Origin of the sequence: Flavobacterium soyae (genome assembly GCF_045348165.1) — a bacterium.
GTDB classification, from domain to species: domain Bacteria; phylum Bacteroidota; class Bacteroidia; order Flavobacteriales; family Flavobacteriaceae; genus Flavobacterium; species Flavobacterium soyae.
The window spans coordinates 749,729-865,071 of the sequence record NZ_CP150845.1; the positions used below are offsets into that span (position 1 = coordinate 749,729).

The following is a 115,343-nucleotide window of genomic DNA, read 5'->3' on the forward strand; positions in this document are numbered from 1 at the left end:
TTACATACGTAAAAGACAATATTATTGGTCATCCGTCTAAAGAACTTTTAGAAGGCGAATGGGTTAAAAGTGAATACGGAAATCCGGGCGTTATCATTGAAACCCCAAAAGTTTTAAAACGAATGGATGCATTAAAAGTCCTTCCAAAAGAAACAATGGCGTTGATTAAGGAAATGCAGCTTTTTGCATACGGAAGTATGATTGACAATTTTTATGTAGCAGTTTCAACCACTAAATTTAAAACTCCTACCGATATTGATTTATCAAAAGCTTTAGAAGGTGCTTTAAAAGTAATCGAACTTCAAGGTGGTCAAAACATTATTGTTAAACAAGAAGATTTCCAGACCAATCAAGGTATTCAGGGTATAAAAGGTTACGGAACAATGACTGTTTTAAATCCAGCAAATAAAACGAGTATAAAAGGTTATTATGAAATCCTGCTTTTTAAACAAGACCAGGGATTACAGCAAATAATCATCTTTCATGAAGAAGGTGATACGTATGCAAACGACATTACAACCCGAATTTTAAATTCTGTTGAACTTAAAAAAGCAAGTAACTAATGAATAATCAGATCACTTTTTTAAATCCGGAATTCTTTTGGTTGTTTCTATTAATTCCAATTGCTATTGGCTGGTTTTTTTGGAAAAGAAATCAGCAGTCGGCTACATTAAAAATGAGTTCGACTGCAGGTTTTAAAAACAGCGAATCGTTATTGACCAAATTAAAGCCTTGTTTATATATTTTCAGGATTATTGCCCTAAGTTCACTGATTATTGCTTTAGCAAGACCAAGAACAGTAGACATCAGTAATCAGACTAAAACAACTAAAGGAATTGATATTGTAATAGCAATCGACGTTTCTGGAAGTATGCTCGCAAAAGATTTAAAGCCAAACCGTATGGAAGCTTTAAAAAGAGTTGCTGCCGATTTCGTTGAAGAAAGACCAAATGACAGGGTTGGTTTAGTTTTATACGCTTCTGAAGCTTATACAAAAACACCTGTTACAAGCGACAAACCAATTATTCTTGAAGCAATAAAAGGAATTAAATACGATACCGTTTTACAAGATGGTACCGGAATTGGAATGGGTTTAGCAACGGCAGTAAACCGTCTTAAAGACAGTAAAGCAAAAAGCAGGGTCGTTATTTTAATGACTGACGGTGTTAATAATGCCGGTTTTATTGAACCGGAAACTGCTGCAGATATTGCAAAACAATACGGAATAAAAGTATATACAATTGGTATTGGAACAAACGGAATGGCCGAATCTCCATACGCCTATGCACCAAATGGAGGTTTTTTATTCAAAATGCAGAAAGTTGAAATCGACGAAAGATTAATGAAAAGTATCGCCCGCAAAACAGACGGAACTTATTTTAGAGCAACGAGCAACGATAGATTAGCCGAAATATACAATTCGATTAACAAATTAGAAACAACCGAAATCCAGGAATTAAAATTCTACGATTACGATGAAAAATACAGAGTTTTTGTTTTGGTCGCAGCATTTCTATTACTGCTTGAAGTTGGTTTAAGAAATACAGTTTACAGAAGCTTCATTTAATTTTGGATTTAAAAAAATCTAAAATCTAAATTCAGAAATCTAAAATTTAAAATGGAATTAGACGAAAAAAAATATTTATATCTCTTACTATTACTCCCAATTGTGGTGTGTATTTTCCTTTTCAACATGTATTGGAAAAGAAAAAAACAACGGGAATTTGGTGATTTAGACATGGTACGAAAACTGAGTCCGGACCGATCTGTTTTTAAACCTGTTTTAAAATTATCGATTTTGCTTTTGGCGTTGGCGTGTTTAATTATCGGTTTGGTAAATCCGAAAATTGGAACAAAAATGGAAACCGTAAAACGTGAAGGTATTGATATCGTTTTTGCTGTCGACGTTTCTAAAAGTATGCTTGCCGAAGATGTGGCACCAAGTCGTTTAGATAAAAGTAAACAATTAGTTTCGCAGATTATAAACTCATTAGGAAGCGACCGAATTGGTATTGTGGCTTATGCGGGAAGTGCATTTCCGGTATTGCCAATTACATCTGATTACAGTGTTGCAAAAATGTTCCTGCAGAGCATGAGTCCTGACATGGTTTCGTCACAAGGAACTTCTCTTGATGAAGCGATTAGATTATCTGCTAAATATTTTGATGAAAAAAGCAAAACAAGCAAACTTATAATCTTAATTTCTGATGGAGAAGACCACTCTGAAGGCGCTGCAGCAGCTGCGGAAGAAGCCAATAAACTTGGAATGAAAATTATCACAATTGGTGTTGGAACAGAAAGAGGAGCAACAATTCCGTTAAGAGAAAATGGTATAGTAAAAAATTACCAAAAAGATCAAAACGGACAAACTGTTATTACAAAACTGAATCAGGAAGGATTAAAAGCTATTGCAAAAGCAACAAAAGGCGGTTATGTATATGGCGGAAATACCAAAGAGGTTTTAGAATACATTAAAAATGCTTTAAACAATATTCAGAAAACTGAATTTGAATCGACACAAATGGCCGATTTTCAATCGCAGTTTCAATGGTTTATTGGTTTTGGGTTCCTGCTTTTATTTGCAGATATTTTCCTTTTAGAAAGAAAAACAAACTGGATTAAAGAGTTGAATTTATTCAACGAAAAGAAATAAAGATTCCGCTCGAAATTCGGAACAAAAAATAAAAAAATTAGAATGAAAAATTTACTTCTTTATATTTTACTAACGCTTCCTTTTGCAGTTTCTGCTCAGAAAAAAGACAAGACATTGCCTGATGCCAATGAAGAATATAAGCAGAATAAATTTACTGATGCTGAAGCTAATTACAGAATTTCGGCATCAAAATTTTCAAAACGTGCAGCCGGCTCTTACAATTTAGGAAACTCGATTTACAGACAAAATCAGGCTTCTGAAGCAAAATACGCTTACGCGAATGCCATAAAAATTGCCAAAACAAGACCTGAAAAACATAAAGCTTACCATAATCTTGGTAACGTTTTTATGAAAGAGAAAGATTATACGCAGGCAGTTGAAGCTTACAAAGAAGCTTTACGTAACGATCCTACTGACGAAGAAACGCGTTACAACTACGCTTACGCGAAACAAAAACTAAAAGAAAATCCTCCTAAAAACAACGATAAGAACAAAGACAAGAATAAAGATAAGGACAAGGATAAAAATAAAGATAAAGACAAGAATAAGGACAAAAATCAAGATAAGGATAAGGATAAAAAAGACGACAAAGGCGATAAGGACAAAGATAAAAATGACGGTAAAAATGATCCGAAGAAAGACGACAAGTCTGACAACAAAGGAGAACCTAAACCGCAGCCTGGAGGAATTTCAAAAGAACGTGTTCAGAACTTGTTAGATGCTGTAAACAACGAGGAAAAGAAAATCCAAGATAAAGTAAACGCTCAAAAAATAAAATCAAATCCTAAAAAACCAGAGAAAGACTGGTAAAATAAGTTTAATCGTTTAACCGTTTATTTGTTTAATTGATTCCTTTTAAAACAAATAATAGTTAAACGATTAAACGGTTAAACAAATAAACGACTAAACGGTTAAATGAAAAGATATTTAATTCTATTACTGCTCACTTTTCAAGGGCTTATGGCTCAAGTTCAATTTGAAGCCAGAGTAAGCAAAAACACGCTTGGACTTAACGAAAGACTTCGCATTGACTTCATCATGAATGTCGATGGTGATAATTTTGACCAGCCTGCATTTGAAGGATTTAAACTTGTAGCCGGACCAAGCCAGCAGATAAGCCAGTCCTGGGTAAACGGCCGAAGCTCTTTTCAAAAAATATATTCTTATATTCTTCAGCCTGAGAAAAAAGGAACTGTAATTATTAAACAGGCTGCCATAGAATATAATGGACAGGTTTATAAAACGTCTCCAATAAAAGTTACGGTTACTAATGCCGTTGCACAGGAAAGAGATCCTAATGATCCCAGACAACAAGGCGGAGGTGGTTCCGGAAACGAATTATTACAATTAGTTGCAGAGGTTTCTAAAACAACTCCTTATGTAAATGAACCAATAACAGTTGTTTACAAACTGTATTTTAATGAGATTGGTGTTACCGGATTTAGAGAAATTGCTAAACCAAAATACAATGATTTCTGGAATCAGAATATTGACATCACGCGATTGGTAATGGAAGAAGGAAGTTATCAGGGTCAGAGATGTCATTATGTAATATTAAAGAAAGCCATTTTATACCCGCAAAAATCAGGTAGATTAACAATTGAACCATTTTCATTAGATATTGGAGTGCAATTGCCTACAAATCGCCGCGATATGTTTGGCCAGATGATTATTGCTGAAGACAATAAAGTTGTAACCACAGGAGCCAGAACAATAAGTGTAAGACCACTTCCTGAATCAGGTAAGCCAGAAGGCTTTACCGGAGCTGTTGGTAACTTTAGTTTTAAAGTTACACCATCCAGAACAACGTTAAAAAGCGGCGAAGGCCTGGATTTACTTGTAAGTGCTTCCGGAACAGGAAACATGAAATTGTTTACGCTGCCTAAACCTGTTGTACCAAATGCGTTAGAAATGTACGATCCCGTTCACGATGAAAAAGTAACCACTTCATTGTCTGGAATGTCTGGAAAAATTTCAGATAAATACACTATTATTCCGCAGTACAAAGGAAAATATGCGATTAAACCAATGACGTTTTCGTATTTTGATTTGAGTACAGGTTCCTATAAAACAATAACTTCTCCCGAAATTATGGTTGATGTTTTAGATGGGCCAACTTTAGCGGAAGCGAATCCTTCTACTGCTGCTAAAAACGTAATTACTAAAACAGAACAATTCAAATATATTAAGCCAAAAACAACTTTAACAGCAATTGTTAAAGATGATTTTTACGGTTCAGATTTGTATTATGCCTTATTGTTTTTCCCTTTTGCCATTATTCCAATTATAATTTTGGTTAAGAAGAAAAAAGAAGCAATTGACAGCGATGTAACCGGAAACAGAATTAGAATGAACAATAAGCTGGCGAAGAAATATTTATCGCAGGCTAAAAAACAGCTTAATAACAAAGAAGCATTTTATATTGCGCTTGAAAAAGCAATGCATAATTTCCTGAAAGCAAAACTGCATATTGAAACTTCAGAAATGAGTAAAGACAATATTCAGGAACTGCTTTTATCAAGAAATTCAAATCCTGAAACGGTTCAGAATTTTATTAATTTGACCGAAAACTGTGAAATTGCCCGCTATGCTCCTGCATCAAGTGCTTCAATCCAGCAGGATTATGACAAAGCTGTTTTGATTATTTCAGAATTAGAAAAACAGATCGTTTAATTTTAACACAATCCCGACAGCTATCGGGAGCTAAGAAAAATTGATTTAGATTATGCTGTGTTAAGTTCGCAAAGTTGAAAATCGTATTATATAAGAAAATGAAAAATATATTATATCTCTTTTTACTAATCTCGCAGGTTTTCTTTGCTCAAAGCAGCTTCGAAAAAGGAAATGCTTTGTACCAAAAGGGAGAATATCAGGAAGCTGTTCAGGTTTATGAAGATATTATTAAAGAAAACAAACAGCAGTCTGCAGAGTTGTATTTTAACCTGGCAAACAGTTATTATAAACTGAATAAAGTTGCGCCTTCTATTTACAATTATGAAAAAGCGTTGGTATTAAAACCAAACGATCCTGAGACTTTAAACAACTTAAAATTTGCAAAAAAACTAACGATTGACGAGATTAAAGATGTTCCAAAAGTGGGTTTTGCAAAACTGATCCAGAACTTTACCGGTATTTTTGATTATAATCAATGGGCTAAGATTTCTGTTGCGATTGCTTTTGTGTTTTTGTTAAGCTTTATTGGCTACTATTTTTCACAGCTCAGTATTACAAAAAGAATTTATTTCATTGGAATGTTTATTCTTTTAGTCGCTTTGATTTTAAGCGTTTTTGCCGGAATGTCTGAAAAAGATCATTTTGACAACGATCGCCCGGCAATTGTTTTTTCTGAATTAAGCGAAGTTAGAAGCGAACCGCAAAAAGCTGGTGCAGCCATTATTCTGCTTCATGAGGGCGCAAAAGTTTACGTTATGGAAACGGTTGGAAAATGGAAAAAAATCGAATTAACAGACGGTCAGGAAGGCTGGATTGATGCTGCGACAATTAAAGAAGTAAAATAAGGTTTTAAAAATCTCAAATAAAAAATCCCAAATTCCAATTGTTATCTGGAATTTGGGATTTTCGTTTTTTGGAATTTCATTTATCAAAATTCTTTGTCGATCAACGTTGTGTAAACGCACTGCTGTGCGCCTCTACGATTTTGATTGTCGAAATATCCATGTGTAACCCCAGCATATTGTAGAGACGCACAGCAGTGCGTCTACGTCCAGCATATCGACAAACATTGTGATACACTGTTACTTTTTGAAATTTGACTTAATATTAATATAAAGATCTTTGTCGACAAACGTTGCGGAGACGTACTGCTGTGTGTCTCTACGATTTGCCGGGTCGATTTTGATTGTGAAAATATTTATTGGAAATTATAAACCTTCTCAGGCGTAACACAATAATCCAATTTTATATCAGATTCAAAAACGTCATCGATTTGATTTACGGATTCGAAGAATGAAAGACCAATCTTAATGGTTTCAGATTTGCAATCTGCTAAAAATTTATCATAAAAACCTTTTCCGTAACCAATTCTATTTCCAAAAACATCAAAAGCCAAAAGCGGTACAAAAACAACCTCGATATTTTGAGTTGGAACAGGAAGTCCGTTTACGGGTTCAGGAATATTATATTCGTTTTTTTTGATTTTGGTATTATCCGTCAATAAAAAATGCGTCATTTCTCTGGTTTCAAAATCGCTTTTAGAAATCACGATTTCTTTATCTTTTCCGGAAAGCAAATGCAGAATAAACTCAGTATCAACTTCCTTTTGCTCTGTAATGGGCAAAAAAACATGATAATAGGTTTTATCCCAAATGGGCAATTGAATTAAATTATTGGCAATAGCCAGACTTTTTTTTTCGATATCACTTTCAGAAAGTTTTTTTCGAAGATTTTTATACTCAAGTCTTAATTCTTTTTTACTCGTCGACATTTACAGGAGAATTTTTAGATATATGATAAATCGCATCGCCTTCGTAAACAATTGGCGAATGATTGGCATTAATAACATACCCGTCGTGCGGCGCTTTAACTTTTTGTTCAAACTTTCCAAACGGATCTGTAATAATGGCTAAGATAGTTCCTTTGGTAACAAATCTTCCCACCATATTATAATCATGAAGCAAACCAGAACATTTCGCACGCAGCCAAACCGAATATTTAATATAAATTGAAAGTTCTTCGGCTTCTTCAACAATATGTTTTGGGTCGAGCATATTCAAATAATGCAATAAACGCTTTACACCCATAATTCCTTCATTGGCAATGGCATCATTTATATCGAGTGATTTTCCACCCTCGAAAAGCAGCATTTTTACATTGGCTTTTTCACATGTATTTCTAAAAGAACCGCCAATATTTTTAGAATATAAAGTAAACGGCGCATTAAAAACATCGGCAAGAATTTTTAATTCCGGATTATTTTCTGTGATTCTAATTTGCGGAGCATTAAAACGACTGGCACCGCCGGCGTGAAAATCAACAGCGTAATCAATAATTGGTAAAATCTGCTCTACGATATGATACGCAAATCGGCTTGCCAAAGAACCTTTTTTACTTCCCGGAAAAACCCGGTTTAAATCACGTCCGTCAGGAAACTCACGAGATTTATTCACAAAACCGTACATATTGATAATGGGAATACAAATAATGGTTCCTCTATCAGGACGGTTTATTTTTTTGCTGATGATTTGTCGAACCACTTCTACTCCGTTAATTTCATCGCCGTGAATTCCTGCCGAAAATAAAACAACCGGACCTTCATGCTTGGAACGACGGACAATTACAGGAATATTAAGTTTTGTTGTAGTATGTAATCGCGCTATTTCGACGTTTATGGTTTTATGTTCTCCCGGCAAAATCGATTCGCCAAAAATAACAAGGGGCTTACTATTTTTCATGTAGAATTATAAAATCTAAATATAGAAATTATTCTTTTGATTTCGTAAATTTGAAACTAAATCACTGTTAAGCTTTTTTCAGGAACTAGAATGGTTTTTGAAATCGCTTTCAACTATCTTCAGAAATAAAACAGAATGTCAAAACCGTCCTTAGATCTACAAATTCTCACCTTGCCGGATAATCCCGGTGTGTATCAATATTACGATAAAGATGGGAAAATTTTATATGTAGGTAAAGCCAAAAATTTAAAAAAAAGGGTTTCTTCCTATTTCAATAAAATTCACGATACGGCCAAAACAAATGTTTTAGTTCGAAAAATTGTAACGATAAAACACATTGTAGTTCCCACAGAAACCGATGCGCTTTTATTAGAAAACAATTTAATCAAAACATTACAGCCGAGATATAATGTTTTGCTGCGCGATGATAAAAGTTATCCCTGGATCTGTATTAAAAAAGAACCATTTTCGAGAATATTCCTAACCCGAAGAATGGTAAAAGACGGATCTGAATATTTTGGCCCGTATACCAATTTTAAAATGGTTTATACGATTCTGGATTTAATAAAAGAATTGTACCCGTTAAGAACCTGCAATTACGATTTAAGCAAATCAAATATCGATTCGGGCAAATTCAAGGTTTGTCTGGAATATCATATTGGCAATTGCAAAGGTCCCTGCGAAGGTTTAGAATCTCTGGAAGATTACCAAAGACAGATTGATGCGATCCGCGAAATCCTAAAAGGAAACTTTAAGGAAAGCATGAAAGATTTTAAGCGATTAATGGTTCAATATGCACAAGATCTTCATTTTGAAGAAGCGCAGAAAATCAAGGAAAAAATAGAAATACTGGAGAATTATCAGTCAAGATCAACGATTGTAAATCCGAAGATTACGAATATTGATGTTTTTTCAATTGTTTCAGATGAAAGCGCAGCTTATGTCAACTTTTTACAAATTTCTCACGGTTCGATTATTCGTTCGCACACTTTAGAAATCAAGAAAAAACTGGACGAAAGCGACGAAGAATTATTAGAACTGGCGATTATCGAACTTAGGGAGCGTTTTCAATTATTATCAAAGGAAATCATTGTTCCGTTTGAAATTGATTTGGGCGAAAAAATAAAAGTAACCGTTCCGCAGCTTGGAGATAAAAAACAGATTCTGGATTTATCGATTCGAAATGCAAAATTCTACCGAATCGAGCAGTTGAAACAATTGCAAATTGTAGATCCTGATCGTCACGTTAATAGAATTATGGCGCAGATGCAGAAAGATTTACGTCTTCCGGTTGAGCCTCGACATATTGAATGTTTTGACAACTCGAATATTCAGGGTACAAATCCTGTTGCAGCCTGTGTAGTTTTTAAAGACGGAAAAGCCAGCAAAAAAGATTACCGCCATTTTAATGTAAAAACGGTTGAAGGGCCTGACGATTTTGCTTCAATGACCGAAATTGTGTATCGCCGTTACAAAAGATTATTAGATGAAAATGAGCCTTTACCACAATTAATAATCATTGACGGTGGAAAAGGACAATTATCCGCAGCTTTAAAAAGTATTGACGAATTAGGTTTACGTGGTAAAATTGCGATTATAGGGATTGCGAAACGTCTCGAAGAACTTTTTTATCCGGGCGATTCGATTCCGTTATATCTCGACAAAAAATCAGAAACATTAAAAGTAATTCAACAATTACGAAATGAAGCGCATCGATTCGGGATCACATTTCATCGTGACAAACGAAGCAAAGCTGCACTTAATTCTTCGGTAGAAAGTATTCCGGGAATTGGCGAAAAAACAATGCTTACGTTAATACAACATTTCAAAAGTGTTAAAAGATTGAAATTAGCATCTGAAAAAGAAATATCAGAGGTTGTCGGCGTATCAAAAGCCAAAAAAATTGTCGAATTTTATCATCCAAAAGAAAATTAATTGATTTTGAAAAAACTCTTTTTACATATTGGTATACTATTCGTTTTTTCTATTTCATACAGCCAAAATGAAGTTTCTATATTACAAAAAGACAAAAGTGAATTTAAAGTACGTTTTGAAGATGATTTTGAGACATTGAGAATAAAAAATGCTGAAACCGGGCAAATTCAACTCATAAACAATCTTGAAGCTTCGATAACAGGAAAGCGGTCAAGTTTAGACATTAACGATTATAATTTTGACGGATTTACAGATTTTGCTTCTTTTCATACTGATGACGGAATGGGAGTTTATACGATTTATGAGATTTTTATTTTCAACCAAAAGACAAAACAATTTGATCGCTTAAATTTTCCATCAGGTTTTAACCCTAAATGTGATATGTTTTGTGATGTAAAAATTGATAAAATTAAAAAGACACTTACATCAAGCTGCAGGGGCGGTGCAAGAAATCATTCGGATGTTTGGAAATACGATAAAAACAAAAAATTAATACTTATAAAAACACAATCATATTAAGATAAATTTAGTATAAAGCCGAAAAAATTGCCGACTTTTACAAAACCAATTACTTATTTTTTATGCGCCTCAACAAGCTGTTAATTTCAAAAAATCAGTCAATAGGATTTTCTCCTGTTCCGAGAACTATCGGAACCATTTTGGGTACGGCATTGTTATTTTTTTTCTTTTTATTTTTTCCTGAAAATTCATTTTCGCAAGAAGTAAAACAAGACAGTGTAAAAAGGCCTAAAATTGGTTTGGTTTTAAGCGGAGGCGGCGCCAAAGGTTTTGCGCATATTGGTGTTTTAAAAGTTTTAGAAGAAGCCGGAATCAAAATCGATTATATTGGCGGAACCAGTATGGGATCTGTAATTGGCGGATTGTATGCTTCTGGCTACAATGCTTCGCAAATTGATTCGATTTTTAAAAGAACCAATTTCGACGAATTAATAAACGATTATATTCCACGTTCCTCAAAAAACTTTTATGGTAAAAAAAATGACGAATTATATGCAATCGTTTTACCGTTTAGTAATTTCAGAGTGGGCATTCCCGAAGCGCTTTCAAAAGGAATGTACAATTATAATTTGTTGAGCAGTTTAACGAGAAACGTTCGCCATGTTCGTGATTTCAATAAATTGCCTACTCCGTTTTTATGTATTGGAACCAATATTGAAACTGGTGAAGAAGTACTTTTAAATAAAGGAAATCTGGTTCAGGCCATGATGGCGAGTGCTGCTTTTCCTTCCCTATTTACTCCGGTTGAAATCGACGGAAATTTATTGGTCGACGGCGGTGTTGTAAACAATTACCCCATTAAAGAAGTTCGCAATCTTGGTGCAGATATTATTATTGGTGTTGACGTTCAGGACGATTTAATGAAGCGGAAAAACCTGAAAAATGCTACTCGAATTTTGGTTCAGATTACCAATCTGCAATCCATAGAGAAAATGAAAAGCAAAATAAAGGATACTGATGTTTATATAAAACCGGATATTCGGGATTATGGTGTAATTTCATTTGATAAAGGCGAGGAAATTATTAGAAAAGGTGAAGAAGCTGCTTTTGCCGTTTACGAAAAAATTAAATCATTGGTAGATGAAGAAAATTTTTATAAAAAACCGAAATTAAAAATCGCTTCTGATACTCTTGAAATCAAGAAAATAAATAGTGATCAATTAGACAATTATACCAAAGAATACATTCGTGGTAAGCTTCGTTTTAAACCGGGAAGTACTATTACATATGATGATTTGAAAACCGGAATAAACAATTTAAATGCGACTCAAAACTTTAGTACGATTTCGTATTGTTTACAACCAGACGGCGATCAGGATGATTTAGATTTGGTATTAAAAGAGAATCCAACGCAGACTTTTTTAAAGCTCGGACTTCATTATGATGGACTTTACAAAAGTGCTGTTTTATTAAATCTTACTCATAAAAAAACATTTTTAAAAAATGATGTTACTTCGATGGACATTATTTTGGGAGATAACTTTAGATATGATTTAAACTATTATGTCGAAAATGGTTTTAATATCAGCTTTGGTTTCCGTTCAAGATTGAATCAGTTCAACCGAAATGTAACAACAAGTTTGAGCGGACTGGTTTCAGAAAATCCAAATATAAATTTGATCAATGTTGATTTCTTAGATCTGAGCAACCAGGCGTATTTTCAAACCATTTTTGTACAAAAGTTTTTAATGGGCGGAGGTTTAGAATATAAATACCTGAAAATAAATTCGCCAACACTTTCTAATACAGAAAACATAATTGATAAAAGCAGTTACATTAGTGCGTTTGCATATTTAAAATACGATTCGTTTGACAGCAAAAGTTTCCCGCGCTCCGGTTTGTTTTTTTCTACAGATCTTCAAACGTATCTGGCCTCTTCAGATTATACTAATAAATTTACCCCATTCTCAATTGCAAAGGCAGAAATTGCTTTTGCCAAAACGGTATTCAGGAAAGCTACCGTTAAAATTGGGACCGATGCCGGATTTAATATTGGCAGCGACAGTGTTCCTTTTTTCGACTTTATACTAGGAGGTTTTGGGTATAACAAGATCAATAATTTCAATTATTTTTATGGTTATGATTTTTTAAGTATTGCCGGAAATAGTTTTATAAAAACAGATATTACTTTAGATTATGAAATCATAAAAAAGAACCACGTGAATTTTTCGGCAAATTTTGCCAATCTTGGCAACGATATTTTTACTACTGTCGATTGGATTTCAATGCCTAAATATTCTGGTTATGCCGTAGGTTATGGATTAGAAACTATTATTGGCCCAATCGAGGTTAAACAATCATGGTCTCCACAAATGGCAAAAAGCTTTACTTGGTTCAGTATCGGATTTATGTTTTAATCCTGATTTTTTAGAAATATTTTATGTTATAAATAATATAATATGTAATTTTGATCAATAAAAATTACGACATTTGTCATAATGAAAACAAATTGGACAGGTTTATTAGAGTATCTTCAATTTCTTATCAAGAGAAATCCTGAGTAACGCCTCTATCGAATTGAGAAAATTAGTCAATTGAAAAAATTGAACTGATTATTTACTATGCAATTCAAATTTTCGAATTATCTAATTTACAAATTATCTAATTGAAAAAGCCATGCCACTATACCATAAACTTGGGGATTTCCCTCAAAAAAGACACACCCAATTCGAAAAACCAAACGGCGGATTTTATTACGAACAGTTATTTGGAACAGAAGGTTTTCACGGACATTCGTCTCTATCTTATCATGTTCACAGACCAACGCAGGTTAAAGAAATTTTAAACTCTTATTCGGTTGAACCAAAAATTGCAATCGGAAAAAACATAAAGTCACTTCTTTTTAAAGGTTTTGAATTAAAACCGGAAAATGATTTTCTTGACAGCCGCAAAGCCATGTTAGTCAACAAAGACTGTATTATTGGTCTGGCCGCTCCAAAAGAATCGCTTCGAAATTATTTCTACAAAAATGCCGATGCCGATGAAATGCTTTTCATCCATAAAGGAAAAGGAAAATTAAGAACCATGTTAGGAAATATTCCCTTTGAATATGGCGATTATTTAATTATTCCGCGCGGCATTATTTACCAAATCGAATTCGAAACAGAAGAAAACAGACTATTTTATGTAGAATCGTATTCTCCGTTTTACACTCCAAAACGATATAAAAACCAATCAGGTCAGCATTTAGAACATTCTCCATTTTGTGAGCGTGATTTTATTTTGCCAGACGAATTGGAAACACACGACGAAAAAGGTGATTTTTTAATTAAAATTAAAAAAGAAGGCATGATTCACGAAGTGGTTTATGCAACTCATCCTTTTGATGTTGTGGGCTGGGATGGATATAATTTCCCATACGGATTTTCGATTCACAATTTTGAACCTATAACGGGACGTGTTCACCAGCCGCCTCCGGTACACCAAACTTTTGAAACGGCAGCCTTTGTCGTTTGTTCATTCTGCCCAAGACTTTACGATTATCATCCGAAAGCAATTCCGGCTCCATACAATCACAGCAATATAGATTCTGACGAAGTTCTCTATTATGTAGATGGCGATTTTATGAGCCGTAATAATATTGAGCAGGGTCATATCACTTTACATCCAAAAGGAATTCCGCACGGTCCCGCACCAGGCGCAATGGAACGCAGTATTGGTCATAAAGAAACTCAGGAATTAGCCGTTATGGTTGATACTTTCAGACCACTTATGGTTACGGAAGAAGCTATGGGACTTGATGATGGGCAATATTACAAATCCTGGACTGAATAATTAGTCAATGTGCCAATTTGATAATTAGAAAATATATTAATGCGTCAATTCGATAATTAAATATTGTGATTTTAAACTTACAAATAAATTATCTAATTAACACATTCTCTAATTATCAAATTAAACAAAATGACTTTCAACGAGAAGTATAAAGACAATGCTCTTTTAATAAAAACATTCAATTTTGCATTAAATATAATTGACTACACAACCGAACTTCAAGATCAAAAGAAATTCGTAATTGCAAATCAGTTACTAAAAAGCGGAACATCAATTGGAGCTAATTCAAAAGAGTCACAAAACGCAGAAAGCAAAGCAGATTTTATTCATAAATTAAAAATTGCAATTAAAGAGGCAGACGAAACGGAATATTGGTTGTTTATATGTGAGGCTCACAAAGCTTATCCAGATTGTAAAGACTTATTAAATGAATTATCAGAAATTTTAAAAATTTTAAATAAAATAATATCAACATCTAAGAGGAATTAGAAAATTAGAAAATGTATCAATTAGAAAATTATTTTTAATTATCTGCATTTCAAAAATTATCTCATTTTCTCATTATCAAATTATCTAATTATGAAACAAGTAAAATCAGTAGAATACGGATTAGAGAAAATCTTTGAAGGAGCACAAGATTTCCTTCCGTTATTAGGGACAGATTATGTAGAGTTTTATGTAGGGAATGCAAAACAATCTGCACATTATTATAAAACTGCTTTCGGATATCAGTCATTAGCTTACGCCGGATTAGAAACGGGAGTAAAAGACAGAGCATCGTATGTTTTGAAACAAGACAAAATCAGAATTGTTTTAACTACGCCTTTAACGGCTGATTCTCCAATTAATGAACATTTGAAAAAACATGGTGACGGTGTAAAAGTTGCGGCTCTTTGGGTTGAAGATGCGAGAAGCGCTTACGAAGAAACTATGAAACGCGGCGCACGTTCTTTTATGGAACCAACTGTTGAAGAAGATGAATTTGGTCAAGTTATCCGTTCGGGAATTTACACTTACGGAGAAACAGTTCACATTTTTGTAGAAAGAAAAAACTACAATGGTGTTTTTTTGCCAGGTTATAAAGAATGGAAATCAGATTATAACCCAGAACCAACAGGATTAAAATATATTGATCACATGGTTGGAAATGTGGGCTGGAATGAAATGAATATCTGGGTAAAATTTTACGAAGACGTAATGGGATTTGTAAATTTCCTTTCTTTTGATGACAAACAAATTACTACAGAGTATTCAGCATTGATGAGTAAAGTAATGTCTAACGGAAACGGAAGAATTAAATTCCCTATCAATGAACCGGCAGAAGGAAAGAAAAAATCGCAAATTGAAGAATATTTAGATTTCTACGGCGGACCTGGAATTCAGCATATTGCTATTGCTACAGATGATATTATTAAAACAGTATCACAATTAAGAGCACGCGGTGTTGAATTTTTATCAGCTCCTCCTCACACCTACTATCAGGCAATTCCAGAAAGATTAGGAGTTCATATGGACATGATGAAAGAAGATATTAATGAAATTGAAAAGCTTGCCATTATGGTCGATGCTGATGAAGATGGTTACCTTTTACAAATTTTTACTAAGCCAGTTCAAGACCGACCTACCCTTTTCTTCGAAATTATTCAAAGAATGGGTGCAAAAGGGTTTGGTGCAGGTAACTTTAAAGCCCTTTTTGAGTCAATTGAAAGAGAGCAGGAATTGAGAGGAACACTGTAAAAACACATTATTTTTGCATTATGCAGAAAAATTCTCTGTAAAACGTTGATTTTTATGCAAATGTTATGTTAAACTTGACTTTTGCTATTTATTTTTTGAACTTTCTATCTATCTTTGCACTCGCAAATCAAGAAGGGGTGGTTTCCTTCTGAATTGATATAAATTTCATAATTTATAGTTTTTTGGTTAGTTAATAGCATAAAAACTCAGTCATCCTTGACTGAGTTTTTTTGTTTTAGTACATTTGGAATGGAATTTGCATTTATTTATCTTTATCTGAAATGTAAAAATTATACTATGAAAAAATTCATCCTCGCTATATTAATCCTCTCTGCTTTAGCTTTCGATTCCCAAAAAGAAAATGCTTTTGATACCGGAGAGTATTTCAAATTTAGAATTCATTACGGAATTGTAAATGCCGGTTATGCAACTCTTGAAGTTAAGGATGCCACAATAAATAATAAAAAAGTTCATCATGCTGTAGGCAGAGGATATACGACCGGAATGTCAAAATTTTTCTTCAAGGTTGAAGATTTATATGAAAGTTATTTTGACAAAGAAAATGGAAATCCTTATCGCTTTGTGAGAAAAATTGATGAAGGCGGTTATACTAAAAATCAGGAAGGTTTTTTTAACCAAAGCGAGAATAGAATTTTAGTAAAAGATTATAAACGAAAGACTGAAAAAACGATTGTAATTACTGACAATGTGCAGGATATCGTATCGTCTTTTTACTTCCTAAGAAACCATCCGAATATTGACAAATTAAAATCGGGCGAATCGATTACAATTGACATGTTTTTTGATGATGAAATCACAAAATTTAAGTTAAAATATGTAGGCCGTCAAGATATTACAACTAAATTTGGGACGGTTTCTACGATGGTTTTTAAACCACTTGTACAAACAGGAAGAGTTTTTAAAGAAAAAGAAAGTTTAACGCTCTGGATTACAGATGATGACAACAAAGTTCCGATTAGAATTAAAGCGGATTTGGCTGTCGGGTCTCTAAAAGCAGATCTTGATGAATATAGAGGATTGAAAAATCCGTTTAAAGTTAAAAAATAATGAACCCTACTGATCATTCAGAATCAATTTTAAAAGAAATTGACCTTAAATTTCAAGCAATAAACCAAAAAACTGATGTTCAGTTAGAAGGATTACTTTGGTCAAAACCAATTACGTATTGGGACTACATTCAAACAGATGCTCTTTTAAATTTACAAATACAACGCACGACGCTTCCTGACGAAATGGTATTTATCATGTACCATCAGGTTAATGAACTTATATTTAAAATGATTTTGTGGGAAATCGATCAAATCGCAGACGCACAAAATATTCAGGTTGATTTTTTCAGCGAAAGACTTTCCAGAATTACACGCTATTTTGATATGCTGACAAATTCGTTCAGCATTATGGAAAACGGAATGGAAGTAGATCAATACATGAAATTCAGGAATACTTTAACTCCTGCCAGCGGATTTCAAAGCGCCCAATACAGATTAATTGAATTTGCTTCGACAGATGTTATCAATTTAACAGACCGCAGATACAAAGCTGGCTTTGACGAAAATACTGATTTAGAAACTACTTTTGAACACCTTTACTGGCAGGCAGCCGGAAAAGATTATCATACTGGCGAAAAATCATATCTGCTTCAGGAATTCGAAAACAAATATAAAGGTCAGTTTTTGAGACAAATGTCTACATTTAAGACTAAAAACATTTGGCAGAAATTCACACAATTACCTATCGAAGACCAGCAAAATCAAGAATTAATTCACGCGATGCGTCATTACGACAAAACAGTGAACATTACCTGGGTTATGCAGCACCTTAATACCGCAAGAAAATACATTTTAGAAAGCGGAAAAGGTAACGGCGAAGCAACCGGCGGAAGTGACTGGCAAAAATATATGCACCCAAAATACCAAAGACGCATCTTTTTTCCTAAATTGTGGACCGAAGAAGAATTGTCCAATTGGGGAAATGAAGATCTACTTTAATTTCCTGCAAAAAAAATTAAGAGTTTGAAAAAAGCATTCGTAATTATAATAGTATTATTTTCAACATTTTCGTGTACTAAAACAGAAGAAAAAGTTGAAATTAAAATTACAAAACCAAAAACCAAAAAAGTAGAGTTTGGTTTTAATTACGCTGATTTTAATGTTGTTAATGATACTATTTCTAAGGGAGATTCTTTTGGATCTATCATTCAGAGTCAAAACATTGGTGACAAAAAAGTATTTGATATTGTCGATCAGGTCAAAGATACTTTTGACGTAAGAACTATTCGATACAACAAACCTTTTACATTACTTCGTTCAAAAAATAAAACAAACAATCTTCAGGTTTTTATTTATCAGCCAGATGCTTTAACTTATTACGTAATCGATTTACGGGACAGTATTGCAAAAGCGTATAAAAAAATAAAACCAGTTACTTTAAAAAGAAAAATTATTGGCGGCGTTTTAAAAACTTCATTATCTGAAACTTTAGGAGATGAAGATGTAGAAACTGCACTTGCCAGCAGAATTACAAAAGTATTCTCCTGGTCTATTGATTTCTTCAAACTTAAAAAAGGCGATCGTTACGGTTTAATTTTTACAGAACGTTTCATTAACGGAAAAACCTACGATGGTGTTGAAGATCTTGAAGCTGCGTTTTTTGAATATAAAGGAAAAATCGTTTATGCTTTTCCTTTTGAAAAAGACACACTTTCGGGAAAAATTGAATATTATGATGATGAAGGAAAAACGTTGAAAAACTTCTTCTTAAAAACTCCAATTAAATTCAGCCGAATCACTTCACGATTTACTATGAACAGGTTTCATCCTGTGCAGCATACCTGGAAAGCACACAAAGGAACTGATTATGCAGCTCCAACCGGAACACCAATTTCAACAACGGCATCCGGAGTTGTTGAAGCGACGGGATATACTGCAGGAAACGGAAACTTTGTAAAAGTAAAACACAACGGAACTTATTCTACTCAATATTTGCATATGTCCAGAATTTTAGTACGCCGCGGACAACGCGTTACGCAAGGACAAACAATTGGTTTAGTTGGAAGCACTGGCTTAGCTTCTGGCCCTCACGTTTGTTATCGTTTCTGGAAAAATGGCGTTCAGGTAGATGCGCTTCGATTGAATTTACCAACCGGAGAATCTTTAACCGGAAATGATAAAACCCGTTTCTTTAAACAAATCGAACCTTTGAAAAGAGAGTTGGATAGTATTGGGAATTTGTAAATTTCTGAAATCAAAAGCCGAATGAAAAATTCACGTCTTAAAGCAATTTACAATGATACTTTTTCAGGCTTGAAATTATATTATAGAGATACTGATTTGCCCGACAATTTAGTTTCAAATTATAAAATTGGGCAAATAATTCAGGAAAAAGGATTTACAGATATGACTTCTATTGGCGGCGGACTTTCTGGCAATTTCAGATATTTAATTGCTAGTGCTCACGCCAAAGATTTATCGAAATTCAATCCAGACTCGGCAAAAATTGGTCATTTTCTATTAGACACAATTGCTTATTTTAAAGTATTGGATATTCAGAAAATCGGTAACAAAACACAAGTTTTTCTTTTAAACATTCCAGACAATTCCATTTTGCTTTTAAAAAATTCATCATCAAATCTGGAAGATGAGATTATAGAAAAAGCAAGGAGAAAATTTGAATCTAAAATTCATTTAGCTTTAATTCCGGAATTACAAACGGAAAGCTGGAAAGAAAGAACAAAATCTCCTCTGGGAATGAATGAAAACGGAGAATTATTTTTTGACGATTCGAAGATTAAAGTTGAATCACCAAAAAGAATCGAAATCAATATCGAGAAAAAAACTATTGAAATTAATAAAAAACCTTGGTGGAAGATTTGGTAAAATAGCATATTACTTTATTAAGACTTATCAAAATGGCAACTACAATCAAAATTACTCCAGTATTAAAAGGCAAAGAATCTGAAAGATTTAATGCCGCAATATCTACAAGTAAAACAAACAAGATTTCCGAAGAAAAAAAAGCTAAAATATTTTCTTTAGTCAGCAAAGTGATGGCAAAAACAGCTTTGACCTAAGCTTGAAATTTTAAAGATTATTACTTGCAAAACTTCTTTCTAAACTCAGACGGATTCATTCCCTTATGTTTTCTAAAAACTTTATTTAAGTGACTTTCGTCGGAAAAATTTAATTCGTCTGCAATTTCATTAATCCGCATATCACTGTTTAAAAGTCTGGCTTCAATCAATCTCAATTTATAGTTTGCAATATATTCCTGAAGTGTTTCACCAGTTTGTTTCTTAAAATATTTCCCTAAATAATTAAGGGAAATATTAAAATACTCACTTACCTTTTCTGCTTTTAATTGTTTTGGATTGTAGATGTTTTCCTGAATATAATGCAGAATTTCCAAAACCATTTCTCCCGTAGTTTCTTTAATATTCTTCGGAAGTTTTAAAGCAATATTTCTCGCTACAATTGTAATTATGGTATTTACAATCTGCTCAATAATTTTTTGATGATAAATCTGCTGATTGACTTGTTCCTGAATTATACTTTCTATCAGCGACGCAATTAAAGGTTTATCAATTTTATTTTTTAGAATACAGCCCGGACGGTGACTTGCATTTTGCAGAATATATTCCATTCGCAGAACCGTTTCTGATTGTCCGTTTTGAGAATTTGCTTTGATATAATATTCATTAAATCGAAGAAAAAAGAATTTTGTTGGCGTTGTAATTTCAAATGAATGAACATCTTGCGGCGTTACAAGAAATAGGTTTCCTTTTCGGTATTGAAATGTATTATCATTAATAACCTGAATTCCCGTTCCATCAACGACATAAATCAATTCAAAAAAATTGTTTTTCCGAATTGTTTTCGGAAACTGTTCCAATTCTTTAAAATCAACTTCAAACGGAAGATATAAATTCGTATTTGTCATTAGGCTAAAATACAATTTTAGTACCAATTAGTACAATTTTCGGCGAAAGCTAACCTCTTAATTTTGTTTCAGATAACAAACTAAAATCTACAAAAATGAGAATACTTTTAATTGGAGCAAACGGAACAATTGGCAAAATACTGAATCCGGCTCTGGCAAAGAATCATGAAATTATTTCGGCAGGAAGAAGAAGCGGTGATTTTAAAATCGATTTATCAGATTCAAAATCGATAGAAAAATTATTCGGCGAAGTCAAAAATATTGATTCCTGTATTTGTGTTGCAGGAGATTGTTATACGGGAGATTTGCATTCGCTTGACGAAGAAAAATTAAATATTGGTATTAAAAACAAATTGCTGGGACAGGTAAATCTGGTTTTAATTGGTCAAAAATATTTAAACGATAACGGGTCGTTTATACTGACTTCGGGAAAAATGGGCGATAAACCTGTGAAGAATAATATTAGCAAAGCAATTGTAAATGGCGGCATTAACAGTTTTGTGCTATCGGCTTCGCTGGAATTAGAAAGAGGAATTAGAATAAATGCCATTAGTCCGGCAAAGGTTTCAGACATTCCGGCGGAAGATTTAATAAATGCTTATACAAAAAGTATTGAAGAATCTATAAATGGAGAAATTATTAAAGTAAACTATTAAATTTTTAAAGATGAAAAATACAACTTTCCTATTATTACTATTCGTTTTAAATTCTGCAATTGCACAAAAAACGAAATCTGATTTTTTAGGCTCATGGACTTTAGTTTCAGTACAAAACAAAAATTCTGACGAAACAAAAAATCTTCCGTATGATGTAAATCCAAGAGGCACTTTATTTTTTGATGAAAAAGGAAATTACGCCATTCAGATATATAAAAACGAAAGACCAAAAATAGTTTCGGGCGATAAAAATAAATGTACTCCCGAAGAAAATACTGCAATTGTGCAAGGAAGTAATTCGCATTTTGGAGAATATGAAATTGACGAAGCAAATAAGATTATTACTTTTAAAATAAAAACCGCTTCGTTTCCAAACTGGGAAGGAACTATTCAAAAGCGATCTTATACTTTGATAAATAACGAACTTAAATATGTTGTAACCAATACAACGCAAGGAGGAAAATCGGTCACTGCCGAAGTTGTCTGGAAAAAACTGTAGTGCAGATTCATAAAACGTTTTCGCAACTAATTGTTATATAATCATGAAGCGTGAGCCTTTTAAAAGTTATTTCAGTATTTTTGTGTTTCTAAAAAAACAATCTCAATAATAAAATACAAATGGCTTTAAACACAACAAACCCAACCGGGACTGAAGCGTGGAAAAATCTGCAAAACCACTATAACGCAATTCACAGAACTACGATACAGGAATTATTTCAGCAGGATAATGCTCGTGCTGAAAAATTCAACTTACAATGGAATGATTTTTTAGTTGATTATTCTAAAAACAATATTACTCCTGAAACGCTTTCTCTTTTATTAGAATTAGCAAATTCTATTGGATTAAAAGATGCAATTGCTCAATATTTTGGAGGAGAATTAATCAATCAAACTGAAAACAGAGCCGTTTTACATACCGCTTTGCGTGCACCGGAATCGGCAGTAATTAATGTTGATGGCGAAAACGTAATTCCAGAAGTTTATGAAGTAAAAAACAAAATCAAAAACTTTACAAGCGAAGTTATTTCTGGAGAGAGAAAAGGTTTTACAGGAAAAGCTTTTACTGATATTGTAAATATTGGAATTGGAGGTTCTGACCTTGGTCCTGTTATGGCGGTTGAAGCTTTACAATTTTATAAAAATCATCTTAAAACACATTTCGTTTCTAATGTTGATGGCGACCATGTAAATGAGATTATTAAAAAGCTAAATCCTGAAACGACATTATTTTTAATTGTTTCTAAAACTTTTACAACTCAGGAAACTTTATCTAATTCTGAAACTATCAGAGAATGGTTTTTGAAATCGGCAAAACAGGAAGATGTTGCAAAACATTTTGTGGCGGTTTCTACTAATATTCAAAAAGTAACTGAATTTGGGATTAATCCAGACAACGTTTTTCCAATGTGGGACTGGGTTGGAGGAAGATTCTCTTTATGGAGCGCTGTTGGTTTAAGTATAGCTTTGGCTATTGGTTTTGATAATTACAACCAATTATTAGTTGGAGCAAATGAAACTGACGAACATTTTAAATCGGCAGAATTTGATCAAAACATTCCGGTAATTTTAGCTTTATTAAGCGTTTGGTATAACAATTTCTTTGGTGCCGAAAGTGAAGCTTTGATTCCATACACACAATATTTATCAAAATTAGCTCCGTATTTGCAGCAGGCAACTATGGAAAGTAACGGAAAAAGTGTAGGCCGCGACGGAAAACCGGTTAACTACCAAACTGGAACAATTATTTGGGGAGAGCCGGGAACAAATTCACAGCATGCATTTTTCCAATTAATTCATCAGGGAACAAAAATAATCCCAACAGATTTTATCGGATTCGTAAAACCTCTTTACGGAAACGTAGATCATCATAATAAATTAATGTCAAACTTTTTTGCTCAGACTGAAGCTTTAATGAATGGAAAAACCGCTGCACAAGTTCAGGCAGAATTTGACAAACAAGGGCTTTCTGCAGAAAAAGCTTCTTACTTATTGCCCTTTAAAGTTTTCACAGGAAACAAACCAACAAACACAATTTTAATTCAAAAATTAACGCCTAAGTCATTGGGTTCATTGATTGCATTATACGAACACAAGATTTTTGTTCAGGGAGTTATCTGGAATATTTTCAGTTTTGACCAATGGGGAGTTGAATTGGGTAAACAATTAGCAAATTCAATTTTAGATGAAATCAATTCTAAAACTGTTAAAAATCACGATAGTTCTACTTCATTTTTACTGAATCACTTTTTAAAGAATAAATAAAAACTTAACTGAAAATTTTCTTTTATAAAATATTGAAGCGCCTCAATTTAATAAAAATTAAGGCGTTTTTTCGTATATAAAAGACAATATGACGCTCTTTTTTAACAAAAAAAGCAAGTATATCGCTACGCCATCATTCATAAAATTATTATTTTAACAAAATTCCATTCCTCAAATTCAACAAATCGCGATTTTACTTAAAGAAAAAAGAAAAAATCATTTTAATACGCAGCACAATGTTCAAAACTGATTTTTCTTAACATTTTGATAACATTATCCGATTTAATTGTTATAATTTTGCCAAAAACAATAAACTCAAGAACAAATGAAGAAAATGAAAAATTGGTTACTTACCGGACTATTTTTTATGATAGTTTCAACCGTATTTTCTCAAGGAAAAGTTACTGGTACTGTTACAGATGGTACTGGTTCATTACCAGGCGCTAACGTTGAGATCAAAGGATCTAGCGCAGCGACTTCAACAGATTTTGATGGTAAATTTACCCTCAATGCAACAACAAGTGTAGGAGAAATTGTTATCTCTTACTTAGGTTATCAAAGCCAAACTGTAAAATTTTCAGTTTCAAATGGTTCAACAACAAATTTAGGAACTATCGTTTTAGAATCTAACTCAAACGAATTAAGTGAAATTGTTGTAAAAAGTACAGTTGTAGATATTGCAAAAGACAGAAAAACTCCGGTTGCTGTTTCTACAATTAAAGCTGCTGAAATTCAAGAAAAACTTGGTACTCAAGAATTTCCTGAAATCTTAAGAAATACTCCATCAGTTTACGTTACTAAATCAGGTGGTGGATTTGGAGATTCAAGAATTAACATTCGTGGTTTTAACCAAAACAATATTGCTGTTATGATTAACGGTATGCCGGTTAACGACATGGAAAATGGTTCTGTTTACTGGAGTAACTGGGCAGGTTTATCAGATGTTACATCTGCTATGCAGGTTCAAAGAGGTTTAGGTTCTTCTAAATTGGCTACACCATCTGTAGGGGGAACAATTAACATTGTAACCAGATCTTCAGATAAAAAAGAAGGCGGGTCCTTCTCTTCTGGATTTGGTAACGCAAGAAACTTCAAAATTCAAGGTTCATACAATACTGGAAAATTAGAAAATGGTCTTTCTGCTTCTGTATTATTATCTCAAACAATGGGAGATGGATATGTTAATGGAACTCCATTTGAAGGTTCTAACTATTTCGTTGCTTTAGGATATTCTACTAAAAATAACAAACACGATTTTCAATTAACAGTAACTGGTGCACCACAATGGCACAACCAAAGATCAACTGTTTCTACAATTGCTACTTATCAAAAATATGGTTCTCTTGATGAACCAAACATTCGATACAATGCTGATGCAGGGTATTTAAATGGAGAGATGTATAACATCAGAAAAAATTATTACCATAAGCCAATTGCTTCTGTTAACTGGGATTATAACATCAACGAAACTACTAAACTTTCGACCGTACTTTATGCATCAATGGGTCGTGGGGCCGGAGCTAGCGCTACAGGGGGTATTAGAGGAAAAACTTATAATGATTTGGTTGCTTTTAGAACAGCTGATGGTCTAATTGATTACGACAAAATTTATGCTTACAACTCAGGACAGCCTGTATTTATCAATGGTTTTACAGGACCACAAACAAGAGCTAAAGTTGGAGGTGTTTATCAAAATACTTTTTCAACAGGGTCGAACGCTCCTGGAGGTGCCAGCACAGGAACTTCAGGTATATCACAAACTTCTTCAATTAACTCACATGACTGGTTTGGAGGTGTAATTAATTTAAACAAAAAATTAACTAACACTTTAACTTTAGATTTTGGTCTTGATGCAAGAACGTATACAGGATACCACTTCACAGTAGTAAATGATTTGTTAGGAGCTGATGAATTTTATGATAATAGTGTTGCCAGCTTAAAACCAGCTGGAAGACATATTACAGCAACTTACCCAACAGATGTTCAATGGAATGTTTTCGATAAAAAAAGTTACGAAAAAATTTCTTTTAACAGTACTGGAAAAGTTAGATGGTACGGTGCATTTACACAATTAGAATACTCTAAAGACAATTTAACTGCATTTATTCAAGGGGCTGTTTCTCAACAAGGATTTAAAAGAGAAGACGATTTCGTTTACTTACCAACAGATCCTTTGTCTTCTACAGATTACGAAAACATCTTAGGTGGAAACGTAAAAGGTGGTGCAAACTACAACATTAACGAAAAAAACAATGTTTACGCTAATGCCGGATATTACTCAAGACAACCATTCTTTAATTCAGTTTATCCAAATAACAAGTCTACAGTAAACCCTAACTTAACAAATGAGAAAATTATAGGATTTGAGGCTGGATATGGTTTCCGTTCTAGATTCTTTAATGCTACTGTAAACCTTTACAACACTACTTGGAATGACAGATACTTAAAAGGTAACGCACTTCCAACATCTGCAACAATTCCTGCAAACTCAACATATACAGAATATGTTGGTCTTAATGAGGTTCACTCAGGAATCGAGTTCGAAGGATACTCTAACATTACTGAGAAGTTAAAACTTACTGGTATGTTCTCTTACGGAATTTGGGAATACAAAGGAAATGCTACTGTAAATGCTTACTGGCAAGCTGACAACACACCGGTTCCAGGATATAGTGCTACTACAGTATATATGGACAAAGTAAAAGTTGGTGACGCTGCACAATTGACAGCATCTTTAGGAGCTTCTTACGAAGTTTTAACAAGAGTAACTGTTGACGCTAACTATAACTTTAATGACAATTTATACGCTGGAATCAGCCCGATTAACTTCGCTTCTCCAGATAATAAAGGTTCATTAAAATTACCTTCTTACGGATTAATGGATGCTGGTTTCTCATACAAAATGTTAACTGGTAAAAACAAAGATAAATCAGTAAACTTTAGATTAAACGTAAACAACGTTTTAGACAGAATTTATATCGCTGAGTCAAGAACTAATACTTTTGCTGACGATTTTATCTCTGGTACTTCTGGACCAACTTACCAATCATCTGGACAAGTTTATAAAGGAATTGCAACAAGTAACCAAGTATACTTTGGTTTCGGTAGAACTTGGAACTTTAGCTTACGTTACGATTTCTAATATTTAGAATCTAAATAAATATCTAAAGCGGCATTGACTTTTAAAGTTTAATGCCGCTTTTTTTTGACCAATTTTGCTATATTTGTTTTTAACAAAAAAACACAGTTTATGTATCATTTTATTCAAAAGCTTCATTCTGGCTGGGCATATCTAGCTTTACTGCTTTTATTGTTTGCAGTAATCAATGCCATTATTGGCTTGACTTCTAAAAAAGAATTTACAGCAAAAGACCGTAAAATTTCTTTATTTGCATTAATCGGGACACATACACAATTACTAATCGGATTAATCCTTTATTTCGTTTCTCCATTAGGAAAAAATGCTTTTGGTCAAATGTCTAATGCAGCATTAAGATTAACATCACTAGAGCATCCGCTTACTAATCTAATTGCTATAGTTTTAATAACTATTGGATGGTCAAAGCATAAAAAATTAATTAATAGTGAAACAAAACATAAAACCTTTGTTATTTATTACGGATTAGGATTAATACTTATTTTAAGTAGAATCCCATGGAACCTTTGGTTCTAAAAAATACCAATTAAAGCCCTCATAAAAGGGCTTTTTTTATCTCGGCATATTATTTGTACAAACTCCCCAAGTCTGAAAAAAAATAAACCATGAGTAAAAAAAACTTTATACTTACCGCATTTGCAATAACTTTTTTGAGTTGTTTTACCTACGTAATAAGTCAAACAAAGCCTGTAATTGAGCCCAAAACACCTCAGGATACTGTAAAAAATGCCAGACCAAACATTATTGCAATTCCAACTGATTCTGTATTTACAGACAACGGTTTAAAACTAAAACTATACAAAAAAACGGCACATGCTTCCTACTATGCAGACCGTTTTAATGGTAGAAAAACTGCTGACGGCAGTAGATTTAACAACAACAAATATACCGCTGCACATAAAAAACTTCCCTTTGGAACAAGAGTTAAAGTAACAAATGAAGCAAACGGAAAATTTGTAATTGTAAAAATAACTGATCGCGGCCCATTTGTAAAAACTCGTGAAATAGACCTTTCAAAACGAGCTTTTATGGAAATCACAAAGTACAAAGGTGCCGGTGCTATGAAAGTAACTATCGAAAGGATAATAGAATAAAAAAATCCCGTTCTGCAATTACAGAACGGGATTTTTCATTTAAATAAATTTCTTAATACTCATAATGATTCCGGCATGAATTCCTTCATGATAACTAACAAAATCTAATGCATCCTGAATGTTTTTTAAATCAAAACCCATACTGGTCATATATTGATTATAATTTTTAAAAACATTGGCTGAATAATCCTTTTCTGTTTGAAGCAAAGTTTGGGTAAGCAAATCTCTAATCTCATTCACTTCTTCCTGCAAGACATCAGCTTCCGGTTTTGTTCCTTTTGAATATTTACCTATAAATTCATCCGAAACATGTAAAGGCAGACCTGATAATTTATAAACTAAAACCTGCTGTGAAGCGATACAATGTCCAATATTCCAAATCAAATTATTTTTAAATCCGTCCGGGATTTTATTTAATTGTTCTAACGAATGATTATCTAAAATTTTTACAAGGATTTCCCTAATAGTCTTTTGTGTTTCAAAAACTGAACTCATAATTTTATTTTTTTTTCTAAAATTAGGCAATTTTAAGTTTCAAATGAATTTTCTTTGTACTCTAACAAAATAAAATAATGAACAAAATATACTACTTAGCATCTTGCGACACTTGCCGCAAAATTATTAAAAGTCTTCCTGAAAATAATTTGGTTTTTCACGACATTAAGCAAGACCCAATCACCGAAGCAGAATTGGAAGAAATGTATAAACTATCAGGAAGTTACGAAGCTTTATTCAGCAAAAAAGCGCAATTATACAAATCAATGGATTTAAAAAACAAATCGCTGACTGAGGCTGATTTTAAAAAATACATCTTAGAACATTATACTTTTTTAAGCCGTCCGGTTTTTATTATTGATGGCAAAATTTACATTGGCAACAGCCAGAAAAATGTAGCAGAAGTTATTCAGGCTTTGAGCTAAATTTATCCTGCCACAAATTTCACGAATTTCCACGAATTTTATTTAAGCTTAATAACTTCACAAACTGTGAAATTAATTAGTGTAAATTCGTGAAATTCGCGGCAAAAAAACTTTAAATACCTCTATACCTTACTGAATAGTATTTTACATCATAACACTGCAAACTTTTATTTATCTTTGCGCCTTTATACTCAATTATATGATACAATCTATGACAGGGTTTGGCAAAGCTTCTTTGCAATTGCCTACAAAAAAAATCACAGTCGAAGTAAAATCCTTAAACAGTAAAGGTTTAGATTTAAACGTAAGAATGCCGTCGGTTTACCGTGAAATGGAATTAGGTTTAAGAACCCAAATCTCAACTAAACTCGAAAGGGGAAAAATTGATTTTGCGATTTATGTCGAAAGTACAGCAGAACAAACTTCGACAAAAGTAAATGTTCCTGTTGTGAAAAATTATATAGCACAATTGAGAGAGGTTTATGCTGATGCTGATGAAACTGAATTAATGAAAATGGCCGTTCGTATGCCCGATACATTAAAAACAGAACGTGAGGAGATCGATGAAAACGACTGGGAGCAAATTCAGGTTATTATTGACGAAGCTTTGCAAAATATTTTAAATTTTAGAAAAGACGAAGGAGAATCTCTTGAAAAAGAATTTAATCTTCGAATTGGAAACATCCGTCAATATATGAATGATGCTTTGGCACTTGATCCGGAACGTGTTCAGGCAATTAAAGATCGTTTGCAGACAGCAATTGCAGAATTACAGGTTAACGTTGATGAAAACCGTTTTGAGCAGGAATTGATCTATTATCTTGAAAAATTAGATATTACAGAAGAAAAAGTCCGTTTAACAAATCACTTAGATTATTTCATCGAAACCTTAGGCGGAAGCGAAGCAAATGGCCGAAAATTAGGTTTTATAACACAGGAAATGGGTCGTGAAATTAATACAATGGGTTCAAAATCAAATCATGCACAAATGCAGAAGCTGGTTGTGATGATGAAAGATGAATTGGAGAAGATTAAAGAACAGGTTTTGAATGTTTTATAAAAACGCAATAAGCTTTAAGCTATAGGCAATAAGCTAAAAACGAAATCAAATTATAGCCTAAGGCCTACTGCCTAAAACTTAGAGCATAAATAAAAGCTTAGAGCATATTGCTTAAAACCCAAAGCATACACAATGAACAAAGGAAAATTAATTGTTTTTTCGGCACCTTCGGGATCAGGAAAAACAACTATAGTAAAACATTTATTAGGACAAGAAGATTTAAATCTTGAATTTTCGATCTCAGCAGCATCACGTGATCCGCGCGGTGAGGAAGTCCACGGAAAAGATTATTATTTTATTTCGCTGGAAGAATTCAAAAAACATATTAAAGCTGAAGATTTTCTGGAATGGGAAGAAGTTTACCGCGATAACTTTTACGGTACGTTAAAATCTGAAATTGAAAGAATCTGGGCTTTAGGAAAAAATGTAATTTTCGACATTGATGTTGCTGGTGGTTTACGTATTAAACATAAATTTCCGGAACAAACTTTAGCTGTTTTTGTAAAACCTCCAAGCGTAGACGAACTTAAACGCCGCTTAAAAGAGCGTTCTACAGAAAGCGACGATAAAATCAATATGCGTATTGCAAAAGCGTCTGTAGAATTAGCTACTGCGCCACAATTTGACGTGATTATCAAAAACTATGATTTACCAGTTGCTTTAGAAGAAGCACATCAATTGGTTAAGGATTTTGTAAATAAGTAATTTTATTCCGCAGAGATTCACAAAGAAAAAATCACAGAGATTCGCTGAGTTCTAATTAAACTTTGCGAATCTTTGTGCTATCTTAGCGAATCTCTGTGAAACTCTAAAAAATGAAAATAGGTCTTTACTTCGGAACATATAATCCCATTCATGTTGGTCATTTAATAATTGCCAATCACATGGCCGAATTTGCAGATTTAGATCAGGTTTGGATGGTTGTTACGCCGCATAATCCGTTAAAAAAGAAAGCTACCTTGCTTGATGATCATCATCGTTTGCAAATGGTTTATCTGGCAACTGAGGATTATCCGAAAATCAAACCTTCGGATATTGAGTTTAAATTACCTCAGCCCAATTATACCGTAATTACTTTAGCACATTTAGAAGAGAAATATCCCAATCATCAATTCTCTTTAATTATGGGAGAAGATAACTTGAAAACGTTTCATAAATGGAGAAACTACGAGGTGATTCTTGAAAATCATGATATTTATGTTTATCCGAGACTCGAGGACAAAGGACGAACTGGCGAAGCAATTTCTGATGAACCTGAAAATATAGAATTAAAATCGCATCCAAAAATTCATGTAATTGATGCGCCAATTGTAGAGATTTCTTCGACTTTTATTCGAAACAGCATTAAAGAAGGCAAAAATATTCAGCCTTTGTTACCGCCGAAAGTTTGGGAATATATCGATCATAATAATTTTTATAAAAAATAAAGATTTGACTTTAAAAAATAATTAATAGCCTCCAGCTTTAGCTGGAGGTTTTTAGTTTAACCACCAAGGGCTATAGCCAAACACTTCATTTTGGCTAAAGCCCAATTACACTACTATTTTCTAACCTCCAGTTAAAACTGGAGGCAATTGATTTCTCTGGAAAAGAAAAAAACATAATCTTGTCATTTCGACAAAGGATAAATCCTACACAGGAATCGACAAAGATTGGCAGCAGAATAATAAAATCTACCAGAAAAAATATCCCGTAGGCATTAAACTTTTTTAGAGCCAATTTATTTATTGAATTATTAAACTAGCAACTTGAATTAATTATACTTACCGCAGGAAAAGCCCATAAAAGCTATAATAACCACTGTAAAAAATCTTTTAACACTTTAATAAGTTATTGATTTTAAATTATTTACACGAAAAAGTTAAAAGAAAAAATTTACATCTTAAAATAAAGATTAAATATTCAATAACTAAAAAAGCCTCTACAACCTATTACCATAAAACAATTTTAGCTCTTTAGAAATAATTTCAAAAAACGAATTCAGATTATTGTTTTTGGGAGTTAACAAATACACAAATTCCTCCGGAACATGAAAACTGTTCCAAACTAACTGCAGTTTATTTTGCTTGATATAATTTCTTGCATTACAATTCCAGGTTACGGCAATTCCTTCGTTTTTGGCTAAAAGCTTAAGCATTTCAGATTCTGAAGGAATAATATAATTAGGAACCATCGATGGTCTTTTTTTATTAAAAGCATGAAGCCAGAACAATTTTATATGCGGAATTCGCGCATCATGGCTGTACCATTTTTGGGCATTGAGCCATTGTTCAATTTCCGTAAAATTATCGGCTTTTAATCTTTGGCGAAATTCCGTAATGTCTAAACTTGTTGGCGCAACCATTATTAGTTTAATTTTTCCAACAATTTCATAAGTAGTATCAAACGTATCAAACCTTTTTGTGGTAATGGCAAAATCGAGTTTTTTCGAATTAACTAATTCAAAAAGCTCATCATTTTCTGCAAAAGTAAAATCGATTAAATCAAACTTAGAAATTAAAAGATTTCCAATACAGTCAAAAAGATTTTTCGAAACTCCGATAGAAATTAATCGGTTAGCGTCTTCTGCTTTAGCTCTGAAACCAGCTTCGACACTTTCGAGTCTGTCGAGTGCATCTATAATCAAATTATTCAGTAACTTAGCATATTCAGTCGGCTCAACCCCTTTTGATTTCCGATTAAACAATTTATTCCCAACATGAGCCTCAAGCATAGAAATCTGCTGACTTACTGCAGGCTGGCTCATAAATAATTCTTTTGCGGCAACTGAAAAATTGCCGTTCTTGTAAACTGCTTTAAAAGTTCTGTACCATTCTAGATTAACCATGATATAAATTTGTTTATAACAAACATAGTTTATTTTATTTTTACTGATATCACTTTCGGCGTAAATTTGTCAAAAATTTTAATCTTATGAAAAAAATAGCATTACTCGCAATAATTGCATTTACCACTGCAGGTGTTTCAGCTGTAGCTCAAAAATTAAATAAAAAAGGTATGAAAAAAGTATTATTTGTTGTTACCAGTAATGATAAGCTGGGCAATACTGGAGAAAAAACAGGGTTCTGGTCTGAAGAATTTGCTGCGCCTTATTATGAATTATTAGATCAGGGAGTAGAAATTACAATTGCTTCTCCACTTGGAGGGCAGCCGCCAATTGATCCAAAAAGTGCCGATCCGGCATCTGCTACAGAAGACACAAAACGTTTTGACTCTGATAAAGTTTTACAAGAGAAATTAAAAAACACGCTGAAGCTATCAACCGTCAATCAAAAAGATTACGATGCAGTTTTTTATCCTGGAGGACACGGACCACTTTGGGATTTAGTTGAGGACAAGAATTCTATTGCCTTAATTGAAGCTTTTTATACCCATAAGAAACCTGTAGCTTTTGTATGTCATGCTCCGGCAGTTTTGAAAAATGTAAAAGTAAAAGGCGATTATTTAGTAAAAGGCAAAAAAGTAACCGGATTTACAAATGCTGAAGAAGAAGCTGTAGGATTAACTAAAGTTGTTCCATTTTTATTAGAAGATGCTTTGGCATCAAACGGAGCAATTTTTTCTAAAGGTGCAAACTGGCAGCCGTATGCCGTTGAAGACGGACTTTTAATTACAGGTCAAAACCCGGCGTCATCTAAATTGGTAGCAGGAAAATTGTTAGAAAAATTGAAATAAATATAAGGTACTAAAATTCTGAGGTTCTAAGATTAAATTCTTAAAAAACTTAGAACCTCAGAATCTTAGAAACTTAGAACCTAAAAAAGAAAAATAACAAAGAGATGCTGGGCTGCTAAAATATTAAGTTTGAAAAAACTTAATCCCTTAGAACCTTAGCATCTTAGAAACTCTAAAAAAATGCTAAACTTTGAATTATATAATCCGACAAATTTAATTTTCGGAAAAGGACAAATTGAAAAACTTTCGACTTTAGTTCCAAAAGACGCAAAAATTCTTTTGGCTTATGGAGGTGGAAGTATTTTTAAAAATGGTGTTTACGATCAGGTAATCGCAAACATAAAAGGCTTTGAAATTGTAGAATTTGGAGGAATTGAGCCAAATCCGCATTTTGAAACTTTGATGAAAGCTGTTGAAGTTATCAAAGCAGAGAAAATTAATTTCATTCTTGCCGTGGGCGGCGGATCTGTAATTGATGGTGTGAAATTTATTTCGGCAGCCGTTAATTTTGAAGGAAATCCGATTGATATTTTACAAAAACGAATTCTGATTAAAGAAAACGCTGTACCATTCGGAACTGTTTTAACGCTTCCGGCGACAGGAAGCGAAATGAATTCAGGATCTGTTGTTACAATTGCATCTACACAGGAAAAACTGGCTTTTGGCGGAAGCGCATTATTCCCAAAATTTTCTATCTGCGACCCAACTGTAATTGAATCTTTACCAAAAAGACAAATTCAAAACGGTGTTGTAGATGCTTTCACGCACGTAATGGAACAATATTTAACGTATCCGCACGAAGGTTATCTGCAAGACAGAATTGCCGAAGGAATTTTGCAGACTTTAATTGAAGTTGGCCCAAAAGTGGTTGAAAACCCTAATGATTATGCTTTGGCTTCAAACTTTATGTGGAGCTGTACAATGGCATTAAACGGATTAATTCAAAAAGGTGTTCCAAGTGATTGGGCAACACATATGATTGGCCACGAATTAACGGCTCTTTACGGAATTGATCATGCGAGAACTTTGGCAATTATAGGCCCTAGTTTATATAATGTAATGTTTGAAACTAAAAAAGGGAAATTAGCACAATACGGAAGACGTATTTTCAACCTTTCTGGTTCTGATGACGAAGTGGCAAAAGAAGCGATTAATAAAACGGTTGAGTTTTTCCATACAATGGGAATGGACACAAAACTTTCTCAATATACAGATGATTATACCAAAACTGCAGATTTTATCGTAAATCGTTTCGACGAAAGGGGCTGGAAAGGTTTAGGCGAAAATCAACTGGTAACTTTAGATAAAGTGAAATCTATTGTGGAGCTTAGTTATTAAGTAATCAGTGATCAGTTTTTTAGTGGTCAGCCAAAGTGTAAAAAGTGAGCACTAAAAAACGGATCACTGCCAACTAATAAAAAAGGCGTTCTTAACAAGTTTAGGAACGCCTTTTCAAAATACTAAAACAAAACTAACTAACTCAATTCTTGATAAATTCATTAAATTCTAATTTACAATTAGTTACAACGCACCTTTTTATTCTTTATTGCATACTTGTTAAAAATATTTTTTATTTTACCCAAACATGCTGAAAACCATTGAAATTAAAGACTTTCGTCAAATTTCTTAAATCAGATTTTGTATTATTACTACATTATTAAGTACTTTTGTTTTAAATTATTAAAATAATGAGCGGAAAATTAAAATTTGCAGTAATTGGAGGAGGAAGCTGGGCAACGGCAATTACAAAAATGCTATGTGTGAATCTTTCAGAAATTGCCTGGTATATGCGTAATGAATCTGCAATCGAACATATCCAAAAATACAAACACAATCCAAATTATTTAAGTTCTGTTGAGTTTGACACAAACAAACTTAAATTAACAAGCAATATAAACGAAGCAATTGAATTTGCTGATTATATTATTTTTGCGATTCCATCTGCTTTTTTAGATGCCGAATTAAGAAACATGACGGTTTCATTAGCTGATAAAATCATTTTTTCTGCCATTAAAGGAATTGTTCCTGAAACAAGTTTAATCGTTGGTGAACACTTTCACATTCAATACGATATTCCTTATTATAATATTGGTGTTATTACAGGTCCTTGCCATGCGGAGGAAGTTGCTCTTGAAAGACTTTCGTACTTAACAATTGCGTGCGGAGATCCCGAAAAAGCCCGTACAGTTGCAAAATCATTGTCAGGAAATTATATTAAAGCTAAAATCTCTGATGATATTATTGGTACCGAATATGCAGCAATGCTTAAAAACATTTATGCAATCGCTGCCGGAATTGCTCACGGTTTAGGTTATGGAGATAATTTCCAATCGGTTATGATGAGTAACGGAATTCGCGAAATGAAAAAATTCATCCGTAAAGTTCATAAAATGAAACGTAACATTAATGATTCTGCTTATTTAGGAGATTTATTAGTTACAGGATATTCCGTTTTCTCAAGAAACAGAATGTTCGGAAACATGATTGGAAAAGGATATACAGTAAAAAGTGCCATGATGGAAATGAGCATGGTTGCCGAAGGTTATTACGCAACAAAAAGTGCTTATAAACTAAATCAGGGTTACGGAGCAAAAACACCTATTATAGACGCTGTTTATGCGGTTTTATACGATGGGAAAGATGCGAAGTCTGTATTTAAGAAATTGACGGAGTCTTTAGATTAAGTTTTAGAAAATAGAGGCAAGAAGCAAGAAAAAAGATTTTTCATTAAACATAAAAAAAGAGTCAAGACTTATTTAATTTCGTCTTGACTCTTTTTTATTTCAATTAAAGCTTAAATCTTTTTATTCGCCCTTCTTTCAGTCAAATAAGGTTTTAAAGAAAAAAAGATCAATGATAATCCAATTATAAAAAACGGAAGAGGAATCATTAAAAAAGGAGTAATCGAAAAAGCAAAAGGCTTTAAACCTGCAACTTTAGATTCACCATTTAAATATTTAATTTGTAAAGCGTCATTAATTTTTAAATTAACAATTTTATCATTATCGACAGTTCTAAATTTAGAATTTAATTCGTTCCCTTTCCATTTAAACTTATAACTAATAACCGTTGGGTGATCATTATTTGTAGTGATGTTTAAATTTTGCCTTATGTTAATTACTGTTCCTGTAATATTAACTCCTTTTGCTTCAATTTCATTGTATTTGTTACTTTCATAAGGTTCGCTTATTAAAAGCGGAATCATCATAATACAAAAAAAGAAGAACGTTGACAATATAACAATTAATAAACCTATAAGTAGTCTTGGGTGTTTTTTAAGCATATTTAAATTATTGAAACGCGAGGCTAATATAAAAAAAGTCCGTCTCTAAAATTTAGAAACGGACTTTTTTTATTGAAACTGTTACTAAAAACTGTAACTTAAACTTACTTCACCATTATTCCTTCAACAAACAAAATCGGCACTTCTTCCGTATTATTTTCGTTGATTAAATTAGATTTGAATATGAATTTCTTATCGTACAAAGTATTTCCGATAAAGAACGTTACCATAAATTCATTATTCAAAACTAAAAGGCTTTTCTCTATCATTTCGATCTTTACTACAGAAACAGCCGGAACTTCAACAAAAGCGTGACGTAAAACCGATGTTTTTTTCATTTCGCCATCAATAGTTCCAAATGCTTTTGAAACTACCATGACACTGTCTAAATTAAAATCGCTGTCGTTTACCAGATAAGCGTACCACACTTTTTCCATAAAATCATCGCTCCATTCCTGCACCGCAGCAATAAATACGTTCTCTACTTCTGGAATTGTTATATCTTTTTTCATTTTTATTAAAAGCTTTAAAACCTTTGTCAAAGCCTAAACTTCAACAAAGGTTTATTATAATATGATAATAAATTAGACATTCGAATTAATCTAAAATCTATAGTCTAAAATCTAAAATTGCAACTTATATATTTGCTTTAAACTGCTCTAAGAAACGAACATCGTTTTCATAGAACATACGGATATCGCCAATTTGGTATAAAAGCATTGCAATACGCTCTACTCCCATTCCAAAAGCAAAACCGTTGTATTCGTCTGGATTAATATCACAGTTTTTCAAAACGTTTGGATCAACCATTCCGCATCCTCCAATTTCTAACCAGCCCGTTCCTTTTGTAATACGGTAATCGGTTTCGGTTTTTAGTCCCCAATAAATATCAATTTCAGCACTTGGTTCTGTAAATGGGAAATACGACGGACGAAGACGGATTTTAGATTTTCCGAACATTTCTTTAGTAAAATAAAGTAACGTCTGTTTTAAATCTGCAAAAGAAACATCTTTGTCAATATACAATCCTTCTACCTGATGGAAAATACAGTGCGAACGTGATGAAATGGCTTCGTTACGGAAAACACGTCCCGGTGAAATAGTACGAATTGGCGGTTTATGATTTTCCATATAACGCACCTGAACAGATGATGTATGCGTACGCAATAACACATCAGGATTTGTCTGGATGAAAAATGTATCCTGCATATCACGCGCCGGATGATATTCTGGCAAATTTAATGCAGTAAAGTTATGCCAGTCGTCTTCGATTTCCGGACCTTCAGAAACGTTGAATCCAATATTGGCAAAAATATCTATAATCTGATTCTTTACGATAGAAATAGGATGGCGAGAACCAATAATTACCGGTTCTGCAGCACGTGTTAAATCGCCAAAAATCCCTTTTGTTTCTTCTTTGCTTTCAAGTTCTTCCTGAATAACCTTTACTTTTTCTTCAGCAACAGCTTTTAAGGTATTAATTACTTGTCCAAAGTCTTTTTTCTGATCGTTTGGAATATTTTTAAATTCAGTAAAAAGTTCTTTCAATAAACCCTTACTGCCTAAATATTTAATACGGAATTGCTCTAAAGATTCTTTATTTTTCTCATTAAAGGCTTTAGCTTCCTCTATATGCTGTTTTATCTTATCTATCATTTTCCTTCAATAATTGAGAGTACAAATTTAAGTAAAAAAGTGAGATGTTAAAGGTTAGACGTTAGAAGTATTCCAAACTTCTCCTATATTTTTAATCCAAAATCTAAAATCTACACTCTAAAATCTAAAATCTAAAATTATTTACTCTATAAGTTTTCTTTCTAAAAAATAATTCACAATTGCTTCTTTCATTAAAACAGATTGTTCTCCGGCTTTTAGTGCAGGCAATTGTTCTTTTACTTTGTAATGCGGCCAGCCTTCTGAATCAAAAAAATCAAATTCATAAAACCCGTAAGGCTCCAGCAATCTGCAGATCGCGATATGCATTAAGTTTAGTTTTTCATCTTTTTTGAATTCACGGTGTATTTTTCCGAGTTCCTGAACTCCAATTAGGTAAATTATGGCATCTAAATCTAAGTCTTCGCCTTGCGAAAATTGATTTGAAAGTATATCGACGAGCTTTTCCCAGCGCTCTTTTAGTTGTATATCTCTAGACATTATATGATTTTAGATTGTTGATTTTAGATTGTTGATTTTAGATATTAGATTGCTGAAAAATCTGATTCTGAAGGGGGCAGAATCGCAATCTGAATTCTAAAATTTGATTTGCAAAGATACACAGTTCAAATTCAAACACGTTAAAAAAATTAAACACATAGAAACATAGATTTTAAATATTAGATAAATCAAGATTAAAAACGGCTGAACCTTTGCAACACCGAGCCTCTGAACCTTAAAAAAACATATATTTGCGCCTTTATTAAACATACCAAAACATGAGTTTTTTTGATATTATCGTTGCCGCGCTTTTAATTTATAGTCTTTATAAAGGAATTAAAAACGGCCTTTTTGTAGAAGTTGCTTCTTTTATTTCGCTGTTATTGGGAATTTATCTTGCGATTAAATTTTCTTCTTTAATGACCGGCATGATTTCAAAACATGTTTCGTGGAACCCAAATACTATTCAGATCACTGCTTTTATCCTAACTTTTATTTTGGTAGTAATTGGTGTTTATTTCCTTGCTAAAATATTAACCGGAATTGCTGATTTTGCAATGCTGGGCTGGATGAATAAATTAGGCGGAGGATTTTTCAGAATCTTAAAAACAATCCTGATTTTAAGTATTTTTATTGCTCTGTTTGAAAAAATTAACTTCAATAATACTTTCGCTAAAAAAGAAACTTTAGATAAATCTATTTTCTATAATCCGGTGAAAAAAGTGGCTGCTTTTGTTTATCCTTCTATTGAAAAATGGTACGAAACTTTTAAAGAAAAGCAGACTGAAAAATCTGAAGAAGAAAAAGAAACTGCTAAAGAAGAATAATATCTGTACGAATAATTAAACCTGTCGGGTTTAATCATATTTATCAATTAGAAAAAAACCTTTATAAAAGTTTAAAACTTTTATAAAAGTTTTTTCTTTTCAAGAAAGATTAATAGCCTCCAGTTTTAACTGGAGGTTTGAGAATAGATATACATACAAGGCTTTAGCCAAAATAATGTATTTAGGCTAAAGCCGTTTGTTGTTGAAACTAAAAAACCTCCAGTTAAAACTGGAGGCTATTCATCCGTTAGTCAGGTTGAGCGAAATCGAAGCACTTTTATATTAATCGAGCCTTCGACTTCTCGCTCAGGGTGACATTAGTTTTCAAAATAAGAATTACCAGTTTATTTCTAATTTCTGGCCTTTTTCCAAAGTGATATTTTGTTTTTTATCCCCGAAAACCAACGTTGTTTTTCCTCCTTTTTTCGAAAAAACAATTACTTTTTCCAGTTTCTTATTGTTCCATGTTATTTCTAATTCAAATCCGCCTCTTGCACAGATTCCTTTTACAGAACCTTGCTCCCAGGCATCTGGTAAAGCAGGAAGTAATCTAATTTCATTTTCATTAGACTGCACTAGCATTTCGGCAACAGCTGCAGCTCCTCCAAAATTACCATCAATTTGAAATGGCGGATGTGCGTCGAATAAATTCGGATATGTTCCTCCGCCTCTTCTTGGCGTTTCTGTTTTCTTTCCATCAGGATCAACGTAACGTAATAACTCCCGGAACATTTTATAAGCACGGTTTCCGTCCCAAAGTCTTGCCCAAAGATTGATTCGCCAGCCTTTTGACCAGCCTGTTGTTTCGTCACCTTTTATTTCCAGTGTTTTTCTGGAAGCTTCGGCTAAATCTGGAGTTTTTAAAGGCGTGATATGATCACCTGGAAAAAGTCCGAATAACTGCGATTGATGACGGTGTTTCGGGTCATTATCATCCCAGTCAAAATACCATTCCTGCAGATTTCCTTTTTTACCAATTTGATACGGATGCAGTTTTGAAAGTGTTTTTTCAAGTTTACCCCTAAATTCAGCATCAATATTTAAAATTTTTGAGGCTTTTATCGTTTTATCAAAGCATTCGCGAATCATCGCTAAATCGGCAGTTCCGCCATACATTGTTGCTCCGACAAAACCATCTGTTAGTTTATATTGGTTTTCTGGTGAAGTCGATGGTGATGTAATTAAATTTCCATTTTTATCTGTTACCATCCATCCAAGACAAAATTCAGCGGCACCTTTCATTAACGGATAACCTTCTTTCTTTAAATAAATCACATCCTGAGTAAAAATATAATGTTCCCAAATATGTGTACTCAGCCATGCGCCAGCCATTGGCCAGCATGCCCACATTGGTTCTTCTTTTCCAAATTGTCCAACGGGATTTGTCATTGCCCAAATATCAGAATTATGCGCCCCCGCCCAGCCTTCATTAACTCCATAAAAAGTCTTTGCCGTTACTTTTCCGGTTACCGAAAGATTTTTAATAAAACTCAAAAGCGGCAGATGCATTTCTGAAAGATTGGTGTTTTCTGCCAGCCAGTAATTTTCTTCTAGATTAATATTCATCGTATAATTACTGCTCCAGGGCGGATTCAAATACGGATTCCAGATTCCCTGCAAATTCGCAGGAACTCCCAATGTTCTTGAAGAACTTATTAATAAATATCGACCGTAATTGAAATAAAGAATCTCTAGATTTTTATCTTCTTTTCCGTCAGCGTAACGCAGTAAACGTTCGTCTGTTGGTAAATCTGGTGCTGTGGTTTTGCCTAAATCTAACGTTACACGGTTGTAGAATTTTTGATAATCGGCAATATGGGACGATTTTAATTTATCAAATGATTTTATAAATGCTTTATTTAAGTTTTGTAACGCAATCGATTTGTCATTTAATCCCTCCCCCTCCGAAGCAGGGTTCTTGTCAAAACCATTAAAACTTGTTGCAATCGAAACATAAATTACGGCTTCTGTCGCATCTTTTACACCAATTGTATTGTTTCCGGTTACAATTGTTCCATCAGTATTTTTGATTTTCATCAAAGTTGTAAATCGTGTTCCTCTTTCTTTCTGCTGAAGAAAAGAAGGCTGAACCTGATAATTCGAGTGTTCATTAATAGGAGCTGTTCCTTTCATTGTCAAAACATTGTCTGTTACGGTAACTTTTGACTGTAGCAGACTGCTTGAATTAATGTCAAAACTTAGAGCTCCTTTTTGACTGCTGGTTAATTTGATAACCACGATTTGGTCTGGCGCTGAAACAAAATATTCACGAGTAAATTTTACACCGTCAATTTCATAGCTGACTTTTGAAACAGCATTAGAGATATCTAACTCTCTGTAGTAATTCAAAACTTTTCCGTTATTGGAATTTTTGATTTCCATTGTTCCAAGCGGAGCATATTTTTCAGAATTTTTGCCTTGAACTTTTTTATTTAATTCCTCCGCAAGCTTATAATTTTCGTTTTTAAGAGCTTCACGAATTGCGGAAATATTTTTGTAAGCTTCAGGATTCATATTGGCATTTACCGGCTCACCTGACCAAAGCGTAATATCATTCAAATAAATTTTATCTGAATTGACTCCGCCAAAAACTGTTGCACCCATTTTTCCGTTTCCTAAAACTAAGCTTTCTTCAAAAAATTCGGCAGGCTGTTTGTACCATAAAACATGTTTCGATTGTGCCGAAATGTTTGTGCAGTAAGAGGTGAAAAGTAAAATGAGAAAAAATTTTATGAGGTTTGAATTCATTTTGCTGCGTTTTAAATGTTACCAATCAAATGTTCCTACGGAACATTATTGAATATTGACTTTTTAACAACAGATTTCATCCGTTGCTACCGATGTATTGTTCCTAACAAACATTTTTAATTTATTTTTCATTCAAACAAGTTTCAAAAAACTGTTCAAAAGACTTTTTACTTCTCACTAATTACTAAGGACTAATAACTATTTACTCACTTTGTAAACTTCATTCGCCGTAATCATTTCCCAATTATCAGTTCTAAATGGTGATGCAGGAAATTTTTCTTTATTGAAAAGATTAATTTCAGTATCATCGTCTGCCCAGCCATAATGAACTGCCGCAGGATTTTGAACCTGATCGCTTGATACAATTACTTTGTTGTTTTTTATTATCGCTTTCGCGGAATGAAAAACTTTGTCGGCACCCGCAATTTCGAATCCTTTTAGATTTTCAGAATTATCTAAAGCTGTTAATCCCGAACCAATATTATCGAAAGTTAAAATAATTTGATTTCCTGCGATTTCCTGCGATTTGTACGTTGGACCACTGTAAACTCGTTTTTTACCGTAAACATTGTTTAAAGCAATTGCTGCCAAACGTAAACCAACGTCTTGTTTGTTAGTTGGGTGAATGTCTTTTGCATTCCCAATATCTGTCGTAACAGCCATTCCTGTATTTGGCAATTTTAACGTTTCAGATTGTGCTTCACGAAGTTCTGCCCAGCGGCTGCCAACTTTGCTGTTGCCATTTTGCTCATTAAAAGTTGACAATTGAACGAAGTAAAAAGGAAAATCACCTTGTTTAAACTTTGTTCGCCAATCTGTAATCATTAACGGAAATGCTTTTTTGTATTGATTGGCTCTCCAAACATTGGCTTCGCCCTGATACCATAAAACACCTTCAATGGCATACGGAACCAGCGGATTTACCATTGCATTGTATAATAACGATGGGTAACTGTTTGGTGACAAAGATGTTTTTACGACAATAACTTTGAATTTCCATCTTCCGTCAAGCGGAATATTTTTACTGCCTAAACTTAGTTTTAAATCGGCTGCGTCGCCGTAGATTCCGCCGCCGCCGCTGTTGTCGACAATTCTGACTGCGATTACATTTTTACCTTCTTTTAAAATATTTGCCGGTATTTCGTAAACACGTTTTACATCGTATTGTGTGTTTCTGCCCACCTCGATTCCGTTTAGATACGTAATATCTTCATCGTCGATTTTTGAAAGATGAAGTGTTGCTTTGTTTTTAATATCTTCTGCAGAAAGTGTTATCGTTTTTCGCATCCAAACCACTCCGTCTAAATCTTCTAAAGGCTGATTTTCCCATAAACTTGGCGTATTAAGTTCGCCCCAGGAAGCATCGTTGAATACCGGATCTTTGAAAGTATTTTCATTTTCTGTACTTACCGGGGTTCCCTGAACTTTTTCGATTCTTTCTTTCATTTGTTTGGCGTACAATTTCGAAATAGAATCGACATTCACCATTGGAACACCAGTAATCAAGGTTTTAAACTCATCACTTTTTTGGAATGCTTCACGACTTGTCCATGTTTCGACATTAGTTCCGCCCCAGGAAGTATTTATAATTCCAATTGGAATTTTTAATTCAGCATATAATTTTCTGGCGAAATAATATCCTACTGCTGTAAAATTACCAACAGTTTCTTTATTGGCTGCTTCCCATTTTCCGGCTTTTAAATCGTCTTTTGGTTTTCCGCTTAAATCTTGTGCAACTCCAAAATGACGAATCATTGGATAATTTGAATCGGCAATTTCTTTTTCGGCATTTATGGTTTTTGAAACCCGAAATTCCATATTCGATTGCCCGCTGCAAATCCAAACTTCACCAACCAAAACATTTTTTATGGTGATTTTATTTTTCCCGATAATTATTAATTCGAAAGGTCCGCCGGCTTTTTCAGAATTTAGATTTAAAGTCCATTTTCCGTTTTTATCGGCTGTTGTTTTTTGTATTTGTTTGTTAAAATGAACCTCTATTTTTTCATTTGCATCGGCAAAACCCCAAATTGGGATCGCTTTGTTACGCTGCAGCACCATTCCGTCTGAAAACAGCAAAGGCATTTTGACATTTGCGTTAGTTAAAACACTTATTATCAGAAAAATAAATAAGATACTTTTTTTCATTCCTTTCTAATTTGAATTGTTAAAACCACATAAGTGATATAAGTAAAATCAAGTCAAAAAATAATTATAAACTTAAATTTTCTTATATCACTTATATGGTTTAGCTCTTTTTTTTTACTGTAATCCTTCCTTCAGAGCTGTTAAAGCCTGAGTATCAAAAACGGTATTATCACTTCTTTTAAAAATCCCGAAACCATTATTTCCAATGCTTCCTTCGTCCCAATAAAAAGGTAATAAACCATTTGTTCGAGCTGTTTTTACAACAGTTTTTAAATAATAAGCTCTCGAAGCTAAATGTAAAGTTAAAGCGTCTCCTGTTAAAGTTGTTCTGCGAATTGCTCCAAATTCTCCAAGCAAAACCGGAACTCCTTTATCAACAAACTGTGTTTTCATTAATTTAAAGGTTTTCTCTAAATCTGCTTCTTCTCCCCAAGTTGCATTTCGTTCTGTATCTGTTGTTGAGTGATAATTTGCTCCCCAATAATAAAACATTTTCCCCCAGGTTTCATCTTTAGTCAAACCTCCAAAATTCCACGGGCCATAATAATGAACCTCCACCATCATACGGCTTGCTGCTGAATCTGTAGGCAGTGTAGTCATTAATTTGTTTGTTTTTTCGATATCTGTTGATGGCCCCTGAACTACTAAAGTACGATATGCATTTTTTCCTCCGGTAGAACGGACTGCATTAATAAAAGTTTGATGGTACGAAGTTAAAACTGCCATTTGCGCTGCATCTTCAACATTCGGCTCGTTTGCACTGGCAAAAAGTAAGTGCTCGTCAAATCCACGTAAATGTGTTGCGATTTGTTCCCAAAAAGCTTTTTGTTTGGCATTGTTTTCTACTTTTTTAGCTTCGGTAATATTATTTTCCAGCCAGCCGCCGTCCCAGTGAATATTTACAAGAACATACATATCATTGTCAACACAATATTGGATAACTTCTTTAACTCTATCCAGCCATTCTGTTTTAAGTTGTGCTGTTGAAGCATTTGCCATATTCTGATTCCATGAACAAGGAATTCTTATTGCATTAAATCCGTTTGCTTTTACTGCATCGATCAACGCTTTTGTAACTTTTGGATTTCCCCAAGCTGTTTCTCCGCCAATTGCTTCCATTGTATTACCAATGTTCCAGCCTAATTTTATTTTTGCCGCTAATTGTACAGCTGTACTTGACATTCCTGATTGGTCTGCCGCAATTGGGTTTGTATTGTAACTTGGGTATAAACTTGTAACTACCGCAGCACCTGCCTGAGTAATCGAAATTTGAACAGATGAAGTTTCACTTGAGCTAATTGTAATAGTTCCGGTTCTTGCTGCTGTATTTGTGTTTTCTGAAACTGTTATTTTAACGGTAATGGTTCCAGAAGTTCCTCCAGCCTGACTTATCTGGATCCAGCTTGAACCTGGATTACTAATTGCCCACGCCGTAACATTTGTATTGATTTTTATGCTGGCTTCACTGCCTTTGCTTACAAAATCAATTTTATTGGTGTCGACAGTAAGTGTTTTTACTGCTGCTTTTTCTTCTTCTTTATCAGAACTGCAAGCCCAAAGGCTTAAAAAAGAGAAGCATAAAATGCTGCTCAACAGGTAAACTTTAATTGTGTTTTTCATTTTATTTGATTGTTATAGTAATTTCTTTTTTAATATCTCTTGAAGAATTCCCCACTTTTAAAGTGTATTTTCCTGGCTCAACTGTCCATTTTTTTGCAGCAACATCGTAGTAAGCCAGCTCTTTTACAGGAACTTTAATTGTAACTGTTTGCGAAGCTCCGGCTTTTACAAAGACTTTTGAGAATCCTTTTAATTCCTGAGCCGCACGGGCTACTTTAGAATCTGATTTTGCAGTGTATAATTGAACGACTTCTTTTCCATCTGCTTTTCCTGTGTTTTTTACTTCAACAGAAACAGAAATTGTTTCATTTGCAGCATAAGAAACTTTATCTGCTTTAGCATTTTCAAAAGCAAAAGCGGTGTATGATAATCCGTAACCAAAAGGATATAAAGGCGCAATATTTTTAGTATCAAACCAGCGGTATCCAATCAAAATTCCTTCGGCATAATTTACTGTTTTTCCTCCAGGGAAACTATTTGTGGCATGTGCTGGTGAATCCATAATATTTTTAGGCATTGTCCAAGGTAATTTCCCAGACGGATTTACTTTTCCTAATAATACATCGGCTAAAGCATTTCCTCCTTCAGATCCGTTAAACCAAGACCAGACTACAGCTGGAGCTTTTTTGCTGATATTTTCAATTTCAAAAGGAGCTCCGGCAACAAAAACTACAATCGTTTTTGGGTTAACGGCCAATACTTTTTGAATCAATTCTTCCTGTCCAAATGGTAATTTTAAGTTTCTGCGGTCAGATGCTTCTGTTTCGTAATCACGGTTAGAACCAGCAAAAATAACGGCAACGTCTGATTTTTTAGCGGCTTCAACTGCTTCCTGAACTTTTGCCGGATCTAACTGATCGATTGTTACCGGACCGCTTGAAGTAATATTTCCTAGATTTCCTTTATTTTTTTCATCGTAACGTTCTAAATATCCTTCGGCGTAATTAATTTTAATTGATGACGGAAGTCTGTTTTTTAAACCTTCAAGCGGTGTAATTTCTCTTTTGGTTTTTACTCCGGCACCAAATCCGCCAAGAGCGTTTTTCTTTGTGGCATTATTTCCAATTACAGCAATAGATTTAATTCCGTCAAGCTTTAATGGCAGTGCGTTGTTTTCGTTTTTCAACAAAACTACCGCTTCTGCAGCAATTTTATACGCATCCTGATAATGTGCTTCGGTTGCTATGCTTCCTTTTACACGGTCTTTACTGCCCATCGCTTTTACCTGAAATAATACACGTAAAATTCTTTTTACATGTTTATCGATTTCTGCTTCTGAGATTTCTTTGTTTTTCGCAGCGGCGATTAATTTATCTGCAAGGAAAAATTCATTAAAAGGTTTTGGCGTTCCCATTTCAATATCTAAACCGCTTTGAAGTGTTTTTACTGTAGAATGTACCGCAGCCCAGTCTGAAACTACAACTCCTTTAAATCCCCATTCGTCACGAAGGATTTTGTTGAGCATATAATCGTTCTCACATAAATATTCTCCTCTAAATTTATTGTAAGCGCCCATGATTGCATATGCATGACCTTCTTTCACCGTTGCCTCAAATGCAGGCAGGTAAATTTCACGAAGTGTACGTTCGTCAATCTGCACATCGACAAAATCACGGTTTGTTTCCTGATTATTTGCAGCGAAGTGCTTCACGCAGGCCATAACATCATTGTCTTGTAAGCCAACAACTAATGGCACTGCAATTTTTTTATTCAAAAACGGATCTTCGCTCATATATTCATAGGTTCTTCCTCCCAATGGTGATCTTACCATATTGATTGCTGGAGAAAGCAGCATGTCTTTATCTCTGGCACGTAATTCCTGTCCAACGCTGTTTCCAAAAGTATAGGCCATTTCAGCATTCCATGTTGCGGCTAAAGCTCCTCCTGCCGGATAATACGTTGCAAAATCATTTGTTAATCCTGCCGGAGCCCAATTGTCGCGAGAAATTTCTTCACGTACTCCAAGCGGTCCATCTGCCATTTTTAACTCCGGAATGCCTAAACGTTTTACACCGCCGCTGGTAAACATACTGTTTCCGTGCAGCATTCCGATTTTTTCCTCAAGTGTCATTTGAGAAATTAATTTATCTATTTCGGCATCATGTTCTGAACCGATTTCTTTCCCCTGATATTCTTTCTGAGCTGTTTCAGAACCAGAACTCTGTGCTTCATTTTTACACGAAACAAACAGCATAACTGCCAATACTGCTGAGAAGTATATAAATTTGTTTTTCATTGATTGTGGTTTTTTAGTTTTTGAGATTTTATTTAGGAAATTACTGTTTCACGAATCTAAACATATAAACATCATTTTCGTTAATTGCAATTTCTCTGTTGAATATTCCTTTTGAATCGATTTTTATTTTTTCTGTAGAGATCAGACAATCGTTATTTTTTTCTTTGAGAAGTTTTACCTGTTCTTTACTAAGCTGCTTTGGACTCTTCATTGCCAGATAATCAGCATAAACATCATGTGTTTTATAACCAACTTTGTAAATTTCTAAATCGTATTTTCCTTTTGCCAGATTGTCTAATTCGATTTTCACAACGCCTTTTGGTTTCGATGGTAAATCCTGAAGATAATAGGTTTGATTTAAAACTTTATCACCCGGATGTGTATTGGTAAAATCCCAGAATAAAAGTTGTACATCGCCTTTTTCGTTTTTACTAACCCATGAAGCTTTGTCTGCATTTTGAAGTTCTGTTTCTCCTAATTTATTCATTAAATAATACGAGAAATAGGCCGGTTTTTTAATTCCCTGCGTGTTCAATAATCCGAAACCGCCGTGAAAAGGTGTAAATCTTGGCCCGGCTTCTTCAAAAATATCGGTAAAAACCCAATATGACATCGAATTTGCTGCATTGCCCACTTGTTTTATTTTCTGCAAAATATACGCTGCGGAATGATAGCTGTCGTGAATTGGATCTGAAGGTGTGTACGAAGCACTCCACTCTGTATAATGCAATTCTAAATTTGGTTTTGCCGAAGCTGCAATTTGTTTTCTTGAATTTAAAATATCGCCGCTTACGCTAAATTCATCCTGACTTAAAATAGTTCCCGAAGTTCCGAATTCGTCCAGATATCCAGATTTTACGCCATAAGTATGTGTTGAAATAAAATCGATTGGAACATTATTCTTAACGCAAAAATCAATTGTTTCTGGAACCCATCCTGCTCCCGCAGTAGCGGGACCACCAACTTTGTAATCTTTATTTACACTTTTTACTGCACGTGCGCTGTATTCATATAATTTGAAATAATCTGCCTGAGTTCCTGTCCAGAAACCCGGAGATAAATTTGGTTCGTTCCAAACTTCAAAATACCATGTTTTTACTTCTTCTGCGCCATAACGTTCTGTAAAATGCCGGGTTAAATTTTGAATTAAATCTTCCCATTTTTTATAATCTTTTGGAGGCGTAACATTTCCTTTCCACCAAAAAATAGTTTCTTTTCCGCTCGCTAAAGCATTCGGCATAAAACCTAATTCTACAAAAGGTTTCATTTTTAAGCTCACTATATAATCGAACAAAACATCAACATATTGATAATTATATTCGGGATTTCCTTTTTCATCTTCACGATAAACGGCCATATCATCTGTCAATAAACCATGCATTCGAATGTATTTAAAGTCACATTCTTTTTTAACTAATGCCAGTTGTTCCTGCCAGTCGGCGCGCAAGCCTTCATTTGCTCTTCCCGCACCAACGCATTCTTTAAACATTGTATTTAGTTTTCCTGCTTCTTTATTATAGTCAACTTTTATGGTTCTGTTTTCAGAACTGGTTTTTGTTTTTGCAGCATTTATTTCCTGTCCAAACAATTCAACATTGATTAGTGACAATAAAACAAATAATATTGTTAGGTTTCTCTTCATTGTAATTATTTCACTGTTACTTTTTTATTTAAAAGAATATTATCCGATGCGCTTCCTATTTGAATTTCTATACTATTATTTTCTAATTCAAATTGCTGCTTTGCTGTGTTCCAATATTCTATATCTTTAGCTTTCAAAGTCAAAAAAACATTTTTAGTTTCTCCGGCTTTAAAAAAAACTCTCTGAAATGCTTTCAGTTCTTTTTCAGGACGTTCAACTTTTGACTGTAATTGTTTTACATACAATTGAACTACTTCATCTCCATCTTTATTTCCAGTGTTTGTAACCGAAACCGTAATTTTTAGTTCGCCATTTTTAGCAATTGTTTCAGAATTGGTTTCAATAGTATTGTATTTAAAAGTGGTATAGCTCAATCCGTGGCCAAAAGCATACAATGGTTTTCCTTTGAAATACATATAAGTCCTTCCATTTCTAATATTGTAATCCAATAAATCAGGCAAATCGGTAATATCTCTAACCCAAGTTTGTATCAAACGCCCGGCAGGATTGTAATCTCCAAATAGAACATTGGCTAAAGCCGTTCCTGTTTCCTGACTGTTTTGTGTCATATGTACAATTGCTGGCACGTGTTCTTGTGTCCAGTTTATAGCGTATGGAAAACTACTAATTAAAGCAACTGCCATGTTAGGATTAGCTTTATACACTACTTTAATCAAATCTTCCTGTTCTAAAGTCAGCGATTGACGATCAACAGATTCTTTACCTTCGCTTGGAATGGGGCAATCAGCCCAGCCTGCATTACAAACAGGGTGATTTCCAACAATTACAATTACAGCATCTGCTTTTTTTGCTATTTCGACAGCCTTACCATCAATGTTGTTTTTAGCGTAAAGAATTTCAACATTGTTCCCCAGCCTGTTTTTAATTCCTTCTAAAGGTGTAATAACATAAGGCGGTGTGCCGCTGTACCAATCTAAAAGCACTTCATCTGCCCGCTGCCCTATTACGGCAATTGTTTTTAATTTATCTCTTTGCAAAGGCAGAAATTGTGAATCATTTTTGAGCAGTACAATAGATTTTTGTGCTGCTTCTAAAGCAATTTTTTTATGCACTTCGGTTTTCCAAGGATCAATTGTATCTTTTTCTGTTCCAATTTTTGCATACGGATTTTCCTCTGGGGCATCTAACATTCCCAGTTGAATCATTACTCGATAATTTCCCCTAATAACGGCATCAATTTCTTTTTCCTTTAAATATCCACGTGAAAGTGCGCCATAGACTGCTTCTGTATATTCATCTAAAAACTGACTAATTCCTGCTTTTATGGCTGCCGCAGCCCCAAGGTATTTATCAGCGTAGTATTTGTGATCTGAAAGTAATAACGTAAATGCACCTCCATCAGTACAAATAATTCCGTTTTGTCCCCACTCTTTTTGGGTAATATTTTTCAGCATCGGATGTACCATTGCCGGAATTCCGTTTACTTTATTATAAGCTGCCATATAAGCACGGGATCCTCCTTCAAGAACTCCCATTTGAAAAGGCAGGGCATAATATTCGCGCCAAAGCCTTTCATCAAAATCAGAAGAGGTATAGGTTCTCCCGTTTTCATTGCTATTGGCCAGAAAGTGTTTCATTAACGAAGCTGTCTGCCAATATTTTTGATTATTTCCCTGCAGTCCTTTTATGAAAGCAACCGTCATCATTCCGTTAAAAAAAGCATCTTCTCCATAACTTTCTTCAGTACGGCCCCAACGCGGGTCTCTTGCTATATCTGCATTTGGAGCACGAACTACTAATCCGCCGCGATGGTATTTTTGAAAAGCATAGCGTGTTTCATAACCTTCAACCTGTGCCGCTTTTTGAAGCAAATCTACATCCCATGTTTCTCCTAAGCCATAAGCCTGAGGAAAAGTAGTTGTAGTTAAAGGCTGTTTGTTTTTTCCTCCCCATTCTCCCGGCCCTCCCAAGGCTAAACCGTGCAATCCTTCAACATGATCTGTACCTATAACACCTAATCTTTTAATCGATGGATTAGTACTTAAGGCCTGTACTTTTTCATCAAGTGTCATCAGGGATAACAAATTATCAATACGTTTTTCGGTATCTAATTTAGAATCCTGAAAAGGGTATTGCTTTTGCTGTGACAACACCAAATTAATTGACAAAAGAAAAATGATATGCAAAAGCAGGTTTTTCATTTAAAAAAATTGTGGTTATTTAGTAAAGACTCACAGTTGTACGCCTCTGCCTGAAATTTTTATAAATTCTATTTTTTAATCCTAATCGTTATGTTATGTAAACCCGACAGGTTTCAAAAACTTGTCGGGTTTGATAAACTATATCTATATTATAATTTTTTAAATCTAATTGCTGTTCCTCCGGCTCCGCCTAAATGTAATTTTAGCGAATCGGAAGCTTTTACTGTTTTCTTCGAAATTGCTACTGCTTCAGGATTGTGTTTTTGATCAGTTCCTTCGGCATCTGCATAAATCTGCGCTTCGTATGCTGCGTTTTTATCTAAGAATGAAAGTGAAATTTCAAGATCTCTTGGTTTTTCATTTGTGATACTTCCTAAAAACCAGTCGGCGCTATTTCTGTCTTTACGGGCTGTTGTAATGTATTGACCAATTTCTCCGTTTAAAACTTTTGTATCTTCCCAATCTGTCGGAACATCTTTTAAGAATTGCAATGCCGGTTTTCCTTCATAATTTTCTGGAAGATCAGCCAACATTTGAATTGGAGAATAAGTTGTTACATAAATAGCCAACTGCTGCCCAACTGTTCCCTGAATTCTTTTCCCCGGATATCCTTGTTTTACCTCAACATCAAAGATTCCCGGTGTAAAATCCATTGGTCCTGAAAGTAATCTTGTAAACGGAATTATGCTTAAATGGCTTGGCGGATTTCCTTCGCTCCAGGCGTTATATTCTTGTCCGCGCGCTGCTTCTCTCGAAACCATATTTGGATAAGTTCTGCGTTCTCCTGTATCTTTTATTGATTCGTGGTATAAAACGGCTAAATCGTATTGTGCCGCTTTTTCTAAAATGTACCTGAAATAATTTACTCCAAACTGTCCGAAGTGCATTTCTTTCATGTTTAATTTAGAACCTACATGACCAATTTTTACGGTATGAATTCCTAGTTTTTTGTATAAGGCAAAACCTTCGTCAACTTGTTTTAAATAGTTAATCAAGTTTGAACCTGTTTCGTGATAACCGATTAATTCAATGTTCTTTTTCTTTCCATATTCAACCACTTTTTCTAAATCGAAATTGTCTGCATTTTTGGTGAAACTGAACATATGCATACGATTTTCATACCAGCCCGGCGTCCAGCCTTTGTTCCAGCCTTCAATCAATAAATGATTGAAACCTTCTTTTGCTGTAAAATCAATATATTCTTCAGCATGTTTTGTGGTAGCGCCTTGTTTATCACTTTCCCAAAAAGTATATTTCCCAATATGCATTCCCCACCAAATTCCTAAGTATTTGTATGGTTTGAAATAGCTTGCTGTATTTTTTAATTTGTTTGGTTCGTTTAGATTTAAAATCAAATAAGAGGTAATTAAATCTGTTGGTTTTTCGCCAATTTGAATGGTTCTCCAAGAAGAGGTGAATGTATCTTTTACACGAACTTTAACACCGTCTGACCAAGGCACAAGATCGGTTTTAAGTTGTGTACCAACATTGTTTACCAAAGTTGTACTGGCGTAATCAATTAAGTTTGCTTCGTGAAAACTTAATGATAATCCGCTTTTGCTTTCTATAGTTAATGGAGTCAAAACGGTATCTAGTTTACTAACCGGCGCAGCTTCAAATAAATATTCGTCACGGTTTTCTCTGTTTGCCGGAATCCACCATGCTTTTCCATCTTCTTTTAAATTAAAAGTCGTTTTTTCATCCATAATGAAAATACTGTCTTTTACATTTTGTTTTGGATATACATATCGAAATGCAACTCCGTCATCGAAAGCGCGAAACTGAATTTCCAGTTTACGTTTGTTTCCTGTTTTTTGCTGTAATTCAACCGAAAGCTGATTGTAGTGATTTCTAATGTTTTTCTTTTCTCCCCAAACTTGTTCCCATGTTTCATCAAACGTTGATTTTTTGACATTTTTGATTTCGAAATTGGAGCTGAAATCTTCATTTCCTTTCAGTAAAAATCCTAAATCCGATGGTGTAATGACTTCTGTTTTTCCGTGTGAAACGGCATATTTAGGAGCATTTTTTACAAGCTCAAATTTGATTTTATTTTTTCCGTTTGGCGACGCTAATTCATAAGCGTTTTTATTTTTCTGACTGTATCCAATCGAAACTGAAAGTAATAAAGCGGGAAGAATCAGGTGTTTTTTCATGATATTTTTCTTAATTCATTTTTAATAAATCGGGCGTGGCAGGGCTTTCGCCCGATTTAGAAACTCAACAAAAACTTATTTTTATCCTAAGTTGGGATTTATTTTTTTGCCACAGATTACACAGATTAAAATGATTTTTTTTAATTCTGTGTGTTTATTTTTTCACGCAGATTTTGCAGATTTAAACAGATTTTTAATTCTCAATTTTTAATCCTTTTAATCTGTGTAATCTGTGGCATATATCTTTATTTTATCCACTCTGTTTTAAAAGTGGTTTTTCCGTTTAATGGGTTTGCAGTTACGTCAAAATTGTTTCCGTTTTTAGTCACTTTTATTTCCTGAACTGCGGTGTCGTTTGGTAAAAACACTTTGGCTGTCGCCGAAGTTGTTTTATCACTCGCATATACTTTCAACGTTAATTTACTCCAATCCATATCTTTTGTAGACTGTGCTAAACCAATGTGAGGCAATGCTGTTCCATCTTTTACCAAAACCACGATTGGCACTTCGCCGGCTTTTATTTTGTGCCATCCTGATTGGTATACTTTTTTAGTTTGGTAATCAATCCATGTTCCTTCCGGAAGATAAACGTCTCTTTCTGTTACTTCTTCAAAAAGCGGTGCAACTAAAATACTTGATCCAAATAAATATTCATTGTCAACTAACCAGGCTCCCGGATCGTTTGGATATTCTACAAATAAAGCGCGCATCATTGGTAAACCTTTTTGAGAACTTTCTTTTGCCTGAGCGTAGATATACGGCATTAATTCGTAACGCATATTATCTGCTTTTCTAAATCCTTCCAAGAAATCTTTGCTGTATAACCAAGGCTCGCGCGGAGGTTCTCCGTGGCTTCTTACGTGTGAAGTAAACATTCCGAAAGGCGCCCATCTTCTGTATAAATTCTCCGGGGATTTTGTAGCAAACCCTCCAACATCATGACTCCAGAAACTGAATCCGCTTAGACCTAATGAAAGTCCGCCGCGTAATTCTGCCGACATTGCTCCGTTTGAAGTTTCGGCATCTCCACCCCAATGTAAAGGATAACGCTGAGATCCTGCCCATGTACTTCTTGCCCAGATTAAAGTATATCCTTTTTCTTTTTGGGTAATTTCGGCAACAGCTTTATTATATCTTAATGGATATAAATTGTGTTCATAAAATCCTGTTCTTCCTGAATGGTAAATTCCGTCTGGCGGTGCAGCTTCTCCAAAATCAACTTTGAAAACTGAAACGCCTTCGTCGAATAATTTTTTCAATTTCCCTTGATACCAGGTTATTGTTTCCGGATTTGAGAAATCTAAAACGGCATCTTCGTAAGGAAGATTTCCTTTTCTGTCTCTTACCGCAAGGTTTTTGTCCATGATTTCAGGGAACAAAGTATTCTTTGGTGTAAAATATGGTAATTGCCATAGACACACATGAAAACCATCTTCTTTTAAATCAGACATCATTTTTGTGGCATCTGGGAAACGTGCTTTTGCAAACTCATAATTGTTTCTCCAGTCTACATCAAACCAGCCAGTGTCAAAGTGAATAACATCGGTTGGGATTTTGTATTTACGTAAATCTCTTGCTACATCTCTTCCTTCTTTTTCAGAGAAATAAGTAATACGGCTCATCCAAAAACCGAATGACCAAAGCGGCGGCATTGCAGCTTTTCCGGTTAAATTGGTGTATTGGTCTAAAACATCTTTTGGTTCTCCAATGAAGAAAAACAAATCGGCTTCGTCATCGCCAATGTACATTTCGTTGGCACTTCCAAAATATCTTCCAAAGTCAACGGTTATTGGCGTTGAATGATGCATAAAAACTCCGTAACCACGGCTGCTCATGTAAAACGGAATTGGTTTATACATCGTTTCATTCTGGATTCCGTTTGCGTCATCTGTCCATAAAACTACTTTTTGACCGCGTTTGTTGAATTGTGTGAATGATTCTCCGCATCCAAATATTTTTTCGTCTGGTTCTAAGCTGAAAGCTGCTCCCATACTTCTTGAATAATCGCTGTTTCTGCGAACGTACGAGAATGGAAGCGTTGGTGTATACGTATTTTTAAAATCGGTATCATGAAGTGTACTTGTCAGCAATTTTCCGTTTTCATCGTATATTTTTACATGCCATGGTTTTGTCAAAATTTCAACCACTCCATGTTTGCTGGTGTATTTATGCCCGCCTTCGATTTTAGAATATTTCCATAATTCAGGATGATTTGGCGCAACGCCGTCAACCAGCATTAGAGATTCTTTTTGCGGGTGAAACTGCGGTCCAGAAGTTGTTTTGATTCTGATCGTTCTATCTGAAACAAACTGAATTTCGAATGGCAGTTCTGGCGAAACTTCGTATTCTGTTGTTGGAAATTCGTTTGCTTTTTCCACATCAGGTTTCATCATCATGTTGTTGAAAGCCTGACGGGTTTTATAATTGTATCTCAAATATTTAATGGTTCCTTTTCCGGTTGCAGGATCGAAAGAAGCCAATTCATCGGCAAAATAAAACGTGTTCAGGTAATTCTGAAAATCTTTGCTGATGTCTATTGGAGCGTTTAACACATCTGCATTCTGGATTTGTGCCGATGCTTTTGGCGAAAGCAGCATTCCAAACATACAGATTGAAAACAATTTGGTTAGTTGTGAGTTTTTCATTGGTTAATATATTCTATTTGTTAATTCCTCCTGCAAGATTTTTAAAACCTTGTAGGTTTTGCTTTTTTTACTTATTCAAAATATTATTTATACCTACAAGGTTTTGTCCCGAATTTTCGGGATTGCAAGAACGTAACTTATTCTTCTGTTGTTATTACTATTGTCGCGGGTTTTAATCCGTTTGCTTTAGCGGTCAATTCCAGTCTTCCGGTTTTATCGCCAGACTGAACGATTACTAAACATTTTCCATTTAAAGCGGTATGTTTTGAACCTTTGTACGATTCGTGACTTACCGGATCGCCGCTGCAAACGCCTACGATTTTTCCATTTCCTGTTAATGAAAAATTGATTTCGTTATTGGCATTTGGAACCAGAGTTCCTTTTTCATCTAAAATATCAACAGTAACAAACGACAAATCATTTTTATCAGCTTTAATAGTACTTCTGTCTGCGGTTAGTTTTAACTGCGATGGATTCCCGGCTGTTTTAATTTCTTTTTCCAGAACTGTTTTTCCATTTTTACGAGAAACTGCTTTTAGAGTTCCCGGCTGAAAAGGGATTTTCCACATTACGTGCAGATCATCTACTTTTTTGCTTCTTTTTCCAGCTGATTTTCCGTTTACGAAAAGTTCAACTTCATCGGCATTATTATAGTATGCCCAAATGTCGACAGTTTGTCCGGCTTTCCAGTTCCAATGTGGGTAAACATGAAGCACGGTTTTGTCTGTCCATTCGCTTTGGTACATATAATAAACATCTTTTGGGAAACCGGCTAAATCTACAATTCCGAAATACGAACTTACCGACGGCCATTCGTACGGAGTTGGTTCTCCGATATAATCGAAACCTGTCCAGATGTACATTCCCGAAAGGAAATCATGTTTTTTAATAATTTTCCAGGTTGCTTCGTGCGTTGAACCCCAGGGCGCCTGTACCTGATCGTAAGCAGAAACGGTATTACCCGGATTTCCTTCTGTAAATTTAAGGTCCCATCTTACCGGCCATTTTTTAATCGAATCAGAAACGGCATCATAATAACCGCGGGTTTCTAAAGCCGAAGTGGTTTCGGTTGCTATGAAAGGAATTCCAGGGAAATTCTTTTGGTGATATTCGTATGTTTGATGTGCATAATTGTAACCAATAATATCTAATGCGCCAGAGGCTGCAATTGTATTGTATTGAACCTTTGCTTTATCGAATTGTAAGGTTACATTGTCGATATTCATATTTACCGGAGGGTTCATCGCCGCAGTAATAGGTCTTGTTTTATCGTACTGACGTGTAATTGCGGCTAATTCTTTGGCTATTACTGCGCCGCTTTCGTCCCATTGCTGCGGAATTTCATTACCAATACTCCACATAAAAATACTTGGATGATTTCGGTCACGAAGCAGTTGATCGATTAAATCCTGTTTGTGCCATTTGTCCCAATCGTTTCCGTAATCGTATTTGGTTTTATTTTTTTCCCACATGTCAAAAGCTTCATCCATGACAATGAAACCCATTTTATCACAAAGGTCCAGAAGTTCCGGAGCAGGCGGATTGTGAGAAGTTCTGATTCCGTTTACCCCCATTTCTTTCAGGATTTCTAACTGACGTTCAATAGCTCTTGTATTGATTGCAGAACCCAGCGCCCCTAAATCGTGATGCATGCAGACTCCTTTTATTTTAACCTGTTTTCCGTTTAAAATAAAACCTTTGTTAACATCAAATTTAAAATCTCTGATTCCAAAATTGGTTTTGTATTGATCGACGATTTTATCATCAACAGAAATTTCGGTAACAGCTGTGTATAGTTCCGGTTTTTCAACTGACCATAAAATTGGTGATTCAACTTCGGCGTTTTGTTTTATAGTTTGATTTGCGTTTGCACCAATCGTTATATTTTGAGTAACTGATGTTACTTTGGTTTCGTCTTTAAAAATAGTTGTAGTAATTACTGCTTTTTTTGAAGCTGCATATTGATTTTGAATATTAGTTTCAAAATTAACAGATGCTTTTTCGGCAGTAACTTTTGGGGTTGTAATGTAAGTTCCCCATTTTGCTACATGAAGTTTATCTGTGGTTTCAAGCCAGACATTTCTAAAAATTCCTGATCCTGAATACCAGCGTGAGTTTGGTTGTTTTGAATTGTCAACCTTAACAATTATTTCGTTGCTTTTTTCCCCATAATTTAGGTATGGCGAAATCTCATATTGAAAACTAATATATCCGTTTGGACGTTTTCCTAAATAATGTCCGTTTACCCATATTTCGCTGTTTCTGTAAACACCGTCAAAGGTTATTGATATTGTTTTATTTATATCTTGAGATGAAATTTTAAAAGTTTTTTTATACCATCCTGAGCCTCCGGTTAATGATCCGCCCCCGTATCCTGCCGGGCTTTTTTCGTCAAATTTTCCTTCAATGCTCCAATCATGCGGAAGATCTAAGGTTCTCCATTTGGTTGAAGTTCCAATTGTATCTTTATCTATTATACTATCATTTAAATGGAAACTCCAATCAGAATTAAAAGAAACTTTTCTATTGCTGAAAGCTTCTTCTTTTTTGTTACAAGAACCAAATAATATGATTCCCGCTAACATCAATAATGAAAGTCTGCTTAAATAATTACATTTGATTTTCATAGATAGTAGTTTAATGGATTATAAAACAAATATAAACATACCGACAGGTGTCTGTATCGATCACCTACCGGTAGTTTTCTTTTTTATAATATATTATGGTTTGGGTTTGTAGTGAAAAACAATCAAACAAACGCCTTCACCAGTTCTACTTTTATCTCTAATAACTGCTAAACGAAGTGATGTTGCTGATAACTCTACTACTTTTACACTATACCAGTTGCTTACATCCCCATAATAATCTCCTCCGTAAAGCATTTCAACACCGCCGTTAAAAGTTAGTTTGTTGTTTGCAATATCAAAGTTGTATGTTCCTTGTTTCGTAGTCTGCTGAGTGCTTGAAAGTGCAGTCTGAGTTACACTTGTATTATACCCTCCGTTTAAGTCCAAATGCATTTCACCCCAATCTTTATTTGGCATTACCCAAGAGTTGCTTGCATAATCAGGAAACCAGTTCCAGTTGTCTCCAGATGCTGCCGGATAATCTAAACCTGCCCATCCTACAGGGTCTGCCATGTTTAATACCCATGTTTTACCAGCTACCCCATTTGTAAGCATACCCCATTTTGGATCGCTGAAATATTCTTCATCATTGTTCGTTACCGTTACCTCAACCGGAGCTGCTTCTACAGAACCTCCCCTTGCATAAGCCGTGTAATAAACTGTATATTTTCCGGCAAATGGAAATACAATTTTATCACTGCTTTTGTTAGAATGTCCTAATTCATTTCCGTTACCGTCGACATATTTCCAATATGAAATTACCGACGGATCTGAATTTGTTAAAATAACTTCATTTGTATTGGAAGGATTTTGTGTTACCGAAAACTTAAGCGTAGATGGTGTTAAAGTCACTGCCGGTAAACTGTCGCGGTCTTCTACAGGCTCGCATGAAAATAACATCGAACCAATAGTTACTGCAGCTAATACTATATATAATATACGTTTCATAATCATTTTATTTTAAGGTTAATTCCAGCCTGGATTTTGAGTAATAGTTCCGTTTGAAAGTATTATCTGAGATTGCGGTAGAGGGAACCAGCCTTGCGTTTCTGTTCTAAATGTTACACTAAATTGAGAATCACCAGTTGAATTATCAATAGCAGCTTTTGCTTTATCTACACCTTGTCTGATTAAGTCAAAATAACGTTGTCCTTCAAGTGCCAATTCTAAACGACGTTCTTCCATAATACGCGCTTGTGTTACAGGAAGTCTATGTAAAGCATTTTTAAAAGCACGATCACGAACTCTATCATAATCTGTTTGTGCCAAGGCCGCATTTGTTGTTAAATTCAATTCAGCCGCCATTAATAAAACATCTGAAAAACGAATTATGGCGTAATCCTGATAGTTATCAATTTGGAAATTTCCTCCGTTTGCTTCAACAACTGCGGTTCCTGCTGCATTTGTAATCGGGCAGTATTTTTTCCATGAATATCCAGTGTATTGGCGCTGGTCTCTGGCTTGCTGATCAAAATTTAAACCTTCGCCTGCATAATTAATGATAGTAGCATCTCTACGTGTATCTCCATTTTCATAAGCATTGTATAATTTTGGATTTACTGTTGCTCCACCCCAGCCGGTTGCATATTTTCCTATTGATCCGCCACGCGGCGCAATATTAACCTGAAAACGGTTTCCTTCATTTAAGCTCCAATCTCCTTTTCCTGAACCGTTAAAACGAACGGCCCAGACCATTTCTGTATTGTCTTCTCCAACAAAGTTTTCAAAAGAAGCTGCTAACCAAAGATTAGCAAAATCAGCAACTAAACCATGTCCGCTATTGGCAACCACATCATTAATATAAGTTACAGCCTGTGCTTTTGTTATTACACCAGCCAAATCTGCTTTTTTGTAATAATCTGTGTAGAATAAAAAGGTTCTGGCTAAATAAGCTTCGGCAGCCCACTTTGTAATACGTCCGTAATTTGCATTTCCTCTTTGTGAGTAGTTATCATTGCTTAAATTATCTGCAGCAAATTTCAAATCATTGGCAATTAAAGCGTAAGTAACCTCAGCAGCTTGTCTTGGCAGTTGAAATTCTGTAGACGTAATTGTATGATCTAAAGGAACTATATCTCCAAACATTTTTGCTGCCTGAAAATGAAAATGTGCTCTTAAAAAACGAGCTTCTGCTTCGTATCTGGTTTTTAGCGCCGTATCAGATCCCCAGTTTACTTTATCCAGATTTTCTAATAAAATATTAGCTCTGTAAATTCCTAAATAAGCGTTTTTCCAAGCATCAGCATTCATGTCTTTATTAGAGACAAATAAAAATCGGTCCCATTCAATATCTCCCTGCGCATCTGCAGTACCATATCCTCCAAAACAATCGTCAGAAGCTTGTTCGCTAATTAGCAGAGGTCCGCCGTAAGCTTCGCGCTGTAATATATCATAAACAGCAATTAACCCTTGGTAAGCATCAGTTGGAGTTTTATAAAAATTTTCTTCAACCTTAGTTGTAGAAGGCTCAGTGTCAAGAAAATCCTCTGAACAAGCCCCTAAAACGAATAAGCTTGAAACAGCAAATAATTTTATATATTTTTTCATCGTTTTCATAATTTAAAAGTTAACATTTAGTCCCATCATGTACGTTCTTGGCTGTGGATAAAATCCTACGTCAATACCTTTTGCCCAAGTTTGATTACTGTTTCCGAAACCAATTTCCGGATCCATTCCCTGGTATTTTGTAAAGGTGAATAAGTTATTTGCCGCAACATACACTCTAAACTTACTAAAGAAGTTTAACTTATTTGATAATTTCGTTAAGTCACATCCAATCGTTGCATTCTTGATTCTGTAGAAATCAGCATTTTGAACATACAAATCAGAGAATCTGGTATAATTACCATTTGTATCTGCTCCGTAGGTAACTCTTGGAACTCTGTTAGAACTTCCTTCTGTTGTCCATCTGTTTAAAACATCGGTAGTGTTGTTTGTATAGGCACGAGTTGGGTCGTGAATTCCAAAAACATTTTGACTTCCAGCTACTCCATAAGTGTAAATTGAAATATCGAATGCTTTATATGAAAGATCAAAATTTAAACCATACGTAAAATCAGGATTTGGATTTCCAACCTCAGTTTTATCGTTTGCGTCAATTTTTCCGTCACCGTTCAAGTCCACAAAACGCACATCTCCTGGTACTGCATTTGGCTGTACTCCTGCCGCAACTTCAGCAGCATTCTGGAAAATTCCGTCTGTTTTTAATCCGTAGAAATAACCAATAGGTTTGCCTACCTCAACACGGTTCATCTCATCTGTTCCCTGAAATAACAGGTTAGAATCTCCATGAATAATTCCTTCGCTGTTAGCAACTCTAATTACTTTATTTTCGTTGTGTGAAATATTTCCGTTTACAGAGAAATTCCAGTCTTTTCCAAAATTAGTACGATAAGCAAGCGAAAGCTCCACTCCTTTATTTTGAATATCTCCACCATTTATATAAGGAGCTGTTGCCCCTGCATAAGTTGGGATAGAAGCAAGAACTAACCAGTCTTTGGTTTTTTTATCGTAGTAATCAAATGTTACTGTAAAATTGGTAAACAGAGTAGCATCAAAACCAAAATCTAATTGTTCTGATGTTTCCCATTTTAAATTACGGTTTGATAATTGATCCGGGCTTGCACCTGTTTGTAATGTTTCGTCGGTAGTACCAAAATGGTAACTTTTATTGTAAGTACTTATTGTTGACATATAAGAAAAGGCAGGAATCTGGTCGTTACCATTTTGTCCCCAGCTTGCTCTTAATTTAAGACTTTGCACTACTTTATTTTCTGGAAAGAAACCTTCTTTGTCAACATTCCAACCTGCAGAAACTGATGGGAAATTTCCGTATCTGTGTGAATCTGCAAAATTTGATGAACCGTCTCTTCTGATTGTTGCTGTAAACAAGTATTTATTATTGTAGTCATACAACAAACGCCCAAAATAAGATTGAATCGCATAATCTGAACGGTTTCCTTTTACTGTATTTGATGTTTGATCTGTAGCATTGCTTAAGTAAGCATGTGCAAAATCATCAAAAGTTAAGTTTTTACCGGTTCCTTCCATAAAGTCTGAAGTATTCTTTTTAGCAGAAGTACCTACTAATACATCAAAATTATGTGCTCCGTTTAATGTTCCTTTATACTGAACCGTGTTTTCAAAAATCCAGCCTAATGATTTGGTGGCGTTTTGTGTTACACTCGAAACCGTATTATTATCGTTTGATGAAAGAGAATAAACAGGCCTGAATGAACGGTAAGTATTATCGCTCATATCAACACCAAAACTTGTTCTGTAAGTAAAGTTTCTTAAAAATTTTAATTCTGCAAAAATGTTCCCTACGTAACGGTTTATTTTAGTTTCATTAAAGTTATTGTAGTACAAAGATCCTAAAGGGTTACTGATATCAGCTGAAATAACTGAATGAGCAAAATTTCCGTTTGCATCGTAAGCAGCATCAATAGGCGCAGCGTTTAAGAAGCTTCTGATACCATTATTGTAAATTCCCTGATCTGCAACTCCCGAACTTTTAATATTGGCAAAAGAGAAATTTTCTCCAATTTTCAAGTGATTTTCAATAACTTCTGAAGTTGAGTTTACATTAAAAGTAACCCGGTTATAATCTGATTGATTGTTAACTCCGCCAATCATTCCTTCTTGTCCGTAATAAGACAATCCTGTAGAAATTGTAGATTTTTTATCACCGCCACTAATTGTAAGAGAGTGATTTTGTTTCATAGCTCCATCATTAAACAAATCATCTTGCCAATCGTGGTCTGGAAAAGCTGCAATTTGTGCTTGTGTATACAATGGTGTTAAACCAGAATTTACACGGGCCTCATTCATAATGGTGGTATACTCCTGAGTATTTAATAAATCTAGTTTTTTTGCTACTTGCTGAAAACCAGTGTAAGTATTAAATGCCACATTCATTTTCCCGTCTTTTCCTTTTTTGGTTGTTACCAAAATAACTCCGTTTGCTGCTCTTGCTCCATAAATAGATCCTGCAGAAGCATCTTTAAGAACGTCGATCCTTTCTATCGAAGAAGGATCAAGATATCCAATTCCGTTATCGACAACAACACCATCCACTACATAAAGCGGCGTACTGTTTCCAGCTGTTCCAACTCCACGAATGTTCACTACCATTCCTGCGCCCGGTTGTCCTGAAGCTGAGGTAACATTTATTCCTGAAGCCTGGCCTTGCAAAGCATTTACAACATCCTGACTAGCTACATTTTGAATATCTTTTCCAGATACTAATGAAGTTGCCGCAGTATTTACCTTTTTCTTTTGTGTACCGTACCCGATAACCACAATTTCTTTAAGTTCTGCAGTTTCTTCCTGCATTGTAACATTAATAGTTTTTTGAGTTCCTACGGTTACTTTCTGCGTTTTGAATCCGATAAAAGTAAATACAAGTACATCTCCTGCTTTTGCTTCTATTTTAAATTTTCCATCAAAATCGGTTGCAGCAGCCGTTTTTGTTCCTTCAACACCGACGCTTGCTCCCGGAATTCCCATTCCGTCAACAGCCGATGTTACAGTTCCACTCACAGATCCGGATTGTGCCTGAGCAAAACCCGACTGTATCATAAATAAGCTAAACAACAGTGTCGTGCAAAACGAGAACATTGTTGTTTTAATACAATATTTGCTTTTCATAGTTAATAAGAGTTGGTTTAAATTAAGTTAGTTACTATTTTTATTTGTAATCAAAGTGTAAGTTTCATTTGAATGTTTTCTGCCCGGAGAATATTTAATTTTTAAAACATTTCCTGCCGCATTTATTATCCGTAAAATTGTTCTTTTTAAAACTTATAGTCATATTGAACTTATCTTATGGTAAATTTGACTACAAGTGTAAAACTTTTTTTCTATTTTAGCAAAATATTAAGGTTATTTTTTTTTAATTCTGATTTATATGGATTCATTTTTATTAATATAACAAGAACAAAACAAAAAGTTACAAAAAAAATATTAAAAAAATTACGTTATATCATTTTAATAATCAATAGTTTAAAATATTTTTATTCTAAAATTGGTTTTTCATTATAATTTCAAACAATGGATTGTCAATTTTTTGCTTTGTTAAAAAAATATTAAGTAATTAAAAAAGATAGTTATGCATTTTATTTATTTAATTTGTCAAAATTTATTTCGCACATGGATAAAAAAGTAGATGCCGGCTCTGTTGCAAAAAGCGAACAAAATGCAATGAATGCAATCACGATTGACTGCGTTGTTTTTGGTTTTGATGAAGGAAGTGTGGAAGTACTTTTGGTTCAGCACGCAGAAGGTATCAGTAAAGGAAAATGGGGTTTACCCGGCGGATGGATTTATAAAAGAGAAAGCACCGATGATGCGGCGCATCGTTTATTGAACGAACTTACGGGTCTTGATAATATTTATCTGGAGCAGTTAAAAGCTTTTGGAGATCCGGATCGTTTCCCGCTGCGACGTGTTATCACTATTGGATATTATGCACTTGTAAAAAGAGAAGATTATAATATTAAAGCAGGTTTTACAGCCTCTGACGCCAAATGGTATAAGATCAACAGTATTCCTGATTTGATTTACGATCATAACGAAATTTTATCTTATAGTATCAAAAATCTTCGTAACCGTGTTCGTCAGGCACCAATTGGATTTAATCTTCTGCCAGAAAAATTTACTTTATTGCAGCTGATGCATCTTTACGAGGAAATCCTCGGAGTTGAGATGGATAAGTCCAATTTCCGCCGAAAAATTCTGCACATGAAACTATTGGCGGCATTAGATGAAAAACAGCAGGATGTTTCGCATAGAGCAGCAAAATTGTATAAATTCGATCCCGAAATTTACAAGAAACTTACTGAAAAAGGATTTAATTTTGAATTTTAATGCCATTTCCATCTCCAAAACATATAACAGAAACGGATACCGTTATAACTGCTGATAAAAAAGTAGTTATAGACGGCATAAGTATCGATTGTGTTATTTTTTCATTTGATAAAAAAAATCTTGAAGTTCTTTTAGTTCAGCATGCCGAAGGAGAAAGTATTGGAAAATGGGGACTTCTTGGAGGAAATTTACAACTTGAAGAAAGTGTGGATAATGCTGCTCTTCGAATATTATATGAACTTACGAGTCTTGATAATATTTATCTGGAACAACTAAAAGCTTTTACTGATCCGGATCGTGTAAAAACAGAAAGAGTTATTACCATTGGATATTACACCTTGGTAAATCGGGAAGATTATAACATTCAAGCCAGCAATACAGTAATTGAAGCTAAATGGCATAAGATTAAAGATGTCCCAGATTTAATTTTTGACCATAATGAAATTCTTGAATTCAGTTTAATGCAGCTCCGTAACCGCGTTCGCCAGGCTCCTATTGGTTTTAATTTACTTCCTGAAAAATTTACTTTATTGCAATTAATGCACCTTTATGAGGAAATCCTGGGAATTGAATTGGATAAGTCTAATTTTCGTCGAAAAATTCTGCATATGAAACTGCTTTTGGCACTCGATGAAAAGCAGCAGGATGTTTCGCACAGAGCCGCAAAACTCTATAAATTTGATGCCGAAATCTACAAGAAGCTGACTGAAAAAGGTTTTAATTTTGAGTTTTAATTAAAAAATTAAATTCTACGATTTAACTATCCATCGTACATCATTCCAGAATCCAAAACTTTGCGCTATCTTTGCCCCTTAATAAGAGGCGTTAAAACAATTGTTATAACGCAATCTACATCCAAAAAAATACTTTAAACTCGATTAGAGAACTGATATATTAAAATGAAGAAGATACGTAACTTTTGCATTATTGCACACATTGACCACGGTAAAAGTACACTGGCAGACCGATTATTGGGCGCTACTCAAACTGTTACAGCTCGTGAGGAAAAAGCACAATTGCTTGACAACATGGACCTGGAGCGCGAGCGCGGTATTACCATTAAAAGTCACGCCATACAAATGGAATATACTTATAAAGGTGAAGAATATATCTTAAACTTGATCGATACTCCGGGACACGTTGACTTTTCATACGAAGTTTCCAGATCGATTGCTGCCTGCGAAGGTGCACTTTTGATTGTTGATGCGGCACAAAGTATTCAGGCGCAGACTATTTCTAACTTGTATCTGGCTTTAGAGAATGATCTGGAAATTATTCCTGTTTTAAACAAAGTTGATTTACCAAGTGCAAATCCAGAAGAAGTAAGCGACGATATTATTGATTTATTAGGATGTAAATTAGAAGATATTATTCACGCCTCTGGAAAAACAGGTTTTGGTGTTGAAAATATTTTGGCAGCTATTATTGAAAAAATCCCAGCTCCAAAAGGAAATCCTGAAGAACCATTACAAGCTTTGATTTTTGACTCGGTTTATAATCCGTTTCGCGGGATCGAAGTAATCTTTAGAGTTGTAAATGGTGAAATTAAAAAAGGTCAGAAAATTAAATTCATGGCTACAGACAATGAATATTTTGCTGACGAAATTGGAACTTTAAAATTAAATCAGGTTCCTAAAAATGTAGTTTCTGCCGGAGATGTTGGCTACTTGATTTCTGGAATTAAAGAGGCGCGCGAAGTAAAAGTTGGTGATACAATTACGGATGCAAAAGTTCCGACTACGAATATGATTACTGGTTTTGAGGATGTAAAACCAATGGTATTTGCGGGAATTTATCCTGTTGATACTGAAGATTATGAAGATTTACGTTCGTCAATGGAGAAATTACAGCTAAACGATGCTTCGTTAGTATTTACTCCTGAGAGTTCTGCTGCGTTAGGATTTGGTTTCCGATGCGGATTCTTAGGAATGCTTCACATGGAAATTATCCAGGAACGTTTAGAGCGTGAGTTCGATATGACTGTAATTACTACGGTTCCTAACGTTTCGTACTTGGCTTACACCAAAAAAGAACCGGAAAAAGCTTTGATCGTAAATAATCCTTCTGACTTGCCAGAACCTTCAAAACTGGACAGAGTTGAAGAGCCTTATATTAAAGCTACAATTATTACTAAATCTGACTTTGTTGGAAACGTAATGAGTTTATGTATTGAAAAACGTGGCTTAATTACGAATCAAACTTATTTAACGACTGAAAGAGTTGAGTTGAATTTTGATATGCCTTTGGCCGAAATTGTATTTGATTTTTACGATCGTTTAAAAACGGTTTCTAAAGGTTATGCTTCTTTTGATTACTCTCCAATCGGGATGAGAACTTCGAAATTAGTTAAACTTGATGTTCTTTTAAATGCTCAAACGGTTGATGCGCTTTCTGCATTAATTCACGAAGATAATGCATACAACATTGGTAAAAAAATGACCGAGAAATTACGCGAGTTAATCCCAAGACAGCAATTCGATATTCCGATTCAGGCTGCAATTGGAGCTAAAATTATCGCTCGTGAAACGATTAAAGCACTTCGTAAAGACGTTACCGCAAAATGTTACGGAGGGGATATTTCCCGTAAGCGTAAACTTCTTGAAAAACAGAAAAAAGGTAAAAAACGTATGCGTCAGGTAGGAAACGTTGAGATTCCGCAAGAGGCGTTTATGGCTGTTTTGAAACTTAACGATTAATTTTTTTAGAAGAAAGAATCGAGATAATAGAATATAGATTTAAACCCAATGACTTAATGTTATTGGGTTTTTTATTTTTTTTGTTATGGATTTTGATTGTGTAGACGTGATAGGAATCATTTCTTTGTCGATACACAGGACGTAGACGCACTGCTGTGCATCTCTACAGATATACTTTGTGGTAATTCATTTCTACCACGCCCTATTTCTCCATACAGAATTGTAGAGACGCACAGCAGTTCGTCTACGCAAAGTATGTCGGCAACAGCAAAAACCAAACGGAATAAAACATGGACTGGATTGCGTAGACGCACTGCTGTGCGTCTGTACGGATATACTTTGTGAAAATATATTTTTATTTCTTTACACAAAATATCTCAAAATTTCATAAAAGAGAAAATTAAAACCTTTGTATCTTTGATTCTTTTCAACCGAAAAAAACTTAGCATCTTAGAACCTTAGTAACTTAGCAACTCCAAAAAAAATGCTCGACGAAAGCCCAAAACGATTTGACCGAATTGTTGCCATCCTGATTCAATTACAATCTAAAAAAATTGTAAAAGCACAGGAATTGGCAGATCGTTTTGACTGCAGCCTGCGAACTATTTATCGGGATATTCGAACTCTTGAAGCTTCGGGAGTTCCTATTTACAGCGAAGCCGGAGTTGGTTATGCGCTGATGGAAGGCTACAGATTACCGCCCGTAATGTTTACGCGTGAAGAAGTAAGCAGTTTTATTGCTGCTGAAAAACTGATGCAGAAATTTACTGATCCATCTTTAGGAAGTCATTATGCTTCGGCAATGTATAAACTGAAATCTGTTTTGCGAAATACAGATAAAGACTGGGTTTCGAATATTGAATCCCGGGTTGTTATGCAGACTGCTGAGCCAATGTTCAACGATAATTCGCCAAATACTTTAGCAGTTCTTTTTGAAGGTATAGCAGAGAAAAAACAAATTTTACTTTCGTACAAGACGTATGAAACAGATGCAATTACACAGAGAAACATAGAGCCTGTGGGTGTTTTTCACGATAATAACAATTGGTATTTTTTAGGTTATTGTCATTTACGACAAGATTACCGTCAGTTTAGAACAGACAGGATTCAGGGCATTCGAAAAACAGATTACGATTTTACAATCGAACACGATGCTTTAGAAACCTATTTGACTAAAACAGAAACTTGTCCTACCACAAAAGTCCGCATCTTAATTGATAAGAAAATTGCAAGATATTTGTCAACTGAAAAAAAATATCACGGCTTTGTTTCTGAAAAAGAAATCGACGGAAAAATAGAAATGACATTTATGTGCCGCGATATTGACAGCGGTTTTCCGCGCTGGTTTTTAATGTTTGGAGATCATGCCACAATCCTGGAACCGGAAAGTTTAAAAACCCGAACTTTAGAATTACTGGAAATTAACAGACAAAGACTTTTATAAAAAAACTCCCGAGAGATTATCTTTCGGGAGTTTTTTGTTTTATTTCTGTTTTACAACATTATAAAAATTATAATCTGTATTTGAGGCGTCTGTAATGCCAATATTTCGGCCCATTGTTACAATCTGGCCTCTGTGATAGGTTCCGTGATTGATAACCTGGATTAAATAATCGGCAATTGGCTGTTCGCATTCAAACCACGGATTAACGATTTTAACTTCTTTACTTAAATCTTCTTCTGACAATGAATTGATAAGATGTTTCAGTTTTGTCGATGAATTTAGTAACCCTGCAAAGATTTCTTCTTTAGACAATTCGGTTTCCGGTTTCTTTTCTGACATATCAGTTTCAGCAATAACAGAAAACCAATATTCTTCTGTAGACCAAATATGGTCGAGCGTTTTTACAATGGTTGAAAAACTCGAAGGTACTTCTGTATAAAGCAGTTCATCAGATTTCGGCGAAAGCCAATTCACAAATTGCTGGTTTACCCATAAATTATAATCTGCATAATTGGACATTATCTTTTTTAAACTCATAGCCATTAATTTTAGATTTATTCAATAAAGTTACAATTTTATCAGATTATCTTTCCCAAAAAAATGGCGGTTCGATATTTAAAGCTCTTAAATATACATAAGCCTGCCCACGGTGATGAACTTCATTATCAATAAAATACAAGATATTTTGAATAATAGGAAACTCATATTGTCCGAAAAGATTAAATGTCTGGCTGAAATCTTCAATAGATAATTGTTCCCAATATTTATTGATTTCTGCTGTTGCTTCATCCCATTTTTCAAGATACTGTGCTTTAAAAATCAATTTTTCTTCTGCTTCTGTGTAAGGCTTGCTTTCGCGATTTACAATTCCTTTTAATGCCGGAGCAGCGATTGCCAAAAGTTCATCAACTAATTTTGCAAAAGGACGCATACCGCCAATTGAAAATTCAAAGAAATCTTTCTCTGGAAACAATTCAATTAAACGACGTGTAAGGGCACGGTGACCTTGCCAGTGTTTCAATAAATCTTCTGATGTAATTACTTGTGCTTCTAACGTTTTCATAATTTTAAAGTTTTTAAATTTCTATACTTCAAAAGTAAAATAGGCTGGTGACAACAGTTTGTCAGCAGGAAAAAAATATTTTAAAATATTTTTTTCCTGCCGTAAAAACACACCGTAGAGACGCACTGCTGTGCGTCTCTACAATGCATTTCTACGAAATAAACATACCAGAAAAAAACTTAGAACCTTAGCGTCTCAGAATCTTAGCAACTTTAAAAAAAACCTTTGTACCTTTGCCCCTTACAAACTTTGGAACTCAAAAAAAATGATCGAAGATAAAAATCCGCAGCGTACCAGTATAGCACAATTAGGCGAGTTTGGCCTAATTGACCACTTAACCCGAAACTTTGATGTAACACAGGAATCTACTTTAAAAAGTATTGGCGATGATGCCGCTGTTCTTGATTTTGCGGCTAAAAAAGCAGTTATTTCTACAGATTTATTGATTGAAGGTGTACATTTTGATCTGGCTTATATGCCATTGAAACATTTAGGTTACAAAGCTGTCGTGGTAAACCTATCTGATATTTGTGCAATGAATGCGAAACCAACTCAAATTACGGTTTCTGTTGCGGTTTCTAATCGTTTTCCGTTAGAAGCCTTAGAAGAATTATTTGAAGGGATTACGCACGCTGCAAAAGAATATAAAGTTGATGTTATTGGCGGTGATACTACCTCATCTCAAAAAGGATTAATTATCAGCATTACGGCTATTGGTGAAGCAGATGCAGATGAAATCGTTTACAGAAACGGTGCTAAACAAACTGATTTACTGGTTGTAACCGGAGATATTGGTGCAGCATACATGGGATTACAGGTTTTAGAGCGCGAAAAACAGGTTTTTCAGGTAAATCCGAATAGTCAGCCGGATTTAGATCCTTATACGTATTTAGTCGAAAGACAATTGAAACCAGAGGCCAGAACTGATGTTCGTACGCTTTTACACGCTCTTGAAATAAAACCAACTTCGATGATTGATATTTCTGACGGATTGTCTTCAGAGATTATTCATTTGTGCAAACAGTCAAAAGTGGGCTGTAATTTATATGAAGATAAACTTCCTTTAGATCCTCAGTTTATTTCGACTTGTGAAGAATTTAATATTGACAGTACAACTGTTGCCATTAATGGAGGGGAAGATTATGAACTTCTCTTTACAATTGATATTAATGATTTTGATAAAATTAAAGGAAATCCAAACTTCTCTATTATTGGCCACATGGCCGATGAAAGCGAAGGGGTTCATTTAGTAACCCGCGCCAACACAAAAATTGCTTTAAAAGCTCGTGGCTGGGATGCTTTGAGTGAGTAGTTTTCAGTCACAGTATTTAGCTCAGATTCATACTAATTTATAATATCCTAAAAGGCTTAAACCTATTAGGATATTTTTTATAATCAATATGATTTCTTAAATCTAAAATCTGCACTCTAAAATCTAAAATTCTAAAAGAGTCCTTTGCATTTTGCTTCTTTTACTAAATCGTCATCAGAGCCGGATCGTATTTTAAGTAATTCTTTCAGGCTGGTTCTTCGTTTTTCAATTTCGATTAAGGAAATAGGAATGTATTGCGGCATTTCCTGAACTTCTGTTCCTTTAGATAAGTGAAATAAAATCTGTTTATCAAACTCATCAATTTCTATTGAATTATGAGGGGATTGATTGAGCATTTTAACTACAGACTGGCTGTAATATTTTTCACTTTTCATTACTTTATCAAATGCAAAAAGCAATTCATCAAAAGTCAGATCGTTTTTAATAATTAATCCGTTTGGGTTAATTGTTCTTATAATGGTTTTGATCTTGAGCAGTTCTGTATACATTGTCAATAAAACAATCTTGCAGTACGGCATTTTCTTCAAGATTAATTTTGCCAGATCTTCGCCGGAAAAAAGATTTTTTTCTTCATAAGCCGGCATACTGATGTCTAAAAAAGCGATTTCAAACTGCGGCGTATTTTCGTCTTCTAACAAGTCATAAGCCGATTTGCAATCGTGTGCCTGTGCAATTACAAAATCATATTCTTTTGGATTATACCGGGTTATTGCATTTTTATACCCTTCGATAATAAAAGGGTGATCATCAACAATTAAGATGTTTGGCTGAATTAATTCCGAATTTGGGGCTTTGAAATTAAGTGTCATTTGTCTGTAGGTTTATTTTTTGATCAATTGGAACTTTCACAATCAGAAGTGTTCCTTCTCCTTTAGCAGATTTTATAACAGCGATGCCTTTGCATTCTGCCGCTCTATATTCAATATTATGCAATCCAATACCTTTTTTGGTGCGTTTGGTATTAAACCCAATTCCGTTATCCATAATTGACAATACCAGATGATCAATTTCGCTTTTAAATTCAACCTTAATCGTATCTGCCTTTGCATATTTATTACAATTTTGAAGTGCTTCCTGAACAATTCGGTACAAATTTATTTTGACCATATTGTTTACAAGCTCCCATTTTATATGCGAATCAAAAGATGTTATCAATTTTGAAGGATATGTATTTCTCTGATTTTCAAATAGTTTTTTTAAAATTACAACAAAGTTATTTATTAATTCAGATTTTTCCCTATTGAGGTCATGCGAAATTTCCCTGATATCTTCTTCGATATGTTTTAGTTCTGCCAAATATTTTTTTCGTTTTGCTGCGGCTTGCTCTTCATCCATTTTATCCAGACTATCAAGACTGATCCGAATACCAAACATTCGTCCTAAAACGCCGTCGTGTAATTCCTGGGCTACTTTTTTCTTTTCTTTAATTCGGGTTAACTCAATTTCATTTTGCTGCGAAATCATTAAATTATAAACATCTTCATTTGCAATTTGCTGCTGTTGTTTAAAAAGTAATTCCCTGTTTTTAGTCTGCTGTGTTTTGTAAACATAAAAAAATAAGCCCAGCAAAGTACAAATACTAAAAACATATATCAATGTTTTATTCTTTTCTTGTAAACTTGAATTTTGATCTTTTATTTCATTGGTCTCATATTCTATACGAGAAAATTTTTCTCCCATTTTTCGTTCTGCTTTCAGCATTTTATCATTAAGCTGAATGTATTCTTTAGAATATTTCGACGCATTTTTAGGATCAACAATAGCTGTTTGTTTAAGTGCCTCTAGTGTGTTAATTAATTTACTGCTTGTACGAGACAATGCTAAGGCTTGTTTTGAAAACTGCAATGCTCTAAAAGTATCCTTTTTAAAAGCAAAATACTCAGACAAATGTATTTTGCTTGAAACTACTCCTGACGAAAGGCTTAGACTGTCCCTAATTTTCAAAGATTCATAAAACAAATCAGGTAAGTTATCTGATTCTCTTAATTTAAATTTAGAATAACCCAGATTATCCAGCAAAATTGCATACAGGCTTGCTCTGTCTTCAAATAGTTTATCTTGTTCTAAACCTCTTTCAAAAAAAACTTTTGCTTGTTTATAATTCCCCATTTTCATATATATAAAGCCTACATTATTTAATGAAGCAGCTTTATACTGAAATATTAAGGGTATAGATTTATCTTCTAAAGCCTTTAAAGCTTTATTTTGAAACTCTAAGGCTTTTGTATATTCCTCTCTTTCATTGTATAATATTCCTAATAGATTATAACTTTCATAATAAAGATCATTTACTTTTTGCTGCTTTTTTAAGCTGCTTAAGGCTTTAAAAACAGCAATTTCACTTTCAAAAAAATCGCCTTCGTTATACTGCAGACTTGCTTTATTTAAAAACGTTTTGGCCAGATTGTATTGGTCATCTAATTTTAGATAAAGTTTTTCTGCTTTATAATAATGCATAAAGGCGCTGTCTGAAATAGATTGCGAAGCATAATAATCTCCCAGATAGGTATAGGCTTTCGCCATATGCAATGAATCTTTAGACTTTTGGGTTCTCTCTAAAATTAGTTTGGTGGTTTTTAAATAATCTTTCCAATCGCTCATATTATAGTAACGATTAGCAACTTTAAACAGGTTTACTTTATTAAGCGAATCATCTTTCTGGTTTAAGATTATGCTTAATGCTTTTTGATTATAACTCTGTTTGATGCTTAAAGGCAGATTATTCTCGTTTGCTAATGAAAGATATGTAGAAAGGCTATCTATTGAAGAAATTGTATTTTCGTCTAATTCTGCTTTCTTGGTACAAGCCATAAAAACAAAAACAAGAAGTAATAGTATTTTACAATTTTTTTTCAATTGCGATTTTTGTGTTTCATCAAAAATACTAAAACTATAGACACAAAAAAAGGCTGCCAAAAAATTGACAGCCTAAATGTTTATTCAAAATGTAGTTAATCTACTTTTTTATCTGTACCGATAGATTGATTAACGCTTGCAAAATCTAATTGCTTATTTCCGTTTAGTGATTGATCATTTACTCTTTGAAAATCATGCTTCTTCTGTCCCCCTGTCGCACCTCCGTCAATTGGCAGGACGATACTCAATTCTTCATTTGAAACAATACTTGGAGTTGTTGGATTTGCAAATGAAGTTGCTGCTACTACTAATGAAAATAATCCGAATGTTAAAGCTGTCTTTTTCATAACTTAATGTGTTTAATTTGATTTTTTATTTGGGGCTTTTGATTCCTTTGTCAGCGAATCTGGGTGTAAAACTACCACCATAATCAAAAAAAATCTATACAAAAAAATAGCTTCGTGGTAAAACATACCCAATTGATAGTCAATGGGTATCAAATTTATGTAATTACCTAATTACTAGACCTCTAAATAATTTCCTGCAGAAAAATCAGTGATAATTAAATCAACGTTTGATTTATAGGTTTTTGAAAAAGGAATCTTTTTCGTGGAATTTTTTATGTAACAAACTGAATTCCCGTTATGAATTCTTGCAATGTAGCTGCGATTAATAATATAACTGTTGTGAATTCGAATAAACGGATAGCTTAAAACCTGCTCAAAATGCTTCAATGTTTTGAAAGCAGTTATCATATCGCCTGAATTCAAATAGATATCTGTCGAATTATTATCGGCTTGAAAATAACAAATATCATCTGCATTTATATAACGATGGTCGCCATATGATTTAATACAGATTACAAGCGGTTCCTGTGCCTGCAGATTTATGTTTTGGCCTGGAATTGCTGCAGGAATGTTTTCGTCCTTTAAAACAAGAATTTCATTGTTAGTACTAATTTCAGGTTTTGTTTCTATAGATCGCATCTCTTTTGGCTCTAAAAGTTTTTTTTCAAACTTTAAAAGTGTTTTTAGTAAATCTATGTGAGTTAAAGGTTTTAAGATGTAATCAAAAACACTGTATTGAATAGCTTCAAAAGCCAAATCTTTTTTAGTGGTAGTTATAATGATTTTTGGAATAATCGATAAGTACCGATACAATTCGTCAATAAATGAAAGCGATAAATGACTTGATGAATCTTCGGGATCAATTTCTAAAAAAACAAATGAAGGACGGTGTTCTAAAACCAAATTAAGTCCCTGATGGTAATTCGTAGCTGAAGCTATAAAAGTTAATTCTGAAAAACCTTCTGCAACGATTCTGGTTCTCAAAACACTTTCAGCGTCATTGTCAACAATAATATACGAATACTTCTTCAACTCTAATTTTTATTGATTTTTCTTAACTTCCCAATAGCGTTTCATCAATGTTCTTTAAAAAATATTTTAAGTATAGAAAATGCCCAATTAAAATTAAGCATTTCAATTATCTAAACATTTTATTGTTGATAGATTAATTGATTATGTTAATACATAAGGATGAAATGCTAAAATTGTCGCTAAAACGCATGCTTTAAAATTAAAAAAATCCCAAACTCCACACAGGAATTTGGGATATTTATATAACGTTAATTAAAAAATTACATTTTCATCAGCCAGTTTTTCATCGAAACTTCGTTTTCAATAATACCTCTTAATTCAGATATCTTAACACGATCTTGTTTCATTGTATCTCTATGACGAATTGTTACTGTTTCGTCTTCAAGAGTTTGATGATCTACTGTAATACAAAATGGTGTTCCTAATGCATCTTGTCTTCTGTAACGACGTCCTACTGCATCTTTCTCATCATACGCCACATTGAAATCCCATTTTAAATCTTCGATGATTTTCTTTGAAACTTCTGGTAAGCCATCTCTCTTAATTAAAGGCAATACCGCTGCTTTTGTAGGTGCTAAAACTGCTGGCAATTTTAGTACTGTTCTTTCAGATCCGTCTTCTAAAGTTTCTTCCTGCAACGATGTTGCAAAAACTGCTAAAAACATACGATCAAGACCTACAGACGTTTCTACTACGTATGGCACGTAATTTTCGTTTAGTTCAGGATCAAAATATTGCAGTTTTCTTCCTGAATATTGTTCGTGCGCTTTTAAGTCAAAATCCGTACGAGAGTGAATTCCTTCTAATTCTTTAAAACCAAAAGGGAAATTAAATTCGATATCTGCCGCCGCATTTGCGTAATGCGCTAATTTTTCGTGATCATGAAAACGGTAATTCTCTTTTCCTAGTCCTAAAGATAAATGCCAGTTTAAACGCGTTTGTTTCCAATGTTCGTACCATTGCATTTCTTCTCCCGGACGTACAAAAAACTGCATTTCCATTTGTTCAAATTCACGCATACGGAAAATAAATTGTCTTGCAACAATTTCATTTCTAAAAGCTTTACCTGTTTGAGCAATTCCAAAAGGAACTTTCATACGGCCTGATTTCTGAACGTTTAAAAAGTTTACGAAAATACCCTGCGCTGTTTCAGGACGTAAATACAAATCCATTGCAGACTCTGCAGAAGCACCAAGTTTAGTTCCGAACATTAAGTTGAACTGCTTAACATCTGTCCAGTTTCTAGAACCTGTTTCAGGATCAGCAATTTCAAGCTCTTCGATTAAAGCTTTTACATCTTCAAGATCTCCATTCCCTAAAGAACGTCCTAAACGCTCTCTAATTTCTCTTTCTTTTGCTAAATATTCAACTACTCTGGCATTTGTAGTTACAAATTCCTGTTCGTTGAATGCATCACCAAAACGAGCTTTTGCTTTGTCGATTTCTTTTTGTGCTTTTTGGTGAATTTTTTCAGCAAAATCTTCAACTAAAACGTCAGCTCTATATCTTTTTTTAGAATCTTTATTATCAATTAACGGATCGTTGAAGGCATCAACGTGGCCTGAAGCTTTCCAGGTTGTTGGATGCATTAATATTGCAGCGTCAAGGCCTACAATATTTTCATTCATCTGAACCATTGATTTCCACCAATATTCACGGATATTCTTTTTTAATTCGACGCCATTTTGTGCATAATCATATACTGCACTCAATCCATCGTAAACTTCGCTTGACGGAAAAATAAATCCGTACTCTTTTGCGTGCGAAACCACATTCTTAAATATATCTTCTTGTTTTGCCATAGTAATGCAAAAATATAAAAAGTACTTATAAAAAAAAGAAAAATAAAAAAGATTGAAGTTTAAATTTGGTTAGTTTTGTAACTAAATTCTTTCTATTTGTGTTTAATTTTTTAATTGACCTGTTTTTCCCTAAAGTTTGCTCAGGATGCCGTGCGGTTTTAATGACAAACGAAACTGTTTTATGCACGAATTGTCGTCATGAACTGCCTCTGACTCAATATCATTTAGATTCAAATAACGATGCCGTTAAAAAGTTCTATGGCAAAATTGAAGTTGAGCATGTTTCTGCCTTTGTATATTTTAACAAAAAAGGAATTGTTCAGGAACTCATTCATAACCTGAAATATAAAGGCCATGAGGAAATTGGGGTTGTTTTAGGAAATTGGTATGCGGAGGATTTAAAGGAACTAAAACTCAAAACGAATTTTGATATGGTAATTCCGGTTCCTTTACATCCGCGAAAATTTAAGGAACGCGGCTATAATCAGGTTGCCACTTTTGGGAAAGCTTTAGCCGAAGGTTTGAAAATTCCCTATAATAGTTCGGTTTTATATCGAAAGAAATATTCTAAAACACAATCAAAAAAGAACCTCTTAGGAAGATCTGAAAACATCGAAAATATCTTTGATGTAATTTCAACCGAAGAAAACCATAACAAACATTTTTTAATTGTTGATGATGTACTTACGACCGGAGCAACACTTGAAGCTTGTTCCAGAGCATTATTAAAAATTCCCGGAGCAAAAATCAGTATTGTCTGTATGGCGATGGCGAACTCTTAGAATGAAATTCCAAAAAAGAAAAATTCCAAATTCCAATTAAAACTTGGAATTTGGAATTTAAAATATTGGGATTTAAATTAAAATATTGATTTTTAAAACTTTAGTTTACAATTATTTTCTTAACAGTTCTTCTGTTTCCATCGATAACGGTTACTAAATAAATTCCTGCTGAAACATTTGGAAGCTGAATGTTTTGATTAAAATCTCCCGATACTTCAAAGGTTTTCTTGTAAACACTTTTCCCTAAAATATCGTGTACAAAAACCTGAACATTATTTGATTCACTTGCAAATTGAATTGTGAAACTTCCTGTATTTGGATTAGGATAAAGCGCAAAATCTATGCTTTCGAAATCGTCTGTACCTAAAGTAAAAGTTTTAGTACAGATATTTACTGATGCCGAATTTATTGTTCCAAACATTCCTGAAACAGCGTCACGAACTCTAAATGTCCATGTTCCTTCTTGAGCCTGATCATTAAATGCGCGTAATTCGTCAACCGGAATAACTATTTGTTCTGTTGTTTTACTGCAGTCTAATGCATTTCCAGAATCATCAAAATTAAAAATTAAAGTTGAGTTTAAACTTGGACATGATTTATTAAACAAACGTACAGTTGTTCCTTGTGGGTTTATGATTTGAATTTCGAGATCTGATAATCGTTCGTGAGTAACATTCACCGAAACATTTACATCTGAGATTGTTCCTGTTGAAGCTGGCACACTCACTGTTTTTGCTGTATAACTTGTTGAATATGGAATACTAAAAGCATTTCCAAAACTATACGTGTTACAGCTTGTCGATGATGTATACCCAATGGCAAATGCTTTACTGTTTAAGGCATAATAGATATTTTCAGTTGGCTCAATAAGAAGTCTGCAATTTGTAGATGAAGGAACACTGGCAGGCAGAACGATAACTTCTGAGCCATCATTTTGAGTATTAGCTGCTAAAATTGTTGGGAATGTTAATCCGCCATCTGTAGAAAGTTTGATATTTACTAACGAAGAACCCTGTAGATTATTGGTATTATTAACGCTCCAGGTAATAGTCTGGCTTGAACCTTGCTGCCAGCTCACATCATCAGTACTATGCGACGTTATGGCAAAAGGTCCTGCTGTCGAAACCACATTAACAACCATTGTATCTGTATTTGTCTGGGCTGTACCTAATGCCGCATTATCCCTGCCTGTTAAAGTAAAATTTAATGTTCTTGCTATAGATGAAACAGATTCCCAGGTTGTTGTTAATTTATTTTGCAGCACAGAATCAAAACTTGGCATATAACGAACCGCAGAACTTGTTGGAGCAAATGATCTAAATAAAGGCCCATCTGGTTTCGTTGGATATGCAATACTATTTGCTCCAGATGTTGTAACAGCATTATCATATTCTTCCCAGGTATAAGTAACAACATCTCCCTCGGGATCTGAGCCGGTTCCTTTTAAAATAAATGGTGTACTAATTGGAATCGTATAATCAATTCCTGCATTAATTACAGGCGGGTTATTTGTTAAACTCGTGCTAACCGGACAGCTTTTTCCAGCAAGTGTATTCTGAATCTGCCAAATACTAGCATAAGCAAAATAGTCGTCAGAATTATTTTGTATATCGTAATCACCTGTAACCCCGGCATAACCCATTATTGTAGAACCGCTTCCCGGCTCAACATTCACAGATGTTCTTTCACCTGAGTCATACGAAAAAGTATGATTTGCACCCAATTGATGTCCAAACTCATGTATCACAAAATCAATATCAAACGTATCACCTTCTGGCCTTCCGTCTGAAGGAGAAGTAAAAGCGCTTCCTTTTGCTAAAGGATCATTTGTTGTTGGATTTGAACAAATACAGCCTATACAACCGGCATTACCTCCTCCTCCAGAAGCTCCAAATAAATGTCCGATATCATAATTATTATTGCCTATAACATCTGTCAACGTTGTTTGAACTTCTTGGTTCCATGCTCCATCAGCACCGGCAGAAGCATTAGAATAAGGATCTGTTGAGGCATCTGTATAAATTACAGCATCATTGTTCGCAATTAAAACCAGTTTCAATGCCAAATCTTTATTCAAAACGCCATTCACTCTTGTTAGTGTAGCATTCATTCCTGCTAGCGCTAACGCTTTTGTCCCTCCAAAATAGGCTGTATATTCTCCTGTACAGGACAATGCTAAACGAAGCGTTTTAAAAACTTTTGTATTTGATGCTGTTTTTGCAGTCTTTCCTTCTTTATTATTTACAACAGCATCTATAGTCTTACATACTAACTTTAGTTTTGAAGCTGCATCTTTAGAAGAAAATAAAACATATTCTTCTTTATTATCTGGGTTTTGCTCTATAAACTCAGTAGCTTTATCTGCTCTAAAAAGCATTGTTTGAATACCTCTTGGAGAGAGACTAAAATGTATTTTTGCCGACTTGTCGTCTAAACCGCTTCCTTCGTAAGCTCTAATTTCCGGGTATTTTGCCTGTAATTCCGGATCAAAATTAGAAGATTCCCAAACCTGAAATTTTTCTAAAACCCCTTTTGCATTAGGAATTGTAATTTCGACATTCGTACTTAACGAAGATTTTTCGGTTGTTTTGGCAAGTTTTGCCGTTAAGAATTCTGTATTTAATTTATAATACAGTTTTTCAGAATCTGATATTGACGCTTTTTTTCCAGAGACTGAAACCGAATTAACTTTTTGCCACAGCTCATCACTTTGGGCATGAATTTTTGCAAACGAAAAGATAATCAGAAAATAAAGTAAATGTTTCTTCATGCTTAGTGATATTTTATAAAATCAAATTTAGTCGAATTAAATTAAATTCTTATATCTAAACGACATTTAACGTTTTTTAGTCGACGAATCAGGATTTTTTTCGACAAAAGAAGTATAATATTCCTAAAAAATCAATTAAGCTTAGTACAAAATTTAAAATAGATAGTATAAATTTGCAGCATCTTAAATAATTTGTTTTGAAGCTCTTTCATTCTATAAGCGATTTTCATTCAACCAAGAAAACGATTTTAACTCTTGGTACTTTTGACGGCGTACATATTGGTCATAAAAAAATTCTGGAAAGAATTACTCAAAACACCGAAAATGGGAAATACGAAAGTTTAGTACTTACATTTTTTCCACATCCGAGAATGGTTTTACAAGAAAAATCAGAAATAAAACTTCTCAATACGATTGCTGAAAAAACAAAACTTTTAGAAGCAACTGGAATTGAAAATTTAGTTATTCATCCGTTTAACGAAAGTTTTTCAAGATTAACTGCCGAAGAATTTGTTCATAGCATTTTGGTTAATCAATTTCATATTCAAAAAATAATTATTGGGCATGATCATCGATTTGGAAGAAACAGGACTGCCAACATTGATAATTTAATTGCCTTTGGGGCTGAATATGGTTTTGAGGTTGAACAGATTTCTGCCGAAGAAATACAAGATGTTTCTGTTAGTTCTACTAAAATTAGAAAGGCTTTGAACGAAGGAAATATGGAACTGGCCAACGAATATCTGGGCTATGACTATTTTTTGAGCGGCGAAATTGTAAAAGGAAAACAATTAGGAAGAACAATTGGTTTTCCAACGGCAAATATTCAAATTGACGAGGAATACAAGTTAATCCCAAAAAATGGTGTTTATGTTGTGAAAACCCTGATCGATAATTTGGAAATTTTCGGAATGATGAATATCGGTTTTAATCCAACTGTAAATGGCCAAAAACAAACTATTGAAGTAAATCTTTTTGACTTTGATGCTGATATTTACGGCAAAAAAATTGAGGTTTCATTATTACGATATCTTCGTGAAGAACAAAAGTTTGGTTCTGTAGATTTGCTGAAAGCTCAATTAAATCAGGATAAACAAGCTGCTTTAACTTTTGTAAGTAAGCTTCAGTAATTAAAAATATATAGTTCCTATGGGACAAAATAAAATACCTAAAATAATATTCTACCGATATAAAATCTCTACGAGATATACTACATATACTCCATTAGGAGTTAAATAATCGGCAGTAAACATATTACCCCTGCATTAATGTCCTGTAAGGACTTCACACATTTCAAGAAAAACATTTTTCCAAAACGCTATTTCTTGATCTATAACATTTTACCAATTTTAAATCATCATAGTTATTTTTTTAGTAAATTTGATATATAACTCTGTTTATCAAGCATATACTTATTAACTTCTTAAAAAATAACCACTATGAAACTACCTAAAGAAATAACAAACGGTTTTTTGATATTCCTCGGAATAGGCATTTATTTTTTATTGATGAATGTATTAGGTTTAGCAGATTTGTTTTACCTGCGTACCCTTAATGTATTTTTCTTATTTTATGGCGTAAACAGAACGATGGTGATGAATCTTCATGAAGGAGAAACGAGTTTTGTATCAAATGCAGTTTCTGCATTAACAACTTCTGTAGTTGGCGTGGCGTTAAGTATTCTTGGATTATTGATCTACAGTTATGCCCGAGGCGGTGACGCTTATGTACAAACATTATCTGAAACATTTATGTTTGGAGGCAATCCCTCTGTGCCAACTTATTGTATTTGTCTCCTTTTCGAAGGGCTTGCTTCATCGGTAATTGTCACTTTAATGATGATGCTGTATTGGAACAATAAATATGCTGCCGATTAATTATTCAAAATAAAAACAACCATTTAAGTGCTCAAAAATCATAAAAACCTACATTTATATGATTTTTGAGCGCTTCTTTTTTGAAAAACTTATCAAATATTCAATTGCAACAACCGCTATTGTTCGTTAGAAAATTTAATTACATTTGAAGCTTCAAAAACATTGTATCCATGAGCATTACAAAACACAACTGGACAAAAGACGAAATCATCGCAATATATAACAAACCTTTGATGGATTTGCTTTATGAAGCTGCAACAATTCACAGACAAAAACACGATCCAAACGTAGTTCAGGTTTCTACTTTATTATCAATAAAAACAGGCGGATGCCCTGAAGATTGTGGTTATTGCCCACAAGCTGCAAGGTATAATACGGGAGTTGAAGGAAATGACCTGATGACGGTGAGCCATGTAAAAGCCCAGGCCTTAAGAGCTAAATCCAGCGGATCTTCCCGCGTTTGTATGGGAGCTGCCTGGAGAAATGTAAAAGACGGCGAAGAATTTGATCAGGTTTTAGAGATGGTTCGTACTATCAATAAACTTGATATGGAAGTTTGCTGTACTTTAGGTATGCTTACAGAAAATCAGGCACAGCGTTTGGCAGAAGCAGGTTTATATGCCTACAACCATAATTTAGATACTTCTGAAGAATATTATAAAGATGTAATTTCTACCCGTGGTTTTGAAGACCGTTTACAAACTATCGAAAATGTTCGTAAAACAAATGTTACGGTCTGCAGCGGTGGAATTATTGGAATGGGAGAAAGTATTGAAGACAGAGCCGGAATGCTTGTCGCACTTTCTACTTTAAATCCGCAGCCGGAATCTGTTCCAATTAATGCTTTAGTTGCCGTTGAAGGAACTCCGATGGAAGAAGAAAAACCGGTTGAAATCTGGGAAATGATTCGTATGGTTGCTACAACAAGAATTGTAATGCCGGAAACCCAGGTTCGTTTATCTGCAGGAAGAACCAACATGACTCGTGAAGGTCAGGCAATGTGCTTTTTTGCAGGAGCAAATTCAATTTTTGCCGGAGATAAATTATTGACTACCCCAAACCCTGATGTTAATGAAGACATGAAGATGTTTGAAATGTTAGGGTTAGTTCCTCAAAAACCTTTTATAAAAGTTTCGCAGCCAAAAACAGTAGAAGCTGCCGATTCTCAATTTAATTCTTTAGGAGAAAAACCGAGATGGTCCAGACCCGGACATACAATTGAAAGAAATATTGAGGCTTCGATCAAATCAAAAATTTAAGTAAAAGAGTTAAAAAATCTCGATAAATATTTTTAAATTGCTTATGACACAGAGTTATAAGCAATTTTTTTATTTATAAAATGAAGTTAAAACAAATCCAAAGGGTAAAAAAAATCTCTAAGGAAGATTTTATTTCCCAATATGTAAAAAAACAAATTCCAGTTGTTATTGAAGAACTAACTGAAGACTGGCCAGCTTATCAAAAATGGAAATTATCTTATATTAATGATATTGCGGGTAATATTACGGTTCCCTTATACGATGATCGGCCAGTAAACCACGAAGAAGGTTTTAATGAGGCTCATATGACAATGAAAATGAGCGATTATATCCACCTTTTAGAATCAAAACCTACCAATTACCGTATTTTTCTCTATAATTTAATGAAAGAAGTACCACGGTTGAAAAATGATTTTTTATGGCCGGATATTGGATTAAAACTCGTTAAGCAGTTACCAATGCTGTTTTTTGGCGGCGAAAATGCCAGGGTATTTATGCATTACGACATTGATTACTCGAACATTCTGCATTTTCACTTTCATGGGGAAAAACAATGTATGCTTTTTGCACCAGACCAGTCAAAATATATGTACAAGGTTCCGCATGCTTTAATTTCGAGAGAAGACATTGATTTTGATAATCCTGATTATGAAAAATTTCCGGCGCTTAAAAATGCTGAAGGATATATCACTAATCTTAAACACGGAGAAATGTTGTATATGCCCGAAGGTTATTGGCATTATATGAAATATTTGACACCTGGTTTTTCAATGAGTTTACGATCTTTTCCTAAAAACATTACTAATTTATCAAAAGCTGCTTATAATGTTTTTATTATGCGCTATTTTGATATTATGATGCGAAAGTTTAAAGGGCAGAAATGGATTGATTATAAAAATGAAAAAGCAATTCAAAATACCCATGAAAACCTTAGAAAGAGTGCTTAATAAAAAACGGCTGCAGGATTAATTTTGCAGCCGTTTTTTATTTCGGTTTATAAATTTAATGAAAAGTAATTTTTCTGGCTGCCGTATTTCCGTTTTCCAAAGCCACTTTTACAATCAAAACCTGGTTTGCTGACTGAAGATTTGGAATCTGTAATTCGGTATTTCCAATCTTTTTATTGTTGTAAATCAATTTTCCTGAAACATCAAAAATTGTAACTTCTTTTATAAAATCATTTGTTGAATTTACCTTAATGTTTTTATTCTTAACCGAAACAAAAAGATTCTTTCCCTGATTTTCAAAATCATCAACTCCTAAATCTGCTGAAGCATACTTCAAAACAAAACGATCCAGAAAAGTTCCTGTTGATGTACTGAAAGTGTAAGCACTTGTTTGCAGGTTGTGTGTCGTGTTTGTCAATTTGTCTTCTAAATAAATGGCATGATTTGTTAAATCACCATCTGAATGATCAATCGCAATGGAAAATTCGCCTTCAATGTTAGATTTGTAGCCTAAAGGAACAATGTCAGAATCTATAAAAGGCAGGGCACGCCCTTGAACCGTTAATTTTCTTCCTTCATTAATGCTGTAAAAATCTAAATAAATATTACCATCAATGGTAACTCCATCGTAATTATTATCCCAGGTATTGGTCGCCCCTTCTACATATCCTATCAGCAATTGTTTAAAAGCTCCTTGTGTATTTGTCAAATTAAGCCAAACTCTGTGTCTTTCAATCGTTTCTTTATTGCTGTCTGCTGTTTTAAAAAACTGACTATTATTTCCGGGAACTCTCATAGAATTAGTAAAAACAGCATTTAAAGCAGTTTTTGATTTTACGAAAAAAGCCTGACCTGCTGCGATGTATCCTAAAGGAGCGTTTTGATTTCCGGGTGAACCAGCTCCCTGACCAGCCATGCTTCCAACGGTTATACTTCCTGTTAAATTATAAATTGCATAATCATTACTGCTATAATTATACTGAGCGTCTCCCAAAACAACATTGCTTGGTAAGGAGTTATGTGTCCAAAAATATAGGGTACCATATAAGTTTACCGAATTATCGAAGATAAATTGATCTGCATATATTGCTGAAGGATATGGATTGCCCAGCAAATGGAATTTCTCTACTGCAGCTAAAGGAACGGTAATTGTGCCATTATTAGGGACTCCTTCTAAAAATGAATTATAAATGGAAGGAGAATTAATATCGAAATTTTGTGGCGCCCTTACAATGTAACCTTGACCAGGAACCATTTCTGAGGTTCCGTTGTAATTAATTATCCAGCCTGTAACCGGGTTAAAGCTATAGTACTTATCAGCGAGTGTATTTGGCGATAAATCATGCAGTGTATACGCCGGTGTACGCACAATTGGTGAAGACCAATAGGTAAAATCATATCGCCTAACTGCTGTAGTATTTCGTTTATATATAATGTTTCCTGTATTTACGACATTGTTAACCTGCATTAAGCTGGCATTATTTTCAAAAGTCAATAACCCTCCGTTATTGTTAACTGAATTGGTAATCATTAATGTATGATTAGAATTTACTGTAACATTGGCACTTGCATCAACAACACAAGAACAGCCGCTCAAATCACTGGTTGTAGTATAATCGCCTGAAAATCGAACAGCATCTGTAGCAATCGGCGGACTTCCGGTTGACCAGTTTGTACCATTCCAAATATTTGTAACCGGGGCTTTTATCTCAAGATTAATAGTTGGTATAGAGGGACAAATATTTATATCATGTATCGTAAAAGTATAATTTCCGGGAGCCAAATTTGTTATAGTGTAACTAGTTCCTGATGAAGTATAGGTTTGAAAAACTGTTCCATTTTGTGTAATTGTCCAATTTGGTGATGCTAATAAGCCACTCAAATGTACACTTCCGGTTGGGGTAACACAAGTTGGCTGCGTAATAACTGCAAATACCGGAGTAGATGGTTTTGGCTCAATATCAATTCTTGTTTCTATTGCAAATTCTTCCGGGCAAGTTCCGTTTTTGACCACAGCCCTGTAGCTTGTACTAGTTGTTAATACACCTGGCTGATAAGTATCTGAAGTATTAGCGAAAGACTGCCATACATAGGGTATAGCTTCGGCATATTCCCATCTTACAATTGTTCCGGTATAATTGGTTAATGTTAATAACGGACTTGGATCTCCGCCGCAAATGTGAATTCCTCCATGTACTGCACCTCGTTCTGTTTTGGTTACCGTTGTAGTATTGCTCGCACTCGTATTTGATGCACATCCTATTGAGGAATAATCTACAGTTACAGTTTTGTTTCCTATTGTCAGCCATTGTAATGTTACCGAGTTACTAGTTGTAGATATTCCGCCTGAAGTAATAATATAATCAGTATTAAGAACTCCCGGAACATTCCAAATATAATCTGATTGTCCACTTTGTGTTGTATAAGTAACATCTGTACTCACACAAACAGAAGCTGCAGGCTGTGCTGTAAATGTTGGCGACGGCAATGGATTTACCGTTACCGTTGCAGCAGCAGAATTTGCAACTGTACAAACTCCATTTTGCACAACAGCCCTAAACTGAGTTGTCTCAGTAAGCGATCCGGAAGTATATGTATTTGTTGTATTAGTAATATCGTTCCAAGTTGAAAATGGATTTACGGAATACTGCCATTTTTGAACTGTACCCGTTTGTCCTGCTAAAGATAAAGCTGCACTTGTTGCACCGGCGCAAATTGTTGTTCCTCCTGTAACAGTTCCTCCTACCGATGGCGAAGAAACTGTTATTACTACAGAATTTGACGCTGCAATATTAGTATTACATACACCAGAACTTAAACTAGTAACCGTTATTGTACTTGGTCCGGGTGTTGTAAAACCTGTTGCAATAAAAACACCCGTTCCTGCTGTGGTTACAGTCATTACTGCGGTTAATGCCACAGCTGATGGGCTGCTTCGATTATAAGTTACTGTATATGTTCCAGTAGGCAATAAAGCTGCACTGGATGTTAATGTTACAGAAGAGGTTTCTACTGAAGTACAAGCATCTGCAGCTGCAATACTGCCGATTCCATACGTTGGGCAGGTATAAGTTATAATAACCTGACCATTTGCACCAGCTCCGCCATTTTGAGGGCCAGCCAGAGCAGAACACATTGAACCACTTCCTCCTCCTCCTGGTGAAGTTCCATTATTTCCTACTGCTGTGCCTAAAACTAAACTTGGTACCGATGGTCCTCCAGCACCTCCTCCAGGCGATGCTCCATCGCCTCCTTTTCCTGATGTAAGCAAAAGTGCAGCTAAAACATGTCCACCAGAATCTCCGTTCCCTCCAGAAGCTGTTGTCGTACCTACAGAATTTGAAGCTAGTCCGCCTGAACCGCCAGCCGGTACACCACCAGCAGTATTACCATTACCTCCAGCTCCACCGGCTGCATAAATAACGGCTTCAAAACCTGTAATAGTCGAATGCCCGCCTGCAGCACCATTTGCAGCCGTACCTGCTGTTTGTCCTGCAACCACTACACTTAAAGTATTACTGGCCGTTACATTAATATTGCTTCTTGCATAAGCGCCGCCTCCGCCTCCGCCTCCGCTTCGTCCTTCAAATAATCCTGAACCGCTTGCTCCGCCTCCGGCACCTCCTCCGCCCCAAGCTTGTACATCCATAACAGTTATACCTGCCGGCACAACTACTGTACCGTTAGAGGTAAGTGTATGCGGCGGCTGGGCCCATAAAGAAAAACAAACAAATGAAAATAAAAGGGAGAGTTTTGTCTTTTTTAATGAATTATTCTTAAAATAATTATCTAACAAAGAAAAACAACAAATTAAAAATTTCGGTAAAACTAGAAAGATTGGTAATTTTTTTTCCATTGCACTATTTTTTAATTAAAAGAAAAAGACTGAAACTCAGATAAAATCTGTTTAGTTAATTCTAAATACCTCAAAAAATAACATGAATCTCAGAAACAAATCTGAAAATCACACAAAAAAATAGTAATAGCTGTTAGTTTTCGTGGTATTTAAGTAAGCAGCATTGTGTGGCAGATAGAAAATTATGACCGCATTTTGTGTAGAAAGAAATACAAAATGCTTATCAACGGCTTTTAGGTATCATTTGTCGAACGATTACCACAACAAGGTACGATTTTATTTACAACTCAAACAAGTGATTTAAGTTAAAAATTAAGATTTTAACACTTTTTATTTCACAATTGAATAAATTATGAAAATAACTGTTAAAGGAAATGCCAATTATAGTGATAAAGTCCCGTATTACAATCCATTATTTTGAACATAAGGAGTTAAAAAAAATCACTCCAACCCCCAGTATATAAGAAGTTTATATAGAATTTAGAATATAATCTTTTGTGTCTGCCGGGATTTATCTTCAAAAATTACCCTGACTAATAAAACCTGATGACTGCATACTAAATTCGATATTTCGAATTCTGCATTATCTATTTTTTTATTTTCGAAAAGTAACCTTCCATAGATATCATAAAGAGAAACACTTTTTAGATTTCCTTTGGCTGATTTTATATTGATAATTTTATTCTTTACAGAGACAAATAATTCCTTTTCAGTTTTCTCAAAATCGGCAATATTTAGTTTTTCATCCATAAAGTGAAGTACAAACCTATCCGTAAACAACCCTATTTCAGTATTGAACGTATAATCTTTTTGGGTTAGATCTAAAGTGCTATTCAGGAATTTATCTTCTAAATAAACTGGCTGATGACTTAAGCCGCCATCTGCGTGATCTATTTGAATGGTAAACTTTCCGGAAATTACTGTTTTAAACCCTAAATTAATTTCATCTGATTCCTGAAAAGGCAATACCCTACCCTGAATGGTTAATTTTTTGTTTTCGTTAATACTATAAAAATCGACAAATTGATTCCCGTTTAAGGTTTCAGCGTCATAATTTAGATCATAAGAATTTGTAGCACCAGGAAGATATCCAATTAAAATCTGTTTAAATGCACCATTATCATTTTTAAGATTCAGCCATAATCTATGTTTAATTACTTCTTTTTTAGTTTCTGCTTCTCTTTTTACAGATTTAAAAAACTTATTGTTTGTTCCGGAAATCCGCATACTATTATTGAATTCCAAAAAACCTAACTGATTACTTTTAACAAAAAACCCTTGTCCAGAAGCTATTTTACCATTGGGAATTGTTTCGTTAATGCCATTAGAAATCGCTTTTGTACCAACACCGCCAACTAAATTATAAACGGCGTAGTCATCTGATGTGTATTCTAAATTTGTTATTGGTGTATTATGTGTCCAGAAGTAAAGCGCTCCTTTGGTTTTAAATTCATTTTTACTCAAAAAATCATCCGCATCTATGGCTGATGGATACGGGTTTCCAATTAAATAAAACCTATTGTTTTCTTGTAAATCAACTTCAACTTTTCCATTATTTGGAACACCAATAAAAACCCCTTCATATATTGATCGTTCAAACTGAGAAAATTCCTGGGGAGACCTTATCGAATATCCTTTTCCTAATGACATATAACCTGAAGGTTCTTCAATTTTCCAGCCCGGCAATGTAGAATTATATGACAAGTATTTATCTGATAATGTGTGAGGTGAAAGATCAAGTAGTTTTTGATTATCAACCGGCGAAGACCAAAATGTATAATCAAACTTTACAACTGGATTAGTTTTTCTTTTCATCTGGATAATTCCAGAATTTATCATATCATCATCAGATTGATACAAACTGGCTGAATCTTCTAAAACTAATGTTCCTAATCCTGAATATGCAAATTCAATTCCTAAAGCATTGCTGTTAAAAAGTGTTACAGTTTTTCCTTTTTCAATACTGCAGCTGCAAACATTGGAAGAATTTAAATTTAAAAAATCTTCTTTAAAAAGTATTTCCTTTCCTCCGGACGGATAACCGTTTGACCACGAACTACCGTCCCAAACTGTTGATTCGAGACAAAGTTTTAACCGACAAATTCTATGTTTGGAAAATCCTGAAACAGAATTAAAATTTCCTCCAATTAAAAGTCTGAAATCGGATGTAATATTTAATGCAAAAACTTTATTATTAACCGAAGCATTAAAAGTATTATCAAGATCTCCTGTTTTTTGTAATCTTATTAATCTCGGGGAAGTATAATTTTTATATGTTCCTGAAAAGGTTCCGCCAACTAAAATACGATCATCCGGCTGTACTAAAATTGCACGAACATCTCCTTTGTTAAAACCAATCCCTGAATCAAAATTAGTATCTAAACTTCCGTTCGAATTTAAACGAAGAATACGTTTTTGTGAGCTTCCATTATATATTAAAAAGGAACCGCCAACAATTATTTTTCCGTCTGATTGTAATGCCAGCGAGTAAACATTTTTATCAAACCCGCCTCCAATATTGAAACTAGTGTCGATACTTCCATCTGTATTTAATCGAACCAAACGCGAGAATGGCTGACCATTAAAAGTTGTAAATCTTCCTCCTGCCAAAATTTTTCCGTCTGGCTGAATAAGAATATCCTCTATTATGGCATCTGCACCAAGACCTGTATTAAAAGCTGGATCATTTGAACCATCGGGCAGTAACCTTACAATTCTAATTTTTGAGAGATCATTGTTATAGCGTGTAAAATTTCCTGCTATAATAATTTTATTATCAGATTGTAATGCCATAGCATAAATTTGATAATTGAATCCTGAACCAATATTAAATGTATTATCTATTGATCCGTCTGGAAAAATTCGAATAATTCTATTACAAGACTGGTCATTATACTTGGTAAAATTTCCACCCAAAATAATTTTATCGTCTGATTGAACAACAGCTGTTTTTATTAAATTATTTGCCCCGGTCTGCCCCTTGTTAAAATCGGGGTCAAAAGCTCCGTCTTCTAACAGTCTTGCAATTCTAAAAGCCGGATTATTATTAAATTTGGTAAAGTTTCCAAGTACTACAGTCTTTTGATTCTCTAATGGAATCATTTTTAAAACAGAATTATCGAAACCAATCCCGGATGCCAAATAACTGGTATCAGGTTCTCCTTCAAAATTAACTTTTGCCAATCTTCCCTGATTTTGTCCATCAAAAACAGAAAATGATCCTCCAATAAACCATGATCCTTCTGAGTCGTTAGCAAGAGTCCAAACTGTAGATGCAGGTCCCGTACCCATATCAAAATCAGGTTTTACAGTTCCGTCTGAGTTTAAGAAAATAACCCGGTTAACATTTACACCATCATATCGGCTGGTAAAAGATCCGCCAGCCATAATATTGCCAGCATTATCTATTTTAATAACTTCAACTGCACCGTTGTTAAAACCAGATCCAAGAAAACTAAAATCGCGTGTACCGTCCTGATTGAGACGCACTATTCTATTGGCAGTAATTTCATTGTATGATGTAAAACTTCCTCCTAAAAGTATCTTGCCATCGGGCTGGACTTCAATAGCATTTACATTACCATCAAAACCAGTCCCTATATTAAAATCCCTATCGACACTTCCATCCGAATTTAACCTGATAATTCGATTAGAAGCTACTTCATTAAAAGATGTAAAATTGCCTACAGCTAAAATTTTATCATTAGGCAAAACCCGAACTTTTGAAATCTGTAAAGCAGATCCTATGCCTATTTTAAATGAAGTGTCTAGTAAGCCGTTTGACAGCATTCGTGCAATTCTGTTTACTGCCGTATTACCATATTTTGTAAAAGTGCCAACAATTATAATTTTCCCATCGGACTGCAAATCTATATCATGAACAATTCCTGCTCCTGAACTAGCAGCAACGACTGTACTAAAAGATGAATCATATGAACCGTCGCCGTTAAGACGAACAAGTCCGCCCCCACTCCTTCCGTTATAAGCTGTAAAGTTTCCTACTGCAAGTATTTTACCATCGGGCTGAACATTAGAAGAATAAACTTTGCCATTAAAACCAGCTCCAGTATCAAAACTTTCATCTATTGTTCCGTCAGGTTTTAAACGGGTTAAGTATGAAGAAGGAATTCCGTGCAGACTTGTATATTCACCTCCAACAATCAGGTTATTATCTGATTGTAAAAAGAGAGTTCGGACAGTCGCATTAAATCCATCTCCTTTTGAACCGTCGTCAATTGTGTTAAAAGTATTATCTACTTTTCCTTGCTGAGCAATAAGGATGTTTGTGAAAGGCAAAAAAATAAGGAACAGTATATATTTTATCAAAATCGTAAATAGTCGGTTAATATAATTTGTAAGAATTAACCGAAATTAAAAGACTTTGTAAAATAATACAATACCCACTTTTAGTGATTTTTAATTAAAACAAAAAATCCATTCCGTTTTGCGGAATGGATTTTTTTATTGGAAGATTTTTTTTCTATTTAAAGATAATCTTTCTGGTTGCCTCGGCTTTGTTTTCAAGAGTTGTTTTTACCAGCAAAACCTGATCAGCAGCCTGCAGATTTGGGATTGACAATTCTGCTGTTCCTACTTTATTTTTACTGTATAAAAGTCTGCCGGTAATATCAAATATGTTTACTTCTTTAATATTTTCTTTAGAAGATGTTACTTTGATTGTTTTATCTTTTACAGAAACCAAAAGTCCGTCTTTTACATTTTCAAAATCCCCTGTTCCTAATGTTTTATTAGTATAACGAAGCGTGAAACGGTCTGTAAAAGTTCCTATTTCGGTAGTAAATTTATAGTTTCCGGCTTTCAGGTCATAAACAGTCCCCGTTGTTTTATCTTCAAGATAAACCGCCTGATTGTTCAGCAGGCCGTCAGTATGGTCTATAGAAATGGTAAACTCTCCGGCAACGGCTGTTTTATAGCCAAGGGGGATTAAATCAGTGTCTTCAAAAGGAAGTGCACGTCCCTGAACCGTTAATTTTTTTGCATCACTGATGCTGTAGAAATCTACATAAGTATTTCCGTTAAGGGTTGCCGCATCATAATTTTGATCCCAGCTGTTTGTTGCCCCGTTTATATAACCAATTAATGCCTGTTTAAAAGCGCCTTCGGCATTAGTAAAGTTCAGCCATAAACGGTTTGCTTCACCGGCTGTTTCTGAAGTTTTAAAGAACTGGGTGTTATCACCTGCAATTCTCATATCGTTTGTAAAAACAATATTGCTTCCCGTACTGGCTTTAAAGAAAAATCCCTGCCCCGCAGCAATGCTTCCTGTCGGGGCTGCTGCACCGCTTGTTGTTGCAACACTTCCCGTTAAGGTGTAAACAGCATAATCAGCTACAGTATAATTGTATTTTGCATCTCCAGCCACACTCCCGTTTGGAGGCGAATTATGTGTCCAGAAATATAAAGCACCGACTCCTGTGTCATTTATTAGTTTATAGGCATCAATAGCTGACGGATATGGGTTTCCAATTAAATTCCATTTAGCGGCTGTCGGTGTAAAAGTAATATCTCCATTGTTAGGAACCCCAGTAAAAGAGGCTTGATAAACGGCAGAAGTATTGATGTCATACTCCTGCGGAGACCTTACAATATATCCTTGTCCGGGAGCCATTACTAAAGTTCCGTTATAATTTATTGTCCATCCGGTATTTGGATTATAACTGTAATATTTATCAGCCAGAGTTGTCGGCGACAGATCATGAAGTGTTATTCCCGGCACTGCCGTTACCGGTGCTGACCAATAGGTGAAATCATAACGGCGGATCAATTGCGTGTTTCTCTTATAAGTAATATTCCCTGAGTTGACTGCATTTGTTTTTTGCACCAGACTGGCATTGTTTTCAAAAGTTAAGGAACTTCCGGTATTAACCGTTACTGCGTTGGTAACTGTTAAGGTATTAGTACTTTGTACAGTTAATAAGCTGTTATTGCTTAAGTTAATTGTATGGGCTTTAAATTCAGTATTTGTTCCTGTAATTTCCGGCTTGTTTGCGATAGAGGTTAAATCTGGAATTACTACACAATCATCTGCAGTAGGAACTCCGCTTGGAGTCCAGTTTCCGGCTGTGTTCCAGTTTGTGCTTACACTGCCATTCCATGTTTTGCTTACATAAGCATTTACAGGCACAACAGTAATTGAAGATTCACATCCTGAGCTGTTTTTAGCTGTAACATTATACGACCCTGCTGCTAATCCCGAAAATACGCCGGTTGTATTGGTATAAGTTGTCCCGTCAATACTATAAGTAATTCCTGCTGCCGGCGCCGGGTTTGTAATTGTAATAACTCCTGTTGGTACTGTACATGTTGGCTGTGTTGTTACAGATGCTGTTGGAGTTGCTGGTTGAGGATTAATCACAACTGTAACTGTTGTTCCAAAACTTGTACAAGTTCCGGATTGTACCGTTAAAGTTCCAGTATAAGTCCCGGCTGCAGTATTGGCGTTAATAGTAATTGCATTGGCAATTGAACCTATGCCTGTGGCAAAAGTGTTAGTTACATTAGATTTATTATTGAACCCTGCGGTAACAGCTGCTGCATTCCAAGTGATACTATAGTTAGTTGGTGTATTTGTTGTAGCAGAATAACCAATAGCAATATTTTGTATGGCAGAGCTAAAACAAGTGCTAAATGAACTTGTACTTACTGTTATAGAAGTAGGATTGGTCACTGTAACAGGAGTCGCACAAACGGTTTCACCACAAGAGTTTTTATGTTTTACAAAATAGGTTGTATTTGCAGTTGGTGTAACAGTTAATGATCCATTAGCAAGAGCTGATCTACCTACTAAAGTACCATTACAAGTTCCTGATGTCCATTCAGCATATCCTCCTACTGTACCAAAACCACCGCCAGTAGCAGTAAGTGTTACGCTGGTACCGCTGCAAATGCTAGTCGCTGTCGAATTTGCAGTCGTAGGTGCTGTAATTTCAGCTATGGTATTTACTGGAATAACCACAATAGTTTCATCTGAATAAATACCAGATGTTACGGTTCTTCTGTAATATGTTTTAGTAGTAATTCCGGAAAGTACAGTATAGTTTACTCCTGTATTTGCACCTGGTGCAGCCGTAAAACCATCAGTTGCGCTTGTTGTACTAACTTCCCATAGATAATTATAGGTTGTACCATTTCCTCCAGTAGCTACTGAACCCGTAATAGTTCCGGGATTGGTACCAGAACAGATAGGAGTAGTATATAAAGCAGTAACATAATAGTTTTTAACAATCCCATAACAAGGATCACCAAAAGTATTATTAAAAGATCCGGAAGCTGGAATTGTTGCCGATGTATTTCCCAAAAGTCCTGTTGTTACAGTTCGGCTGTTAAAAGCATGACAAGTTCCAATTGTGAAATTTGGAGCTGTACCATTTGGAAGGCCGTAACTCGCAAATTTTACATTTATAAAAATGCTTCCTACTGGAGCTGTTAAGGTTAAAGAGCCATCATATTCACCTCTAATCCCAGTTACTTCACCAACTGTACCATAATATGCATAATTGTTGTCGATCGCAGTGCCAGGTGGTGTTTGCGTAATTGTTATACGGCCTGTATTATTAGCAAAATATGTATTATTTGTGTTAGCTGCTACAGGATTAGATGAAGTATGTCCCCAGGTTAGATTTAAAGGCCCTACTCCTCCTAAAGTTAAAATTCCCGCGTTGTGCTGAAAAGTTCCAAGATTTGCTATTGTTAATTTTGCAATGGTCCAAAGATTAGTAACTGTTGTAGCTGAAGAAAAAGTTTTTGTAACACTTGTTGATGAAGGATTTAGAAGGTTAAGATTGTAAAAAGTGGTACTTGTCGACGAAATAGTTTGATTATTTCCTCTAAAATTAACAGTACTTGTACCTGCTGTAAAATTTGTACCTGTTCCACCCCATGCTGCTGCAGAAGTAGAATTTACATTTAATGTACTTGAACCTCCATTTAAAGTTCCGGCGGTAAGTGTAACATTTCCAGTAAAAGTATGAGTTCCCGAGCCTAAATTTAATGTTCCTCCAGAACCATTAATTGTCAATGCATTTCCGGTAACATTTCCAGTAAATACTGCTGTGCCGCCTGTTTTAGTCATTGAAACAGCACCGCCTGTTGTAAAACCAGTAATACTTTGATTTGAAGTTCCATCTATTGTTATTGATGAACTATTGGCCGTGAATGTACCTGCATTAGTATAATTTCCTCTTAATGTAACAGCGTAATTACTAGTCGTGCTTGTTAATGTTGCGCCATTATCAATATTTAAGTTTCCATTAATATTTAAGGCAGCCGCCATTGTTGTAGAACCAGCATTAATAGATAAGTTATTGAAAGTAGTAAATATTGATGAAGGTAGAGTGTTATTTGCAGCCAATCGAACGGTTCCAGAGCCCGCTATAAAAAGATTTGACGTAGACGTATTACCTAAATTAATACTGTTAGTTATTAATGTTCCTCCGTTTGTCATATTCAATGTACCCACTCTATTTACATTATTTCCTCCCAGAGTAAAAACTCCATTTACAGTAAGCTGTGAAGTTGAATTTGAAAAATTTAAAGATGCGACGTTACCGTTTGAAGTCCCAATATTAATTGCAGCACAAATGTAAGTGTCATTTACATTGACAACATGATTATTTCCAATGATAACATTGTCTACGGGACTTGGAGGGCCGCTTATTGTGCGGTAAGTTTGATTAGCAACATTGTTAGAAGCATTTGCTGTTAAGGTTAAACTAGTATTACTGGTAATTGAAGATACGGTTCCTATTACGGTTCCATCTTGTCTTGTTATAACAGAACCAATGGTAAGTTCTGTTAAGAATAAAGTTCCCGTACCCGTTACGGTAGTAGAAGCAGTAGTAGATGTAACAGTTCCTGATCTGTTAATATTTCCCGCCGTCCAAGTTGCTGAGACATTCCAATTTCCAGAATTGTTACTTGTAACAGTTCCTGATTGTGCAAACAATTGATTTGCCGAAACAGCAAAAAACATCCCCAAACAAATTAATCTTAAATTAAGAGTGAAAAACTTTTCTTTAGAAAAATTAGGGAATAATAAAAATAAAAGTAGAGTTCTCATCATATTAAATGTTTTCTATCAGATTGTTATGTTGGCATAATACATTATACCTACTCAAAGATAAATACATCTAGGGGTTTGATTTTATGATGGCTTTTAGAATGGGCATATAATCGACAAACCGATGAAATAATCGATGAAATGCATAATAAAAGTGATGATTTTATGGAATTTCTTATAAAATAAACTTGTTAAAAATAAGAAAAATCCGTAACAACAGGTGTTTTATGTCGATTTTTTTGAAATAATAATTGGAAAAACGTCTAGTTTTGTAAAAAACCTTCAGAAAAACAATATTTTACAACTGTAAGTTATTTTTTATTCCGTAAGGAATTTAAGATATTTTCAAATAAAATCTGATTATTAGAGAGAAGTAAAAATTATGATTTTAAATGCAGATTTTTGACATTTATTCTTGTTCCAATTCTTTAACTTTTTCATAAATGAGATTACTTTCATAACCTCGACGAAGCATATAATCGCAAAATTTTTTTCGCTTTTTTAATATGTTTTTTTCCTGAATATTGTTCCAGGATCTTTCAGACAGATTTTCAAAATTTTCTGCATATTCCTCTGCAGAAATTTCTTCGAGAGCGAGATTTATATTTGTCGAAGAAATATTTCGCTGCTTAAGTTCATTTGTAATCCTAATTTTTCCCCAATTTTTGATTCTGTGTTTACCTCTTGCAAAGCTGCAGGCAAAACGTGTTTCGTTCAAAAAATTATTTTCAATTAATTGAACAACAATGGAATCAATCTCTTCTGAAGTCATTTTTAAGCTGTAAAGCTTCGAAACAACTTCGTCATGACAGCGTTCCTGATAGGCACAAAAACGTTCTAATTTCTGTAAAGCCTCTTTTAGTGTATAAACTGGATCCATGAGTATTTTCTTTCTTTTTAACTATAAATGCCAAAAATAATCATTTATGGGTTAAATTCTTACATGTTTTTTAATTATTTCATAAAACTCTTTTTGTAAAATCTTGTTTATGTGCAGAATTATAATAATTTTGTCGACAAATTCTGTTTATCAAACTGCTCAGTTTGTTAAACAGTTATTAATAAGAATTTAGGTTCAAAATTAAGCCTTTCGTTCATAACGAAATTTGAAATTTTTTATTTGAATTTAACCGCCAAAAACAAATCTAATACCACGCCTATATGATTCGAAAATTACTTTTGTTCGTTCGTTCTTTATTTTATTCTACTGAAAACAATTGTCATATTGTTTTTTTTGACCATAAGAAGGTTTCTTCTTCCAAAATGCGATTTTCTCATTTGCTTTTCGTTGGTCTATTTGCCCTTTTTTCTGTGAACTTTGTTGGAGCGCAGGCAGCATCTAGTACTTGGGTTTTAACTTCAACTACAACGGCTCCTCCAACGGTAACCGGCAATATTACGGCTAATGGGATAACATCAAATGGGGTTAATACAATTTCTTATAATGCTAGTGGTGCTACTTCTACAGGATGGACCACAAATAGCTCTATAAGTACTGATTATTATGAATTTGTAGTAACTCCAAATACAAATACAGTTTTTAATGTTTCGGAAATTAAGTTTGATCATAGTGTTTCTAATGGAACTTGGCAGTTACAGGCGTATTATTCCACAGATGGATTTGCAACTTCTACTGCACTTGGAGCCTCTTTTAATTCAACAACAACGATTCAAAGTGTTAATTATAGTAGCATAAATATTCCCGTTAATAGTGCTAGTTTGACAGTCAGAATCTATGGATGGAATTCAGGTAATACTAATAGATCACTAAGAATTAGAAATTTTGTTATTAGTGGTACAACTTGTGCAAAAGCAAATGCAGGTATCGATCAATATAGTAATAATTCTTCATTTACATTAGCTGCCAATACTCCAACAAGTGGTACAGGAACATGGTCGATAGTGAGTGGTCCAAATACATCCACAAGTCAGTTTGCTAGTCTTACAAATCCAACAACTACATTTACACCTATTGGATCAGGAACATGGGTATTGAACTGGGCAATAAATAATTGTGGTTCATCCACAGATCAGGTTGTTATTGCGAATTGTGTGAGTAATTTAATTAGCAATGGTGATTTTACTAATAGTTCAGCAGGGAATAATTTGGCAGCAAATTGGACATTTGCCACATCAAAGGGGAGTTATGTCGAAACTCAGTTTGAGAATACTTATTTTGCAACTGGTAATACTGTTGGTTTTACCGCAGAATTAGATGCAGAGGCATCGCTAAGGCAAAATAATATATCCGTTGTGCCTGGTGTCTCTTATACAGTAAGTTTTCTTTATGCTCGAAGACCAACTGCTGGTACACCTGCAACAACTAATTTAGATATTAAAATTACCGGTGGTGCGGTTCCCATTTCATCACCAACTTTATTTGCCACTAGTAGTACTCCTGCAACAGGCACTTTTACGTTTACACCAACAAGTTCTTTAATAGGGATTGAATTTTATAACTCCTTATCTGGAACATCGACCCTTGGGACTATTATTGATGATATAGTTTTACTTCCAACTTCTCAAGTGGCTCCAGTTGCAACAACAGTTCCTAAAGGTGTTTTTAAAACCTTAACCTCTTGCGCTGGCGTACCTGTTCAATTGGATGTGGATAACGTTACTGCTTCAGGGGTAACTTATGCATGGACGACAACATCTCCAGGAGCGGTGTTTTCTTCAACTAATATTAAAAACCCTACGATAACATTTACTGGTTCAGGGATTCAGGAAGCAACAGTTGTTGCAACCACAGCAGGCGGTTGTTCAAGCAGTGCTTCTACTATATATGTTAATGTAACTGCTGCTCCAACGGCTTATGCTGTTACAGGGGGAGGATCATATTGTTCTGGCGGTACAGGAGTTGCGGTTGGTTTGGCTAATTCTACTACAGGGGTTAACTACCAGTTGCAAATAGGCGGTGTCAATACTGGAACTTCTATTGCAGGAACAACAGGATCACCAATTAATTTCGGTCTAAAAACTGCAGCAGGTACATATACAGTAGTTGCTACAAACCCTACCACTACTTGTAGTTCAAATATGACTGGTAATGCAGTAATAACAATAAATCAAGCCCCGGCAGCATTGAGTTACACTTTTTCTACTCAATCGTACTGTATTGGAACACCTATTTCAACAAATAGTGCAACCTTAGCAACTGCAGGTACTCCAGCGGCTGTCTTTGCTATATCTCCGGCTTTACCAGCAGGACTATCAATTGATACATCTACTGGATCAATAACAGGTACACCGACAGCTTCAGCATCGGCTGCAAATTACACAGTAACAGCCAGCAATACTTGTGGAAATACGACAGCTGTTATAAATTTAACTGTTAACGCAAAACCAGCAACTCCAACAGCATCTGTAACAACACAGCCAACATGTACAGTACCAACAGGAGTTATTACAATTACAAACCCGGCGCCGGCAGCAGGAATTACTTATAGTATTGACGGGACAACTTATACCAATACAACCGGCGTATTTTCGGGATTAGCAGCAGGGTCGTATAATGTTACAGCTAAAAACAGCTCAGGATGTGAATCTTCAATTACTGTTGTGCCTGTAAATGCTTATGTAAGCAAAACATGGAATGGCAGTGTAAGCACAAACTGGAACACAGCCGGAAACTGGACTCCAAGCGGAGTTCCTACTGCAGATGATTGTGTAGTAATTCCAGATTTAACCTCTATCGCAAACAAGCCGGAAATTACAGGAACAAATACTGAATTTAAAGCCCATACAATTAACTTAAGCAATAACAGCTTATTAACTGTACAAAGTACTAATACCTTAACAGTTACCAACGCAGTAACGGTTAATACCGGAAGTTCCTTAACTTTTGAAAACAATGCCAGTCTGGTGCAAAAAACAAATGCAGTCAACTCAGGGAATATTACTTATAAGAGAAACACGCAATTGATCCGCCGTTATGATTTCACCTATTGGTCAGCACCGGTAACGGCAGTGCCGGGAATAACACTTCATGATCTGTCGCCGACAACTCTGGCTGATAAATATTACAGTTATAATCCAAATACCGGATGGACAATAAATTATAACGGAACTTTAGTAATGGCTCCCGGACAAGGATATATTGTAAGGTCTCCGCAGGAGTATGACATCAATACTTCTGCCGTTTATCAAGCCTCTTTTACTGGGGTTCCTAACAATGGAGATATTACTTTTACACCGACAGCCGCTAAATGGAATTTAATTGGAAACCCATATCCGTCAGCTATTGATGCCTATAAACTAATAAATGACACAGGAGTCGGTGCTTTATATTTCTGGACACATAATTCGCCTCCAAACGGGAGTGTGGCTGGAGATGCAAAATACAATTATACTGTAGCTGATTATGCTGTTTACACCTTAACGGGAAGTGTTGCAACAACAAGCGGTGCAGCAGCCCCGACAGGAAGCATTGCTGCGGGGCAGGGATTTTTCTTTAAAGCCAGTACGGGAAGCAATATTGTTTTTACAAACGATATGAGAATTGCAGGTGATAACACCCAGTTCTTTAAAACTTCAGAAACAGCCGGTGAAGCAAACCGTTTATGGCTGAACTTTACTAATGCCGAAGGCGCTTTTAAACAGGCATTAATTGGTTATATAAACGGGGCAACAAACAGCTGGGATCAAAATTATGATGCGGCAACCCTTAACGGAAATACTTATGTAGATTTCTACAGCATCAGTGATGCAAAAAAATTAACGGTTCAGGGACGTGCACTTCCTTTTGAAGACACTGATTTAATCCCCCTTGGCTATAAAACAGCCGTTGCCGGAGAGTTTACCATTTCTATAGACCATACTGACGGCCTGCTGAACAATCAGGCGGTTTATCTTGAAGATAAAACAACGGGGACTGTTTATGACCTGAAAGCCGGAAACTATAAATTTACTACCGAAATAGGAACTTTTACAGACCGTTTCACGCTTCGTTATACTAATAAAACATTAGGAACAGGGGATTTTGAAAATGTAAAAGACGGACTTTTGGTTTCTGTAAAAGATAAAACAATCAAAGTAACATCTTCTAAAGAAAATATTAAAGAAGTAAACATATTTGATATTACCGGCAGACTTTTATACAGTAAAAATAAAGTAGGAACAGCAGAATTGTCAATCCCAAATCTGCAGGCTGCTGATCAGGTTTTACTGGTAAAAACAACTCTTGAAAACAAAGCCGAAGCAACCAGAAAGATTATATTTAAATAAAATAAACTTCCTCCAATAATAAAAATCCATTCCGCAAAACGGAATGGATTTTTTGTTTTTAAATAAGATAAATATTAGGCTTTTTCAATTAAAATACTCACAGCGTTCCCGCCAAAACCTACAGCATTAATCAAAACCTTTTTAATTGGCTTGTCTTGTTTTTTTGATTCTGAAAAAGGCGTTTCTATAAAAGTGTCATTCTGCAGCATCAAAAGTGCCAATTCTAAACTCAGCATCCCGGATGCCCCAAAAGTATGCCCTATCTTCCATTTATTAGTCGTTAACAAAGGTAATTCAGACCCAAAAACTTTTTCAATCGCCCGTAATTCTGTCAAATCTCCTTTTATAGTCCCCGGAGCATGCATAACAATGACGTCAACACTTTCTAAATCAACACCTTTTAAAGCCATTTTCATGGATTTTTGAAAACAGTCTGCTTCTGTAGAAATTGAGATATTGTGTTCCAAAATTTCAGTCGCATAACCAATACCAATAACATAGGCTATTGCATTTTCTTTTTCTCCTGCTTCTAAACAACAAACTGCAGCCCCCTCACCCAAAATCATGGTGTTTTGTGTTTTCTTGAAATCAAAAGCTAAGTTTGGCCACAAATCAATGTTTTGGTCAATACGCGAATAAATTTTTAGAGCCCGCATTTGGCCAATGGTAAAATCGGTTAAAGGAGCTTCACTTCCTCCAACCAAAAACTTATCAGCCATTCCGGATTTCAGCCATGCAGCGCCATTTAAAAGTGCATGAAGCGCCGTTGAACAAGTTATCGAATGCGAAATTTCAGGCCCGGCACTTTGTAAATCATGTGCAATCCAGGACGAAATATTTCCTAAAGTTGTTGTTGGTGAAGCCAAAGTTTGTGCTTTTCCAGTTTCAAGATATTCTCTATAATGTTTTTCGAATAAATCTGTGGCGCCTCTTGAAGATCCGATATTAATCCCGAAAATATCATTTGATTTCCAGCCGGCCTCTTGAACCGCTTTTCTCGATGCAGCTAAGGCAAATAAAACAGAATCATCTAAAAACTTATACTTGATATCAGATTCACGAATTTCTTCTATAATTTTCTTTGATTCTGCATTTAAAACAGCAGCCGAAGTTTCCTGTCCGTCTAAAAACTGTTTTGTAAAACAATGTTTTTTGTCGTGGTATTTTTTCCAAACTTGGTCTGTGGTATTTCCTAAAGGAGAAATAGATGAAAAAGCTGTTATGGCAATTTTTTGTGTGTTCACAATATTTAATTTGCCGTAAAGTTCGCAAAGTTTTACAAAAATAGCACACTGATAATACTGATTTAACGAATTGACACAGATTACTTATTTTTTTGGTGCAAATCGGTTTAATCCGTTAAATCTGTGGGCAAATCATACCATTTCAATGGCTTCTTCAATTGTAGTATATACTTTATGGAGCTGTTCATCTGTCATTATATACGGAGGAAGAATATAAACGATATTTCCAACGGGGCGCAAAACGACTCCTTTATCAATAAAGAAATTATATAATTTTGTACGCATTGATCCGTAATAACTTTCCTCTGACTCTGATTTTATTTCAACGGCAAAAATTACTCCCAATGTTCTGGCAGTAATTATTTTCGGATGATTCTCGATCTTCTTTTGAAAATTTAAATGACTTGTATTTATTCTTTCAATATTTTGCTGCATTTCTGGAGTCTGCAATAAATCTATACTTGCTAAAACTGCTGCACAACCTGTTGGATTTGCTGTAAATGTATGTCCGTGAAATAAGGCTTTATTAATGTCATCATCATAAAATGCATTAAAAATATCCTGAGTAAAAGTCGTAATTGCCATCGGGATTGTACCTCCGGTTAATGCTTTCGAAAGGCAAATCATATCCGGTTCTTCAAAAACATAATCCATAGCAAAAGTTTTTCCTGTTTTTCCAAAACCTGTCATTACTTCATCGGCAATTGTTAAGACTTGATTTTCTTTACAAATTTTAATCAATTTTTCTAACGCTTCCGGTTCGTACATTACCATTCCTGCTGCACCCTGTACTAAAGGTTCAAAAATAAATCCGGCACAATTATGTTTTTTAATTGCATTTTCTAAAGCGTCAAAACTTGCCTGCTCCTGCCCTTTTATTGGAACCGGAATTCGAACTACATCTATAAACATACCTTGAAAAGCTTGTGTATAAAACGAGATTCCACTTGCCGCCATTGCCGCAAAAGTGTCACCGTGAAAAGCATTTTCAAAAGCAATAATTGTTGTTCGTTTTTCATTCTTATTAAAAAAATATTGAAGCACTACTTTTATCGCCACTTCAACAGCTGTAGAGCCGTTATCTGAAAAGAAAATCTTCTGCTGATTTTTCGGCAGAATTTCCATTAATCTTTCGGCAACTTTTATTGCTGGTTCATGTGTAAAACCTCCAAACAAAACATGTTCTAAAGTCGTCAATTGTTTGTAAATAGCATCTGCAATAAATTTATTACTATGTCCAAACGGGTTTACCCACCAAGAAGCAATTGCATCGATGTATTCTTTGTTATTTTCATCCCAAAGTAATGCACCTTCTGCTCGAGTAATTGCAATTGGTGTTTGTGAAGTTTTATGTTGTGTATAAGGATGCCAAAGATATTGGCGGTCTTTTTCTGTTAAGCTCATTTGATTTCAGATTGTAGAATTTAGATTTTAGATTTTTCTAAAGCCAATATGTTGTCACTAAATAAATCAGCGTACTCTTTAATTACATTTTGATCGAAATAAGGCTCTTCGTCAATTCTTCCGATACAATTTATTCCGGTTTTATTCAGGATTAAACTTTCTGTTGATTTGTTTTCGCTTCCGCTGAAGATAATTCCGGCGACTTTAAATCCCCGATTCTGAATTGCTTCAATCGTCAATAAAGTATGATTGATACTTCCCAGATAATGTCTTGAAACAACAACAATTTTATAATCCGGTTGTATTAAATCGATGATTGTTTCTTCATCATTTAACGGAACAAAGATTCCGCCTGCACCTTCAATAACTAAATTATTCTTCGTTTTTGGTTCCTGAATTTGATTTAATTTGATTTTTATTCCATCAATTTCTGCGGCCAAATGCGGACTTGCCGGTGTATTTAATTTATAACTGTTCTCAAAAATTTTAGTTTTATTATTTGAAATTCTGGATTGAATTTTATGACTGTCGGAATTATCTAAATCTCCAGCCTGAATAGGTTTCCAATAATCAGCTTCTAAAGCTTCAACAATAATCGAAGACGCGATTGTTTTACCAACATCTGTCGAAATTCCTGTTACAAATATTTTCATAAGTTTGTTGTTTCGCAGAGACACACAAAGAACCAAGAAGATTCACAAAGTTGTTTTTATACTTTGTGCTATTTTGCGTTTTTCTTTGTGTATCTCTGTGTAATAATTTCCTCAAAAATACCAATAAAAATAAACCCATCATTACGGTGGGTTCTGTTTATTATTCTTCTTTTAATTCGTCGATAACTTTCTTTATTTCTTTAGCAAATTTTCCATAAAATTTATGAACCCACCATTCCAAAGAAATCCCCATAAAAAGTACGGCAAAAACAACAACCAAAAAGAATCCGATTAGTTGTCCGTTCGAAAATTCGTGATCAAAAAATCCGGGGATTTTTGAAAACGAGTAATAATAAAAACCCAAAAGATATAAAACCAAAAACGGTGTTAAGGCAAAACCAAATGTTTTGTACAATTCCATATTCAATCTTATGTCAAAATAAGTTTCATATAAACTGTCTTTCGTTGTTAAAGTGGTATTATTTAATCTTTTATAAAAAAAATAAAGCTTCAATAAATAATAAACAGAAACTGCTGTAAAAAGACTAAAAAGTAAATAATAAAAAAAAGTCCATTTTGGCGGCAGATTAGCAATCAAAGGAACTGTACCAATGAAAATTATAGACAGAACTTGATAATAAAATTCTGTTTTTAGATTCTTTTTAATTTTATCCAAAGGTGTATTTGCCGATTGTATTTTTTCTAAATTATTAGGAACAACAATATTATTTGGTTTATCGTTATTCCATGCGTTTTGTATTTCATCAAAATCCATATCCTTGGTTTTTAATTATTTCTTTTAATTTTTCTTTTGCCCTGTTCAGTTTTACTCTCGCATTTCCTTCGGAGATTCCGAGGTTTACCCCAATTTCTTTATGCGAAAACCCTTCTAACTGATAAAAAATAATTGCTTTATCTATCTTTTCCAGTTTTTGAACTGCTTTATAAAAATGTTCGATTTGGCTTTCCTTGATCTGAGAATCGCCTGCCTCTTCTTTTATATTCTCTGAAGCAATTTCATATTTATCAACTTTCCGCTTTTCTTTTTTAAGGAAAACAATCGCCGTATTTACAGCAACCCGATACATCCAGGTCGAAAACTGACTTTCATTTCGAAAAGAATCATACGATTTCCAGAGCTGACAAATAATTTCCTGAAATAAATCCTGCTGATCATCATATGTATCCATGTACATTTTAGAAACCTTGTACAAAATTCCTTTATGACTTTCAATCCGATTTAAAAATTCTTGTTCCCTTTCTTTCAAAATCTATTAATTCAGGATTGGTTTTACTTTATAACCTGTTTTTCTTAATAAATTAATAACTCCAAATTCTCCTGCTAAATGCCCTGATCCAACAGCAAAAAAGATGCTTTGATTCTTCATTAATTCGGGCATATTTTTTACCCAGTTTAAATTTCTTGCATCAAGAATAATCTTTTTTGTTTTATCACTTGTATATTTTTTATCTGTTGTAAAATCATACAACAAATCAATATTCTCAGTTTTATACATTGACACTAATTTTGTTGATTCTTCTGGTGTTGACTCTTCCAGCATTTCAATCATTTCATCATTTGAATACGCTTTATCAAACATCCCGAATTGTTCTTTTACAGTCTCAAGCCCGCCAATTTCTATGTTTCTTTTTTTAGCCTGCTCAATGAATTCCATTTCGTAGAATTTTAAATCGGCACAGCCAAAACTTTTCATTGAAATCAAACTCATTACAGTCAGCAAACTAAAGCTATCGACTTGCTGTACCGTCATTCCGGTTGTTTTTTTGAGAATTGCATCTAATTTAGCTAACTGTTCTGGATTCATTTTTTTACTCAACGGTTCTTTTCCCATTGCCAATTGCTGCATTTCTGACATTTCTTTTGGGTCAGAAAAGTTGATTTCGAGTATTAATTTTTCTGAAGATTCTAAAGCTTTTTTAGTTTTTTCAGTTAGAAAATAATCCGATGAACAAATCATGTGAATCGTTCCGTATAAATAAGAAGGTTTAGAAAGTCCGTTTCCGGAAACTTCCCATAAAAGAGAATTTTCTAATTTAGGAGATTTAGTTTGGGCTTGTGATTTTATGCTAAAAACAACTAGTATAAATGCTATAAATAAATGGAATACTTTTTTCATTTTGAGGATTGATTAAGTTAATGACTAAAACTCATTTTGTAATTACGAGTTGTAAGTATAGGAATAGTCAAAACGTTACAAAAAAAGATTATTTTTTTTGCCCACTGATAAAACAGATTAAACGGGTTAACGCAGTATTAAATTTGGTTTTCTGTTATTTTGTGTAAATTAAGCGTTTGAATTCGGGACTTTCTCCAAAATTTAAAAGTAGGCCGACTTCCATTTTTGTCGATTTGAGATAATTCATTAATTGGGCAATGTGAGAACTTAAAAGGTATTCACAGGCTTTTAATTCTATTATGATTACATCATCAATTACCAAATCAGCATAATACTCGCCAACTAATTGATTTTTGAAATATACTTTGATTTGTTTTTGAGCTTCGACTTTATAACCTAAAGATTTTAATTCAAAATACATCGCATTTTGATAAACCTTTTCCAAAAAACCATAACCTAATTGGTTATAAACATCGTAAAACACTTTTAGAATAGATTTTGATTTTTCTTTATGTAATAAGTCAGACATTGTACGCAGTGTAAACCTGTTTAATTCGTTTAATCAGCGGCCTAATATACGTAATTTCTTAATAATTCAAGAACATCACTTATCTCTTCTTCAGAATTATAACTGTGAATGCAAAAACGCAGACGTTCCTGACCTTCAGGAACTGTTGGAGAAAGAATTGGTTTTACATCAAAACCTTTGTCCTGTAATTGCTGGGCTAGTTTCTTGACGTTTTCATTTCCCTGAACAATAGCAGACTGAATTGCTGATTTGCTTCGAACAAACATTGGTTTTAAACCCAATAAGTTTTTCTGCTGATTGAAGAAAACAATATTTTGACGTAACTTTTCGATTGCCTCTTTTTCAATTTCCAGTTGTTGATATGCTGTTAAAATTGTAGCAACAGAATGTGGAGATAATCCTGTGGTATAAATAAAACTTCGGGCAAAGTTTATTAAATATTCTTTGAGTTCCGGGCTTCCAAGCACAACTGCGCCGTGACAGCCCAAACCTTTTCCGAAAGTCATGATACGGGCAAAAATTCTATTATGCAATTCCAGGTATTGAAGAAGACCTTCCCCTTTATCTCCAAAAACACCCAGAGTATGTGCTTCATCAACTACTAAATAACAGTTGTATTTTTCGGAAAGCTGTACTAATTCTTCTAAATTCGGGCTGTCGCCATCCATAGAAAAAACAGTTTCCGTAACTATGTAAATATTGGTATCAGGAAACTTTAGAATAAGCCGTTCTAAATCTTCAAAATCATTATGGCCAAATTTATATGATTTTGCGTTTGACATTAAAATTCCATCGCGAATGGAAGCATGACTTAACTCATCATATAAAATTACATCATTTCTTTGCGGTACAGCGCTAAAAAAACCAACATTGGCATCATAACCAGAATTGAAAATTAAAGCCGTTTCTGCGTCATGAAATTGCGAAATAAAGTTTTCTGCAATTTGATACAAAGAATGATTTCCCGAAATTAACCTTGAACCTGTCGCTCCATTTTGAAAAATTTCATTTTCATGCAGATAAGCATGTGTATGTTTAAAGATTGTTTCTGATTTTGAAAACCCAATATAATCGTTAGAAGAGAAATCAACCAGATTATTAAACACAGGAAGTTTGCGAAGCGAGTTATTCTGCTTTCGGTTTTCAAGTTTCTGATTAAGGTTTTCTGGTAATTTCATAAAAACAAAGTTATGAAATAATGACTAATTTCTTTTGGAACCAAATTACAACTCTAATAAAAAAAGCCATTCACTATGTGAATGGCTTTTAAGATTATTTTGAAATTGTTGTTAGTCTACTAAAACAATTATCTTGTTATCTTTCATTTCGATTGTACCTGACGTAATCTTTAATGTATAGGTTTGGTCATTAACTTTCGCAAATTTATCAGCTGCCTCTTTAGAAAAATTGAAACTCGGAGCTGCAATTTTAATAGTTCCTTTTTCTAGAATAGAAACAATAGGAGCGTGATTATTCAAAATCTGAAAGCTTCCATCAACTCCCGGAAGTGTAACTGAAGTTACTTCTCCTGAAAATAATTTTGCTTCTGGTGATACTATTTCTAAAATCATCTTTTTTTTTAGTTAATAGTTGATGGTTGATGGTTGATGGTTGCTTTCTAACAACTGACAACTAACAACTAACAACCAATATTATTAAGCTTCAGCTAACATTTTTTCTCCAGCTTCGATAGCATCCTGAATAGAACCTTTCAAGTTGAAAGCTGCTTCTGGAAGGTGATCTAATTCACCATCAATAATCATGTTGAAACCTTTGATAGTATCTTTAATGTCTACTAACACTCCAGGAATACCTGTAAATTGCTCTGCTACGTGGAATGGCTGAGACAAGAAACGTTGTACACGACGTGCTCTCGATACAGAAAGTTTATCTTCTTCTGATAACTCTTCCATACCTAAGATTGCGATAATATCTTGAAGTTGTTTGTATTTTTGAAGAATTTCTTTTACTCTTTGTGCACAGTTGTAGTGCTCATCTCCTAAGATATGTGGAGTTAAAATTCTTGAAGTAGAGTCTAACGGGTCAACCGCTGGATAAATACCTAACTCAGCAATTTTACGAGACAATACTGTTGTTGCATCTAAGTGTGCGAAAGTTGTAGCCGGCGCCGGGTCAGTTAAGTCATCCGCAGGTACGTAAACCGCTTGTACAGATGTAATAGATCCTTTGTTTGTAGATGTAATACGCTCTTGCATAGCACCCATCTCTGTTGCCAAAGTTGGCTGGTAACCTACTGCAGAAGGCATACGTCCTAAAAGTGCCGATACCTCAGAACCTGCTTGAGTAAAACGGAAGATGTTATCAACGAAGAATAATACATCTTTTCCCTGGTCTGATCCAGCTCCATCACGGAAATACTCAGCGATAGATAATCCTGAAAGTGCTACACGAGCACGAGCTCCAGGCGGCTCATTCATTTGTCCGAAAACGAAAGTAGCTTTAGACTCTCTCATTCCTGGCATATCTACTTTAGATAAATCCCATCCTCCATTTTCCATAGAGTGCATGAAATCATCACCATATTTAATAATTCCTGACTCTAACATCTCACGAAGCAAGTCATTTCCTTCACGTGTTCTTTCACCTACTCCAGCGAATACTGAAAGTCCACCGTGACCTTTTGCAATATTGTTGATCAACTCCTGAATCAATACTGTTTTACCAACACCAGCACCACCAAACAATCCAATTTTACCTCCTTTTGCATAAGGCTCAATCAAATCGATTACTTTAATACCTGTGAATAAAACTTCAGATGAAGTTGATAGATCTTCGAATTTAGGAGCTTGTCTGTGAATTGGCAAACCGTTTTCTCCTGTTTTAGGTAAATTACCTAAACCATCAATGGCATCTCCAACAACATTAAATAATCTTCCATATACGTCTGGACCGATTGGCATTTGGATTGGATTTCCAGTTCCAACTACTTCATATCCTCTGCTTAAACCATCTGTTGAATCCATAGAAATGGTACGAACAGTGTTTTCACCAATATGAGATTGTACTTCTAGAACTAATAAAGTTCCATCTTTTTTAGTGACTTCTAGTGAATCATAAATTTTTGGAAGTTCAACATCTTTACCGTTGAAAACTACGTCTACTACTGGTCCAATGATTTGAGCAACTTTTCCTATTACTTTTGACATTACTTATGTATTTATTAAATAGCTATTTAGGTTTATCGAAAATACCTCTTTTTTCAGAGCGCAAAGATAATTTTTTAAAATATAAAATCAATTTTTTTTTCATAAAAAATAGAATGATTTTGTTTGATTCATAAAAGCAGACTTTTAAACTGTCATTTATATCATTTTTTAACGAAATAAAAAAGCCACTACATTTTAAAAAACGAGTGGCTTTCTTAATTAAAAAAATGGTATATTATAATGACGCCGGATATTGAATTGGATATAAAGCCAAATCAACATGACGAAGTGTAGAACCGTATTTTGCGTTTATTGCATCAATAAATATATTAGCAATTAAACCATATCCTCTTCCGCTAGGATGTACCCCATCTAAAGAAAAAGCACCACCGGTTACATAAGTAGATGACATTGTATAATTTCCAAATCTGTATCCTCCGCTTGCTAATTGTGTTAAGATCGCTCTTGTGTCAACAAAAGCCAAGCCTTTTTCTGCAGCTACTGCTGCAATTGTTGTATTATATGCATCTGTGGCAGTTTTAATTTCCGCAATTTCTGTCGGAATCAAAACGTGTTTATCTTGCAGAGGATAAGTTACCCCAAATTTATCTAATGGTGCAGGCGGTGCAATACCAAGTCCTGAATCTGAAGCTTTAGGAGCAGCTCCAATATCTGTTCTTGTTGGAAGCACTACCAAGTCTGTCGCTTTTGCTTGTCTTGCCTGTCCAAAAACAGCTCCGTAAAAAGCTGCAGTCTGTGCCCCTAATGAAGGCGTAAACGCTGCAGTCAATTGAGCTGATAAATTAGTTAGAGATTCATCTTTTATTAAAACCGGGTTTGCAGCAGTTTCAGATAATAAATTAATTCTATCACCTGCCTGAAAAACTGTTAATGCTTGTTTTAAAGGACCGTATA

86 protein-coding genes (2 of these 86 running past the window's edge) are annotated in these 115,343 nt (G+C 34.5%); 42 read left to right on the forward strand and 44 right to left on the reverse strand.

Translation table 11 applies throughout. The annotated features are described in order from the left end of the window. From AABD74_RS03460 to AABD74_RS03485, 6 genes are all read left to right on the forward strand, one after another. On the forward strand, nucleotides 1-563 hold the final stretch of the coding sequence (locus AABD74_RS03460) for a hypothetical protein (RefSeq protein WP_406844682.1). 1,069 nt of this gene lie to the left of the window's left edge; 563 of the gene's 1,632 nt are visible here — the last part of the coding sequence; its start codon lies off the left edge, out of view; it ends in the stop codon at nucleotides 561-563. After that, entirely contained in the window at nucleotides 563-1,567 is a 1,005-nt protein-coding gene (locus tag AABD74_RS03465) for a VWA domain-containing protein (RefSeq protein WP_232681759.1), read from the forward strand. Before AABD74_RS03460 ends, AABD74_RS03465 begins: the two co-directional genes overlap by 1 nt. 51 nt (nucleotides 1,568-1,618) lie before the next feature. Continuing rightward, nucleotides 1,619-2,653: a VWA domain-containing protein gene (locus tag AABD74_RS03470; RefSeq protein ID WP_232681758.1), complete on the forward strand. Its 1,035-nt coding sequence runs from the start codon at nucleotides 1,619-1,621 to the stop codon at nucleotides 2,651-2,653. 42 nt (nucleotides 2,654-2,695) lie between these two features. Then, complete coding sequence (locus AABD74_RS03475) at nucleotides 2,696-3,463, forward strand: tetratricopeptide repeat protein (protein WP_406844683.1); 768 nt, start codon at nucleotides 2,696-2,698, stop codon at nucleotides 3,461-3,463. A 105-nt stretch (nucleotides 3,464-3,568) separates the two neighbouring features. Continuing rightward, a complete protein-coding gene (locus tag AABD74_RS03480) occupies nucleotides 3,569-5,326 on the forward strand; it encodes a BatD family protein (RefSeq protein ID WP_406844684.1) in 1,758 nt (585 codons plus the stop codon). Nucleotides 5,327-5,424: 98 nt separating this feature from the next. Beyond that, entirely contained in the window at nucleotides 5,425-6,171 is a 747-nt protein-coding gene (locus tag AABD74_RS03485; protein WP_406844685.1) for a tetratricopeptide repeat protein, read from the forward strand. A 353-nt stretch (nucleotides 6,172-6,524) separates the two neighbouring features. Here the strand turns inward: AABD74_RS03485 and AABD74_RS03490 are convergent, their stop codons facing one another. Then, nucleotides 6,525-7,097: a 5-formyltetrahydrofolate cyclo-ligase gene (locus AABD74_RS03490; protein WP_406844686.1), complete on the reverse strand. Its 573-nt coding sequence runs from the start codon at nucleotides 7,095-7,097 to the stop codon at nucleotides 6,525-6,527. After that, nucleotides 7,084-8,064, reverse strand: coding sequence for a succinylglutamate desuccinylase/aspartoacylase family protein (locus tag AABD74_RS03495; protein WP_232681753.1), 981 nt, complete (start codon nucleotides 8,062-8,064; stop codon nucleotides 7,084-7,086). Before AABD74_RS03495 ends, AABD74_RS03490 begins: the two co-directional genes overlap by 14 nt. A 135-nt stretch (nucleotides 8,065-8,199) precedes the next feature. Between AABD74_RS03495 and uvrC the strand changes: the two genes are divergently transcribed. The 11 genes from uvrC (at nucleotide 8,200) to AABD74_RS03550 (ending at nucleotide 20,119) form a co-directional block, all read left to right on the forward strand. Continuing rightward, nucleotides 8,200-9,999 carry an excinuclease ABC subunit UvrC gene (gene uvrC, locus AABD74_RS03500; protein ID WP_232681752.1) on the forward strand — a complete coding sequence of 600 codons (1,800 nt, stop codon included), beginning with the start codon at nucleotides 8,200-8,202 and terminating at the stop codon, nucleotides 9,997-9,999. A gap of 6 nt (nucleotides 10,000-10,005) precedes the next feature. Beyond that, nucleotides 10,006-10,518 (forward strand): XAC2610-related protein, encoded by a 513-nt coding sequence (locus tag AABD74_RS03505; RefSeq protein ID WP_406844687.1) that lies wholly within the window; start codon nucleotides 10,006-10,008, stop codon nucleotides 10,516-10,518. Between the two features lie 62 nt (nucleotides 10,519-10,580). Continuing rightward, nucleotides 10,581-12,875: a patatin-like phospholipase family protein gene (locus AABD74_RS03510; RefSeq protein WP_232681750.1), complete on the forward strand. Its 2,295-nt coding sequence runs from the start codon at nucleotides 10,581-10,583 to the stop codon at nucleotides 12,873-12,875. A gap of 259 nt (nucleotides 12,876-13,134) precedes the next feature. Next, nucleotides 13,135-14,292, forward strand: a complete 1,158-nt coding sequence (locus AABD74_RS03515; protein ID WP_232681749.1) for a homogentisate 1,2-dioxygenase — start codon at nucleotides 13,135-13,137, stop codon at nucleotides 14,290-14,292. A gap of 129 nt (nucleotides 14,293-14,421) precedes the next feature. Further along, nucleotides 14,422-14,781, forward strand: a complete 360-nt coding sequence (locus AABD74_RS03520) for a four helix bundle protein (protein WP_406844688.1) — start codon at nucleotides 14,422-14,424, stop codon at nucleotides 14,779-14,781. 87 nt (nucleotides 14,782-14,868) lie between these two features. Next, entirely contained in the window at nucleotides 14,869-16,029 is a 1,161-nt protein-coding gene (gene hppD, locus AABD74_RS03525; RefSeq protein WP_406845621.1) for a 4-hydroxyphenylpyruvate dioxygenase, read from the forward strand. Nucleotides 16,030-16,326: 297 nt separating this feature from the next. Continuing rightward, nucleotides 16,327-17,097 carry a DUF3108 domain-containing protein gene (locus tag AABD74_RS03530; protein ID WP_232681747.1) on the forward strand — a complete coding sequence of 257 codons (771 nt, stop codon included), beginning with the start codon at nucleotides 16,327-16,329 and terminating at the stop codon, nucleotides 17,095-17,097. Further along, a complete protein-coding gene (locus AABD74_RS03535; RefSeq protein ID WP_406844689.1) occupies nucleotides 17,097-18,038 on the forward strand; it encodes a tryptophan 2,3-dioxygenase family protein in 942 nt (313 codons plus the stop codon). Before AABD74_RS03530 ends, AABD74_RS03535 begins: the two co-directional genes overlap by 1 nt. 24 nt (nucleotides 18,039-18,062) lie before the next feature. Beyond that, a complete protein-coding gene (locus tag AABD74_RS03540) occupies nucleotides 18,063-19,283 on the forward strand; it encodes a peptidoglycan DD-metalloendopeptidase family protein (protein WP_232681745.1) in 1,221 nt (406 codons plus the stop codon). Nucleotides 19,284-19,304: 21 nt separating this feature from the next. Next, entirely contained in the window at nucleotides 19,305-19,925 is a 621-nt protein-coding gene (locus AABD74_RS03545) for a hypothetical protein (RefSeq protein WP_406844690.1), read from the forward strand. Nucleotides 19,926-19,957: 32 nt separating this feature from the next. Next, the gene (locus AABD74_RS03550) at nucleotides 19,958-20,119 is read left to right on the forward strand and encodes a hypothetical protein (RefSeq protein ID WP_406844691.1); all 162 of its coding nucleotides are present in this window, start codon (nucleotides 19,958-19,960) and stop codon (nucleotides 20,117-20,119) included. A gap of 20 nt (nucleotides 20,120-20,139) precedes the next feature. Here the strand turns inward: AABD74_RS03550 and AABD74_RS03555 are convergent, their stop codons facing one another. Then, nucleotides 20,140-20,985, reverse strand: coding sequence for an AraC family transcriptional regulator (locus AABD74_RS03555; RefSeq protein ID WP_406844692.1), 846 nt, complete (start codon nucleotides 20,983-20,985; stop codon nucleotides 20,140-20,142). Between the two features lie 95 nt (nucleotides 20,986-21,080). On the opposite strand from AABD74_RS03555, the gene AABD74_RS03560 reads away from it, so the two are divergent. The 6 genes from AABD74_RS03560 to AABD74_RS03585 all read left to right on the forward strand — a co-directional run bounded on the left by AABD74_RS03560 (nucleotide 21,081) and on the right by AABD74_RS03585 (nucleotide 28,154). Beyond that, nucleotides 21,081-21,641 (forward strand): short chain dehydrogenase, encoded by a 561-nt coding sequence (locus tag AABD74_RS03560; RefSeq protein ID WP_406844693.1) that lies wholly within the window; start codon nucleotides 21,081-21,083, stop codon nucleotides 21,639-21,641. 10 nt (nucleotides 21,642-21,651) lie between these two features. Continuing rightward, a complete protein-coding gene (locus tag AABD74_RS03565) occupies nucleotides 21,652-22,140 on the forward strand; it encodes a lipocalin-like domain-containing protein (protein WP_406844694.1) in 489 nt (162 codons plus the stop codon). A 119-nt stretch (nucleotides 22,141-22,259) separates the two neighbouring features. Then, nucleotides 22,260-23,903 carry a glucose-6-phosphate isomerase gene (pgi, locus tag AABD74_RS03570; RefSeq protein WP_406844695.1) on the forward strand — a complete coding sequence of 548 codons (1,644 nt, stop codon included), beginning with the start codon at nucleotides 22,260-22,262 and terminating at the stop codon, nucleotides 23,901-23,903. A gap of 325 nt (nucleotides 23,904-24,228) precedes the next feature. After that, complete coding sequence (locus AABD74_RS03575) at nucleotides 24,229-27,045, forward strand: TonB-dependent receptor (protein ID WP_406844696.1); 2,817 nt, start codon at nucleotides 24,229-24,231, stop codon at nucleotides 27,043-27,045. A 108-nt stretch (nucleotides 27,046-27,153) separates the two neighbouring features. Further along, entirely contained in the window at nucleotides 27,154-27,576 is a 423-nt protein-coding gene (locus AABD74_RS03580; RefSeq protein ID WP_406844697.1) for a hypothetical protein, read from the forward strand. Between the two features lie 89 nt (nucleotides 27,577-27,665). Further along, nucleotides 27,666-28,154, forward strand: coding sequence for a septal ring lytic transglycosylase RlpA family protein (locus AABD74_RS03585; RefSeq protein ID WP_232681734.1), 489 nt, complete (start codon nucleotides 27,666-27,668; stop codon nucleotides 28,152-28,154). A gap of 39 nt (nucleotides 28,155-28,193) precedes the next feature. On the opposite strand, the gene AABD74_RS03590 is transcribed toward AABD74_RS03585, so the two are convergent. After that, nucleotides 28,194-28,649: a DinB family protein gene (locus AABD74_RS03590; protein ID WP_406844698.1), complete on the reverse strand. Its 456-nt coding sequence runs from the start codon at nucleotides 28,647-28,649 to the stop codon at nucleotides 28,194-28,196. 77 nt (nucleotides 28,650-28,726) lie between these two features. On the opposite strand from AABD74_RS03590, the gene AABD74_RS03595 reads away from it, so the two are divergent. The 4 genes from AABD74_RS03595 to nadD all read left to right on the forward strand — a co-directional run bounded on the left by AABD74_RS03595 (nucleotide 28,727) and on the right by nadD (nucleotide 31,561). Beyond that, entirely contained in the window at nucleotides 28,727-29,074 is a 348-nt protein-coding gene (locus AABD74_RS03595; protein ID WP_406844699.1) for an arsenate reductase family protein, read from the forward strand. Nucleotides 29,075-29,273: 199 nt separating this feature from the next. Further along, the gene (locus AABD74_RS03600) at nucleotides 29,274-30,134 is read left to right on the forward strand and encodes a YicC/YloC family endoribonuclease (protein ID WP_406844700.1); all 861 of its coding nucleotides are present in this window, start codon (nucleotides 29,274-29,276) and stop codon (nucleotides 30,132-30,134) included. A gap of 132 nt (nucleotides 30,135-30,266) precedes the next feature. After that, nucleotides 30,267-30,839, forward strand: coding sequence for a guanylate kinase (gene gmk, locus AABD74_RS03605; RefSeq protein ID WP_053473399.1), 573 nt, complete (start codon nucleotides 30,267-30,269; stop codon nucleotides 30,837-30,839). Nucleotides 30,840-30,949: 110 nt separating this feature from the next. Continuing rightward, the gene (gene nadD / locus AABD74_RS03610) at nucleotides 30,950-31,561 is read left to right on the forward strand and encodes a nicotinate (nicotinamide) nucleotide adenylyltransferase (protein ID WP_232681730.1); all 612 of its coding nucleotides are present in this window, start codon (nucleotides 30,950-30,952) and stop codon (nucleotides 31,559-31,561) included. A gap of 494 nt (nucleotides 31,562-32,055) precedes the next feature. Here the strand turns inward: nadD and AABD74_RS03615 are convergent, their stop codons facing one another. After that, the gene (locus tag AABD74_RS03615) at nucleotides 32,056-32,961 is read right to left on the reverse strand and encodes a LysR family transcriptional regulator (protein WP_232681729.1); all 906 of its coding nucleotides are present in this window, start codon (nucleotides 32,959-32,961) and stop codon (nucleotides 32,056-32,058) included. Between the two features lie 86 nt (nucleotides 32,962-33,047). Here AABD74_RS03615 and AABD74_RS03620 point away from each other — a divergent pair, with 86 nt between their 5' ends. From AABD74_RS03620 to AABD74_RS03630, 3 genes are all read left to right on the forward strand, one after another. Continuing rightward, entirely contained in the window at nucleotides 33,048-33,809 is a 762-nt protein-coding gene (locus AABD74_RS03620) for a type 1 glutamine amidotransferase domain-containing protein (protein ID WP_406844701.1), read from the forward strand. A 180-nt stretch (nucleotides 33,810-33,989) separates the two neighbouring features. Continuing rightward, nucleotides 33,990-35,147, forward strand: a complete 1,158-nt coding sequence (locus AABD74_RS03625) for an iron-containing alcohol dehydrogenase (RefSeq protein WP_406844702.1) — start codon at nucleotides 33,990-33,992, stop codon at nucleotides 35,145-35,147. Between the two features lie 350 nt (nucleotides 35,148-35,497). Then, nucleotides 35,498-36,493 (forward strand): NAD(P)H-dependent glycerol-3-phosphate dehydrogenase, encoded by a 996-nt coding sequence (locus tag AABD74_RS03630; protein WP_232681726.1) that lies wholly within the window; start codon nucleotides 35,498-35,500, stop codon nucleotides 36,491-36,493. A gap of 110 nt (nucleotides 36,494-36,603) precedes the next feature. On the opposite strand, the gene AABD74_RS03635 is transcribed toward AABD74_RS03630, so the two are convergent. From AABD74_RS03635 to AABD74_RS03650, 4 genes are all read right to left on the reverse strand, one after another. Beyond that, nucleotides 36,604-37,092, reverse strand: coding sequence for a hypothetical protein (locus AABD74_RS03635; RefSeq protein WP_406844703.1), 489 nt, complete (start codon nucleotides 37,090-37,092; stop codon nucleotides 36,604-36,606). Nucleotides 37,093-37,196: 104 nt separating this feature from the next. Continuing rightward, entirely contained in the window at nucleotides 37,197-37,604 is a 408-nt protein-coding gene (locus AABD74_RS03640) for a hypothetical protein (protein WP_291147417.1), read from the reverse strand. A 124-nt stretch (nucleotides 37,605-37,728) separates the two neighbouring features. Then, nucleotides 37,729-38,748 carry a phenylalanine--tRNA ligase subunit alpha gene (gene pheS / locus AABD74_RS03645; protein ID WP_406844704.1) on the reverse strand — a complete coding sequence of 340 codons (1,020 nt, stop codon included), beginning with the start codon at nucleotides 38,746-38,748 and terminating at the stop codon, nucleotides 37,729-37,731. A 141-nt stretch (nucleotides 38,749-38,889) separates the two neighbouring features. Further along, nucleotides 38,890-39,246, reverse strand: coding sequence for a hypothetical protein (locus AABD74_RS03650; RefSeq protein WP_232681723.1), 357 nt, complete (start codon nucleotides 39,244-39,246; stop codon nucleotides 38,890-38,892). Between the two features lie 278 nt (nucleotides 39,247-39,524). Here AABD74_RS03650 and AABD74_RS03655 point away from each other — a divergent pair, with 278 nt between their 5' ends. Beyond that, nucleotides 39,525-40,073, forward strand: coding sequence for a CvpA family protein (locus tag AABD74_RS03655; RefSeq protein ID WP_406844705.1), 549 nt, complete (start codon nucleotides 39,525-39,527; stop codon nucleotides 40,071-40,073). Between the two features lie 336 nt (nucleotides 40,074-40,409). Here AABD74_RS03655 and AABD74_RS03660 read toward each other — a convergent pair whose 3' ends face one another. The 12 genes from AABD74_RS03660 to AABD74_RS03715 all read right to left on the reverse strand — a co-directional run bounded on the left by AABD74_RS03660 (nucleotide 40,410) and on the right by AABD74_RS03715 (nucleotide 65,706). Beyond that, a complete protein-coding gene (locus AABD74_RS03660) occupies nucleotides 40,410-42,821 on the reverse strand; it encodes a glycosyl hydrolase family 95 catalytic domain-containing protein (RefSeq protein WP_406844706.1) in 2,412 nt (803 codons plus the stop codon). Between the two features lie 198 nt (nucleotides 42,822-43,019). Then, complete coding sequence (locus tag AABD74_RS03665; protein WP_406844707.1) at nucleotides 43,020-44,969, reverse strand: sialate O-acetylesterase; 1,950 nt, start codon at nucleotides 44,967-44,969, stop codon at nucleotides 43,020-43,022. Between the two features lie 114 nt (nucleotides 44,970-45,083). Continuing rightward, a complete protein-coding gene (locus AABD74_RS03670; RefSeq protein ID WP_406844708.1) occupies nucleotides 45,084-46,589 on the reverse strand; it encodes a cellulase family glycosylhydrolase in 1,506 nt (501 codons plus the stop codon). A gap of 1 nt (nucleotide 46,590) precedes the next feature. Beyond that, a complete protein-coding gene (locus tag AABD74_RS03675) occupies nucleotides 46,591-48,825 on the reverse strand; it encodes a glycoside hydrolase family 3 C-terminal domain-containing protein (RefSeq protein WP_406844709.1) in 2,235 nt (744 codons plus the stop codon). A 40-nt stretch (nucleotides 48,826-48,865) separates the two neighbouring features. Further along, the gene (locus AABD74_RS03680; RefSeq protein ID WP_406844710.1) at nucleotides 48,866-50,467 is read right to left on the reverse strand and encodes a GH39 family glycosyl hydrolase; all 1,602 of its coding nucleotides are present in this window, start codon (nucleotides 50,465-50,467) and stop codon (nucleotides 48,866-48,868) included. Nucleotides 50,468-50,472: 5 nt separating this feature from the next. Continuing rightward, on the reverse strand, nucleotides 50,473-52,629 hold the full coding sequence (locus tag AABD74_RS03685) for a glycoside hydrolase family 3 C-terminal domain-containing protein (RefSeq protein WP_406844711.1): 2,157 nt from the start codon (nucleotides 52,627-52,629) through the stop codon (nucleotides 50,473-50,475). A gap of 149 nt (nucleotides 52,630-52,778) precedes the next feature. Continuing rightward, entirely contained in the window at nucleotides 52,779-54,785 is a 2,007-nt protein-coding gene (locus AABD74_RS03690) for a glycoside hydrolase family 97 protein (RefSeq protein ID WP_406844712.1), read from the reverse strand. A gap of 245 nt (nucleotides 54,786-55,030) precedes the next feature. Then, complete coding sequence (locus AABD74_RS03695) at nucleotides 55,031-57,430, reverse strand: alpha-xylosidase (RefSeq protein ID WP_406844713.1); 2,400 nt, start codon at nucleotides 57,428-57,430, stop codon at nucleotides 55,031-55,033. A gap of 137 nt (nucleotides 57,431-57,567) precedes the next feature. After that, the gene (gene galB / locus AABD74_RS03700; RefSeq protein WP_406844714.1) at nucleotides 57,568-60,057 is read right to left on the reverse strand and encodes a beta-galactosidase GalB; all 2,490 of its coding nucleotides are present in this window, start codon (nucleotides 60,055-60,057) and stop codon (nucleotides 57,568-57,570) included. A 93-nt stretch (nucleotides 60,058-60,150) separates the two neighbouring features. Beyond that, the gene (locus tag AABD74_RS03705) at nucleotides 60,151-61,005 is read right to left on the reverse strand and encodes a hypothetical protein (RefSeq protein WP_232681711.1); all 855 of its coding nucleotides are present in this window, start codon (nucleotides 61,003-61,005) and stop codon (nucleotides 60,151-60,153) included. A gap of 18 nt (nucleotides 61,006-61,023) precedes the next feature. Then, on the reverse strand, nucleotides 61,024-62,604 hold the full coding sequence (locus AABD74_RS03710; protein ID WP_232681710.1) for a RagB/SusD family nutrient uptake outer membrane protein: 1,581 nt from the start codon (nucleotides 62,602-62,604) through the stop codon (nucleotides 61,024-61,026). A gap of 12 nt (nucleotides 62,605-62,616) precedes the next feature. Continuing rightward, the gene (locus AABD74_RS03715; protein WP_406844715.1) at nucleotides 62,617-65,706 is read right to left on the reverse strand and encodes a SusC/RagA family TonB-linked outer membrane protein; all 3,090 of its coding nucleotides are present in this window, start codon (nucleotides 65,704-65,706) and stop codon (nucleotides 62,617-62,619) included. A 501-nt stretch (nucleotides 65,707-66,207) separates the two neighbouring features. Between AABD74_RS03715 and AABD74_RS03720 the strand changes: the two genes are divergently transcribed. The 4 genes from AABD74_RS03720 (at nucleotide 66,208) to AABD74_RS03735 (ending at nucleotide 71,064) form a co-directional block, all read left to right on the forward strand. After that, nucleotides 66,208-66,924, forward strand: a complete 717-nt coding sequence (locus AABD74_RS03720) for an NUDIX hydrolase (protein ID WP_406844716.1) — start codon at nucleotides 66,208-66,210, stop codon at nucleotides 66,922-66,924. Beyond that, nucleotides 66,924-67,658, forward strand: a complete 735-nt coding sequence (locus AABD74_RS03725) for an NrtR DNA-binding winged helix domain-containing protein (protein ID WP_406844717.1) — start codon at nucleotides 66,924-66,926, stop codon at nucleotides 67,656-67,658. The genes AABD74_RS03720 and AABD74_RS03725 overlap by 1 nt, the downstream gene beginning before the upstream one ends. Before the next feature lie 165 nt (nucleotides 67,659-67,823). Further along, nucleotides 67,824-69,620: a translation elongation factor 4 gene (gene lepA / locus AABD74_RS03730; RefSeq protein WP_232681706.1), complete on the forward strand. Its 1,797-nt coding sequence runs from the start codon at nucleotides 67,824-67,826 to the stop codon at nucleotides 69,618-69,620. Between the two features lie 484 nt (nucleotides 69,621-70,104). Continuing rightward, a complete protein-coding gene (locus AABD74_RS03735; RefSeq protein ID WP_406844718.1) occupies nucleotides 70,105-71,064 on the forward strand; it encodes a helix-turn-helix transcriptional regulator in 960 nt (319 codons plus the stop codon). Between the two features lie 39 nt (nucleotides 71,065-71,103). Here AABD74_RS03735 and AABD74_RS03740 read toward each other — a convergent pair whose 3' ends face one another. Together AABD74_RS03740 and AABD74_RS03745 are read right to left on the reverse strand one after the other, a co-directional pair. After that, nucleotides 71,104-71,601 (reverse strand): DinB family protein, encoded by a 498-nt coding sequence (locus tag AABD74_RS03740; RefSeq protein ID WP_406844719.1) that lies wholly within the window; start codon nucleotides 71,599-71,601, stop codon nucleotides 71,104-71,106. 46 nt (nucleotides 71,602-71,647) lie between these two features. After that, nucleotides 71,648-72,127, reverse strand: a complete 480-nt coding sequence (locus tag AABD74_RS03745; RefSeq protein WP_232681702.1) for a DinB family protein — start codon at nucleotides 72,125-72,127, stop codon at nucleotides 71,648-71,650. A gap of 265 nt (nucleotides 72,128-72,392) precedes the next feature. Between AABD74_RS03745 and thiL the strand changes: the two genes are divergently transcribed. Further along, nucleotides 72,393-73,439, forward strand: a complete 1,047-nt coding sequence (gene thiL / locus AABD74_RS03750; RefSeq protein ID WP_406844720.1) for a thiamine-phosphate kinase — start codon at nucleotides 72,393-72,395, stop codon at nucleotides 73,437-73,439. Between the two features lie 131 nt (nucleotides 73,440-73,570). Here thiL and AABD74_RS03755 read toward each other — a convergent pair whose 3' ends face one another. The 5 genes from AABD74_RS03755 to AABD74_RS03775 all read right to left on the reverse strand — a co-directional run bounded on the left by AABD74_RS03755 (nucleotide 73,571) and on the right by AABD74_RS03775 (nucleotide 79,497). Continuing rightward, nucleotides 73,571-74,269: a response regulator transcription factor gene (locus AABD74_RS03755; RefSeq protein ID WP_232681700.1), complete on the reverse strand. Its 699-nt coding sequence runs from the start codon at nucleotides 74,267-74,269 to the stop codon at nucleotides 73,571-73,573. Further along, a complete protein-coding gene (locus AABD74_RS03760; RefSeq protein ID WP_406844721.1) occupies nucleotides 74,259-76,316 on the reverse strand; it encodes an ATP-binding protein in 2,058 nt (685 codons plus the stop codon). The genes AABD74_RS03755 and AABD74_RS03760 overlap by 11 nt, the downstream gene beginning before the upstream one ends. Nucleotides 76,317-76,411: 95 nt before the next feature. After that, the gene (locus AABD74_RS03765) at nucleotides 76,412-76,663 is read right to left on the reverse strand and encodes a hypothetical protein (protein ID WP_232681699.1); all 252 of its coding nucleotides are present in this window, start codon (nucleotides 76,661-76,663) and stop codon (nucleotides 76,412-76,414) included. A gap of 174 nt (nucleotides 76,664-76,837) precedes the next feature. Then, nucleotides 76,838-77,695: a LytR/AlgR family response regulator transcription factor gene (locus AABD74_RS03770; protein WP_406844722.1), complete on the reverse strand. Its 858-nt coding sequence runs from the start codon at nucleotides 77,693-77,695 to the stop codon at nucleotides 76,838-76,840. Between the two features lie 260 nt (nucleotides 77,696-77,955). Beyond that, nucleotides 77,956-79,497, reverse strand: a complete 1,542-nt coding sequence (locus tag AABD74_RS03775) for a glycine--tRNA ligase (protein WP_406844723.1) — start codon at nucleotides 79,495-79,497, stop codon at nucleotides 77,956-77,958. A 161-nt stretch (nucleotides 79,498-79,658) separates the two neighbouring features. Here AABD74_RS03775 and AABD74_RS03780 point away from each other — a divergent pair, with 161 nt between their 5' ends. After that, nucleotides 79,659-80,279: a ComF family protein gene (locus AABD74_RS03780; protein WP_406845622.1), complete on the forward strand. Its 621-nt coding sequence runs from the start codon at nucleotides 79,659-79,661 to the stop codon at nucleotides 80,277-80,279. Nucleotides 80,280-80,379: 100 nt separating this feature from the next. Here AABD74_RS03780 and AABD74_RS03785 read toward each other — a convergent pair whose 3' ends face one another. Continuing rightward, the gene (locus tag AABD74_RS03785; RefSeq protein ID WP_406844724.1) at nucleotides 80,380-83,049 is read right to left on the reverse strand and encodes a reprolysin-like metallopeptidase; all 2,670 of its coding nucleotides are present in this window, start codon (nucleotides 83,047-83,049) and stop codon (nucleotides 80,380-80,382) included. Between the two features lie 197 nt (nucleotides 83,050-83,246). On the opposite strand from AABD74_RS03785, the gene AABD74_RS03790 reads away from it, so the two are divergent. The 4 genes from AABD74_RS03790 (at nucleotide 83,247) to AABD74_RS03805 (ending at nucleotide 87,132) form a co-directional block, all read left to right on the forward strand. Then, a complete protein-coding gene (locus tag AABD74_RS03790; protein WP_406844725.1) occupies nucleotides 83,247-84,179 on the forward strand; it encodes a bifunctional riboflavin kinase/FAD synthetase in 933 nt (310 codons plus the stop codon). 309 nt (nucleotides 84,180-84,488) lie between these two features. Then, complete coding sequence (locus AABD74_RS03795) at nucleotides 84,489-84,926, forward strand: hypothetical protein (protein ID WP_232681693.1); 438 nt, start codon at nucleotides 84,489-84,491, stop codon at nucleotides 84,924-84,926. Between the two features lie 170 nt (nucleotides 84,927-85,096). Continuing rightward, nucleotides 85,097-86,185 (forward strand): biotin synthase BioB, encoded by a 1,089-nt coding sequence (gene bioB, locus AABD74_RS03800; protein WP_406844726.1) that lies wholly within the window; start codon nucleotides 85,097-85,099, stop codon nucleotides 86,183-86,185. Nucleotides 86,186-86,265: 80 nt separating this feature from the next. Continuing rightward, nucleotides 86,266-87,132 carry a cupin-like domain-containing protein gene (locus AABD74_RS03805; RefSeq protein WP_232681691.1) on the forward strand — a complete coding sequence of 289 codons (867 nt, stop codon included), beginning with the start codon at nucleotides 86,266-86,268 and terminating at the stop codon, nucleotides 87,130-87,132. A 55-nt stretch (nucleotides 87,133-87,187) separates the two neighbouring features. On the opposite strand, the gene AABD74_RS03810 is transcribed toward AABD74_RS03805, so the two are convergent. The 4 genes from AABD74_RS03810 to AABD74_RS03825 form a co-directional block, all read right to left on the reverse strand. After that, on the reverse strand, nucleotides 87,188-90,988 hold the full coding sequence (locus AABD74_RS03810) for a T9SS sorting signal type C domain-containing protein (RefSeq protein ID WP_406844727.1): 3,801 nt from the start codon (nucleotides 90,986-90,988) through the stop codon (nucleotides 87,188-87,190). Between the two features lie 480 nt (nucleotides 90,989-91,468). Then, nucleotides 91,469-95,284 (reverse strand): T9SS sorting signal type C domain-containing protein, encoded by a 3,816-nt coding sequence (locus AABD74_RS03815; protein WP_406844728.1) that lies wholly within the window; start codon nucleotides 95,282-95,284, stop codon nucleotides 91,469-91,471. 184 nt (nucleotides 95,285-95,468) lie between these two features. Further along, the gene (locus tag AABD74_RS03820) at nucleotides 95,469-100,070 is read right to left on the reverse strand and encodes a T9SS sorting signal type C domain-containing protein (RefSeq protein ID WP_406844729.1); all 4,602 of its coding nucleotides are present in this window, start codon (nucleotides 100,068-100,070) and stop codon (nucleotides 95,469-95,471) included. Between the two features lie 406 nt (nucleotides 100,071-100,476). Then, nucleotides 100,477-100,947 carry a regulatory protein RecX gene (locus AABD74_RS03825; RefSeq protein WP_406844730.1) on the reverse strand — a complete coding sequence of 157 codons (471 nt, stop codon included), beginning with the start codon at nucleotides 100,945-100,947 and terminating at the stop codon, nucleotides 100,477-100,479. Nucleotides 100,948-101,228: 281 nt separating this feature from the next. Here AABD74_RS03825 and AABD74_RS03830 point away from each other — a divergent pair, with 281 nt between their 5' ends. Beyond that, on the forward strand, nucleotides 101,229-105,293 hold the full coding sequence (locus tag AABD74_RS03830; RefSeq protein ID WP_406844731.1) for a T9SS sorting signal type C domain-containing protein: 4,065 nt from the start codon (nucleotides 101,229-101,231) through the stop codon (nucleotides 105,291-105,293). Between the two features lie 74 nt (nucleotides 105,294-105,367). On the opposite strand, the gene AABD74_RS03835 is transcribed toward AABD74_RS03830, so the two are convergent. The 11 genes from AABD74_RS03835 to AABD74_RS03885 form a co-directional block, all read right to left on the reverse strand. After that, the gene (locus tag AABD74_RS03835; RefSeq protein WP_406844732.1) at nucleotides 105,368-106,537 is read right to left on the reverse strand and encodes a beta-ketoacyl synthase N-terminal-like domain-containing protein; all 1,170 of its coding nucleotides are present in this window, start codon (nucleotides 106,535-106,537) and stop codon (nucleotides 105,368-105,370) included. 132 nt (nucleotides 106,538-106,669) lie between these two features. After that, nucleotides 106,670-107,941 carry an adenosylmethionine--8-amino-7-oxononanoate transaminase gene (gene bioA / locus AABD74_RS03840; RefSeq protein ID WP_406844733.1) on the reverse strand — a complete coding sequence of 424 codons (1,272 nt, stop codon included), beginning with the start codon at nucleotides 107,939-107,941 and terminating at the stop codon, nucleotides 106,670-106,672. Between the two features lie 20 nt (nucleotides 107,942-107,961). Beyond that, nucleotides 107,962-108,594 (reverse strand): dethiobiotin synthase, encoded by a 633-nt coding sequence (gene bioD / locus AABD74_RS03845; protein ID WP_406844734.1) that lies wholly within the window; start codon nucleotides 108,592-108,594, stop codon nucleotides 107,962-107,964. A gap of 160 nt (nucleotides 108,595-108,754) precedes the next feature. After that, nucleotides 108,755-109,369 carry a hypothetical protein gene (locus tag AABD74_RS03850; RefSeq protein WP_232683026.1) on the reverse strand — a complete coding sequence of 205 codons (615 nt, stop codon included), beginning with the start codon at nucleotides 109,367-109,369 and terminating at the stop codon, nucleotides 108,755-108,757. Beyond that, entirely contained in the window at nucleotides 109,359-109,790 is a 432-nt protein-coding gene (locus AABD74_RS03855) for an RNA polymerase sigma factor (RefSeq protein ID WP_406845623.1), read from the reverse strand. Before AABD74_RS03855 ends, AABD74_RS03850 begins: the two co-directional genes overlap by 11 nt. A 78-nt stretch (nucleotides 109,791-109,868) precedes the next feature. Then, nucleotides 109,869-110,732, reverse strand: a complete 864-nt coding sequence (locus tag AABD74_RS03860) for a TraB/GumN family protein (RefSeq protein WP_406844735.1) — start codon at nucleotides 110,730-110,732, stop codon at nucleotides 109,869-109,871. A 154-nt stretch (nucleotides 110,733-110,886) separates the two neighbouring features. After that, on the reverse strand, nucleotides 110,887-111,261 hold the full coding sequence (locus AABD74_RS03865; RefSeq protein ID WP_406844736.1) for a GxxExxY protein: 375 nt from the start codon (nucleotides 111,259-111,261) through the stop codon (nucleotides 110,887-110,889). Between the two features lie 41 nt (nucleotides 111,262-111,302). Next, nucleotides 111,303-112,439: an aminotransferase class I/II-fold pyridoxal phosphate-dependent enzyme gene (locus tag AABD74_RS03870; protein WP_406844737.1), complete on the reverse strand. Its 1,137-nt coding sequence runs from the start codon at nucleotides 112,437-112,439 to the stop codon at nucleotides 111,303-111,305. Nucleotides 112,440-112,550: 111 nt separating this feature from the next. Beyond that, nucleotides 112,551-112,832 (reverse strand): F0F1 ATP synthase subunit epsilon, encoded by a 282-nt coding sequence (locus tag AABD74_RS03875; protein ID WP_232683021.1) that lies wholly within the window; start codon nucleotides 112,830-112,832, stop codon nucleotides 112,551-112,553. A gap of 84 nt (nucleotides 112,833-112,916) precedes the next feature. Next, a complete protein-coding gene (atpD, locus tag AABD74_RS03880) occupies nucleotides 112,917-114,428 on the reverse strand; it encodes a F0F1 ATP synthase subunit beta (protein WP_012022907.1) in 1,512 nt (503 codons plus the stop codon). Between the two features lie 235 nt (nucleotides 114,429-114,663). After that, nucleotides 114,664-115,343, reverse strand: partial view of a G-D-S-L family lipolytic protein gene (locus AABD74_RS03885; RefSeq protein WP_232683020.1) — the 3' portion only. Its footprint extends 886 nt past the window's final position; 680 of the gene's 1,566 nt are visible here — the last part of the coding sequence; its start codon lies beyond the right edge, outside the window; the stop codon is at nucleotides 114,664-114,666.

What these genes read in the sequence shown, in the direction of transcription:
- AABD74_RS03465 (WP_232681759.1), top strand. Translation starts at nt 563, where the DNA reads ATGAATAATCAGATCACTTTTTTAAATCCGGAATTCTTTTGGTTGTTT.
- AABD74_RS03470 (WP_232681758.1), top strand. Translation starts at nt 1,619, where the DNA reads ATGGAATTAGACGAAAAAAAATATTTATATCTCTTACTATTACTCCCA.
- AABD74_RS03475 (WP_406844683.1), top strand. Translation starts at nt 2,696, where the DNA reads ATGAAAAATTTACTTCTTTATATTTTACTAACGCTTCCTTTTGCAGTT.
- AABD74_RS03480 (WP_406844684.1), top strand. Translation starts at nt 3,569, where the DNA reads ATGAAAAGATATTTAATTCTATTACTGCTCACTTTTCAAGGGCTTATG.
- AABD74_RS03485 (WP_406844685.1), top strand. Translation starts at nt 5,425, where the DNA reads ATGAAAAATATATTATATCTCTTTTTACTAATCTCGCAGGTTTTCTTT.
- AABD74_RS03490 (WP_406844686.1), bottom strand. Translation starts at nt 7,097, where the DNA reads ATGTCGACGAGTAAAAAAGAATTAAGACTTGAGTATAAAAATCTTCGA.
- AABD74_RS03495 (WP_232681753.1), bottom strand. Translation starts at nt 8,064, where the DNA reads ATGAAAAATAGTAAGCCCCTTGTTATTTTTGGCGAATCGATTTTGCCG.
- uvrC (WP_232681752.1), top strand. Translation starts at nt 8,200, where the DNA reads ATGTCAAAACCGTCCTTAGATCTACAAATTCTCACCTTGCCGGATAAT.
- AABD74_RS03510 (WP_232681750.1), top strand. Translation starts at nt 10,581, where the DNA reads ATGCGCCTCAACAAGCTGTTAATTTCAAAAAATCAGTCAATAGGATTT.
- AABD74_RS03515 (WP_232681749.1), top strand. Translation starts at nt 13,135, where the DNA reads ATGCCACTATACCATAAACTTGGGGATTTCCCTCAAAAAAGACACACC.
- AABD74_RS03520 (WP_406844688.1), top strand. Translation starts at nt 14,422, where the DNA reads ATGACTTTCAACGAGAAGTATAAAGACAATGCTCTTTTAATAAAAACA.
- AABD74_RS03530 (WP_232681747.1), top strand. Translation starts at nt 16,327, where the DNA reads ATGAAAAAATTCATCCTCGCTATATTAATCCTCTCTGCTTTAGCTTTC.
- AABD74_RS03535 (WP_406844689.1), top strand. Translation starts at nt 17,097, where the DNA reads ATGAACCCTACTGATCATTCAGAATCAATTTTAAAAGAAATTGACCTT.
- AABD74_RS03545 (WP_406844690.1), top strand. Translation starts at nt 19,305, where the DNA reads ATGAAAAATTCACGTCTTAAAGCAATTTACAATGATACTTTTTCAGGC.
- AABD74_RS03550 (WP_406844691.1), top strand. Translation starts at nt 19,958, where the DNA reads ATGGCAACTACAATCAAAATTACTCCAGTATTAAAAGGCAAAGAATCT.
- AABD74_RS03555 (WP_406844692.1), bottom strand. Translation starts at nt 20,985, where the DNA reads ATGACAAATACGAATTTATATCTTCCGTTTGAAGTTGATTTTAAAGAA.
- AABD74_RS03560 (WP_406844693.1), top strand. Translation starts at nt 21,081, where the DNA reads ATGAGAATACTTTTAATTGGAGCAAACGGAACAATTGGCAAAATACTG.
- AABD74_RS03565 (WP_406844694.1), top strand. Translation starts at nt 21,652, where the DNA reads ATGAAAAATACAACTTTCCTATTATTACTATTCGTTTTAAATTCTGCA.
- pgi (WP_406844695.1), top strand. Translation starts at nt 22,260, where the DNA reads ATGGCTTTAAACACAACAAACCCAACCGGGACTGAAGCGTGGAAAAAT.
- AABD74_RS03575 (WP_406844696.1), top strand. Translation starts at nt 24,229, where the DNA reads ATGAAGAAAATGAAAAATTGGTTACTTACCGGACTATTTTTTATGATA.
- AABD74_RS03580 (WP_406844697.1), top strand. Translation starts at nt 27,154, where the DNA reads ATGTATCATTTTATTCAAAAGCTTCATTCTGGCTGGGCATATCTAGCT.
- AABD74_RS03585 (WP_232681734.1), top strand. Translation starts at nt 27,666, where the DNA reads ATGAGTAAAAAAAACTTTATACTTACCGCATTTGCAATAACTTTTTTG.
- AABD74_RS03590 (WP_406844698.1), bottom strand. Translation starts at nt 28,649, where the DNA reads ATGAGTTCAGTTTTTGAAACACAAAAGACTATTAGGGAAATCCTTGTA.
- AABD74_RS03595 (WP_406844699.1), top strand. Translation starts at nt 28,727, where the DNA reads ATGAACAAAATATACTACTTAGCATCTTGCGACACTTGCCGCAAAATT.
- AABD74_RS03600 (WP_406844700.1), top strand. Translation starts at nt 29,274, where the DNA reads ATGATACAATCTATGACAGGGTTTGGCAAAGCTTCTTTGCAATTGCCT.
- gmk (WP_053473399.1), top strand. Translation starts at nt 30,267, where the DNA reads ATGAACAAAGGAAAATTAATTGTTTTTTCGGCACCTTCGGGATCAGGA.
- nadD (WP_232681730.1), top strand. Translation starts at nt 30,950, where the DNA reads ATGAAAATAGGTCTTTACTTCGGAACATATAATCCCATTCATGTTGGT.
- AABD74_RS03615 (WP_232681729.1), bottom strand. Translation starts at nt 32,961, where the DNA reads ATGGTTAATCTAGAATGGTACAGAACTTTTAAAGCAGTTTACAAGAAC.
- AABD74_RS03620 (WP_406844701.1), top strand. Translation starts at nt 33,048, where the DNA reads ATGAAAAAAATAGCATTACTCGCAATAATTGCATTTACCACTGCAGGT.
- AABD74_RS03625 (WP_406844702.1), top strand. Translation starts at nt 33,990, where the DNA reads ATGCTAAACTTTGAATTATATAATCCGACAAATTTAATTTTCGGAAAA.
- AABD74_RS03630 (WP_232681726.1), top strand. Translation starts at nt 35,498, where the DNA reads ATGAGCGGAAAATTAAAATTTGCAGTAATTGGAGGAGGAAGCTGGGCA.
- AABD74_RS03635 (WP_406844703.1), bottom strand. Translation starts at nt 37,092, where the DNA reads ATGCTTAAAAAACACCCAAGACTACTTATAGGTTTATTAATTGTTATA.
- AABD74_RS03640 (WP_291147417.1), bottom strand. Translation starts at nt 37,604, where the DNA reads ATGAAAAAAGATATAACAATTCCAGAAGTAGAGAACGTATTTATTGCT.
- pheS (WP_406844704.1), bottom strand. Translation starts at nt 38,748, where the DNA reads ATGATAGATAAGATAAAACAGCATATAGAGGAAGCTAAAGCCTTTAAT.
- AABD74_RS03650 (WP_232681723.1), bottom strand. Translation starts at nt 39,246, where the DNA reads ATGTCTAGAGATATACAACTAAAAGAGCGCTGGGAAAAGCTCGTCGAT.
- AABD74_RS03655 (WP_406844705.1), top strand. Translation starts at nt 39,525, where the DNA reads ATGAGTTTTTTTGATATTATCGTTGCCGCGCTTTTAATTTATAGTCTT.
- AABD74_RS03660 (WP_406844706.1), bottom strand. Translation starts at nt 42,821, where the DNA reads ATGAATTCAAACCTCATAAAATTTTTTCTCATTTTACTTTTCACCTCT.
- AABD74_RS03665 (WP_406844707.1), bottom strand. Translation starts at nt 44,969, where the DNA reads ATGAAAAAAAGTATCTTATTTATTTTTCTGATAATAAGTGTTTTAACT.
- AABD74_RS03670 (WP_406844708.1), bottom strand. Translation starts at nt 46,589, where the DNA reads ATGAAAAACACAATTAAAGTTTACCTGTTGAGCAGCATTTTATGCTTC.
- AABD74_RS03675 (WP_406844709.1), bottom strand. Translation starts at nt 48,825, where the DNA reads ATGAAAAACAAATTTATATACTTCTCAGCAGTATTGGCAGTTATGCTG.
- AABD74_RS03680 (WP_406844710.1), bottom strand. Translation starts at nt 50,467, where the DNA reads ATGAAGAGAAACCTAACAATATTATTTGTTTTATTGTCACTAATCAAT.
- AABD74_RS03685 (WP_406844711.1), bottom strand. Translation starts at nt 52,629, where the DNA reads ATGAAAAACCTGCTTTTGCATATCATTTTTCTTTTGTCAATTAATTTG.
- AABD74_RS03690 (WP_406844712.1), bottom strand. Translation starts at nt 54,785, where the DNA reads ATGAAAAAACACCTGATTCTTCCCGCTTTATTACTTTCAGTTTCGATT.
- AABD74_RS03695 (WP_406844713.1), bottom strand. Translation starts at nt 57,430, where the DNA reads ATGAAAAACTCACAACTAACCAAATTGTTTTCAATCTGTATGTTTGGA.
- galB (WP_406844714.1), bottom strand. Translation starts at nt 60,057, where the DNA reads ATGAAAATCAAATGTAATTATTTAAGCAGACTTTCATTATTGATGTTA.
- AABD74_RS03705 (WP_232681711.1), bottom strand. Translation starts at nt 61,005, where the DNA reads ATGAAACGTATATTATATATAGTATTAGCTGCAGTAACTATTGGTTCG.
- AABD74_RS03710 (WP_232681710.1), bottom strand. Translation starts at nt 62,604, where the DNA reads ATGAAAAAATATATAAAATTATTTGCTGTTTCAAGCTTATTCGTTTTA.
- AABD74_RS03715 (WP_406844715.1), bottom strand. Translation starts at nt 65,706, where the DNA reads ATGAAAAGCAAATATTGTATTAAAACAACAATGTTCTCGTTTTGCACG.
- AABD74_RS03720 (WP_406844716.1), top strand. Translation starts at nt 66,208, where the DNA reads ATGGATAAAAAAGTAGATGCCGGCTCTGTTGCAAAAAGCGAACAAAAT.
- AABD74_RS03725 (WP_406844717.1), top strand. Translation starts at nt 66,924, where the DNA reads ATGCCATTTCCATCTCCAAAACATATAACAGAAACGGATACCGTTATA.
- lepA (WP_232681706.1), top strand. Translation starts at nt 67,824, where the DNA reads ATGAAGAAGATACGTAACTTTTGCATTATTGCACACATTGACCACGGT.
- AABD74_RS03735 (WP_406844718.1), top strand. Translation starts at nt 70,105, where the DNA reads ATGCTCGACGAAAGCCCAAAACGATTTGACCGAATTGTTGCCATCCTG.
- AABD74_RS03740 (WP_406844719.1), bottom strand. Translation starts at nt 71,601, where the DNA reads ATGAGTTTAAAAAAGATAATGTCCAATTATGCAGATTATAATTTATGG.
- AABD74_RS03745 (WP_232681702.1), bottom strand. Translation starts at nt 72,127, where the DNA reads ATGAAAACGTTAGAAGCACAAGTAATTACATCAGAAGATTTATTGAAA.
- thiL (WP_406844720.1), top strand. Translation starts at nt 72,393, where the DNA reads ATGATCGAAGATAAAAATCCGCAGCGTACCAGTATAGCACAATTAGGC.
- AABD74_RS03755 (WP_232681700.1), bottom strand. Translation starts at nt 74,269, where the DNA reads ATGACACTTAATTTCAAAGCCCCAAATTCGGAATTAATTCAGCCAAAC.
- AABD74_RS03765 (WP_232681699.1), bottom strand. Translation starts at nt 76,663, where the DNA reads ATGAAAAAGACAGCTTTAACATTCGGATTATTTTCATTAGTAGTAGCA.
- AABD74_RS03775 (WP_406844723.1), bottom strand. Translation starts at nt 79,497, where the DNA reads ATGGCAAAACAAGAAGATATATTTAAGAATGTGGTTTCGCACGCAAAA.
- AABD74_RS03780 (WP_406845622.1), top strand. Translation starts at nt 79,659, where the DNA reads ATGACAAACGAAACTGTTTTATGCACGAATTGTCGTCATGAACTGCCT.
- AABD74_RS03785 (WP_406844724.1), bottom strand. Translation starts at nt 83,049, where the DNA reads ATGAAGAAACATTTACTTTATTTTCTGATTATCTTTTCGTTTGCAAAA.
- AABD74_RS03795 (WP_232681693.1), top strand. Translation starts at nt 84,489, where the DNA reads ATGAAACTACCTAAAGAAATAACAAACGGTTTTTTGATATTCCTCGGA.
- bioB (WP_406844726.1), top strand. Translation starts at nt 85,097, where the DNA reads ATGAGCATTACAAAACACAACTGGACAAAAGACGAAATCATCGCAATA.
- AABD74_RS03805 (WP_232681691.1), top strand. Translation starts at nt 86,266, where the DNA reads ATGAAGTTAAAACAAATCCAAAGGGTAAAAAAAATCTCTAAGGAAGAT.
- AABD74_RS03810 (WP_406844727.1), bottom strand. Translation starts at nt 90,988, where the DNA reads ATGGAAAAAAAATTACCAATCTTTCTAGTTTTACCGAAATTTTTAATT.
- AABD74_RS03820 (WP_406844729.1), bottom strand. Translation starts at nt 100,070, where the DNA reads ATGATGAGAACTCTACTTTTATTTTTATTATTCCCTAATTTTTCTAAA.
- AABD74_RS03825 (WP_406844730.1), bottom strand. Translation starts at nt 100,947, where the DNA reads ATGGATCCAGTTTATACACTAAAAGAGGCTTTACAGAAATTAGAACGT.
- AABD74_RS03830 (WP_406844731.1), top strand. Translation starts at nt 101,229, where the DNA reads ATGATTCGAAAATTACTTTTGTTCGTTCGTTCTTTATTTTATTCTACT.
- bioA (WP_406844733.1), bottom strand. Translation starts at nt 107,941, where the DNA reads ATGAGCTTAACAGAAAAAGACCGCCAATATCTTTGGCATCCTTATACA.
- bioD (WP_406844734.1), bottom strand. Translation starts at nt 108,594, where the DNA reads ATGAAAATATTTGTAACAGGAATTTCGACAGATGTTGGTAAAACAATC.
- AABD74_RS03850 (WP_232683026.1), bottom strand. Translation starts at nt 109,369, where the DNA reads ATGGATTTTGATGAAATACAAAACGCATGGAATAACGATAAACCAAAT.
- AABD74_RS03855 (WP_406845623.1), bottom strand. Translation starts at nt 109,790, where the DNA reads ATGTACATGGATACATATGATGATCAGCAGGATTTATTTCAGGAAATT.
- AABD74_RS03860 (WP_406844735.1), bottom strand. Translation starts at nt 110,732, where the DNA reads ATGAAAAAAGTATTCCATTTATTTATAGCATTTATACTAGTTGTTTTT.
- AABD74_RS03865 (WP_406844736.1), bottom strand. Translation starts at nt 111,261, where the DNA reads ATGTCTGACTTATTACATAAAGAAAAATCAAAATCTATTCTAAAAGTG.
- AABD74_RS03870 (WP_406844737.1), bottom strand. Translation starts at nt 112,439, where the DNA reads ATGAAATTACCAGAAAACCTTAATCAGAAACTTGAAAACCGAAAGCAG.
- AABD74_RS03875 (WP_232683021.1), bottom strand. Translation starts at nt 112,832, where the DNA reads ATGATTTTAGAAATAGTATCACCAGAAGCAAAATTATTTTCAGGAGAA.
- atpD (WP_012022907.1), bottom strand. Translation starts at nt 114,428, where the DNA reads ATGTCAAAAGTAATAGGAAAAGTTGCTCAAATCATTGGACCAGTAGTA.